This window comes from Sagittula sp. (genome assembly GCF_052825245.1).
This window is the reverse complement of the sequence record NZ_JBRBWD010000033.1, coordinates 1-109,419: the sequence shown is the minus strand read 5'-3', so window position 1 is coordinate 109,419 and position 109,419 is coordinate 1. Positions and strand designations below refer to the sequence as shown.

Below are 109,419 nucleotides of genomic sequence, written 5' to 3'. Positions count from 1 at the left end.
CGCTCTGCTTATCTGCGGCGGTCAACGGGAGGAAAGACACCAATGAAAACCGCTATCGTGACGGGCGCCGCCCGGGGCATCGGGCTGGCCACCACCGACCTCTTCCGCGAAATGGGCTGGCAGGTCGCCATGGTCGACCGCGACCGCGAGGAACTGGAGAAGGTGGCCGCCGACCGCGACAACATCCTCGCCGTCTGCCGCGACGTGTCCAACCCGCAGGAGGTGGACGCCATGATGCGTGACACACTCGCCTGGTCGCCCGCCGTCGACGCGCTGGTCAACAACGCCGGCGTCGCGGAGTTCGGCCCGATCGAGGACTGCGACTTCACCACCTGGCGGCGGGTGATGGAAACCAACCTCGACGGCGTCTTCCTCTGCTCGCAGGCCGCGACCCCGGCGCTCAAGGAAAGCCGCGGCGCGATCCTCAACATCGCCTCGATCTCCGGCCTGCGCGCCTCCACCCTGCGCGTGGCCTACGGCACCTCGAAGGCGGGCGTCATCCACCTGACCAAGCAGCACGCCGCCGAACTGGGCGAATACGGCATCCGTGTGAACTGCGTGGCCCCCGGCCCGGTGAAGACCAAGCTCTCCATCGCCGTCCACAGCCCCGAGATCATCAAGGCCTACCACGATTCGATCCCGCTCAACCGCTACGGGACAGAGCGTGAGCTGGCCGAGGTAATCTGCTTCCTCTGCTCGGACAAGGCCGCCTACGTGACCGGACAGATCGTCTCCGTCGACGGCGGCTTCGACTCCACCGGCGTGGGCCTGCCCGCACTGCGCGGCTGACCCCCTGCTTCTCTGCTGCAGAAATACTCCGGGGTGAGGCCGCAGGCCGAGGGGCAGCGCCCCTCCATCCGGTCGCGCCGCAAGGCGTGACCAGGACCTGCCGCGCGGCACGCGCGCCCGCCTGCCTGCAAACGAAAAAGGGCGGGGATCCGGCCCCGCCCTTCCAGACACGTGTCAGAGGATCACTTGATCCGCTGGCCGTTCGCCAGGATCTGGCCCTGCGCGTTGAACTCGATGGTCGAGGTCGCGGTGTCCGGCTCGGCGCCCGGCACGGTGAACATGCCCAGCATCATCCGCGCGCCCATCGCATCCTGCTCCTGCACGATACCCATGGCGATCAGCTTGTCGATCAGCCCGTTCAGGCCGGAGACCTGCAGGTTCACCTGGCCCTCGGGGCGCGGCATGCCGTCGAAGGTCTCGAGGTCGGTATTGTCGAAGGTGAACGATCCCTCGCCCAGCACCTCCGCACCGACCGCGCGCACCACGAGGTCCGACAGCGTCAGCGCGTTCAGCTCACCCGGAACGCCGCCCTGGCTCTCGACCTCCTCGATCGCATCGGGTTCGAGCAGCGACACGAAGGGCGTCACCTCGGCCTCGACATTGGCGCCGATGGTCGCCGGATCGCGCGGCAGCGTCTGGCCCGGATCGAAGATGTTCCACAGCATGTCCGCCATGGTGAAGTCCGCCAGGAGGATCGACAGGCCCGCGGGCTTCGGCGTGTCCGACTTCGCCAGCGGCACCTCGAGCGAGAAGCCCGCCTCTCCGAAACGCGCATCGATCGGGAACGGCATGTCGGGCACGGTCATCGACACGGTCTGCCCGACCGCCGACAGCGCATAGGTCATCGAGGCTTCGGACATCGCCATGCCCAGCTCGCCCGATTCCGACGAAAGCGTGCCGGCCACCGTGTCGGACCCGTCGACGAAGTTGAACTCCGTCGTGCCGCCCTTGTGCGCCATGGTCGCATCCACGGCAAAGCCCGCGGCGAACATCGCGGCCGGATCCTCGTAGTCCGAGTTCAGCGGCACGGTCGTCTCACCCGCCGCGGCCAGGCCGCGCAGGGTGCCCTTCAGCATGCCGGAGGAAGCCGGGTTCTCCGGGTCCTTGAAGGCAAAGTCATAGGAGATGTTGCCATAGGTGACCTCCTGGGTGATCGTCTGCGTGTCGGCCCCCTTCGAGACGTCGGCGGACCCCTCCATCGGGCCCATCGAGACGGAGGCCTTCAGCACGTCCGGCGGCAGTTGCTCTTCCGGGCTCTCGATCTCGTCGAGCGTCACGGTCATGCTCTCGGCGCTGTACTCGTAATGCATGTCGTTCTCGTCGCCCGAGATGTTCATGACCATGCCGCTCTGGGTCATGCCGAGCGTGACCGAGCCCTCCGACGGCTCACCGTCCTCCGAGAAGGTGATGACGATCTGCGAGCTTTCCGGCATCGACAGGTCGACCGACCCGTCGCCCTTCGCGGTATAGGTCATGTCCGGCATGGTGACGCCGACGCTGGCGTCTTCCTCCGGGACCGGGACGGTCATGGTGATATCGGTGACGGTCAGCGTGTCGCCGCTCACCGTCTCGGTCGCCGACACCTCGTAGCCGAAACCGGACATGTAGGATTCGAGGCTGTCCCACGCCTGCTGCGGCGTAATGTCCGCGTAAGCCGGGCCGCTCAGCACGAGCGCCAGGGCAGAGGCGGTAGCGAAGCGTTTCATAATGTACCTTTCTCAGTGACTTTCGTTATCCATCAAAGTCCAGCACCGGGGCAGGTCCGGTCAAGGGGCTGGATTCCCTACCCTTCAGGCTTTACCAGTTTTCCGGGAAACCGGAGCCGGGGGCAAGGCATGGATCAGACAGGACAAGAGCTCGCAGGCAAGGTGGCGCTGATCACCGGGGCAAGCCGCGGCATCGGCGCGGACACCGCACGCGCCTTCGCGGCCGCGGGCGCAAAGGTGGCACTGGTCGCCCGCAGCGCCGAGGCGGTTGCCGATCTGGCGGGCGAAATCGGCCCGCAGGCGGTGGCGGTGCCCTGCGACATATCGCGCTACTGGGAGATGGAGCAGGCCGTGGCCAACTGCCTGACGGCCCACGGTCGGCTGGACATCCTGGTGAACAACGCGGGCGTGATCGAACCCATCGCGCACCTGGCAGAAGCCGACCCGGACGCTTGGGGACAGGTGATCGACATCAACCTCAAGGGCGTCTTCCACGGCATGCGCGCCGCGCTGCCGGTGATGCTGGCCCAGGGCGGCGGCTCGATCCTGACGATCGGGTCGGGCGCGGCACATGGCCCGGTCGAGGCCTGGTCGCACTACTGCGCCTCCAAGGCCGGGGCGCTGATGCTGACGAAGATGGCCTACAAGGAATACGGCGACCAGGGCATCCGCGCGATCTCGCTCTCGCCCGGCACCGTGGCGACGCAGATGCAGCGCGAGATCAAGGCCTCCGGCATCAACCCGGTCAGCCAGCTTGCCTGGGAAGACCACATCCCGCCGGAATGGGTGGCGAAGACCCTGCTGTGGATGTGCTCGGACAAGGCCGACAGCTTCCTCGGGGACGAGATCTCGCTGCGCGACCCCGACATCCGCGCGAAGGTCGGCGTCGCGTGATCCGGCTGGACAGGGAGGGCGACCTCTGGGTCGTCACCATCGACCGGCCCGAAAAGGCCAATTCCCTGACCGAAGACATGCTGGCGCGGCTGGCCGGGATCGCCGAGGACGCCCGCGACGCCCGGGCCCTCGTGCTGACCGGCGCGGGCAAGGTGTTCTCCGCCGGTGCCGACCTCGACGCCGCCAAGGCCGGGCTGGCCGTCTCCCCGCTCTGGGAACGGTTCTCCGGAGCACTGGCCCGCCACCGCGGCCTGACGATCTGCGCCCTGAACGGCACGGTCGCGGGCGGCGCCATGGGGATGTTCCTCGCCTGCGACCTGCGCATCTCCGTCCCGGGCGCAAAGATCTTCTACCCGGTGATGAAACTCGGCTTCCTGCCGCAACCCTCCGATCCCGCCCGCCTCGCGGCACTGGCAGGACCCAGCCGCGCCAAGCTGATCCTGATGGGCGGCGCCAAGGCGACGGTCGAAGAAGCCCTCACCTGGGGCCTCATCGACCGCATCGTCGAAGGCGACCTGCTCGCCGCCGCGCGCGACCTCGCCACCGACACGCTCGCCGCATCCCCGGACCACGCCGCAGACATCAAGGCCCTGATCCGCTGAGTGCGGCTTCGGATTGCTCCGCAATCCGACCGGCGCGCCCTCCGGGCGCGCAAACCCTCTCGACCACCTGCACCCATCGATGAACAGATCAAGGGTTTCTCCTCGCTTTCGCGAGGCGACCCGCCGGGGGCTCTGCCCCCGCCGCGCCTTCGGCGCGACTCCCCCGAGGTATTTGGACCTAGGTGAAGGGATCGGGGGCATGTCCTCTTCATCTTGGTCCAAATACCTCGGGGTGAGGCCGAAGGCCGAGGGGCGGAGCCCCTTGCGCGCCCGAAGGGCGCGCCTGTCGGAGACCGGGCAAGCTTTCGAAGAAAGCGCAGACCGGGCTTCGATCCCCCGGGGCCCTTTTCCCCGGTGGTGGGTCGTGTACCGTGGACCCGAGTCAGGCAGGAGGCGGCGGGCATGGGTATTCTGGAAACGCGCATCGCGCAGGGGCGCGGCGACGAGGTGGCGGACGTCGTGCTGCGTGGCGGCCGGCTGCTGGATCTCGTCACCGGGGAATTGCTCGAGGGCGACGTGGCGATCTGTGGCGACCGGATCGTGGGCACGCTCGAGACCTACGAGGGACGTGAGATGATCGACGTCGGTGGCGCAATCCTCGTGCCCGGCTTCATCGACACCCACCTGCACATCGAGTCCTCGCTGGTCACGCCGTTCGAGTTCGACCGCTGCGTCGGTCCGCGCGGCGTCACCACCGCGATCTGCGATCCGCACGAGATTGCCAATGTCATCGGTGCAGAGGGCATCCGGTACTTCCAGGAGGCCTCGCTGCACACGCTCATGGACATCCGCGTGCAGCTGTCCTCCTGCGTGCCCTCGACGCATATGGAGACCGCCGGGGCGGAACTCGACGCGGCGGCGTTGCAGGCGCTCATGGGTCACGGGAGCGGGCTGGGGCTGGCGGAATTCATGAACTATCCCGGGGTGATCCACCGCGATCCGGGCTGCATGGAGAAGCTGGCGCTCTTCGACGGCGGGCATATCGACGGCCATTGTCCGCTGCTCTCGGGGCGCGACCTGAACGCCTATATCGCGGCGGGCATCCGGACGGAGCACGAGGCGACCTCGGCCCCCGAGGCGCTCGAGAAGCTGCGCAAGGGGATGCGGGTGCTGATCCGCGAGGGCTCCGTCTCCAAGGACCTGCACGCGCTGCAGCCGCTTCTGGACGAGCGGACGGCGCCCTACATGTGCCTGTGCACCGACGACCGCAATCCGCTCGACATCGGCGAGCATGGCCACCTCGACTACATGATCCGCGAACTGATCCGGCTGGGGACGCCGCCGCTGGCGGCCTACCGTGCCGCGACGCTGTCGGCGGCAGAGGCGTTCGGCCTGAAGGACCGCGGGATGATCGCCCCGGGCAAGCGGGCGGACATCGTGGCGCTCGGCTCGCTCGAAGCCTGCGATGCGCGCATGGTCATGGCGGGCGGCGTGGTCCTGTCGGACGCGGCCTTTGCCGCGCGGCAGGTGATCGAGCCGGTGGGGCGCGGGTCGGTCAGGGCACCCAGGGTCAGCGCCACGGACTTCCGCCACCGTGGCAACAGAGTGGAGACCGACGTGATCGGCATCCGCGAGGGCCAGATCCTCACCGACCACCTGCACGAGGACATCGCGATCGCCGATGGCGACAAGGCCCCGGACACCGGCCGCGATCTCGTCCGCATCGCGGTGGTGGAGCGGCATGGCAGAAACGGCAACATCGCCACCGGCTTCGTCAGGGGGTTCGGTCTGAAGGCGGGGGCCATCGCCTCCACCGTCTGTCACGACCATCACAACATCGCCTGCGTGGGCGTCTCCTACGAGGACATGGCCGTGGCCGCCAACCGGCTGGGCGAGATCGAGGGCGGGTTTGTCGTCGTCCGGGACGGGGCCGTCCTGGCAGAGCTGGCGCTGCCGGTGGCGGGCCTCATGTCGCTTGAGCCGTTCGAGGTGGTGCGCGACACGCTGGAAGACCTCCGCGCGGCTGCGAAATCGCTGGGCGTGACGCTGGAGGAGCCGTTCCTGCAGCTGGCCTTCCTCGCGCTGCCGGTGATCCCCGCCCTGAAGATCACAGACCGGGGCATGGTCGACGTGGTGAAGTTCGAGATCATTTCCTGAGCGCGCCCCGGCCCGGGGCGGGAGGCGGCGCGAAGCCCCGCCCTGCGAACCGCTGCGCCTCAGTGCAGGTTGCGCCAGATCCCCCGCAGCGGACCGGCCATGCCGAGGATCGGGTCGGTCTCCGGCAGCGGCACGCCGGCGATGGCGGCGCGGTCACCTGCCTGCATCTCGCCCTTGCGGCGGGTGCTGTAGCCCTCCTGACCCGGCGGGTAGGCACCGCAGATGCGGAAGTCCTCCGACTGCGACACGCGGCAATGGCCCGTCCCCGCGGGCAGGACCAGCGCGTCCCCGGCCTCTACCGCAACCGTCCGGCCGCCGGGACCGCCCAGTTGCAGCCGGGCAGAACCGCTTGCCACGGCCAGCGCCTCGTGTGCGTCGGGGTGGTAATGGTGGTATGGGAAGACGGTGTAGACCCATGTGCCCCTCCAGCCGTTGGCCTTCAGCATGGCGCAGGTTTCGTCCGGCCCACCGCTGTCGAAGGCGCCCTTGTAGAGCACAACCGGCAGCTCCGGATTGTTCGGCACGTCGTCCGACGGTGCCAGGGCGATACGGGTGATCGTCGGTTCCGCCATGTCAGGCACACCTGTTGTACACGAGGGGATCGGAGACGGTTGCACCCTCAACGTCGCGGCGAATGAGGGTCTGGCCGTCGGATTGCAGGTCGAAGAGGAACTCCGCGTCCCAGATCTGCCCCTCGCCGCTTGCGGCAAAGGACGCGCGCAGATGATCCGGCCCGGCCTCCGTCACCTGTTCCAGCCTGTGGCGGCTTTCGTAGAAGGTCAGCATCGTGGCGCCGATCCCGAGGAAACCCTTGGCATCGGCGCGGGTCGGGTCGCAGTCGGCGGGGTTGATGCCCCAGCGCCCCTGGAAGGCGGGCGGTATGTCGTCCGGCAGCGCCGTGTCCTGCGGCAGGCAGGCGGCCAGCACCGTCAGCACGAGCGCCATGGGCAGAAAGCGTGCGATCATGCGGGACCCGGGGTGCGGACGCGCCGCGGGGCGTCGTCCTCCACGAGGGTGCCGCAGAACAGGGTTCGGACGAGATAGCGTATCATGCCGGCACAACGCCGGCGGGGCGCGGCGGTTCCAGCGTCGTCGTTCAACTCTCAGATGAACCGCGCGCCCCCTGCAGGATCGAACCCCGGTCAGATGGCGCGCGCAGCCCGTGTCAGAGCCGGTTCAGCAGCGTCGCGGTCGGCCATGCGTCGGCGGGCAGGCCCAGTTCCTTCTGCACGTCCCGCACCGCGTTGCGCGTGCCGCTGCCGAGGATGCCGTCGATCTCGCCCACGTCGAAACCACGCTCGGCCAGCTTGCTCTGCAGCAGCTTCATCTGGTCGCCGGACAGGCCCGGTTCCGGGTTGCCGGTCTCGTAGGGTTCGGCGCCCATCAGCCGGGTGCCGAAGTAGGCCGCCGTCAGCACGTAGGTAAAGCTCTGGTTCCACTCGAAATAGACCCGGAAGTTCGGGTAGGCGATGAAGGCCGGGCCCTTGCGCCCCTGCGGGATGATGATCGACGCCTCGAGCCGCCCGTCATCCAGTTGCCCGCTGCGCGCGCGCACGCCAAGCTGCTCCCACTCCGCCACGGTCTTGGTGGTCTGGAGCCCGGTCTCGTACCAGTCAAGATCCTCCGGCAGCACCACCTCCTGCAGCCACGGCTCGTTCGGGCGCCAGCCGAGGTGCGACAGCATCTTCGCCCCGGACAGGAGCGCATCGGGCGGCGAGGTCTTGAGCGAGACATGCCCGTCGCCGTCGCCGTCCACCCCGTTTTCGAGGATGTCCTTCGGCAGCATCTGGACCATGCCGATTTCCCCGGCCCAGGCGCCGGTGGTCGTCGCCGGGTCGAAGTCGCCCTGTTCGTACAGCGTCAGCGCCGAGAAGACCTGCGGGCGGAAGATTTCCGGGCGGCGGCAATCGTGCGCCAGCGTCACCAGCGCGTTCGCGGTGTTGAAGTCGCCCTGGTAGCCGCCGTAATCTGTTTCGAACGCCCAGAAGGCCAGCAGGACGCCCGGGGCGATGCCGTATTCACTTTGTATGCGGTCGAAGACCTCCGACCACTGCCGCGCCTTCTGCAGGCCGGTGTCCAGCCGGTTCTGGGAGATCAGCTTTCTCGAAAACGTGATGAACGGGTCCTGAAAGATGCCCTGGCGACGATCCGCCTTCAGCACTGCCTCGCTTTTCGAGATGCCGGAAAAGAACCGTTCGACCGTCGCGGGATCATGCCCTTCGGCCACCGCCTGGTCCTTAAGCCCCTGCACGAAGGACGAAAAGCTGCCGCCGCAGGGCACGTCCTGTGCAGAAAGCGGGCCGGACAGGGCCGTGGCCGCAAGGACCAGGCCAAGAAGGGTGTTGCGTCGCATGAAGCCTCCCGAGCGTGCGTTTCGCGGCAGATTACCAACTGGACCGCCATGAGCAAGCAGCCTGCACCCGCGGCCCATGCGGCACCGCAGCGTCAATCGGCAGATCTTTACCGGTTCTTCACCATTATGAACGCATACTGGAAGGGCCGCACCGGTAGCCCCGTCCGGGAGATTAGGATGAACGTCCTCATTCTGGAACACAACGCAGAGCTGGCCCGGCTCTGGTCACGCCACCTCGAAAGACGTGGCGCCGCGGTGACCTGTGCCACCGGGCTGGATGCCGCCGTCGCCGCGCTGGAGGACAGCCGGTTCGACATCCTCCTGCTCGACATCGAATGCGCGGACGGGGCGGCGCTGACCGTCTCCGATCTCGCCGCCTACCGCGACCCGAAGGCGCGGGTGATCTTCGTCACCGCCTCGCGCTTCTTTTCGGACGGGTCGCTGTTCAGCATCTGCCCCAACGCCTGCGCCTACCTGCCCAGCGGCACGCCCGCCAAGGACATCGCCGACATGGTGGAACACTACACGCCGATCCGCGCCTGACGGCCCTCAGGCGGCGGCGAGGTCGTCGCGGCCGTGGGGCTCGGAGAAGTCCAGCCGCGGCCCTGTCGGGATGATGCGGTGCGGGTTCACCGTGTCGTGGCTGTAGTGGTAGTGCCGCGAGATGTGATCCATGAACACCGTGTCCGCCACGCCCGGCCACTGGAACAGCTCGCGCGTGTAGGCCCAGAGGTTCGGGTAATCGACGATCCGCGCGCGGTTGCACTTGAAGTGCCCGTGATAGACCGTGTCGAACCGCACCAGCGTGGTGAACAGCCGCCAGTCGGCCTCGGTGATCCGGTCGCCCATCAGGTAGCGCTTGCCGGTCAGCCGCTCTTCCAGCCAGTCCAGACTGTCGAACAGCGGATCAACCGCCGCGTCGTAGGCGCTCTGCGTGGTGGCGAAACCGGCCTTGTAGACGCCATTGTTCACGGTGTCGTAGATCCGGTCGTTTACCGGCTCGATGTCGTCGCGCAGGTGCTCCGGCCAGTAGTCGTCGGTGTTGCCGGTAATGCCGTCGAAGGCGCTGTTGAACATGCGGATGATCTCGGAGCTTTCGTTCGACACGATGGTCTCGCGCTGCTTGTCCCAGAGCACCGGCACCGTGACGTGGCCGCTCGCGTCGCTGTCGGCCTTGGTATAGATCTCCCGCAGGAACGGCTTGCCGTAAAGCGTGTCCCCCGTCGATCCGGCAAAGCCGGTGTCGAAGGTCCATCCGTCCTCGAGCATGTCGGGATGCACCACGTTGACGGTGATCAGGTCGTCGAGCCCCTTGAGCTTGCGGAAGATCAGCGCGCGGTGTGCCCAGGGACAGGCGTAGGAGACATAGAGGTGATAGCGCCCGGCCTCCGCCTTGAAGCCGCCCTCACCCGAAGGCCCCGGCGCGCCGTCCGGCGTGATCCAGTTGCGATAGCCGGTCGTGGTCCGCTTGAAGGCCCCGTCCGGATCCTTCCCGTATTCCCACCCCGATTTCCATTCTCCGTCGACAAGTCTGCCCATGGTGTCCTCCTGTGCGTTACACCAGAGCTAGAGCGCCCGCGCCCCGAGGAAAATCCTTGGCCCCGCAGGGCGGGAGTGCACCTGCGCACATGAACGCCTGCCAGGGCGGCCTTTGCGTGCCGCCGCACAATTTCATCAGCGACAGCCCCTCCCGTGTTAATCTTGCTTTACGAATCGTTAACCAGTCCCATTTCAACGAAGGATATTTTCCGATGAAACTCGCGGTCTTGATGTTCGCTGCCGCGCTCCTCCTGCCGATGGCACAAGGCGCCGAGGCCCATGACCTGGTGACACCCGCCACGCCGCAGATCTCCACCCCGGGACCGGAACACGGTGGCGGATGCCGCAAGGACTCGCCGCGCGGCCAGTGCTGCCACGCAGGTTCCAAGCCGTATCACTGCCACTAAGGCCCGGGCGCGGCGTCAGCGCCGGCTGATCCAGTGCCAGAGGCCGATCAGCAGGAGCGCGCCAAGCGTCGCGCCCACCAGCCCCGCGGCCATCCCGGTCAGCACCAGGAGGAACCGCAGCACCAGCCCGCCCAAGAGCGCGCCGAGGATGCCGATGCTGATGGTGGTGACGATGCTCGTCTCCATCCCGAGGATGCGGGTGGCGATGAAGCCGGCTGCGGCACCGATGATGACGAGGAAGACAAGCGACACGGGGCCTACCGCCTCCGGTCGCCGCGCCGTCCGACGCGGCCACGATAATGCGTCGGCACGATCAACAGGGCGCCGATGGACGACACGATGGCGTTCAGCCCCGGGCTGCGGAAGCCGATGCCGAACATGATCTGCACGAAGTAGAACAGGAAGGCGCCGCCGATGCAGATGATGATCGACGGCAGGATGCCGTTCCGGGTGAACCCCGTCTTCTCCGACGCGTAACCGATGATGCCCGCGATCACAACCGTGCCGATCAGGACTGGAAACATGAGCAGGACTCCTTTGCGCAGACTATGGGCGCTCGCCGCGCGGCTGCCAAGTCCCGCCTGACCTCAGGTGCCGAACGCGGTGCCCTTCGGCAGCGGCAGGCCGTTCAGGAAGGTCTCCGCGTCCTGGGCCGACCTTCCCGCCCTCTGCGCCTCGGTGACGCGGAGGGCGCCGGTGCCGCAGGCGACGGTGAACCGGTCGTCGAGCGTCGTGCCCGCCGCCCCCTCGCCCGCGGCAGGGACCGCGGCCAGCAGCTTCACCCGGTCGCCGTTCAGCGTCGTCCATGCGCCGGGAAAGGGCGACAAGCCGTTGATCTGCCGGACGATCGTGGCGGCATCGCCGGACCAGTCGATCGCCGCCTCCGCCTTGTCGATCTTGCTGGCATAGGTCACGCCCTCCTCGGGCTGCGGAACGGGTACGAGGTCGGGCAACCGCTCCAGCGCCTCGACGATCAGCGCCGAGCCGATCAGCGACAGCCGGTCGTGCAACTGGCCGGTGGTCTCCCCCGGCGCGATGGGGGTGGCCTTGCGCAGCAGCACCGGTCCGGTGTCCAGCCCCGCCTCCATCTGCATGATGCAGACGCCGGTCTCCGCATCGCCCGCCATGATCGCCCGATGGATCGGCGCCGCCCCCCGCCAGCGCGGCAGAAGCGAGGCATGGATGTTGAGACACCCGTGCTCCGGCGCGTCGAGCACCGCCTGCGGCAGGATCAGCCCGTAGGCCACGACCACCGCAACCTCGGCCCGAAATCCCGCAAACGCCTCCTGCGCCTCGGCGGATTTCAGCGACACCGGATGCCGGACAGGCAGCCCCAGCTCCGCCGCGCGCGCATGCACGGGCGTGGGCCGGTCCTTCTTCCCCCGCCCCGCCGGGCGCGGCGGCTGGCAATAGACACAGACGACCTCGTGCCCGGCCTCGACCAGCGCATCGAGCACCGGCACCGAAAACTCCGGGGTTCCCATGAAGACCAGCCGCATCGAAATCTCCTTCCGGGCAAGAGGCGGCGCAAAGCCCCGCCCTACATCACGCGGCCCTGCTTGGCCCATCGCCCGCGCCGTGACAAGCCGATTGCCGGAAGGGGGCTCCGCCCCCCGGCCTGCGGCCTCCCCCCGAGGTATTTCGACAAGGTGAAGCGAAAGGCGCGCACTGCCCTTCATCTTGGTGCAAATACCTCGGGGGAGCTGCGGAGCAGCGGGGGCGGAGCCCCATCGCGCCCGCAGGGCGCGCCTGTCGGCGCGCCGCATGTCTTTTCGAAGAAAAGGCGGGCCGGCGAGACGAGCCCTACGTCTTGCGCGCCTTGCGGATCAGCATGTCGCGTTTCACCTTGGACAGCCGGTCGAAGTACATCCGCCCGTTCAGGTGATCGATCTGGTGTTGCACCGAGGTGGCCCAGAGGCCGACGAAATCCCGTTCTACCCGCGTGCCCATCTCGTCCAGGTAGGCGACCGTCACGGCGCGGGGACGGGATACTTTGGCCCAGACGCCCGGCAGGTTGGGGCTGCCTTCCTCGTGGTCGCGCAGTTGCACCGAGGCGTGCAGGATTTCCGGGTTGGCCATGCGCACCGCCTCGCCACGGGTGTCGGAGGCGTCGACCACCGCCAGCCGCAGCATCACGCCGATCTGCGGCGCGGCAAGGCCCACGCCCGGCATCGCCTCCATCGTGTCGATCATGTCGGTCCAGATCGCCCGGATCTCGTCGGTGACGGCATCCACCGGCGCGGCGACCGTCCTGAGGCGCTTGTCGGGCCAGGGCACGAAGGGGCGGACAGTCATCGCAGGGCCTCGTATTCGGAGAGCAGCGCGCCGCGTTCCGCCAGCGGCAGGTGCTGGAAGTGCATCACCCCGTCGAGGTGATCGGTTTCGTGCTGGGCGATGCGGGCGGCGGCGCCGGTCAGCACGACCTCATGCGTCTTGTCGTCGAGATCGGTGTAGCGCAGCCTGATCCGCGTTGGTCGGGTAACCATGACCGACACGCCGGGCATCGACAGGCAGGCTTCCTCGCCGGCCTCTTCGGGGCCGTCCAGCGGCTCCACCACCGGGTTGATGCAGACCATCGGCGTCTTCTCCCCGTCCTTCCAGGTCGCGTCCATCACGAACAGCCGCGACCGCACGCCCACCTGCGGCGCGGCGAGGCCGCGGCCCGGGGCGGCGTACATCGTCTCGAACATGTCGCCCGCCAGCCGCGCCACGGCAGAGGGCGCGCGCACCGGCATCGACGCCGCGCGCAGCCCGGTGTCCGGCCAAGTGAGGATCGGCAGCAGGCTCACGCCTTCTCCCGCGCGCGTTCCTTCTTCAGCTTGACCATCTTGCGGGTGATCATCTGACGCCGGAGCGGCTTGAGGTAGTCGATGAAGAGCTTGCCGTCGAGGTGGTCGATCTCGTGCTGGACACAGGTCGCCCAGAGGCCGTCGAAGGTTTCGGTCCGCAGCACGCCGTCGCGGTCCAGCCATTCCACGTCCACGACCTTGGGGCGCTCCACCTCGGCGTATTGCTCGGGGATGGACAGGCAGCCTTCCTCGTAGACGTTCTGCTCCTCCGACGCGGCGATGACGCGCGGGTTGAACATCACCAGCGGGCGGGCGTCCTCCCCGTTGTCGGACTTGGAGCAGTCGAGCACGATCAGCCGCGACAGCACGCCGATCTGCGGCGCGGCCAGCCCGATGCCCGGCGCGTCGTACATGGTTTCCAGCATGTCGTCGGCCAGCACGCGCAGCTCGTCCGACAGGTCGGGCACGGGATCGCAGACCTTTTTCAGGCGCGGGTCGGGATGGATGAGAATGGAGCGCTTCATGCGCCGGGATTTAGGGAAATGTGCGCCTTCGCGCAAGCATCGGGGTTGCACCTTTGGTTCAGTTGGCTAGCGTCCGCGGCAAAACTGCAGGAGACGCCGCCGCCATGAGCCGCTTTGACGAAGAGATCGACCGCCAGGGAACCCATTCGGTGAAATGGGACATGATGGAAAGCATCTACGGCGTGCCCTCGGACGAAGGTCTTGCGATGTGGGTTGCGGACATGGACTTCCGCCCGCCCGACTGCGTGCAGGCTGCCGTGCAGCGCATGGCCGATCACGGGCTTTACGGCTATTACGGCGACGACCGCGGATACCGCGAGGCGATCTGTTGGTGGATGAAGGAACGGCACGGCTGGACGGTCGAGCCGGGCGCCATCTTCACCACCCACGGGCTGGTCAACGGCACCGCGCTCTGCGTGCAGACCTACACCGAACCGGGCGACGGCGTCGTCCTGTTCACGCCGGTCTACCACGCCTTTGCCCGCGTCATCAAAGCCTCCGGCCGCGAGGTCGTCGAATGTCCGCTGACGCTTGAGGACGGGCGCTACGTGATGGATTTCGACGCCTACGACGCGCAGATGACCGGGCGCGAGAAGATGGTGATCCTCTGTTCGCCGCACAATCCGGGCGGCCGGGTGTGGACCCGCGAGGAACTGCAGGGGCTGGCCGATTTCGCCAGGCGGCACGACCTGATCCTCGTCTCGGACGAGATCCACCATGACCTCGTGATGCCGGGCCATACCCACGTGCCCATGCCGCTGGCGGACGACAGCATCATGGACCGGCTCGTGATGATGACCGCCACGACCAAGACGTTCAACATCGCAGGCTCCCACATCGGCAACGTGATCGTCCCTGACGAACGCCTGCGCGCGCGCTTCGCGGCGACCATGGCGGGGCTGGGGATTTCGCCCAACTCCTTCGGGATGTTCATGGCAGAGGCCGCCTATTCCCCGGAAGGCGCGGCCTGGGTCGACGAACTGGTGCAGTATCTCGACGGCAACCGGCGGCTCTTCGACGAGGGGATCAACGCCATCCCCGGCCTGCACAGCATGGAGATGCAGGCGACCTACCTCGCCTGGGTCGACTTTGCCGGGACGGGCATGGCGGCAGAGGAATACCGCGACCGCGTGCAGCAGCAGGCGAAGATCGCCGTCAACCACGGCCCGACCTTCGGCACCGGCGGCGAAAGCTACCTGCGCTTCAACTTCGCCACGCCGCGCGCCCGGGTGGTCGAGGCGGTCCGGCGGATGCAGGAGGCCTTCTCCGACCTGCAGTGACGGCGCGGGGCCGTCAGCGGCCCCAGCCACCTGCCGGGCGGTAGGCGTCGCCGACCTCCATCTCCGAGACACCCAGCGCCTTCGCCACCTCCTTCTTGGTGGCATAGCGCGACTTGGTGTGGAAGTTGGTGGTCGCCTGCCGGTAACGGCCGATCCCGTAGGCGCCCGGTTCGTTGTTCTTGACGATGATCATCCAGGGATGCTTGTTCTCGCCGCCGAACTCCGGGTTCTCGAAATCCATGTGTTTCTTGGTGGTGATGTTGGTCGCCGCCGGGTCGGTCAGGTCGAAGGCCAGGAGGATACGCCCCTTCACCATGCTGGGCCGATACCCCTTGTCCATCGAGAAGATCCACATCGCCGATCCGTTGTGCGACACGAGGCCGGAGGCCAGTGCCTCCTCCGCGTGATCCTTCGGAACCCATCTGAAAAATGTCGGCATGGTGCAATCCTCCCCGCAGAATGAAATGCGGAAAGGGTGCCACGACTTCCCGTTTTGCGGGAGTATGATTTCCCTGACTTCAGCCCGGCCTCCAGCCCCGACTCCGGCAACCCGGTGCGCGCCCCTCAGGGTTTGTAGCGCGGCGGAAACCCCTTGTAGACCGGCAGGCTCCAGCCAAAGGCGATGCTGCCCGCCCGCAGGCAGAAGGTGACGGCGGCACAGGCCATGGCCGCCTGGGCCGGGCCGACAGTCTGCGGCAGGAAGGTGGCCAGCCCCGTGGTCAGCGCGCCGAAGAAGGCGCAGGTCACGTAAAGTTCGCCCTGCTTCAGGATCAGCGGCACCTCGTTGGCGACCACGTCGCGCATCAGCCCGCCCGCGCAGCCGGTCAGCACGCCCATCACCAGCACGATGCCCAGCGACTGCCCTTCGGCCACGGCGATGCCAGACCCGGCGGCGACGGCCACCGACAGCGCCGCCGCATCCAGCCAGACGATCGCCTTGTAGCGGCTTTCCAGCAAGTGCGCGGTAAAGAACACCAGCACGGCGGCGGCACAGGCCACGCCAAGGATATGCGGGTCCTTCATCCAGAAGATCGGGTTGCGGTCCAGCATCAGGTCGCGCAGCGTGCCGCCGCCCGTGGCCGTCAGGCAGGCGAAGAAGGCAAACCCCACGATGTCGAGCTGCGCCCGGCTGGCCACCAGCGCCCCCGTCAGCGCGAAGACGAGGACAGAGGCATAGTCGAGCAGTTGCAGCGCGGTCATGGCGCCCATCCCGCGAGTGCGCGGACAGTCGGCGGCGCGGCAGAGCCGATCCCGACGGGAGCGCCCTGTAACCCGAGGTGAACTGAAGAGAGACGATGACAGACCACCGGACGGCCCGTTCCGCCCGCCCCGTGCTGCACTGAGCCAACGACACGCACGGTCATGCGCCAACCCTCACGATGCCCCGAACAGGAAAACCCGGACCGAAGCCCGCAAGGACCGACCCGGTCTGCGCCCGGCAAACGCGATGCGCGGTCATGCTGTCCTCCCCCTCTCCGCCCTGCAGACAGGCCCTTGTTCCGGGCCGTCCGAAGGACCTCGCGACCCGCCTTCTACGACTTGAAGGGGGCCATGCCGGCGCGGGCCAGTTCGTCCGCGCGTTCGTTTTCCGGGTGGCCGGCGTGGCCCTTGACCCATTCCCAGACCACGTCGTGACGCGCCTGCGCGGCGTCCAGCCTCTGCCACAGTTCGACGTTCTTCACCGGCTTCTTCGCGGCGGTCTTCCAGCCGTTCTTCTTCCAGCCGAAGATCCAGCCCGTCACGCCGTTCTTCACGTACTGGCTGTCGGTGATGACCGTGATCCTGGACGGTTTCGTCAGCGATTCCAATGCGCTGATCGCCGCCATCAGTTCCATCTGGTTGTTGGTCGTGACCCGCTCGCCACCCTTCAGCTCGCGCTGCTTGACGACCTCGTCGCCTTCCATCGCGCGCAGCAGGACGCCCCAGCCCCCGGGGCCGGGATTTCCGGAGCAGGCTCCGTCGGTATAGGCGTAGAGGTCGGGCATGGCGCTTTCGGTCAGGCGGTTTCGGTGTCTGGATCTGTGTCGGCGTCCGGCAGGATCTTCCGGGCGGTCAGGGTGAACCACCCGGCGACCTCACCGTCAAGCCCCTTGTCCGCACCCTCGCGCAAGTCGTCCGTCACCATGTCGAGCGCGGCCAGCAGGCCGGTCAGCTCCGCCACGGTGTAATAGGTGTAGAACCGCCCCAGCCGGTCGCGCTTTTCGCCGGTGCCTTCCTTCAGCCCGATGTGCAGCACGCCGCCGGGTTTCAGCGCCCGGTGCAGCCGCGCCAGGTGGCCAGGCATGGCCGCACGCGGCGCGTGCAGGAGCGAGAAGTTCGCCCAGATCCCGTCATAGCGCGCCACGTCGTCGATGTCCTCGAACACCGCCTTGCGGACCTTCAGCCCCTCCACCTTCGACGCCTCGGCCACCATGGCGTCGGAGGCATCCGTCGCCTCGACCTCGAACCCCATCTCAAGCATCGCCTGCGCCCAGCTTCCCGGCCCGCAACCGAGGTCGAGCACCCGCCCGCCCTTCGGCAGCCGCGCCACGAAGGCCTGCAGCGATGCGGTTGCGGCCGGGTCCCGACCCATTGTCTGCGCGTAGTCGCCCGCGCGGGCGTTGTAGATCTCCAGCGTCTCGCGATCCGCAGTCACAGCAGTACCCCCACGGCCAGGCACGCGACGACCAGAACGGTCAGCAGCACCCGCAGTTTCATCCACCACTCGGGCGCCAGACCCCAACGCCAGAAGGCGAAGTCCAGCGTCAGCAGCCCGAGAAACCCGAAGATCAGGTAGGTCCCGGCCGAAACAGGCCCGCCCCCGGTCATGAAGAAGGCCCAGAGCGCGGGCAGCACCGACAGCCCGTAACCCGTCGCCGCCTGCCCGCCCTCTGCCTTGGTGGCAAAACCCCACAGAACGCCGGACATGAAGGACAGGATCACCGCGCCGTAGAACAGCTGCACGTAGGGGCCGGTGAACCGCGGCCCCAGCGTCGAGGCGGCGAAGTTCGCCGCAGAGGGCGACACCATCGTCAGCGCACCCCATGCAAACGGCAGCACCCCGGCCAGGCCGAGGATCAGGGCGGAACGGGGTATCTGGGTCATTGCGTCTCCGTCGCTTGGATGGCGGGCCGCGGGCGGGCACGGCCCCGCACCCTGTTTAGCCCCCGGCACCACCGGCGGCCAGAGCCGCGAACCGGAGCCACAAGCGCAGGGCGGACCGAAGCGCGCGCCCTATTCGTGTGGCGGGTTGCGCGAGGCCTGCAGCTCGCGGATCTCTTCCGGCCACTGGTCGTGGATGTAGGCGAGGATGTTCCAGATTTCCTCGTCCGACAGCATGTCGCCGAAGGCGGGCATCCCGGACTCGAACCCCTTCACCCCCAGCCGCTTCACCAGCTCCGCGCCGCCCAGCTTCACGTAGTCGAAGTTCTGGACGTTGGAGTGATGCCATGTGTGGCCGCTCGCGTCATGCGGCGGAGCGGGCAGGATGCCGTCGTCGCCGGGCGACTGCCAGTCCGGCTGCCCTTCGAGGTCGGCCCCGTGGCAGGACGCGCAGTTCTCGGCATAGAGCGTCTCGCCGGCGGCCAGGTCCCGGCCCTCGAATTCGTGGCCGGCAGAGGCCGGAGCGGCAATCACAAGGGACAGGAGCAAAAGGCTGGATCGCATGGCGGGCACCCTTCCGGGGTTGGTCGTTGTCATCGGCTCAGCCTAGTCCGCAGGCGCGCCCGGGCAAATCACGTTGCGCGGCGGCCCCTTCCCCGAGGCACGCTACGCCCGCCTCACGCCGGGACGCGCAGGACGCGGGGCACCTTGAACTCAACGTCTTCCTTGGCGGTCTCCACCACCTCCATCGCCACGTCGTACCGGGCGCGGAAGGCGTCGATGACCTCCTCGATCAGCACTTCGGGGGCAGAGGCCCCGGCTGTGATGCCTGCTGCGCCGATGCCCTCCAGCGCCCGCCAGTCGATGTCGGACGCACGCTGCACCAGTTGCGCGTAGGAACAGCCCGCCTTCCGGGCGACCTCCACCAGCCTGCGCGAGTTGGAGGAGTTCGGCGCCCCCACCACCAGCAGCGCATCGACCTTCGGCGCGATGGCCTTGACCGATTCCTGCCGGTTCGTGGTAGCGTAGCAGATGTCTTCCTTGTGCGGCCCGACGATGGACGGGAACCGCGCCTTCAGCGCCGCGACGATCTCCGCGGTGTCGTCCACCGACAGCGTGGTCTGCGTGACGAAGGCCAGCCGCTCCGGATCGCGGACCTGCACATTGGCCACGTCGGCGGGGGTCTCCACAAGCAGCACCTCGCCCGCGGGCAGCTGCCCCATGGTGCCGATGGTCTCCGGGTGTCCGGCATGGCCGATCATGATCATCTGCAGGCCGTTCTCCGCATGGCGGGCGGCCTCGATATGCACCTTCGAGACCAGCGGGCAGGTCGCGTCGACATAGATCATCTCGCGCCGCGCCGCCTCCGCCGGGACCGCCTTCGGCACGCCGTGGGCCGAGAAGATCACCGGGCGGTCGCCGGGACATTCCTCCAGCTCCTCGACAAAGACGGCGCCCTTGGCGCGCAGGTCATCGACGACGAACTTGTTGTGCACGATCTCGTGCCGGACATAGACCGGCGCGCCCCATTTCTCGAGCGCCATCTCGACGATCTTGATCGCCCGGTCGACACCGGCACAGAAACCGCGCGGCGCGGCAAGGTAAAGGGTCAGTGGGGTCATGCGCATGTCTCCTTGCCCCTCACCTAGTCAGTCGCACCGCCCGCGTCCAGTAATCCGGACCTTGATCCACCAGCGTTAACCAAGCAGGCTGGGTCCAAACGCCTATTTCAAAGACAGAGTATTGCCATGACCGCCTCCAGCGACGAGTTCACCGATTTCCTGCGCTTTGGCGGGGCCGCCCCGCCGGACCCGTTCGCCGCCCTGAAGGAAAAGGTCCGCCGCAACCCGCTGGACGGCGCCGCGCTGGAGGAACTGGCCGAGGCGCAGATCGCCGGGGGCCGCATCCTCGACGGCTTTGCCACCTACAACACGCGGATCTCGCTCGGGAACGTCTCCGCGCCCACATGGGCGCGGATCGGCGCGGCGATGGACCGGCAGCAGGAATACGCGCAGGCCATCGCGTGCTTCGAGCAGAGCCTGTCGCTGGAGGACGCGCCGGAGGTCCGCCACATGATGGGCCGCGCGCTGTTCAAACTGGGCGACGTGGACGCCTCCGTCGCGTTCCACGAAAGCGCCGCGAAGGAGACCGGCAACCTCGCTGCGTGGCTTGCGGTGGCGACGCTGATCCCCGGTGCGCCCGCCGCCACGCCCGAAACCATCCTCGCCGCCCGGCAGACCTTTGCGCAGGTGCTGGCGAACTCCCCCCTCGCCAACCGGATGAAGCGCACGCCAAAGCCCCGCCCCCGCACGGACGGGCCGCTGCGGGTGGGTTACGTGTCGTCCTGGCTGGAAAAGCCGAACTACATGCGGCCGACCTGGGCGCTGATCAACAACCACGACCGCGCAAAGGTGGAGGTGCACCTCTTCTCCGACAGCGCCGAAGGGGCGGAGATGATCGGCTACGAACCGCACCCGACCGACGTGATCCACACCACGGGCACGCTCGACAACACGCAACTGGGCAAGCTGATCTGCAAGACCGGGCTCGACATCCTGATCGATATCAACGCCTACAGCACACCCGAACGGCTGGGCATCTTCACCCAGCCCGTCGCGCCGATCTGCCTTGCGTGGCAGAACCACTTCGCCCCCTCCGGCCTGCCCGGCTTTCACGGCATCGTCGGGGACGAGCAATCGGTCAAAGCGGGCGAAGAGGGGTTCTTCAACGAAACCGTGCACCGCCTGCCCACCAGCTACCTGACCTTCACCGTCGCCCACAGGGCGCCGCCCGTGACCGATCCGCCCTGCCTGACGAACGGTCACATCACCTTCGGCAGCCTCTGCGTGCAGTACAAGCTGACGCCCACCGTGATCGACGCCTGGTCGGAGATCCTGAAGGGCGTGCCCGGATCGAAGCTGTTCCTGGCCAACCGCACGCTGGAAAGCGGCGAGAACCGCGTCTGGCTGACCGAACGCTTCGCCGAAAAGGGGATCGGCACCGACCGGCTGATCCTCGACGGCGGGGCCGAGCATTACGACTACCTGAAGAACTACGACCGGATGGATTTCGCGCTCGACGCCTTCCCCTACAACGGCGGCACCACCACGGTCGAGGCGATCTGGCAGGGCGTGCCGGTGCTGACCTTCGACGGCGACCGCTGGGCCTCGCGCACCTCCGCCTCGCTGATCTGCTACACGCACCTGAAGGACTTCGTCGCGCCCTCAAGGCAGGCGATGATCGACATGGCGATCCGCATGGGCAACGATCCGGACACGCCCGCACGGCTGAAAGACATGCGCCACGGGATGCGCGACGCCCTGAAGGACGCGCCGGTCTGCGACGGCAAGCGGATGGCGCAGTCGATGGAGGCGCTCTTCGACCGGCTGATGGACCGCCAGACCGGCCCGCAGGCGGACCCGGCCTAGCCGATGATCCCCGCCGCCGCCCAGGCGAACAGGATGTAGCGCACCGTCTTGGCGAAGGCGACGAGCGCCACGAACAGCCACAGCGGCGTGCGCATCACGCCCGCGATCAGGGTGATGGCGTCGCCAAGAGGCGCCCATGACAACAGCAGCGTCCAGACGCCCCAGCGCGCGTACCAGCGCTGCGCCCGCTCAAGCTGCGCCTCGGAGGCCGGGAACCAGCGCGACCCGCGGAACCGCTCCGCCGCGCGGCCCATGGCGTAGTTCACCACCGACCCCAGCGTGTTCCCGACCGAGGCGACCACGATCAGCAGCCACAGCGGCCAGATGTCCTTGGCCTGCATTGCGGCAAAGACCAGTTCCGACTGGAACGGCAGGACCGTCGCCGCACCGAAGGCGGCAAGGAAAAGGCCGCCCATTGCGACGAATGTGGCGGCCAATCCCGTCATCGTTTCCCGGCTGGTGCCCCATCCGGCCCGGCGCCATCCCCACAGCGCCTGCCGGAAGGGTGCCCCGTCACTTGGACGAGGCGACCTCGAAGTTGCGTTCCACCTGCTGCTCGCGCGGCGGGCGGCCGATGACTTCGCGCAGCTCGTCCAGCTCGATGAAGTTGTCGGCCTGGCGGCGCAGTTCGTCGGCGATCATCGGCGGCTGGCTGCGGATGGTCGAAACGACCGAGACCCGCACGCCCTGACGCTGAAGCGATTCGACCAAGGGCCGGAAGTCGCCATCACCGGAGAACAGCACGATATGGTCCACGCGCGGTGCCAGCTCCATGGCATCGACCGTCAGCTCGATGTCCATGTTGCCCTTGACCTTACGGCGTCCCTGGCTGTCCGTGTACTCCTTCGCGGGCTTCGTCACCATGGTGAAGCCGTTGTAATGGAGCCAGTCGACCAGCGGCCGGATCGGCGAATACTCGTCGTTTTCCAGCAAAGCCGTGTAATAGAATGCGCGCACCATCTTGCCACGACGCGCGAATTCCTGCCGCAGGAGCTTGTAGTCGATATCGAAGCCGAGTGCTTTTGCGGCTGCGTAGAGATTTGAGCCGTCTATGAACAGCGCAAGCCGTTCGTCCTTGTAAAACATCAAATGTCCTTTCATTCAATGTGTCCGCCGTCGTCCGTGAGTGTGAGTGTTTGGATAAAGGGCGGGCGTAGGAGCTAAGGTTAATGCTTTCAGCACGTATATCAAGCGCGCAGAACACCTCATAAGGATAGACCGGCGATCAATATGGAACAAGAATTCTTGATTGCATTGGGGTCGAACCTCGGGTCCGACCACGGCGACCCTGCGGAAACCGTGAAAGCGGCGCTTGCAGCACTGGCAGACGCGGGCTTCCGGTTGCGGAGGGTCAGCCGATTCTTCGCGACGCCGTGTTTCCCCGCCGGGGCCGGTCCCGACTACGTGAACGCCTGCGCCGCCGTGACCCTGCCCGGCGCCGCCGCGCCCGAGATACTGACACGGCTTCACGCGATCGAGGCGGACTTCGGCCGCGCCCGCGTGCAGCGCTGGGGCAGCCGGACGCTCGACCTCGACCTGATCGCCGCCGATGACACCGTCCTGCCCGATGCGGACACCCACGCCGCCTGGCGCGCCCTGCCGCTCGAGGATCAGAAAAACCGCGCCCCCGACCGGCTGATCCTGCCCCACCCCCGGCTCCAGGAACGCGCTTTCGTGCTTGTGCCCCTGCGCGACGTGGCCGCCGGATGGCGCCATCCGGTGCTGGGCACAACCGTCGCCGCGATGACCGAGGCGCTGCCCGAAGAGCTGCGGCAAGAGGTCTTGCCATTGTGACTTGACGCCGCTTGTAAATCCGGCATTGCCGCGTTAAACCGTGGTTTCTCAGGAATCCACCACAGGATTGGAGCGTTCAGATGGCCCGCGTGACGGTAGAAGATTGCGTTGACAAGGTACCCAACCGGTTCGAACTGGTGATGCTCGCCGCGCACCGCGCGCGTGAGTTGTCCGCCGGTGCGGCGATCACTGTGGACCGCGACAACGACAAGAACCCCGTCGTTGCCCTGCGCGAGATCGCGGAGGAAACCCAGTCCACCGACGAACTGCGCGAGCGCCTGATCGAGTCGAACCAGACCCAGATCGAGGTCGACGAACCCGAGGACGACGCCATGGCGCTGCTCATGGGTGCCGAACAGGACAAGCCTCAGGACGACGACATGTCCGAAGAGAAGCTGCTGCGCGCGCTCATGGAAGCGCAGGGCCAAAGCTGAGCGGGACCTTTTGGGTCGGGGTAGGGCAACATGATCGCTGCTGAGGATCTTGTTGCCCTCGTCCGCAACTACAATCCGAAAACCAACGAGAAACTGATCACGGCGGCCTATGAATACGGCCGCCAGATGCACGAAGGTCAGTTCCGCAAGTCGGGTGAACCCTATTTCACCCACCCCGTCGCCGTGGCCGCCATCCTGACGGAACAGCAGCTCGACGACGCGACGATCATCACCGCCCTGCTGCACGACACGATCGAGGACACCCGTTCCACCTATACAGAGGTGGAGCAGAACTTCGGCCACGAGGTCGCGGAACTGGTGGATGGCGTCACCAAGCTGACCAACCTCCAGCTTTCCAGCTCCGAGACCAAGCAGGCAGAAAACTTCCGCAAGCTGTTCATGGCGATGTCCAAGGACCTGCGCGTCATCCTCGTGAAGCTCGCCGACCGGCTGCACAACATGCGCACCATCAAGGCGATGAAGCCGGAGAAGCAGCAGCAGAAGGCGCGCGAGACGATGGAGATCTTCGCCCCCCTCGCCGGACGCATGGGCATGCAGTCCATGCGCGAGGAGCTGGAGGATCTCGCCTTCCGCGTGCTGAACCCGCAGGGCCGCGAATCGATCATCCGCCGCTTCATCACGCTGCAGAAGGAAACCGGCGACGTGATCCACCGGATCACCTCGGACATGCGGCACGAACTGGAAAAGGCCGGCGTCGACGCCGAGGTCTTCGGCCGCGCGAAGAAGCCCTACTCCATCTGGCGCAAGATGCAGGAGAAGAAGATCGGCTTCTCCCGCCTCTCGGACATCTACGGCTTCCGCATCATCACCCGGTCGGAGGCGGACTGCTACGCCACGCTCGGCGCGATCCACCAGCGCTGGCGCGCCGTGCCGGGCCGCTTCAAGGACTACATCAGCCAGCCGAAATCGAACGGCTACCGGTCGATCCACACTACCGTCTCGGGCCGCGACGGCAAGCGGGTCGAGGTGCAGATCCGCACGCGCGAGATGCACGAGGTCGCCGAAACCGGCGTGGCCGCACACTGGTCCTACCGCGACGGCGCCCCCGCCGAGAACCGCTTTGCCGTCGATCCCGCCAAGTGGATCGCCTCCGTCACCGAACAGTTCGATTCGGAGGAGGATCACGACGCCTTCATGGAGGCGGTGAAGCTGGAGATGTACTCCGACAAGGTGTTCTGCTTCACGCCCAAGGGCGACGTGGTGAAGCTGCCCAAGGGTGCGACGCCGCTGGACTACGCCTACCAGATCCACACCCGCATCGGCTCGAAATGCGTCGGCGCCAAGGTCGACGGCATTCGCGTGCCGCTCTGGACCCGGCTGAAGAACGGCCAGTCGGTCGAGATCATCACCGCCGAGGGGCAGGCCCCGCAGGCCACGTGGCTCGACATCGCGACGACCGGCAAGGCCAAGACCGCGATCCGCCGCGCCCTGCGCGAGGCCAACAAGGAACGCTTTGCCCGGCTGGGCCTCGAACTGGCGCGGGCCGCCTTCGAAAGCCACGGCAAGAAGGCCACCGACAAGGTGCTCGAAAAAGCGGCCAAGACCCTGCGGCTGGAAGACACCGAGACCCTGCTGGCCCGCCTCGGCAGCGCCGAGCTGACCACCCGCGAAGTGGTGGAGGCGATCTATCCCAACCTCGCCGTCGTCCGGGACGTGGAGGTGGACACCAAGCGCGCGGTCGTCGGCCTCGAACACGGCCAGGGGTTCGAACGCGCCTCCTGCTGCCAGCCGCTGCCCGGCGAACGCATCGTGGGCCTCGCCCATCGTGGCAAGGGCGTGGCGGTGCACGCCATCGACTGCGCCGCGCTGGCCGCCTACGAGGATCAGCCGTCGCGCTGGCTCGACCTTCACTGGGCGGACGGCATCCACCCGGCGGTCTACACGGTCACCCTTGAAATGGTGCTCGGAAATGATGCAGGCGCATTGGGACGGATTTGCACATTGATCGGAGAGCGCAAGGCCAATATCTCCGACATGACCTTCCTTGACAAGAAACCGGATTTTTACCGCATCATGATGGATATCGACCTGCGCGATGCCGAGCACCTGCATTCCGTCGTCTCCGCGCTGGAGGCAGAGAGCATGGTCGCTTCGGTAGAGCGACGGCGCGATCCCGGGCTGGAGGCGGCGCCGGAAGCGGCAGAATAAGCGAGGCATCGGCACGTGTTCAAGCGACGCGACAGGCGCCCGATCTGGCGGATCGTGGCGGAAGCGCTCTGGCCCAAAGGTGGCTGGGGTCGCGCCGCGCGTTACGTCCGGCTGCGCCTGAACCGCCTGCCCGATCCGCCGAACCGCATCGCGCGCGGCATCTTCGCCGGGGTCTTCACCACCTTCACGCCGTTCTACGGGCTGCATTTCATCGTCGCGGCGACGCTGGCGTGGCTGATGCGCGGCAACATCCTGGCCGCGCTGCTGTCGACCTTCTTCGGCAACCCGCTGACCTACGTGCCGATCGGCGTCATCGCGATGAAGACCGGCTACTGGCTCCTTGGCCTGCACGGCCATCCCGACCACCACGACGGCAGCCTCGGCGCCAAGTTCGTGAAGGCCGGGCAGGACCTGTGGGACAACTTCTACGCCATCTTCACGCCCGAACAGACGGACTGGTCGCACCTGAGGATCTTCTACGACGAGGTCTTCTATCCCTACATGATCGGCGGGATCATCCCCGGCATCATCGCGGGCACCATCGCCTACTACGTCTCGCTGCCGCTGATCACCGCCTTCCAGAACCGCCGCAAGGGGGTCATCAAGGCAAAGCTCGCCGAACTGAAAAAGCGCAAGGCCGAAGGCCGCGCGCCCTGACGCCCAAAGGTCTTCCGATGCAGGATTCCGCCACCGATTTCTTCGCGGGCAATGCCGCGACGGGCTACGACGCCCGCAACGCGCGCCTCGCACCGATCTCCGACGCGCTGCATTTCCTGACCGGCCTCGTGCTGGAGGATCTGCCCGAAGACGCCCGTCTGCTCTCCGTGGGCACCGGCACCGGGGCAGAGGTGCTGGCCCTCGCCCGCGCTCATCCCGGCTGGCGTTTCACCTGCGTCGATCCCTCCGCCGACATGCTCGCCGTCTGCGCCGACCGGCTGGCGCAGGCGGGCCTTTCGGACCGCTGCACGCTGGTCCACGGCGACGTGCACGCCCTGCCCGACGGCGCCCCGCATGACGCGGCGCTGGCCATGCTCGTCGCACACTTCATCGCCGAGGGCGACCGCCCCGCCTTCTACGCCGCGATTCGCGCGCATCTCTCCCCCGGCGCGCCCTTCGTCAGCGCCGAGATCAGCCACGACCTCGACGCCCCCAGCTTCGCGCCGACGCTCGGGACGTGGAAGAAAGTCCAGTCCCTGATGGGCGCCACACCCGGGTCGCTCGACCGCCTGCCCGTCCTGCTGAGAGAGACGCTCGCCGTCCTCTCCCCCGCCCGGACCGACGCGCTGCTGGCAGAGGCCGGCTTCACCGCCCCCACCACCTTCTACCAGGCCGTGATGATCCGCGCCCTGCACGCCCGCGCCTGACCGCGACACAGGCCCGGCCCCCGGGGCAGAAGTTCAAGGCACCCTCGCCCGCCCAACGCGCCAACCTGTTGAAATTCAGACCGAACGGGCTGGCGGGCGGGCGCACTTGCCGCAGGCAACAGCCCCGCCCCCGGCCAGGCCATCACGACAAACGAAGCCCTTACTCTTCCTCTTCCGGCTGCACGTAGGCCACCGGCCCGAGGGTGGAGTTCAGCCCCCAGTCCCGCACCTTCAGCAGACCGTCCGCGATGTAGAGCTTGCGGATCGGGTACACCTGCTCGCCCTCCGGCCCGGCCACCACCATGACCGGCCCCTTGTTGGTGTTGCGCGTCCAGACCAGCGGGTCGGTCTCGGTGATGCTGTCGACGATCGCGCGGACCTCGTCGGGGTCCGTCACCCGCTCCACCTGGAAATAGCACAGCCCCTCGTAGCTGCCGACCGCGGCAAAGGCCACCGCCCCCACCACCAGCGTCACCGGCGCCGTGACCACCGCCGTGACCGAGGCCGCAAGCCCGCCGACGCCGCCCGCCGCCGTGGTCGCGCTCGACACCGTTCCGGCGGCGCCGGTCACCAGCTTCACGCTCTGGCCCGGGTGCATCAGCATGTAGTTCCCGGCGACCCGCGCGCCGGTCCGGGCCACGTCGCCCGCCCGGTCGACCGCCGCGCCTGCCAGCTTCGACGGCTTGTTGGCGCAGACGCCTTCCGCCCATGCCAGCGACGGCAGCGCCGTCAGCATCGCCAGTCCGATGAATGTCCCTGCAAGACGTCTCTGCGTCATTCCGGTCTCCTGCTCGCTATCCTCGCCCAAGGATCTATCAGGCCCGGCCCGCCCGGCAAACGCCGCAGCCGCGGGGCGCACCCGCCTGCGCGGCCTTCCGCCAAGCCGCGCGCCCGGAAACCGCGTTGCATTTCCCGCAGGGACCCCTAGTGTTTGATCAAATTCCACCCCGGAGGCCCCCATGACCCCCACCGGCAAATTGCGCCTCGGCGTGAACATCGACCACGTCGCCACCGTCCGCAACGCCCGCGGCTCCGCCTACCCGGACCCGATCCGCGCCGCCAAGCTGGCGGAGGAGGCGGGCGCCGACGGCATCACCGCCCACCTGCGCGAAGACCGCCGCCACATCTCCGACAGCGACATCGAACGGCTGATGGACACGCTCACCCTGCCGCTCAACTTCGAGATGGCCGCCACGCCCGAGATGCAGGCCATCGCGCTGCGCCACAAGCCGCACGCCATCTGCCTCGTCCCCGAGAAGCGCGAGGAGCGCACCACCGAGGGCGGGCTCGAAGTCGCGCGCGAGGAGAACCGGCTGGCGCATTTCATCGCCCCCCTGCGCGACGCGGGCTGCCGGGTGTCGATCTTCATCGCCGCCGACCGCCGCCAGATCGAGGCCGCCCACCGCATCGGCGCGCAGGTGATCGAGCTGCACACCGGCGCCTACTGCGACTTCCACGCCGAGGGTGACTTCGACCAGCGCGACGCCGAACTCGAGCGCATGCGCGAGATGGCCGCCTTTGCCCATTCCCTCGGGCTCGAGGTGCACGCCGGACACGGCCTGACCTACGAGACGGTGAAACCCGTCGCCGCCTTCCCCGAGGTGATGGAGCTCAACATCGGCCACTTCATCATCGGCGAGGCGATCTTCCTCGGGCTGCAACCGGCCATCGCCGAGATGCGCCGCCTGATGGACGAGGCCCGCGCATGACGAAGGTGACCGCCGCCGAGCGCGCGGTCATGGAGGAGCTGATCGACACCGCGCTCGACCGGCAGGGCAGCGGCGGGCCCGCCGCCATCGCCGCGGCGATCATGCGCGGCGACACGCTCCTGGCCCGCGGCGCGAACGAGGTGCACCTGAATCACGATCCCTCCCGCCATGCGGAAATCGTGGCGATCTCGGCGGCCTGCCGGGCGCTCGGCACGGCGGACCTCTCGGGCTGCACGCTGGTCACCACCCTGCAACCCTGCGAGATGTGCCTGGGCGCGATCCGCTTTGCGGGCATCGGCCGGGTGGTCTTCGCCGCGCAGAAGGGCGGCGTGCAGGAGGCCAAGTATTTCGGCTTCCCCGGCCTCGACCTGCCCGACTTCACCGCCGCCTGCGACGGGGAACTGACCACCTTCGGTGGCGTTGGGGAGGACCGTATCCTGCACGTCTACGCCGAGGGCAACGACTGAACGGACCCCCGCTTTGCGGCGCCGTTTTCCTCTCCCCTCCCCCGTGCTAGCGTCGCCGCCACCAGTTCAGGAGTGCCCGCCATGTTCCGTTCCCTCGCCCTGATGGGCCTTGTCGCCGCCACCCCCGCCCTCGCCGAAGAGTTCAATCCGCAGGTGTCGAACTGCGACGGACGGTCCAGCGCATGGAACCTCGCCGAACCGTGGGAGGCGCACACCCGCACCTTTTCCAACGGCAAGACCCGCGTGGCGATGATCGACACGGTGGAACCGGCGGGCGGCTGGGCCTACCTGCTGATCCTCTCCCCGCCCTACGACGAACTCGGCATCCGCCAGTGCGTGATGATCGGCAACGGCGGGATCGGCTTCTCGCGCATGGACTTCGCCGCGCTGACCGCGGATTACGACCCGGCGCAGGGGCTGATCTTCACCCTGCCCGTGGGCTCCTACATCACGGGCGAGGACAGCGACCCGGTCTACGACCTGCAGATCGTCCTCAACCAGGCGACCGGCGACGTCACCCTGCGCTGGCCGGACTGACCTCCATGATCCTCGGCATCGGCACCGACCTCGCCAACATCGAACGGATCGCGCGCACGCTCGACCGCTTCGGCGACCGATTCCGCAACCGCGTCTTCACCGAGATCGAGCAGGCCAAGGCCGAACGCCGCGCCGACACGCCCGGCACCTACGCCAAGCGGTGGGCCGCGAAGGAGGCCTGCTCCAAGGCGCTCGGCACCGGGCTGCGGATGGGGATCGCGTGGAAGGACATGGCGGTGACCAACCTGCGCACCGGCCAGCCGGTGATGCACGTGACCGGCTGGGCGAAGGAGCGGCTCGACAGCATGACCCCGCCGGGGCACGAGGCGATCATCCACGTCACCCTCACCGACGACCACCCCTGGGCGCAGGCCTTCGTCGTGATCGAGGCGCGCCCGCTGACACCGCCGGACAACGCCTGACCAACAGGCTGGCCCGGCGCACCCAAGGCCGTCCGGACGGGACGCCCCCGCGTCGCACATCCAGCCCCCCATAAGGCCCGCCCTCACATCACGAACAAAGCGCCCGACTACACCGGCGCACCTCTGGCGCCGCGCCGCCCTGCCGGACGGACAACGCCAACCCGCCCCCCCCCGGGCTCACCTGTCGAATGCCATGCGAAAGCGACTCGACCCCATGGATTTCGGGTCTCGGTCACGAGGCAATGCCAAGCAATCCTGCCCCCATTGCCACGCCTTTCCGACCCAATCCGGACCTTCGACGCGCCCCGCACCCGTGCCTGCTGTGCGGGACGAAGCGGACGTTGACGTGCAGTGGGTCAACGTCCGCAAATTATGACCTCAAGCCTTGGTAATGGAGTTTCCGCCATCCACGGTCATTGCGCTGCCGGTAACGAAAGATGCCTCTGGTGAAAGCAGGAACATTGCGGCCTGCGCGATTTCCGACGGCTCGGCGATCCGCTTGAGGGCATGGAACCCGCGCACGACCTCATGGAAGCTGGGATCATCTCCCGCCATGGGCGTCATCGTGCCGCCCGGCAGGAGCGCGTTCACGCGCACTTTCTCTGTGCCGTGTTCGACAGCCAGAACCTGAACCAGTCCGACGAGACCTGCCTTCGCGGCAGCATAGGCCGCCATACCCGGCAATCCAATCGCATGCCCGACGAACGAAGAGGTGAAGACAATGGACCCGCCGCCGTTGTCGCGCATCGCCGGTATCTGGTATTTGGCCGCGTAGAAGCCGCTGTTGAGATTGACGGCCAGCACCTCGTGCCAGTTGTTCGAGTGCATGTCGGGCACGGGCTGCATCTGACCTACCGTGCCGGCGTTGTTGAATGCGCCGTCAAGGCCCCCGAATGTATCCAGGGCACAGCGCACGAGGGCTTCGGCATATGCCTCGTCGCGAACGTCACCGGGAAGGCAGACCGCATTTCCGTTGCTTTGAGCGATCTGCCCGACGAGCCGTTCGAGTTCGGGCCTCCGTCGAGCGCCGAGAACGAGATTTGCGCCGTTCGAGGCCAGAAGAAGTGCGCTGGCAGCACCTATCCCGCTACTCGCCCCGGTCACGATGATGGTCTTGTCTTTGAGTTTCATTGCTATGCCTTTCGATCATTGGATGTTGATCGACTACGGCACAGCCTCGCGGACCGGCGACCCGTTTCATGCGCGGTCGGGGTGCTACGTATTCATTGCACAAGATCCGGATTGGACGTGGCCGGTATTGGAAAGCGGCCAATCGGACTGCGCGCAATATCGGCCATCTCGGGCTCGCTGCCGACCTTCGCTGCACGGGTCACGAACGACAACTTTTCCTTGGCAAATGCGATCCGGGTCAGCGAACTGACAGGGACGTCGCTTTTGTCTGACACCTGACAACACCCCCTCGCAAGGCGGGGTTATGCGCCGCTTTCCCCGACCGCCACAAGCGCCGCCTTACTCCCGGTTGCCGGAGCGGATCACGGAACCCGCACTCGATTCGATGTCCCACGCGCCGCGTTCGTTGCCGCGCAGGTCGTTGTCCTCGAACTGGCCGCCCGCCTCCTTGTAGATCCAGACCGCTTCGTAGGCGTTGCCGGTGATCGTGTTGCCGCGCACCACCGCATGGCTCTTCTCGCGCGCCGAGATTCCTGCCCCGCCGTTGCCGGTGATCTCGTTGTCCTCGATGGTCCCCTTGCCGCCCTCGAACAGGCTCACCCCGCTCTGGCCGTTGTCGCGGATGGTGTTGCGGCGGATCAGAGGGTCGCCGTCCTCGCTGATCGAGATCCCGGCATTGGCGTTGCCGTAGATCTCGTTGTCCTCGATCAGCCCTTTCGCGGCCTCGTAGACGTAGATGCCGCTCTGCTGACCGTCGCGGATGGTGTTGCGGCGGATCACCGGGTCGCCGTCCTTGCCGACGCTGATCCCCGACAGCACGTTCGCATAGACCTCGTTCTCCTCGAAGGTGCCGCGCCCGCCGTCGTAGACGTTCAGCCCGGACTGTTCGTTGTCATGCACGTCGTTGCGCCGCACGATCGGGTCCGATCCGGTCGCCACCGCGATGGCCGACTTGCCCGATCCCGTCACCTCGTTGTCCTCGATGGTGCCCTTGCCGTCCTCGAAGACGTAGATGCCGCTCTGCTCGCTGCGGTGGATGGCGTTGCGCCGGATCACCGGGTCGCCCCCGGTCTTGACCGAGATCCCCGATCCCTTGATGTCGAGGATCTCGTTGTCCTCCACCGTGCCGCGCGCGTCGTCGTAGACATAGACCCCGGTCGAGGCGCCGTCCTTGATGATGTTGTTGCGCACCGTCGCGGTGCTGCCCGACCGGACCCCGACGATGGCCAGCCCGCCCGAGGACATCACGTTGTCCTCCAGCACAGCCGAGCCGCCGTCGAAATCCACGGTGTAGAAATCGCCGCCCCGCAGGTGCAGCGTCAGGTTGGCGATGCGGCCCGACCCGGCGGTCCAGTAGATCACGTCGTCCTCGTCCGATTCCCAGACGATGGTCGTGCGGTCCCCGACACCGACGATGGTCACGGGGATGTCCACGTCTACGCCGCCCTCGTAGAGGCCCGGGTAGATCTCAATCACGTCCCCGGCCGAGGCCGCGCGCAGCGCCGCGTCGGGCGAGCTGTAGTCGCCCCGCCCGTCCGCCATCACCCGCAGCACGTCGGTTCCGGGGATCGGCTCGCGTGGGTTGATCGCCTCCTGGGTGGAAGACGCCGTGACCAGCTCCAGCATGGCCCGCGCGCTTTCTGCCGCCGCCGTCTCCGGGAAGGTGGCGATCAGCTCCTCCAGCCGCGACCGGCGCGACAGCCCCTGCACCTGAAGCGCGGCGGTCAGCGCGGCGGTCGCGGTCTGCTCCGGGTCCTCGCGGCCCGGCCCCTGCATCAGGTCCAGCGCCCGCTGCGCGCTCTGCGCCGCGCGGCTGCCGGGAAAGCCCTGCACGATCTGCGCCAGCGCATCGCGGCGCGCCGCGTCGTCCTCGATCAGCAGCGCATCGGTCAGCGCGCCCTGCGCCCGCGCCGCCGGATCGAAGCTCCCCGTGCCGCCCGCGCCCGCCTGCTGGAACTCCAGCCCCAGCGCCGCCGCCACGGCCGAGATCTTGTGCCCGCTGTTGTAACCGCCCTGCGCGTTCAGCCCGCCCTGGTTGTGAAGCCCCATGACCGCCAGCGTCCGCGCATCCAGCAGCAGCGACCCGGACGACCCGCCCGTGCTTTCGCAGCTGTGCCGCAATTGCGAGGCGGCCTCCGGCAGCGCGGCCTGTTCCGGGTGGATCTGGCAGGTGCCCGAGGAAAACTGCTGCGCGTCGCCCCGCGGGTGATGCACCATGGTCAGCGCCCGGCGCGGCGTCACGTCGGTCTCCATCATCATCGGGACGCTGCCGCCCAAGGCCTCGTTCGCGTCGGCCCCGATGATCTGCAACAACAGCGCATCGGTGGCGTCGTCGGCGGCGATCTCCCGGTCGTCGACAAGGAAGGTCTGCACGTTCCCGGTGAAATCGGTCGAGGTGTAGCCGAAGTTGATCCGCGCCTCCCGCACTCGGGTAAAGCCCGCCGCCACGAGGCTGGGCTCACGGAAACAGTGCACGTTGGTCAGCAGGCGGTTACCGGGCAGCAGCGCCGCGGTGCAGTTGGTGACGTAAGGCGAATTGAGCGTGGTCGACCCGTTCGGCGTCTGCACCGTGCGCGGCTTGCCGTCCGGCGTCATCAGGCACACGTCCAGCCGCCCGATGAACCGACCGATGTCCTGCACGTCCTGCGGGGCCTCGCGGATCGGGCGCCAGAAGCCGCCGCGCGACGCGGCCCCCTCGACAAGGGCCTGGAAGGCCGAACTTTGCGCGTCGATCTTGAACTCGAACTTGCAGTCTTCCAGCGCATGGGCGGGCATCGCGGCCGCGACAAAGCCCAGCACCACGCAGGCGATCCGAAAAAGCATGATCCATCCGTCCCGATGCAATATGACCTGTGAAGTATGCCCCCACGGTACGCCCGTCCGGCGATCTGTCAACGGTTGGAGAGCCGCCTTGACACGCCCTGCCCTGCCGCTCATGTAGCGCGGGGGACATCTGGCAAGGGGCATTGAATGGCAACCGAAGAGAAAAAAGGTGGTCTGCTCGAGACCATCAAGACCATCGTCTACGCGTTGCTCATCGCCGGCGTCTTCCGCACCTTCCTGTTCCAGCCGTTCTGGATTCCCTCGGGTTCGATGAAGGACACGCTGCTGATCGGCGATTTCCTCTTCGTGAACAAGATGGCCTACGGCTATTCCTACGCCTCCTGCCCCTCCATCATCATCCCGCGCTTCGGCATCGACATCGACGCGCATGACGTCTGCGGCTGGGCCGACGGCGACAACGCCCGCCTCTTCGGGTCCGAGCCCGAGCGCGGCGATGTCGTGGTCTTCCGCCACCCGACCACCGGGCGCGACTTCATCAAGCGGCTGATCGGCCTGCCCGGCGACCGTATCCAGATGCGCAACGGCATCCTCTACATCAACGACCAGCAGGTCGAGGTTCAGCCCGACGGCACCTTCGAGGAGATCGCCGCACCGCAGGGCCCCCAGCGCCTGCGCCCGCGCTGCGCCAACGGCCCGGTCGGCGAAGGCGGCGTCTGCGTCAAGGAGAAGCTGATCGAGACCCTGCCGGGCGGCACCAGCCACTCGATCCTGAACATTGGCACGCAGGGCTCCGACAACACGGGCGTCTTCACCGTGCCCGAAGGCAACTACTTCTTCATGGGCGACAACCGCGACAACTCCTCCGACAGCCGGGTCAGCTCCATGACCGGCGGCGTGGGCTTTGTCCCCTACGAGAACCTCGTGGGCCGGGCGGACCGGGTGATGTTCTCCTCTGCCGGGCGGTCGATGCTGTTTTTCTGGACGTGGCGCGGCGACCGGTTCTTCAAGAAGATCCAGTGATCCCATGGACTTCGTCCGCGACGGGCTGGACTGGAGCGGCCTGACCGGGCGCGCCCGGGTGGCGTTTGCGACGGCCCTCTGGCTGGCGCTGTCCTTCCTGGCGCAGCGCGTCGACGGCTTCGGTCCGCTGCACGCCGCGCTCTGGCTCGCCGCCGCGCTGTCGATGCTGCTCGCCGTGGGCCACGCCCGCCGCCGCCTGCGCGACATCAACGCATCCGGCTGGTGGCTCTGGCTGCTGATGGTGCCCTTCGTCTCGCTCGTCTTCGCGCTGTTCCTTGTCCTGCGCAGGCCCGAACCCGCCAAGGCCCCTCCCGCCTTCAGCCGCGCCGCCCGCGCCGCCACCGCCCTGCTCGCCCTTCTGGTCGCCAGCCGCGCCCTGTGGGAGCCCTACGCCATCCCCGCCGGCAGCATGAAGCCCGCGCTCCTGCCCGGCGACTACATCCTCGCCACGCCCGGCTTCGGCCGCCCCAAACGCGGCGACGTCATCATCTTTTCCCACCCCGACACCGGCACGCCTTTCGTCAAGCGCGTCATCGCGCTCCCCGGCGAAACTATCGCCTTCGAAAACGGTATCCCGGTGATCGACGGCACGCCCCTGCCGCACGCGCCCGATGGCCTCTTCACCGAACCAGCCGAAACACCTCTGTCCACCGCCGCCCCGCGCTGCGCCAACGCTCCCGTTGCCCCCGGCGCCCCCTGCGAAAAGCGCCGCGAGACCGAGACCCTGCCCGAGGGCCGCACCGTCACCGTGCTCGACATCGACGCGAAGACCATGGACGACCTGCCCCCCTTTGTCGTACCCGGGGGGCATGTCTTCGTTCTGGGCGACAACCGCGACAATTCTCTCGACAGCCGTGTGCCGCGCCGGTCCGGCGGCCCAGGCCCCGTGCCCTACCGCGCCATCACCGGCCGGGCGCGGATCGTGCTGTTCAACAACCGCGGCACCGGCGGCCGGGTGATGCGGGGGATCGAATGAAGGTATCGGCAGAGATCAAGGCGCTCGAGGAAAAGCTCGGCCACACGTTCCAGGACAAGTCCCTCCTGCGGCGCGCCGTCACCCATGCCTCCATGTCCGGCCCCGGGCGCGAGGACAACCAGCGGCTCGAATTCCTCGGCGACCGCGTCCTCGGCCTCGTGATGGCCGAGGCGCTGCTGGGACATGACCGCAACGCCTCAGAAGGGCTGCTGGCGCCGCGCTTCAACGCGCTGGTGCGCAAGGAAACCTGCGCCGAGGTCGCGCGCAGCATCGGCGTCGGAGAGGCGCTGAAGCTGGGCCGCTCCGAACAGATGTCCGGCGGCCGCCGAAAGCAGGCGCTGCTGGGCGACGCGATGGAGGCGGTGATCGCCGCGGTCTACCTCGACGGTGGTTTCGACGTCGCGCAGGAGATGATCCTGCGGCTCTGGGCGCCGCTGATCGCCAGCGTCGAGGAAGACGCCAAGGACGCCAAGACCACGCTCCAGGAATGGGCGCAAGGCCGCGGCATGGCGCCGCCCTCCTACACCGAGGTCGAACGCTCCGGCCCCGACCACGCCCCGGTCTTCACCATCGAGGCCCGCCTCGCCACCGGCGAAACCGCCCGCGCCACCGCCGGCAACAAGCGTCAGGCCGAACAGGCCGCCGCCCGCGCCCTGCTGGACGAGCTAACCTGACGACCTGCGCGCAGCCTTCTGCCGCTCGAACTTTTCCCACACGTGCATCTGGCCTTTCTGGCGCGCTGCGGCCAGCCACAGCTTGCGCCGGGCATCGGGCGTCTCCAGCGCCGCATAACACCCGCCCGAGAACTTCGGCCAGTCGAGGGCCAGCCCCTTCTTCACCAGTTCCGCGGACAGGTCGCGCCCGTCCGGCAACACGCATTTGGCTACCGTGCGTCCGTGCGCGTCCTCGTCCACGATGGAGGCGGAAACAATCTGCCCCTTGCAAAGCGCCATCATCGCCCGCTTGGCGCGGATGCCATAAGGGTGATCCATTTCCGGCGCGTCGATCCCGAACAACCGCAAGCGTACGCCTGCCAGGTCGATTGTGTCGCCGTCCACAACCCAGGCCTTGCCCTTCAACACGCGCCGGACAGGTTCGGGATCGCATTCGGCTACCGCGGGGGTCTCTGCTCGCGGGGGTGCAGGCCGCGGTGTGGAGACCGTCGGGCGGACGGGAGAAACCGGTCGGCTGCCGCGGTCGCGAAGCCATTCTTCGTCAACCGCCCTGTCCTTCCGGGCCCTGTCGTGAGTGTCCTTGGACCTGGCTTTTGCGCCCGACGAAAAACGCTGGGCGAGCACGACAACCAAAAGAACCAATCCCAAACCGATCAAAGCTTCGAAATACAAAAGAGTTCCCCGAGACAAAACCACCTGACGCTATTGAGCATCTGCACGTTGGGAGGGGCAAGAACTTTCCGCCCCCATGGCGGTTCTCCTTCCCTTGACCGACCCACTGGTGCAAGACACACCTCGTTCCTTTCGCGCAGAAGATCCCCATGACCGACAACCTCCGCGGCGCCCTCTGGATGATGCTCTCGATGCTGGGTTTCGGGATCGAGGATGCGTTCTTCAAGGCGGCCACCGCCACCGGCGGGGTCAGCGCGGGTGTGGGCACCGTGCAGTTCGGGCTGATGGCCATGACGCTCTACGCGCTTTATGCCGTGCAGCAGGGGGTGCCGGTCTGGACAGGCGAATACCTCAAACCGCGGCTCCTGATCCGCACCGCCTTCGAGATCCTCGGGCGGCTGTTCTTTGCCCTCTCGCTGGCCTACACGCCGCTTTCGACCACCTCCGCGATCCTGCAGGCCGCGCCGCTGGTGGTGATGCTGGGCGCGGGGCTGATCCTCGGCGAGAAGATCGGGCCGCGCCGCTGGGCCGCCATGGCCGTGGGCTTTGCCGGGGTGCTGCTGATCGTCCGCCCCACGCCCGACGCCTTCCAGCCCAACGCCATCCTCGCGATCCTCGGCATGATCGGCTTTGCCGGGCGTGATCTGGCGACCCGCACCGCGCCGATGCATGTGCACGCGGCACAGTTGGGGGTGCTGGGCTTTGCCGTCGTCACCTTCGCCGGGCTGGTCATCGTGGCGTTCGAGCCGGGCGCGCCCGCGCTGCCGACCGCGCAGGCCGCCACGCTGCTCTGCGGCACCGCCCTCGCCGGGGTGATCGGCTACACCGCCATCACCTTCGCCATGCGCACCGGAGAGGTCTCGGTCGTGGCGCCCTTCCGCTACTTCCGCCTGATCGTGGCGCTGATCCTCGCCTATTCGATCTTCGGCGAACGGCCCGACACGCTGACGCTGGCCGGGGCCGCGCTGATCGTCGGCGCCGGGACCTATTCGCTGATCCGCGATGGACGGCGCAGAAAAACCGCGCCGCTCGCAAAGACGTGAGCCGCCAAATACCGACAATTTTAGCGAGCGGCCCGTTTTCGAGCTCAGACCCGCAAAACCGCCATGTTCGCGATTCGTCGCCACAGGCAAAAGGTTAACAACCGGCCGGTTCACCCCCTCCAACCGGCCGGGACTCACCACAACAAAACCTTAACGCGCCGGGATTAACGCACCGACCGATCCGGAGGGGACGGGTTTCGGCCTTTGTGCTATGGCGGGACGGCGCGAAACCCGCTAAGGGAGCGCCTTCACCATCGGACCAAGACAGCCACCATGACCACACGCGCCGGATTCATCGCCCTGATCGGAGAGCCCAACGCGGGCAAATCCACCCTCACCAACCGCATGGTCGGGGCCAAGGTGTCCATCGTGACGCACAAGGTCCAGACCACCCGCGCCCGCATCCGCGGCGTGGCGATGGAGGGCGAAAGCCAGTTGATCTTCGTCGACACGCCGGGGCTGTTTCAGCCGCGCCGCAGGCTCGACCGGGCGATGGTCGCCGCCGCATGGGGCGGGGCTGCCGACGCCGACATCGTGGTTCTTCTGGTCGAGGCCCACCGCGGCAAGACGCCGGGCGTGGACCGGATCCTCGAAGGGCTGGCAGAGCTGCCGCGCGGCCGCCGCGTCGCGCTCGCGATCAACAAGATCGACCGGGTGAAGGCCGAGGAACTGCTGGCGCTGTCGCAAAAGCTGAATGAAATCCACGCGTTCGAGAAGACCTTCATGATCTCCGCCGAACGTGGCTACGGCGTGGACGACCTGCGGGAATGGCTGGCAGCCGAGGTGCCGGAAGGCCCGTGGCTCTACCCCGAGGACCAGATCGCCGACCTGCCGCTGCGGATGATCGCGGCGGAGATGACGCGCGAGAAGCTGACCCTGCGCCTGCATCAGGAACTGCCCTACCAGCTGACGGTCGAGACGGATCACTGGACGGAACGCGAGGACGGCACTGCCCGGATCGACCAGGTGATCTACGTCGCCCGGGACGGCCACAAGGGCATCGTGCTGGGCCACAAGGGCGAGACGATCAAGGCGATCTCGAAGGCCGCGCGCGAGGAGCTGACCGAGTTCCTGGGCCGCAAGGTGCACCTGTTCCTGCAGGTGAAGGTGCGCGAGAACTGGCTGGAAGAGGCCGAGCGCTACTCGGAAATGGGGCTCGACTTCAAGGACGGCAACAGCTGAGCCGGTGCCCCGGACGGGGCCCCTTGTTTTCTTGGGCGTTGACCGTTTCTCAATGGACATGAACGCCGCATAAACCGGAGTGCCGATGCCCCGCCTGACCGCCCGTTTCTGGGTCGACGCCTACCTCACGCGGCTGCGCCTGCACGACATCCCGGCCTTCGTCGTGGCGCACGGCGACGACACCGCCGGCGCCGTCCTGGTCAAGCTTGCGACTCTCGACGGCAAGGCCCGCGCCTTCACCCGCAGCTTCGACCTGGCGACCGGCGAACGGGTCTGGACCGACCTCGCCAGCGGCGACGAACGGGAGGTCGACGCGGCCATTTCCCGCCAGCGCGGCTTCGACCCGGACCTCTGGGTGATCGAGGTCGAGGACCGCGCCGGACGCCACCTGCTGGACGAGGACGGGCTGGCCTGAGCGCAGGGCGGCGCAGAGCCCCGCCCTACATCCCCGCGCGCTGTTGCACGGGCCGGAACGCGCCGATCAGCCGGGGAAGATCCGCGCCATCTGACCCTCGAAATGCGCCCAGGTCATCGTCGCCCGGTTGCCCGCATACCCGTGGTAATGCGACCGCCCCGACGAGTTCGGCAACCCGGCCCAGATCTTCGCGATGTTGTTCATGAAGGCCGTGCGGGTCATGACCCCTTCGCGGAAGGCGGTCAGCCCCGCTTCCTCCAGCAGGATGTCTGCGAGGCGGTCCTGCACCTCCGGCGTGAAGCGGGTGTTCGGCCCGTAATGCGCCTTGCGCACAAGGCCGCGCAGGGTGGCGGGGATGATCTGGTAGCGCCCGATGGCATGGGGCTGTCCGGGCGTCGCGTCGATCCAGGCGTAGATCTCCGACAGTGTCATGCGGGTGGGCGGCAGGGGCGGCCGGATCCGCGCCCCGTGCTGCACCGCGTCATAGCCCGCGCGCCCTGCCTCTGCCGTGGCGATCAGGTCGCGCAGCTGCGCCACCGGCCCGCCAAGGCGCGGTCCGATCCGGTCGATCACCGGCACCCCGCGGCTGGGCCATGGCGCAAAGAAGGAGGCCACCGCCCGCCCGGCGAACAGGCTCGCCTCCGCGCCGTTGGCGCCGCCTGCACCGCCCGTGCTGACCTGGATCACCTGAGCCTGCCGGTCGCGGACCACCGGCACGACAGCGCCCCCCGCCCCGGCGAACATCGGGCCGCGATCCGCGAACAATGCCCCGCGCGGTTCCATGGAGATCGCCTGCGCCGCGGCCCCCTCCGCCGTCAGCACCATGGTCAGAATCCACAGGTATCGCCGCATCCCGTCCTCCTTCTGAAGGTCAGGGCGTTGTGACACAGCGGGGTTGAGAAACCCTTGCCCCCGCCCGGCCGCGGCGCCAATGTCGCGGCATGGAATGGCGGGACACCGGGATACTGCTGGCAACGCGGCGGCACGGCGAGACCTCGCTGATCCTCGACGTGTTCACGCCGGAACGCGGGCGGCACGCAGGCGTCCTGAGGGGCGGCACCTCGCGCAAGATGGCACCGCACCTGCAACCCGGCGCGCAGCTCGACCTGAGCTGGCGGGCGCGGCTCGAAGACCACATGGGCGCCTTCACGGTCGAACCGCAACGCTCCCGCGCGGCGGCAGCCCTGGGGGACCGGCTGGCGCTGGCCGGGCTGAACGCGGTCGTGGCGATGCTGCGGTTCTGCCTGCCGGAGCGGGTGCCGCACCCCGATCTCTACACCTTCAGCGAACGGCTGCTGGACCTGCTGGACCAGCCCGACCTCTGGCCGCTCGCCTACCTGCGGTGGGAGATCGCGCTGCTGGAAGAGATGGGCTTCGCGCTCGACCTTTCGAGCTGCGCCGTCACCGGGCGGACAGAGGGGCTGGTCTATGTCTCGCCGAAGAGCGGACGGGCGGTGACGGCAGAAGGGGCGGGCAACTGGATCCACCACCTGCTGCCCCTGCCCGAGGTCATGCTGGGCCAGGGTGCTGCCGGGAACGCCGAGATCGCAACGGCCCTGGGCACAACCGGCTATTTCCTCGAACACCGTCTGGCGCCGCAGATGGGCGACAAGCCCGTGCCAGAGGCCCGCGCCCGGCTGATCGACCGCATCCGCCAGCGGGAATGAACCGGCACCCGCCGCCCGCCCGCGCAAGCGGCGTTTCAACGCAGGCCCCCCGACAGGCAAATGTGATGAACTAGGTGGCAACGTCTTGCCAGAAGGCACGGAGGCGAGGCCCCTTCCCCCTTCGTTTGGAACCCGTTAGGAATGCTGCGATGAAATGGACCCTGCCAAATATCCTGACGGCCCTGCGCCTGCTCGCCGCCCCCGGCGTGGCGCTGATGTTCCTCTACTTCGCGCGGCCGCTCGCGGACTGGCTGGCCCTGATCCTGTTCCTCGGCGCGGCAATCACCGACTTCTTCGACGGCCACCTTGCCCGCGCGTGGAGCCAGGAAACCAAGCTGGGCGCGATGCTGGACCCGATCGCGGACAAGGCGATGGTGGTGATCGCCCTGATGGTCATCATCGGCTATTCGTCCTGGACGCCGTGGCTGGTGCTGCCCGCGACCGTGATCCTGTTCCGCGAGGTATTTGTCTCGGGCCTGCGGGAATTCCTCGGCGACGTCTCGGGCACGCTGAAGGTCACCAAGCTGGCAAAGTGGAAGACCACGGTCCAGATGGTCGCCATCTCGGTGCTGTTCAGCCAGGGCGTGTTCGAACACTATCTCGTGATGTCCGCCATGGGCATGGACGACGAGATCGTGCGCAATATCCTGAACGGCACGGCCGAGGACCTGATGGGCCTGCGCTGGAAACAGTATGGCATGGTCTGGGCCGGACTCGCCGGGATCGCGCTCTTGTGGCTGGCGGCGGCGTTGACGCTGATCACCGGGCTCGACTATTTCCGCAAGGCGATCCCGCACCTCAAGGAGGAGACGTGATGCAGGTACTCTATTTCGCCTGGGTCCGCGAACGGATCGGACTGGCCAAGGAAACGGTGGACACCGGCGCGGCGACGGTGATGGACCTCGTGGCGGAACTGCGCGCCCGGGAAGAGCGGTACGCGGCGGCCTTCGAGGACATCTCGGCCCTGAGGGTGGCCGTGGACCAGGAACTGACGGAATTCGACGCCCCGCTGGCCGGTGTGCGCGAAGTGGCGTTCTTCCCGCCGATGACGGGCGGCTGATGCGGATCGTCGTGCAGGACGCGCCTTTCGACTTCGGCGCAGAGGCGGCGGGTTTCGCCGCCGGGCGTCACGACATGGGCGCCATCGTCACGTTCACCGGCGTGGTGCGCGACGTGGACGGCGGGCTGAACGCGATGGAGATCGAGCACTATCCCGGCATGACCGAGAAGGCGCTGGAGAAGATCGCCGCCGAGGCCATGGAGCGATGGTCCCTGGGCGATGCGCTGGTGATCCACCGCTACGGGCGGATGGAGCCCGGCGAGCAGATCATGATGGTCGCCACCGCCGCGCGCCACCGCAAGGACGCCTTCGAGGCGGCGGAGTATCTCATGGACTACCTCAAGTCCCGCGCGCCCTTCTGGAAGAAGGAATTTGTGGGGGAGGAGACGGGGTGGGTCGCTGCGCGGGACGAGGACGAGGCGGCGCTCGACCGCTGGTAGCGATCTTTTTAGGTAGGGCGGCGCGAAGCCCCGCCCTACGATCCGTATCGCCCTTTGGCGGGTGTCGTTTCGGCTGGTGCCATCACGCTCTTTGGCGAGAGCCCACGGGTACATACCGTCACGCCCTCCGGAAAAACGCCCGCCTGCTCATACCATCACGCCAACGACAAGCACATCCGTTGCGGTCAGGGCCTGTACCGGCGACAGAAGGGTCGCCACAGTGAGACCGTCCGCCGTGACGATCTGATCGCCGTTCGCAAGGGTCGTCACCGCAATCTCCGGCGCCGGGGCTCCGCCAGAGGCGTCGTATTCCACGACCAGCTCGTCGTCGCCCACGCCGAAGTCGTCGATCAGCGCGCCGGTGCCATCGCTCTGCGCCGTCCAGCCGGAGACAAAGAAGTCGTCGTCCCCCGCGCCGCCGATCATCTCGTCGCCCTCGCCCGCGTGGAGCGTGTCATCGCCCGCACCGCCGTCCAGCGTGTCGGTGCCGTCCGCGCCCGCCGAGGCGCCCGGATAACGCCGGAGCATCTCGTCGAAAAGGTCTTCCGCCGCGGCCTGCTGGTCTTCATCGGACAGCGCGTCGAATTCCGCCCTGTTGTCAAAGACATGCTCGAGGGATTCATGGAAGGCACGCGCTGTCAAGTCGTCGCCCGAAGGACCGGGGACATGGGCGTACATCAGGTCATCCCCGCCGTCGCCCGCCATGAAATCACCGCCTGCGCCGCCGATGAGCAGGTCGTCCCACTCACCACCCGACATCTCGTCGTCGCCCTCGCCGCCCAGAAGCGTGTCCTTGCCGGTGTCGCCAAAGAGCGTGTCATCGCCCGCCCCGCCGTCGAGGGCATCGTGCCAGGCGCCGGCGTTTAGGAGGTCGTCGCCTTGGCCGCCTTCCAGGAGGTCGCGGCCGCGCTCTCCGTAAAGGGTGTCGTTACCTTCGTGACCTTCGAGTGTATCGCAGCTCCGCCCGCCGGCCAGCCAGTCGTCCTGCGCGGTGCCGTCGACCTGGTCGGACCAGAGCCCCGCCTGAACGATCTCGCCGGAGGCGGTGTCGGGCTGGTCGAGTGGCTGGTCGGGTTCTTCGTTGCCCGCCGTCACATCGTCCGGCTGGGCGATGGCGGCGAGCGTCATGGTGCCGAGGAGGGATGCGATCAGTGCGGTCAGCATGGGGGCCTCTGGAATGCTTTGTCCCGGACCATTCTGTTGAGGATTAAGGCCGTAATGCGCCGCAATTCGGGTAATTGTTCACACGTGCCGACGGATGGGGCTTCCCTGCGTGTCACTGGTTTTGGTAAGACAAGCAGACCAAAGCGAGGTCCCATGCCCTTCGAAAAAGTCCAACCGGAGAAACTGGCGGCGGCCGTCGTGCGGCAGATCGAAAAGCTGATCCTGCGCGGCATCCTGCGCCCCGGAGAGCGCCTGCCCTCAGAACGCGAACTGTCTGAAAAGCTTGGGGTTTCCCGCCCATCCCTGCGGGAGGCGGTGGCCGAACTGCACGAACGCGGCCTTCTGGAAAGCCGCGCCGGGGCCGGAATCTTCGTTACCGATGTGCTGGGGTCGGCGTTCTCGGAGGCGCTGGTGCGGCTGTTTGCCAACCACGACGAGGCGGTGTTCGACTACCTGTCGTTCCGGCGCGACATGGAGGGGCTGGCGGCCCAGCGCGCGGCGCAATACGGCACCGAAACCGACCTGAAGGTCATCGACGAGCTGATGACCAAGATGGAAGCGGCCCACGGCAAGCGGAACCCGGCAGAGGAAGCAAGGCTCGACGCCGACTTCCACCTGGCAATTATCGAAGCTTCTCATAACGTTATCATGCTGCACATGATGCGCAGCATGTACCAGTTGCTGCGGGAAGGCGTGTTCTACAACCGCCAGATCATGTTCAAGCAGCGCACCACGCGCGAAAGCCTGCTGGAGCAGCACCAGGCCATCAACGCCGCCCTGCAGGCCCGCGATGCGGAGGCCGCCCGCGTGGCCGTCGAGCGGCACCTGGGCTACGTGGAGACGGCGCTGACCGCCGACCGCAAGGCAGAGCGGAACGAGCTGATCGCGCGCCAAAGACTGGAGCGGGAAATCAACCGCTGAGCGTTTTGCGCCTCTTGGAAAAGGCGTGTCGGAAAGGTGAAAACAGGCACCGCGCGTTGCGTGAAGCTGTGAACGTGGGCTTCACTCTTGCACGTCAAAATTGTAGCAACCAGCCGATACGCCACCAGAAGGACACAAAACCAGGGTCCGATAACGTAGCGACCGCTGCGTTCATCCCACCCCGTTAACCGCTTGTTGGGGTGAGTCCCGGCCGGTTCGCCCCCCTGAACCGGCCGGTTGTTAACCTCTCTGCGCAAAGCACGCCGGGCGGGGCCGACGGGCCGCGCGATGCCGCCCGAATCGCCCCGTCCCGGCTGCCCTTGTCTCAGGCGTCGTCGGTGGGCTTCGCGTTGAGCTGGCCGTAGGCCGAGGCGCCGATGGTCGCTTCGAGGTCGAGCTGGGTTTCGAGGAAGTCGATGTGGCCTTCCTCGTCGGCGATCAGTTCCTCGAACAGGTTCTTCGACACGTAGTCGCCCACCGAGTCGCAGTGCTTGCGGGCCTCGATATACAGGGTGCGCGCGTCGTATTCGGCGGCGAGGTCCGCCTCCAGCGTTTCGCGCAGGTTCTGGCCGATGCGCAGCGCGTCGAGCTTCTGCAGGTTGGGATGGCCGCCGAGGAAGATGATGCGTTCGATCAGCTTGTCGGCATGGTGCATCTCTTCGATGCTTTCCTCGCGCGATTTGGCGGCCACGCGGCCAAAGCCCCAGTCTTCCTGAAGCCGGTAGTGCAGCCAGTACTGGCTGACCGCGGTCAGTTCGCTGCGCAGCGCCGCATTGAGATATTCGATGACTTTTTCGTCGCCCTTCATGGTGCCCCTCATGAGATGAATTGGCCTGGCTCACGCCCGTTGTGCGGGCGGTGGCTGGGTGATCGGTCAGATCACCTTAGGGCAGATTCAGGGGCGGCGCCAATAGTCCGCACGGTGGGTGCGACCGTCAGCGCACCTGGCGCATGCGGCGTGCACCGGCCTTGGTCAGAACGGGCACTTCGAGGCTGGTGTTCTTCTGCATCGTGTCGAGAAAGAGCGGCAGGCAGCCGGCGCAGTCGGTCTTGCGCCCGAGCGCGCGGAACACCTTTCCGGGCGTGATGATCGTGTCCGGGTCGGCGGCCCGCATCCAGTCCATGGCGGCGTGGATGTCCTTGTCCGAGATTCCGTTGCAATGGCAGATCATCATGACGCGTTTGACCCTGTTGCTGACGGGGAATAGATGACCAATTCGGTCGGGCATGTCAATCCTGATGGATTTACTCGGATCAATCGTGATCCGGGCGTGAGCCTCGCGCCGGGGTCCTTCTACAAAGAAAAGACCCGGGCGCATCGCTGCGCCCGGGTCCGTGCCAGATCGGGTTGAGAGGGAGGCCTCAGCCCTTGGAGAATTCCGGATAGGCTTCCATGCCCAGCTCGGCCATGTCGAGACCCATGATCTCTTCTTCCTCGCCGACGCGGATGCCCATGACCATTTTCAGGACGAACCAGACCACACCGGAGGTGACGACCACGAAGATGCCGACCACGAGGATGGAGTAGAGCTGCACGCCGAGGTTCGCGTCACCGTTGGTCAGGACCACGGCGATGGTGCCCCAGATGCCGCAGACGAGGTGCACCGGGATGGCGCCGACAACGTCGTCGATCTTGAGCTTGTCGAGGACCGGAACCGCGAGGACGCAGAGCACGCCGCCGATCATGCCGATGATGGTCGCCATGCCGAGACCGGGGGTCAGCGGTTCAGCGGTGATCGACACGAGACCTGCCAGAGCGCCGTTCAGCACCATGGTGAGGTCCGGCTTCTTGTAGAGGATCTGCGTCAGGATCAGCGCCGCGATCGCGCCACCGGCAGCTGCCGTGTTGGTGTTCGCGAAGATGCGGGAGATGTCGGCCACGTTGCCCGCGGTGTCCATGTAGAGCTGAGAGCCGCCGTTGAAGCCGAACCAGCCGAGCCACAGGATGAACGTACCGAGGGTCGCCAGGGTCAGGTTGGAACCCGGCATCGGCACGGTGCGGCCGTCCTTGTACTTGCCGATCCGCGGTCCGAGGATCAGGGCACCGGTCAGGGCTGCCCAGCCGCCGACGGAGTGCACGACGGTGGAACCTGCGAAGTCGAGGAAGTCGGTCTGGCCGTCGATGCCCGGCGCGAGGAAACCGCCGCCCCACTTCCAGGACGCCTGGATCGGGTAGATGAAGCCGGTCAGGATCACGGTGAAGATCAGGAAAGGCCACAGCTTGATGCGCTCGGCCAGGGTGCCGGAGACGATCGACGCGGTGGTGGCGCAGAACATCAGCTGGAAGAAGAAGTCCGAGCCGACGGAGGCGTAGGTCAGGTCGGTTTCCGTATCGGCGAGGCCGACGGGCTCCAGCGAGGTGGGCATGAAGGCACCGATGACGCCCTCCATGGACCAGCCGTCGCCCGGGTACATCAGGTTGTAGCCGATGAGGTAGTACATGATCGCAGCGATCGAGAAGAGCGCGACGTTCTTCATGAGCTGCATGGTGACGTTCTTCTGACGGACGAGGCCGGCCTCGAGCATGGAGAAGCCTGCGCCCATCCACATCACCAGGAAGCCGGTGACGAGGAACATGAAGGTGGTGAAGATGTAGCCGATCTCTCCGTTCGGCGGCGTGACGTCTGCCTCCTGAGCGAAGCCCAGCGTCGGCAGCGCCACCAGCGCGGCGATCGCGGCAACTGTGGTGAAGCGTTTCATGTCTGTGTCATTCCCCTATGAGTGGCGCGTCTCAGAGCGCGTCTGCATCCGTTTCGCCGGTACGCACGCGCACCGCCTGCTGCACATCCAGAACGAAGATCTTGCCGTCGCCGATCTTGCCCGTCTGCGCGGTGGTCTTGATGGTCTCGACCACCTGATCCGCCATGGCTGCGCCGACGACGATCTCCAGCTTGATTTTCGGCACGAAATTCACGGCGTATTCGGCTCCGCGGTAGATTTCGGTATGGCCGGACTGAGAGCCGAAGCCCTTGATTTCCGTCACCATCATGCCGCGCACGCCGATGCCCGTGAGGGCTTCGCGCACCTCCTCGAGCTTGAACGGCTTGATCGTTGCAATGATCAGTTTCACCTTGTTCCCCTTCGGTCTTGGCGGGGCCTCCCCCCGCATTGCACTGGCAGCAAAGCGGTGGAGACCGCCCGAATTGAAGAGTTTGACGGAAAATGAGGCGTTCCATTAATCCGTCGCGCACAAAAAATGTGCCGTATGCGATAATTGCCTATATTTTACGCAAAACAAAAACGTCAGCTTTGCCGGGAAGAGGTCAACATTCCGAGTCGGAAAGGGTAGAGTCGCCGCAACGAACAAACCTGAGCAGGCGCAGTTTCACATGAGTTCCACGCGAAAGCCCGGACGGCTGGTGGCGGACCGCAGGTATGGCGGACAATCGACCCGCCAGACCGCGAAATCCAAGACCGCGGCAGCGAGCAAGACCACGGCCAAGAAAACCCCGGCGAAGCGGCGCCGCGCGCCCAGGCAGCGGCGCGGCGGGTTCGCCGGGCTGATCACCGGGTTCTTCGGCTGGATCTTCCGGCTGGTCTTCAAGATCACCGTCTCGGTGGCGGTCCTCGTGGCGCTGGTGATCGGCGCCTGGGTGCTCTACGTCGAATCGACCCTGCCGGAGGTGGAAACGCTGCTCGACGGGCGTGCCCGCGGCTCGGTCACGCTGCTCGACCGCGACGGCGCGGTCTTTGCGCTGCGCGGCGACCAGTTCGGTGGCGTGGTCACCGCCGAAAGCGTCAGCCCGCACCTCAAGAACGCCGTGGTCGCCACGGAGGACAAGCGCTTCTACCGCCACTTCGGCGTCAGCCCGCGGGGCATCGCCTCGGCGGTGCGGATCAACCTCAGCGAAGGCCGGGGCGCGCTGCAGGGGCACGGCGGCTCCACCATCACGCAGCAGACCGCGAAACTCCTCTGCCTCGGCAAGGTCTACGATCCCAAGGTCTGGAAGTCGGAGGCCGATTACGTCGCCGACTGCCGCCAGTCCTCGCTGGAGCGCAAGGCCAACGAGGCGATCTTCGCCATGGCGATGGAGGTGAAGTACACCAAGAACGAGATCCTCTCGATCTACCTCAACCGCGCCTACATGGGCGGCGGCGCCTACGGGGCAGAGGCCGCCTCGCAACGCTACTTCGGCAAGCACGCGGCGCAGCTGAACCCGGCCGAGGGCGCGATGCTGGCGGGGTTGCTGACCGCCCCCTCGACGCTGGCGCCGACCTCGAACCTCGAACGCAGCCAGGCCCGCGCGGCCACGGTGCTGCGGCTGATGGCCGATCAGGGCTACATCACCGAGGAGGAGATGCGCCAGTACCAGAACAACCCGGCGACGCTGGGCAGCGGCGCGAACACCATGGGCGGCGGCTATTTCGCCGACTGGGTGATGCAGTCCGGGCCGGAGTTCTTCACGCAGGACACGACAGAGGACGTGGTGATCTCGACCACCCTCGACCCGCGCATCCAGCGCGCCACCGAGGACGCGGTGCGGCAGATCTTCTCCGAGAAGGTGAAGGACGGCTCCAAGGCGCAGGTGGCCGTGGTGGTGATGAGCGCCGACGGCGCGGTGCGCTCGATGGTCGGCGGGCGTGACGTGGACGCCACGGGCCTGTTCAACCGCGCCTTCCAGGCGGTGCGGCAGACCGGCTCTGCCTTCAAGCCCTTCGTCTATGCGACGGCGCTGGAACTCGGGTACTCGCCGCTCGACACGGTGGTGGACGAACGGTGGTGCGTGGACATGCCGGGCGGGCAGAAGGACTACTGCCCGGATAACTACAGCCGCAACTTCCACGGCCGGGTGACGCTGGCGGAGGCGCTGGCGCGCTCGCTGAACGTGCCGGCGGTGAAGGTCTCCGAATCGGTGGGGCGCGACCTGGTGATGCGCGTGGCGCGTGACTTCGGCCTCTACCGCGACCTGACGGACACGCCGTCGCTGGCGCTCGGCGCGTCTGAGGCGACGCTCCTGGAGATGACCGGCGCCTACGCGGGCATCCTGAACGGCGGCTCCTCGGTGACGCCCTACGGCCTGCAGGAACTGCGCCTGAAAGGCGACACGGAGGCGCTGATGGGCACCGGCGGCGGCATCGGCGAACGCGTGGTGCAGGAAAGCGCCGCGCGGCAGCTTACGTGGATGATGCAGAAGGTGGTCGACGAAGGCACCGGCACGCGGGCGCGGCTCGACGGCTGGGAGGCGGCGGGCAAGACCGGCACCAGCCAGGAGGCGCGCGACGCCTGGTTCGTGGGCTTCACCGCGGATTACGTGGCCGGGGTCTGGATGGGCTACGACGACAACACGCCGCTCTCCGGCGTGACCGGCAGCGGCCTGCCCGCCGAGATCTGGCACGAGGTGATGGCACGGGTCCACGACGGCCTGCCCCCGAAACCCCTGCCGGTGCAGGCACCCGTGGCCCCCGCCCCGCCGCCGGAACCGGAACCGCAGCCCGTGCCGCAACAGGCCCCCGAGGTCGCGGTCCCCCGCGGCGGCGGCACCACCCGCGAGGTCCCCAAGAGCGTATTGGAACAGGTCCTCCGCGACATCCTCGGCGGCGGCAACCGCTGACACCAGCCGTCGGCCGGAGCGGCGCACAGCCCCGCCCTACGGGCCGGCAGCGTTTCGGCCACCGATGCGCTTGGGTCCGGGGTTCAGGAAATGGGGGCTCCGCCCCCGCCGCTCCTTCGGAGCCGCTCCCCCGAGGTATTTGGACCAAGATGAAGGTGCAGGACAGCTCCAAGATGTCCTCTGGATTGGGTCTTCACCTCGCCAGGGTCTTCATCTTGGCTGAAATACCTCGGGGGAGGCCGCAGGCCGGGGGCGGAGCCCCTCTTTGTCCCAGGCCGATCGGGGGCGAGGCCAGCCGGCGTCACGCGGCCCCGCCCAGATGCTCCGGTCAGGAGGCCGTCCTGAGGTCCTGGATCAGCGCGTCGATGTTGCCGCGGCGGCGGTCCAGCATGGCGCCCACCTCTGTGCGTTCGGTCAGGAGCATGTTCACCCCTTCGATGAACAGATTGAACAGCAGCGGGCGGCCGGTGCGGTCGGAGACGTGGAACGAGACGGTGAAGGGGCTCGTGCCGCGCAGGAAGGCGGTGGTCTGCACCTCGTAGTAGTTCTTCACCGCCTTGACCGACTGCACTTCCAGCCGGCCGCCGATGAACTCACGGAAGCGCTTGCCGTACTTGCGCGAGATGTATCCGGTGAAGGCGTCCGAGAAGGCCTTCTTCTGCGCGGCCGTGGCGGTGCGCCCGTCGTTGCCGAGCGCGTAGGCGGCGATGTAGGGAATGTCGCCGTAGGTGCGGAAGATGCGTTCGAAGTCGGTGTACATCGCGCGTTCGGACTTGCCGCTGGCGATGACGCTGTTGATCTCGCCGACGAGGCCGTCGATCAGACCGCGGGCCTGGCCTTCGGTCAGCGCGAGGGCGGGCATCGGGAGGGCCAGCGCGAGGAGGCTTGCCCCGCCGAGGGCGAGTACCGTGCGTCTGGTGTACATCGTGTCCATGTCGAATGCCTTTCTGGAAAGGGGGTGCCGGTCAGAAACCGGTGGTGTCGAGCGCCATCGGGTCGATGTCGGCGGCGCCCGGGGCGTCTTCGCCCAGTTCGAACCGGCGGTTCTGCAGGTACATGAGCCGCGCCTGGGCGTAGCTGTCGGCGCTGTCGTAGAGCACCGAATCGACGGTCTCGCCGAATTCGCCGCGGGTGATGACGGTGTCGGCGGCATTCGCGAGGGTGCCGATGTATCTCTCGGGCGAGTCGAGCGCGTAGCTCAGCGGGTTGGTCACGAGGTCCACGGCGGCGCCCACGGCGTCCCGCTCGGTCGAGGGGCCGACCAGCGGCAGTTCGAGGTAGGCGCCCTCGGGCAGGCCCCAGACGGCCAGCGTCTCGCCGAAGTCGCTTTCGTCCGACACGAGGCCGATCTCGGCGGCCGGGTCGAGGATGCCGAGCCCCAGCGTCGCGTTCATGGTGAAGCGCAGCGTGTTCTTCGTCGCGCGCCACAGGCGCAGCTGCAGAAGCTGGTTCAGGACGGTCTGCGGCGTGCCGACGGTGTCGGCGAACTGTGCCACCGCCTGTCGGCTCCCTGCGGGGATGCCGTCGGCCAGGCCCGCGCCGGTGCCGCGCAGCACACGTTCGTCGACCTTGCGGTTGAAGGCGTGCACGCGGCGGTTCTGGGCCTCGTAGGGATCCCACACGCCATCCGGCGCCTGTCCCGGGCCGGGGACCGAACAGGCCGCCAGAGACGCCGCCACGATGAGTGCGAAAACCGCACGAGTCCTGAGCATTCGGACCGCCCCCCGTCGAAAGTCCTTGGATCGCCACACGGCTTCCGTAAAAGACAAGGTAGTTTCATTTTACAAGGTGCCCAAGCAAGCAACCTGCATTCAGCACTTTTGTGGCACAAAGGCGACAAGGGCAAGCACCGGGAGGATCCGCCGGCATACGCGGCGGAAGGCTGCCAGATCCCATGATCGCCCCGCCGGCCAACCGCGAGGAGGCACATGAGTAAACAGGAATTTGAAAAGGGCCGCGACGAGCTGAGGGCAGCGCGGCGGCAATCACGGCCATATTACTGGTTCGTCGCGATCTTCAGCTTTCTCGTGAACATGCTGATGCTGACCGGCCCGCTCTACATGCTGCAGGTCTACGACCGGGTGCTGGGCTCGCGGTCGGAGGCGACGCTGGTCGCGCTGACCGTGCTGGTCGTCTTCCTCTACGGCATGATGGGCATCCTCGACTACGTCCGCGGGCGCGTCATGGGCCGGGTTGCCGCGCGCTTTCAGGCGGCGCTGGACCTGCGCGTCTTCGACGCCGTGCTGCGGCGTTCGACCGTCAAGAACGACGAACTGGCCCAGACCGGCCTGCGCGATCTGGAATCGGTGCAGCGGCTGATGTCCTCGCCGGTGCTGCTGGCGGCCTTCGACATCCCGTGGTCGCCGATCTTCCTGCTGGGACTGTTCATCTTCCACCGGTGGATGGGTTACCTCGCGCTGGTGGGCGGCGGTTTCCTGATCGTGGTGACGCTGGCCAACCAGGTGATCTCGCGCAATCCGACGCTGAAATCCAACGTCGCCGTCATGCAGGCGGAGCGGACCTCGGACCAGATCAGGCAGGAGGCGGAGATGGTGCAGGCGCTCGGCATGCGGCGCGACGCCTTCGTCCGCTGGATCGGCGCGCGCGGCCAGGCGCTGTCGGGTCAGATCGCCACCGCCGACATCACCGGCACCTTCACGACCATGACCAAGACCTTCCGGATGCTGTTGCAGTCCGGGATGCTGGGGCTGGGCGCCTACCTCGTGCTGCAGGGCGACCTGTCGCCGGGCGCGATGATCGCCGGCTCCATCCTGATGGGCCGCATGCTGGCGCCCATCGAACTGGCCATCGGCCAGTGGCCGCTGGTCACGCGGGCGCGCAAGGGCTGGACCAACCTCGCCCAGCTTCTGTCCGAGGTGCCGGAGGACCCGCCGCGCACCGCCCTGCCCCGCCCCGCGGCAAAGCTCGACGTGCAGCAGCTGACCGTGGTCGCCCCGGGCGAACAGCAGGCGGCGCTGCGGCTGGTCAGCTTCAACGTGGCGCCGGGCGAGGCAGTCGGCGTGATCGGTCCTTCGGGATCGGGCAAGTCGACGCTGGCCCGCGCGCTGACCGGCATCTGGCGCCCGGCGGGCGGCAAGATCCGGCTGGATGGCGCCTCGCTCGACCAGTACGGGCCGGACGTGCTGGGCCGTCACGTGGGCTACCTGCCCCAGCGTGTCACCCTGTTCGACGGCACGATTGCCGAGAACATCGCCCGCCTTTCGCCCCAGCCCGACGCCGAGAAGGTCGTGGAGGCGGCGCGCAAGGCCGATGCGCACGAGATGATCCTCAAGCTGCCGAACGGCTATGACACCCGTGTCACGGCGATCGGCGGGCGGCTGAGCGGCGGGCAGATGCAGCGCATCGGGCTGGCGCGCGCGATGTACGGCGACCCGGTGATCCTCGTGCTGGACGAGCCGAACTCCAACCTCGACAACGAGGGGTCGGAGGCGGTCAACAAGGCCATCGCGGGCTTCAAGGCCGAGGGGAAATCCGTGCTGATCATGGCGCACCGTCCCGCGGCCATCAAGGAATGCACCAAGCTTCTGATGCTGGAAGGCGGGCAGCGCGTGGCCTTCGGACCGAAGGACGAGGTGCTGCAGCAGATGGTGAAGAACCACCAGCAGATCCAGAAGGCGGCGACGCCCGGAGGTGTGAGATGAGCGACAGGACCGAGGACGACACCCGGGCGACACCGGGCACGGCCGCCAGCGCCACCGCCAATCCGCCCGATGGTGCGGGCGGGGCGGGCAGCACGCAGGTTCTGGGCAGGATGACGGCCGGCGCGCCGGGCGCGGATGGGGATGCGGGGGCGCCCACCCCGGCGGCTGCCGCGGCTGCGGCTGTGGCGGCCCGGGCGGCGGCGTCGAACACGGGCGGCGGCGGGGGCATGACCCCGGCGCTGCCGTCGCATGCCTCCTTCCCGACGCGCGGCCCGATGACGGTGGGTGTGCTCGCGGTGGCGCTGCTGGTCGGCGGCTTCGGCTACTGGGGCGCCACGACGAACATTTCCGGCGCCATCGTCGCCTCGGGCCAGATCCAGGTGGATCAGAACCGGCAGGTGGTGCAGCACCCGGACGGCGGCGTGGTCGCGCGGATCGCGGTGGACGAGGGCGACGAGGTGGCGGAGGGCGACCTGCTTTTGCAGCTCGACCCGACGCTGCTGCTGTCGGAACTGACCATCGTCGAGGGCCAGCTTTACGAGCTGATGGCCCGCCGCGCGCGCCTGATCGCGGAGCGGGACGGGGCGGAGGAGATCGTCTTCGACGAGGAGGTGCTGGCCGCCGCGCGCAACAGCGAAGAGGTGGAGGAGCTGGTGGAAGGCCAGCGCAACCTGTTCTTCGCCCGGGCGGAATCGCTGAACCGCGAGATCGAGCAGCTGGGCAAGCGGGCCGACCAGACCGCCGACCAGGTGCGCGGGATCGAGGCGCAGCAGGCGGCGCTGACCACGCAGCTGGAGCTGATCGGGAAGGAGCTGCGCGACCAGCAGACGCTTCTCGACCGCGGGCTGGCGCAGGCAAGCCGGGTGCTGTCGCTCCAGCGCGAAGAGGCGCGGCTGTCGGGCACGATGGGCGAGCTGGTGGCCTCGAAGGCGCAGGCGGAGGGGCGGATCACCGAGACGGAGATCCAGATCCTCGGGCTGGAGACGCAGCGCCGCGAGGAGGCGATCACCACCCTGCGCGACCTGCAGTTCCGCGAGCGCGAGCTGGCGGAGCAGCGCCGCAGCCTGCGCGAGCGGCTGAGCCGGCTGGACATCCGCGCGCCGGTGTCGGGCGTGATCTACGGGATGACGGTGTTCACCCCGCGCTCGGTCATCCGGGCGGCGGAGCCGGTGATGTACCTCGTGCCGCAGGACCGGCCGCTGGTGATCGCCGCGCAAGTGGAACCGATCCACATCGACAAGCTGTTCGTCGACCAGGAGGTGGCGCTCAAGTTCTCGGCGCTGGACCAGCGGCAGACGCCGGAGCTGTTCGGCGAGGTGACGCAGATCTCGGCGGATGCCTTCGAGGACGAAGCCTCGCGCGTGCGCTACTACCGCGCGGAGATCGTGCTGAACGAGGGCGAGATCGCGCGCCTGCCCGAAGGCACGGTGCTGATCCCCGGCATGCCGGTGGAGGCCTTCATCCGCACCGAGGACCGCACGCCGCTGGCCTACCTGGTGAAGCCGTTCATGGACTATTTCTCCAAGGCGTTCCGAGAGAGCTGAGCGTTTGATGCTGGCGGGTCAGGACGGTGCGGCGCGGTCCTTTGCCCCGACGAGGTTTGGCGGACCTGGCGGGCGGTTGCCTGCGCCCCTGCCCCGGGCCTGCGCCGCGTCGCGGGCAGGGCCGAGGTATTTTTTGCCAAGGTGAAGCGGCAGGGGGTTTCGCTTTTCCGGGGCGCGTTCTAGCGTCTGCCCGGCGGCCGGCAAGCCGCCGCGGCGACAAGGAGACCCCCGATGAGCAACGAGATCGAAGAGCGTCTGAAGACGCTTGGCCTGACCCTTCCCGACGCGCCCGCGCCGGCGGCGAACTACGTGCCGTACGTGCTGAGCGGCAATACGCTCTATGTCTCCGGGCAGATCAGCATGATGGACGGCGAACTGATCAAGGGCAAGGTGGGCGCCGATCTCGACGTGGAGCAGGGCGCGGCGGCGGCGATGGCCTGTGCGCTGAGCCTGCTGGCGCAGGTCAAGGCGGCCTGCGGCGGCGACCTCGGCCGTCTGAAGCGGGTGGTGAAGCTGGTGGGCTTCGTCAATTCGCTGGGCAATTTCACCGACCAGCCGAAGGTGATCAACGGCGCCTCGGACCTGATGGTGGCGGTGCTGGGCGACAAGGGGCGGCACGCCCGCTCTGCCGTGTCGGCGGCGGCGCTGCCGCTGGGCGTCGCGGTGGAGATCGAAGGCATCTTCGAGGTCGAATGATGCTGCCGCGCGCGTTTCTCGACCGGCCCGTCGCGCATCGCGCGTTCCACGACCGGGCGGCGGGGCGGCCGGAAAACAGCCGTGCCGCGATCCGCGCCGCCGTGGCGGCGGGCTATCCCATCGAGCTTGACCTGCAGCTTTCGGCGGACGGTCAGGCCATGGTGTTCCACGACTACGACCTTGCGCGGCTGACCGCGGCCAGCGGCCCGGTGGCGCAGCGCACGGCGGCGGAGCTGGGCGGCATCCTTCTGCGCGACGCGGAGGACGGCATCCCGACGCTGACCGAGGTGCTGGAGATCGTCGCAGGCCAGGTGCCTCTGCTGATCGAGGTGAAGGACCAGGACGGCCAGATGGGCCCGGACGTGGGTCCGCTGGAGGAAGCCTGCGCGCGGGCCATCGAAAGCTACGAGGGCGAGGCGGCACTTATGTCGTTCAACCCCCATTCGGTGGCCATGCTCGCACGGTTGTGCCCGCGCCGTCCGCGCGGCCTGACCACCTGTGCGGGCACCGCCGAGGATTACCCCACCCTGCCCGCCGCGCGGCGGGTGGAACTGGCAGAGATCGGGCTGGCGGACGAGATGTCGCTGCATTTCATCAGCCATCACCACGAGGACCTCGACAATCCGCGTGTGGCGCAGCTGAAGGCGCGCGGCCTGTCGATCCTGTGCTGGACGATCCGCACGCCCACGGAGGAGGCAGAGGCGCGGCGCATCGCCGATAATGTCACGTTCGAGGGCTACCCCGCTTGATCGCCGCGCCCGCGGGGCCAGATTGGGAAGCATGAACACAGAGACTGCGCAGCGCGACGTGACCGTGAGTGTCCTGCCCTCGCTTGGCGACATCGCGCCCGGGGTCTGGGACGCCTGCGCCTGTCCCGAGGCCGCGGACGGCCAGCGGCCCCGCGACCCCTTTACCACCCACAGGTTCCTGAAGGCGCTGGAGGACAGCGGGTCGGTCGACGCGCGCACCGGCTGGGAGCCGCACCACCTGTCGGTCGAGGTGGAGGGCGAGGTCGTGGCCGTCGCGCCGATGTACGCCAAGAGCCACAGCCAGGGCGAATACATCTTCGACCATTCCTGGGCGCATGCGCTGGAGAACGTGGGCGGGCGCTATTACCCGAAGATGCAGATCGCCGTGCCCTTCACCCCCGCCACCGGGCGGCGGTTCCTTGTGAAGCCGGGCTGGGAGACGCTGGGCCGTTCGGCGCTGGTGCAGGGCGCGATCCAGTTCGCGGCGAACCACGGGCTGAGCTCGGTCCATGCCACCTTCTGCACCGGCGAAGAGGCGGAGGCCGGGGCGGAGATGGGCCTGCTGCACCGGGTGACGCAGCAGTTCCACTGGGACAACGACGGATACGCTGACTTCGATGCCTTCCTGGCGACGCTGTCCTCGCGCAAGCGCAAGACGATCCGCAAGGAGCGCGCGAAGGCGCAGGATTTCGGCGGCGAGATCCACATGCTGACGGGCGACGACCTGCGGCCCGAGCACTGGGATGCCTTCTGGCGGTTCTACCAGGACACGGGCGCGCGGAAGTGGGGCTCGCCCTACCTGACCCGGCATTTCTTCGACATCGCGCAGGAGACGCTGCGGGACGACATCGCGCTGGTGATGTGCGAGCGCGACGGGCGCTACGTGGCGGGGGCGCTGAACTTTGTCGGGCGCGACGCGCTTTTCGGGCGCTACTGGGGCTGCGTCGAGGATCACCCCTGCCTGCATTTCGAGGCGTGTTATTATCAGGCCATCGACTTTGCCATCGCCCACGGGCTGAAGCGGGTCGAGGCCGGGGCGCAGGGCGAACACAAGCTGGCGCGCGGGTATCTGCCGAAACCGGTGCATTCGCTGCACTGGATTGCGGAGCCCTCCTTTTCCGACGCCGTGGCGCGCTATCTGGAAGCAGAGCGGCGCGCGGTCGGTGAGGATATCGAGATCCTGACCAGCTACGGGCCCTTCAGGAAAGACAGACGGGAGGAACAGGAATGACCGAGAAACTGTCGGACACCGGACGCAAGACCGTGCTGGAACCGCTTTTCGACACCGGATGGGAAATGGTCGAGGACCGCGACGCGATCCGCAAGACCTACAAGTTCGACGACTTCACCGCCGCTTTCGGCTGGATGACGCGGGCTGCCATGTATGCCGAGAAGTGGGGCCACCATCCGGAGTGGTCGAACGTCTACAACACCGTCGAGGTCACGCTGACCACGCATGACGTGGACGGGCTGTCCTCGCTCGATGCGAAACTGGCGCGGAAGATGGACGGCCTTTTCGGCTGACCGCTGCGGTCCGGCCGCGCCCCCTGAGTCCCGGGGGCGCCCGGCCGGCCGTGCCACGACTGCCTGCCAAAGCGGCAAACCGCCCGCCGGAATGCGTTTCGGCGGGCTTTCCGTAGATACCGTCCCACGTCACCCCCAAAAGCGGGCGAGGCGACTCGCCGCGGCGCTTGCTTGCTCGGACAATCGTCCTGCGGGAGCAAACGCATCCACGCGGTATGGAGGGACACATGACGAGTACATCGAACGATACGGGAACCCTGATCTACGGGCTGGACGACACGCCCGCGCCGCCTGCCGCCGCGCTGGCGGCCATGCAGCACATCCTTGCCTCCATCGTGGGGATCGTGACGCCGACGCTGGTGATCGGCGGCGTGCTGGGGCTGGGAGAGCACATCCCCTACCTCATCGCCATGTCGCTGTTCGTGTCGGGCGTGGCGACCTTCATCCAGTGTTACCGGCTGGGGCCTGTGGGCTCCGGGCTGCTGAGCGTGCAGGGCACGTCCTTCGCCTTCCTCGGGCCGGTGCTGGCGGCGGGTTTCGCGGTGAAGAACGCGGGCGGCACGCCGGAGGACATGCTGGCAATGATCTTCGGGCTGTGCCTTGCCGGCTGCGTCGTGGAGATCGTGCTGAGCCAGTTCGTCGACAAGCTGGACCGCATCATCACGCCGACCGTGACGGGCATCGTGATCACGGTGATCGGGCTGTCGCTGGTCAAGGTGGGTTTCACCGACTTCGCCGGCGGCGCGCAGGCGGGCGAGACGCTGGGCGCGCCGGTCAACCTGCTGATGGGCGCCATCGTGGTGGCGGTGATCCTGGTGCTGACCTTCGTGGGCAACCCGATGCTGCGCATCTCGGCGATCATGATCGGGCTGGTGATCGGCACGATCGTCGCCATGGTCCTGGGCCAGGTTGACCTGTCGCGCGCCGGTCAGGGCGAGTTGCTGGCGATCCCGCAGCCGCTGAAATACGGGCTCGATTTCGACATCGGGCTGTTCCTGCCCATCGCCTTCGTCTTCCTCGTGACCGCGATCGAGACCTCGGGCGACCTGACGGCCAACTCCGTCATCGCGGGCCAGCCGGTGAAGGGGCCGCTCTACATGAAGCGGATCAAGGGCGGCATCCTTGCGGACGGGGTGAACTCGGGCCTCGCGGCGCTGTTCAACACCTTCCCGAACACCACGTTCTCGCAGAACAACGGGGTGATCCAGATGACCGGCGTCGCCTCGCGGCACGTGGGTCTGTATATCGCCGGTATCCTCGTGGTGCTGGGCTTCCTGCCGGTGGTGGGGCAGATCTTCCTGCTGATCCCCAAGCCGGTGCTGGGCGGCGCGACGCTGGTGCTGTTCGGGACCATCGCCGTGGCGGGCATCCGCATCCTCGCCACGCAGGAGATCGACCGCAAGAAGGTCTACATCATGGCGGTGTCCTTCGGGCTTGGCCTTGGCGTGACGCTGGTGCCGGATGCGACGCAGAACCTGCCGGTCTTCCTCAAGCAGGTGGTCGCCACGCCGATCACGCTGGCGGGCCTGTCGGCGATCATCCTGTCTCTGGTGATCCCGGACACGGACGAAACCGCGAAGCCGGTCGAGACCGTGGCCCCGGTGGAGGAAGAGACGGCAACCGTCTGAATACCGTCGAAATGCAATGGAGGGCGTGCCGTCTGGCGCGCCCTTCCCGTGTCCGGAGTGCCCGAGCGGGAAAAGAAACACCCCCGCAGCGGACTGCGGGGATGTCGATACCCGTAAGGCGGTGTCAGCCCAGACGCGGCAGGGCGGTGTCAAAGACCGTGTCGGCGATCAGGCGGCCGATCCGCAGGCCTTCGGTGTTGTCGGCCTCCCAGTGGATGCCGCCGTATTCGCGGCTGGCGCCTGCCTCGTCCGCCGCCTGGCTGAGTGTCGTCCACGACCGCCGCACCCCGCCCAGTTGCTTGGGCCAGTTCACGAGGTCGGGCGCGTAGCCGGTGAAGGACACGTGGTCGGTGCCCAGAAGATGCGCCAGCATCCGCGCCGAGGCACCGCTGAATGTCGAATGCCCCGAGGTATAGGCCGGGAAGGGCGGCGTCGGGATCAGCGTCTTCCATTCCGCGTCATGGAACCGCGCGAACCTGTCCTGCGGCAGGATCGTGGTGCGGATCGCCGTTTCCGGGCGCAGCACGTCCATGTCGAACTTGCAGTCCCATGTCACGATGGCCGCATCGGCCTGCGACATGCTGATCAGCGCCATGAACCGCGCCTGGTCGACAAGGTCGAGGTCCTGCCGCTGAAGCAGGTCCATGGCGATGATCTGCCAGTGTCCCGGCGGGGTCGCGCCGCGCGGGCCGTCTTCCCAGAAGAAGGCGATCTCGGCCTGGTCCTCGGTGCGGAAATCGCTGGTCGCGCCGCCCCACTGGAAGACCTTCTCGAGCTGGCGCATGAACTCCTTGCTGTCCTGACGCGGGAAGGGCGCCGGGCGGAAGTCCCGGGCAGAGCCGACCGCGAAGGTCTTCATCTTGCCCCAGCCGGGCAGCAGCGGGCCGCCGTACTGCTTGAAGGTCGGGCCGTTCTCGGCACCGAAGAACGGGCCGGTCGGCTGCCAGGCCATGGGGCCGTCGAGCTTGGTGTAGAGCAGCTCCTTCGAGATGCCGATCCCGTCCTCGCCACGCCAGTCGAGCACGGCATGGGCGGCGTTGGCGCCCCAGACGATGGCGTTGTTCTTGGCCTCGCCGTCCTCGAACCCGTCGAGGAAGGCCATCAGTTCGCAGTTGTCCCAGCCGAAGAGCGCATTGATCGCCGTGGCGACGGCGGTGCCGTAGGCGATGTCGGCGTTCACCGGCGCGGGCGGCTCGGGCAGTTTCACCGGCCCGGCGTAGCGCGGGGCCAGCCCGTTCACCGCCACGAAGCCCGCGAGGTGGCCGATGGCAAAGGCGCGGGTGGCGGGCGGCGGCGGGGTGGCCGTGTCGCGCACCTTCTGCACGAGCTGGTCGGACCACCACATCACCGGGGTCATACGCCCCGGCGAGACCACCCCCTCGATATAGGAGGCGGAAGAGCGGCAGCTCTGCCCGGCGAAGGCCTTCGGTGCCGCGACAACAACGGCGGCGGTGGTCAATGCACCCAGCGCCGCGCGTCTGCTGAATTTCGTAATCACTTGCGAGTCGGTCATATGGCAGCTCCCAACTTCAAATTAATGTTATTGGCCGATGTTGGCCGACGGTTGGAAAGCTGGCAAGTTTTTAGGCCGGAGGTTTCCCGAAAAGCATGGGGAAAACTCCATGATTCCCGTGCGACGGGCGGTCATGCGGGTGATCGGCGCGCATCGGCGGGATGCCGCGCGCGATCGTGAGACCAAGAGAATCGGTTGGGAAAAGGGTCTCGCGGGGCCGCTTAGCGGTCCGGCAGGCGCCGGCCGTACGACGGTCGGCGGGGGGCTGGCGGGGGCATCGGGCGGCGCGTTGCGCGGGAAGGCGGCGCCCCTTCGGGCCGGGGCGCCGCCGTGGTTCAGGCGAGTTCCAGCATCGCCTCGCCGCAGGACTTCTCGCAGACGCCGGGGCTTTCATCGAGGTTCAGCGCCTTCACGGTGCCGTCCTCCACCACCATCGCGTAACGCTTCGAGCGGTCGTAGAAACCCACCGGCGGCGCGGTGAAGTTCATGCCCATCGCCTTCGTGAAGGCGGCGTCCGGGTCGGCCAGGAAGGTGATGCCCGCCTTGTCGCCGCCGGTGTGACGGCTCCAGGAATCCATGACGAAGGGGTCGTTGACCGCGATGCAGACGATCTCGTCCACGCCCTTCTCGGCGAAGGCGTCCTTCGTCTTGATGAAGCTGGGCACATGGGCGTTGGTGCAGGTGCCGGTAAAGGCCCCCGGCAGCGCGAAGATGAGCAGCTTGCGGCCCTTGGCCAGCGCCGAGAGCTCGACCGTCTCGGGCCCGTCTGCGCCGATGCGCAACAGAGTTGCCTCCGGCAGCGTGTCACCGGGTGAAATCGCCATTTGTCCTGTCCTCCGTGGAATTGCGTTTCCCTGTGTCGCAAGGATAGTGTCTCGGCGACAAGAGAAAAGGAGCACGCGCCATGACGGACGTCGTTGTTGTTGGGGGAGGACAGGCGGCGGCCTCGCTGGTGGCAAAGCTGCGTTCGAAGGGGTTCGAGGGCACCATCACGCTGATCGGCGAGGAGCCGGCGCCGCCCTACCAGCGCCCGCCTTTGTCGAAGGCCTACCTTCTGGGCGAGATGGAGGAGGAGCGGCTCTACCTGCGGCCCGCGACCTATTACGCCGAGAACGCCATCGACCTGCATGTGGGCGAGAAGGTGATCGCGGTGGACCGTGACAACAAGGAGGTCATGGCCGGAGGCCGCGCGGTGAAATACGACGAGCTGGTGCTGTGCACCGGATCGGTCCCGCGCCGCCTGCCCGCCGGGATCGGCGGGGCGCTCGACGGGGTCTACGTGGTGCGGACGCTGGCGGACGTGGACGCGATGTGCCCCTCCTGCGTGTCGGGCAAGCGGGTGCTGGTGGTCGGCGGCGGCTACATCGGGCTGGAGGCGGCGGCGGTCTGCGCCAAGCTGGGCCTGACCGTGACGCTGGTCGAGGCGGCAGAGCGCATCCTGCAGCGGGTGGCCGCGCCCGAGACCTCCGCCTGGTTCCGCGACCTGCACAGGGCGCGCGGCGTCGACCTGCGCGAGGGCACGGGGCTGGTGCGCCTTCTGGGCGAGGGTCACGTCACCGGCGCCGAACTGGCGGACGGCACGACACTGGACGTCGACATGGTGATCGTCGGCGTCGGCATCGCGCCCGCCACCGAACTGGCGGAGGGCTGCGGGCTGGAGGTGCTGAACGGCATCGCGGTGGACAGTCACGGCCGCACCTCGGACCCGTCGATATGGGCGGCGGGGGACTGCGCGTCCTTCCCGCATGGCGCAGGCCGCATCCGGCTGGAATCCGTGGGCAACGCCATCGACATGGGCGAACTGGTGGCCGAGAACATCATGGGCGCCGGACGGAGCTACGTGCCGAAGCCCTGGTTCTGGTCGGACCAGTACGACGTGAAGCTGCAGATCGCCGGGCTGAACACCGGCTACGACCGGATCGTGGTGCGCCGCGACGGCGAGGCGCTGTCGCACTGGTACTACGAGGGCGACACCCTGCTGGCGGTCGACGCGATGAACGATTCCAGGGCCTACATGGTCGGCAAACGGCTGATCGAGGGCGGCAGGACCCCCGATCCGGAGGCGGTGGCCGACCCGGAGACGCAGCTCAAGGCGCTGCTGAAGGCGTGAGGATCATTGCGGGCGAGTGGCGCGGCCGGCGGCTGGCGTCCGTGGGCAAGGGCGATCCGGGCGCGCACCTGCGCCCCACCACCGACCGCGTGCGCGAGTCGCTGTTCAACATGCTGGCGGGCGGGCGTTTCGGCGAGCCGTTCGAGGGTGCGGTGGTGCTGGACCTCTTTGCCGGGACCGGCGCGCTGGGGCTGGAGGCGCTGTCGCGCGGTGCCCTTTCCGCCACCTTCGTGGAGAACGGGCGGGTGGGACAGCGGCTGATCCGCGAGAACCTGAAGACGCTGGGCTGTGCCGACCGGGCGACGGTGATCGGCGCCGATGCGACGCGGCTGCCGCCGGGCGCGCCCTCTTCGCTGGTGTTCCTCGACCCGCCCTACGGCAAGGGGCTGGGCGCACGGGCGCTGGAGGCCGCGCTTGCGCAGGGCTGGATCGGGGCGGAGGCGCTGGTCGTCTGGGAAGAAAGTGCGCCGCAGGTGGCGCCCGCAGGCTTTGCGACGCTGGACACACGCAAATACGGCGACACCCATGTGACGGTGCTGCGCGCCCTGTGATGTCGCCCCGGCTGCCGCCGGGACGATACGCGCGGGCCCTGCCCGCGCAGGCGGGAGAGGCTCTGCCTCCCCCGGACCCCCTCCGGAGTATTTCCGAAGCAAAGAAGCCGGGGGTCGCTTTGCGTGGCGGGTGCGGGTCAGTTGCCGCCGGCCGCGGCCGCCACCATGGCGCGGGCGTCGTCCACCAGCTGCTGGCCGGGGAGGCCCTTGGTGTCCATGTCGGCGATCCATTCGTCGATCACCTCGTCGCCCAGTTCCCGGATGTGGGCGGTTTCCTCTTCGGAGAGGGTGGCGATCTGGTTGCCGGCGGCCTCCATCACGGCGCGGCCTTCGGCGTCGCCGGTGTCATGTGCGCGGCCCGCCCAGGCGGAGGTTTCGAGCCCGGAGTTCGCGTCGATCACCGCCTTCAGGTCGTCGGGCAGGCTGTCGTAGACGTCCTTGTTCATCCCCCAGATGAAGAACAGGTTGTAGAGCGACTTGTCGCCCGCCACGTCGGTGTGGCTGTCGGTCAGCTCGTCGAGTTTCAGCGAGGGCGACATTTCCCAGGTGATGACGCCACCGTCGAGCACGCCTTTCGACAGCGCCTCGGGGAACTGCGGGACCGGCATGCCGATCGGCACGGCGCCGAGTTTTTCCAGCAGGAGGGTCGCCGGGCGGGAAGGGCCGCGCAGCTTTTTGCCCTGCAGGTCGTCCACCGTGTCGGGCGCGTCGCCCTTCATGTGGATCAGCCCGCGGCCGTGCATGTGCGCGGCGATCAGGTGCACGTCGGCGAAATCGTCCGTCAGGTACTTCTGCGTGAAGGTCCAGGCGGCGACGGAGGCCTCCTCGGCGGACTTGGTCACCATGAAGGGCAGTTCCAGCACCTCCGTTTCTGGGAAGCGGCCGGCCTGGTAGCCGGGAATGACCCAGCCGCCGTCGATCACCCCGTCGACGATCAGGTCGTACTGCTCGGGGGCCGTGCCGCCGAGCTGCATGAAGGGATAGATCTCCACCTTGATGCGGCCGCCGGACTCCTTCTCGACCTTCTCGGCCCAGGGCTCGATGAAATGCGCCGGGTTGGCCGAATTCGGCGAGACGAAGTGCTGGAAGCGCAGCGTCACCTCCTGGGCGGCGGCGCCGGTGGCGAGGGTGAGTGCGAGGGCGGCGGTCAGCCAGTACCGGGTCATCGGGTCTCCTTCCCGTGATGTGCTGCAGTGCAGCGGCCCGCCGGAGGTACAGGATCGCCCCGGGGGATACAACCTTCCCAAGCGTCAATCCGAGCGAATCTATGGTCGCAACCTATTGACCACATGGTCAAATTTCCGCATCGGCGGGAATTGCCGCCGATCTTTCCGCGATGCCCGATGGCGGTGGAAATCGCCGGTGCCGATGCTATTCTGACATTCGAAGACATGCATGATAGGGAGGTCCGCACGTGTCCATCATCCGCCCCACCCGCCGCGAGATCCTGGCCATGGCCGCGAGCGCCCCGGCGCTGACACTGCCCGCCCTGGGCCGTGCCCAGACGCTGGGCGCGCCGGCGTCCGGCAATCCGCAGCATTTCAGCTTTACCCTGGGCGAGGCGAAACTGACCGTCGTCTCGGACGGGCGGCTGGAAGTGCCGGCCAACGGGCTGGGCGTGAACGCCGATCCCGAGGAGGTGAAGGCCTTCCTCGAAAGCTACTTCCTGTCGACGGAGACCAACTATTCCCACACCAACCACCTGGTGATCGAGATCGGCGATGCCGTGGTGCTGGTCGACGTGGGATCGGGCGACCGCTTCCTGCCCACCGCCGGAGAACTGATGGGCAACCTGTCGGATGCGGGCATCGACGCGGAGACGATCACCCATGTGGTCATCACCCACGCCCACCCCGACCACATCTGGGGCATCCGGGACGACTTCGACGAGGCGATCCTGCCCGGCGCCGCCTTCCACATCGGCACGGCCGAGCACGAGTTCTGGATGCAGGACGGGCTGGCCGCGCGCATGCCGCAGGACCTCCAGCAGTTCGCCGTGGGGGCGGTCAACTCGCTCGAGGTGGACGGCGCGGAGTGGACGCTGGTCAACCACGAGGACGAGATCGTGCCCGGGGTGCGCGTGATCGACACGCCGGGCCATACGCCGGGCCACATGTCGGTCGTGGTGGAATCGGGCGGCAAGCAGCTGATCGCGCTCGGCGATGCGATGAACCACGCCTACATGAACTTCGCCCGGCCCGGCTGGTACAACAACTTCGACATGAACGGCGAGCTGACGGTGGAGACCCGGCAGAACCTGCTGGACATGGCGGCCACCGACCGAATGGCGGTGCTGGGCTACCACTTCCCCTTCCCGGGCGTGGGCCATGTGATGAAGGAAGGCGACGCCTACCGTTTCGTGCCCGCGCTCTGGCAGTGGGGCTGACCGCTAATCAGCCAGACCGACAAGGGGGTGCAGGGGCGCCCCCTGCCCTTCATCTTGGCAAAAATACCTCCGCCGGAGGCGTCCGCGGGTCGCGCCCGCGCTGCCGCCCGGGGTCAGGGCGACAGGCGTCAGTAGGTCGGGTGGAACCGGCCTGCGGGCGAGAGGGTGAAGATCTCCACCCCGTCCGAGGTCACGCCGACCGAATGTTCGAACTGCGCCGACAGCGACTTGTCGCGGGTCACGGCGGTCCAGTCATCGCCCAGCACCTTGGTTTCCGGGCGGCCGAGGTTCACCATCGGTTCGATGGTGAAGAACATGCCCTCTTCCAGCCGCGGGCCGGTGCCCGGGCGGCCGTAGTGCAGGACGTTCGGCGGGGCGTGGAACACCCGGCCCAGCCCGTGACCGCAGAAATCGCGGACCACCGACATGCGGTGTCCTTCCACGAAGGTCTGGATGGCGTGGCCGATGTCGCCGAAGGTGTTGCCGGGCTTCACCGCCTCGATGCCCTGCATCAGCGCATCGTGGGTGACCTCGATCAGCCGCTCGGCCTTGCGCGGCAGCTTGCCCGCCACGTACATCCGCGAACTGTCGCCGAACCAGCCGTCGAGGATCACGGTCACGTCGATGTTCAGGATGTCGCCGTCCTTCAGCTTCTTGTCGCCGGGGATGCCGTGGCACACCACGTGGTTGACCGAAATGCAGGACGCATGCTGGTAGCCCTTGTAGCCGATGGTGGCGGAGGTGGTGCCCAGCTCGGTCACGCGGCGGGTGATGAAATCGTCGAGCTCGCCCGTGGTCACGCCGACGTCGACCTTGTCGGCGACCTCGTCGAGGATCTGTGCCGCGACCTTGCCTGCCGCATGCATGCCGGCAAAGTCCGCTGCGTCATGGATGCGGATGCCCTCTCGGGTGATGCGGCCTGCGGTATCCTGGTTCAATGCGCGTCTCCGTTCGCTTTCTGCATGATTTAAGCGCTTTTGACCGAAGATGCCAGAGCGTCAGCTTGGCAATGCGGCCCGGTGCGGGCTACGATTTGCCCTGTTTTCCAGACCGAACGGATTTTCAGCCATGCGACATTTCCTTCCGCTTGTTGCCTGTCTTGCCCTTGCCGCGCCTGCCCCGGCCCTTGCCGACGACTGCCGCGACCGGATCGCGGCCATGTTCGACGGCGGCCCGCTCGACCCCTTTGCCCGCCCGCCGCACAGCTTTGTCGGCACGACCTACGACGCCGAAGGCACCGTCCGCTGGGTCTACGAGGCGCGTTACGAGACGGCGCTGAAGACGGTCGGGGGCATGAGGGGCGGGCAGCAGATCCTGCTCGACGGCTCGGACAGCTGGATGGGCGAGACGCCGGATGGGCCGTGGACGAAGGCGCCGAACCTGATGCCTGCCGACCACGAGGGCTTCATCCGCACGCAGATGGCGCAGAACGTGAAGAACCTCGACCGCACGGATTGCCCCGGCATGGTGGATGTGGAGGGCATGACGCTGGAGAAGTTCGTCTATTTCACCAGGACAGATCCGATGCCGGACGCCGCGGGTGCGTGGTTCGGCGCGCTCAACACCGTCTTCGTCGATCCCGGCACCGGGCGGGTGATGCGGTGGGAGACCTCCGAAAGCGTGGCACATTACGCGTCCGAGCCGTCCGGCGACGTGCAGGTGAACGTCTATACCTACGATCCCGCGATCACCGTCACCCCGCCGATGTGACGGCTTTATGAACCTTTTCCTCCGGCGCGCGGCGGCGTAAGCCGCGCGTGAGTATTGGAAAGGACCTTCCCATGTCGCACGTCACCCTTGTCCGCCACGGCCAGGCCAATTCCTCTGCGCGGGACGAACTGGGCTATGACCGCCTGAGCGAGCTTGGCTGGCAGCAGGCAGAGTGGCTGGGCGGCTGGTTCCGCTCCACCGGCGAGAAGTTCGCGCGGGTCTACACCGGCACGCTGCGCCGCCACGTCGAGACCGCCGAGGCCATTGCGCCCGACTGCCTCGAAGGACCGATCCGCGACCCCCGCCTGAACGAACTGGCCTATTTCGACCTCGCCACGCTGGTCGAGGCGCAGCACGGGCTGAAGATGCCGGGAGACCGCGAAACCTTTGTCGCGCACATGCCGAAGATGTTCGGGCTGTGGCAGGAGGACCGGATCGAGGACGCGCCGGAAACCTTCGCCGCCTTCGAGGCCCGCGTCCGCGAAGCCCTGACGGAGATCGCCGAGGGCGAGGGCCGCGCGCTGGTGGTGACCTCGGGCGGGCTGATCGGCATGGCGATGCGGATCGTCATGCGGCTGGACCTGACGGCGCTGGCGCATGCCTGCCTCGCGATCGAGAACACCTCGCTCCACCGCATCCAGCCGCTGCCCAGCGGGCTGGCGCTGACGCAGTTCAACGCGCTGCCGCATCTGGACACACCCGAACGCCTGTTCGCACGCAGCCACCTGTAAGGCCGCCCCGGACCGTTCCCGCGCCGGAAGGGCGCTTTCCCCTTGAACCCCGGCGCGGGGGACGGTTCCCTGCGCGCAACCACGAACACGGGAGACACGCGCTTGACCCACCTCTGGATCCGTTCCGAAAGCCGCCCCAACGAGGAGCGCGTCGGCCTGACGCCGGAGGGGGTGAAGGCCCTCCGCGCGAAGGGCATCGCCGTGACGGTGGAGGAAAGCCCCCACCGCGTGCTGCCGCTGGAGGATTTCACCGCCGCCGGGGCCGATGTCGCGCCGGAAGGGGCCTGGCCAGACGCGCCGCCGGAGGCCATCGTCTTCGGCCTGAAGGAACTGCCGGAGGACGGCACGCCGCTGCGCCACAGGCACATCATGTTCGGCCATGCCTTCAAGCGGCAGACCGGCTGGGACGGCTTCCTGCGCCGGTTCGGCGAGGGGGGCGGCGCGCTCTACGATCTCGAATACCTCGTCGACAAGGACAACCGGCGCGTCGCGGCCTTCGGTTTCTGGGCGGGCTACGCCGGTGCCGCGGTCAGCGCCCTGGCCTGGGCGGCGCAGGCGCGCGGCGAGGTCTGCGGCCCGGTCAGCACCTGGAAGGACGCCGAGGCGCTGCAGGACGAGGTGCGCGCGGCGCTGTCGGACGCCCCGCAGGCCAGCGCGCTGGTGATCGGTGCACTGGGGCGCGTGGGATCGGGGGCGCAGAAGCTGTGCGAACAGGTGGGCATCCCGGTGACCGGCTGGGACATGGCGGAGACCGCCCATGGCGGCCCCTTCCCCGAAGTGCTGGAGCACGAGCTGTTCTTCAACTGCATCCTCGCCATGCCGGGCGTGCCGGTCTTCGTGCCGGCGGACGCGGGCGGGCGGGTGCGCCGGCTGGGCGTGATCGGCGACATCGCCTGCGACCCGACAAGCGACTACAACCCCGTGCCGGTCTACGACGCCGCCACGAGCTGGGAGGCGCCGGTGGTCCGGGTGCACGACGCACCGCCGCTGGACGTGATGGCCATCGACAATCTGCCCTCTCTCCTGCCGCTCGAATCCTCGCTGGATTTCGCGGCGCAGCTTCTGCCGCACCTCCTGACACTCGACCGGATCGGGGGAGGTGTCTGGGGCGCGGCACGCACTACATTCGATGAACATCTGAAGGAGGCCATGGCATGACGGTACACTGGATCGGAACGGGGCTGTCGACGGTCCCCGGACTGCGGCGGCTTATCGACGAGGGCGTGCCGGTCGTGGTCTGGAACCGCACGGTGGACAAGGCCCGCGCGGCGGTGGGGGACCGGGACGTGGAGGTTTGCGCCTTTGCGCCCGAGGTCCTGAAGGGCGCGCTGTCGGAGGGCGACGTGGTCGTGTCGATGCTGCCCGCCGACTGGCACGTGCCGCTGGCGGAGTTGGCGCTTGAGGCGGGCGCGCAGTTCGTCTCTTCCTCCTACATCTCGCCGGAGATGCGGGCGCTGGCGTCGAAGGCACGGGCGGCGGATGCGCGGCTGGTGAACGAGGTCGGCCTCGACCCCGGCATCGACCACCTGATGGCGCACTGGCTGGTGGCCGATTACAAAGCCTCGCCCGCCTTCGACAAGGCGAACGCGGTTTCCTTCACCTCTTATTGCGGCGGGGTGCCCAAGGTGCCGAACGCCTTCCGCTACAAGTTCTCCTGGGCGCCGGTGGGCGTGCTGAAAGCGCTGCGCTCGCCCTCACGCTCGATCCGGCACTACGAGGAGCTGGAGGTCGCGCACCCCTGGGACGCGCTGACCCGCTACGACGCGCCGCTCGACCCGCCGGAAAGCTTCGAGGTCTATCCGAACCGCGATTCGCTGCCGTTCATGGCGGAGTACGGCTTTGGCGGCGACTGGCAGGTGAAGGACTTCGTGCGCGGCACGCTGCGGCTGAACGGCTGGGCGGAGGCGTGGAAGGACATCTTCGCCGAGGCGCCCGGCGCCTCCGACGCGCGCCTGCAGGAGATCGCCGACAAGCTGCTGGCCGAGAACGGCTATGACGAGGGCGAGCCGGACCGCGTGGTGCTGTGCGTGTCGCTGAAGGCGGAGCGCGACGGCACGCCGGTCTACCACAAGACCTGGGTGATGGACGCCTGGGGCGACGCGCGCGGATCGGCCATGGCGCGGCTGGTGTCGGTGCCGGTGAGCTGGGCGGTGCAGTCGGTGCTGGCCCGCGAGGTCCCCGCCGGCGTGACCGCCGCACCGTCCGACCCGCGTCTGGTCAACCGCTGGCTCGACGGCGTGAAGGGGCTGGCGCAGCGGATGACGGTTGTGGATCACCTTTCGTGAAGGAGTGAGTCGAGGATAAACGCATGAAGATCTGGGCATTCTTGATATTCTGGCCGGGCGCCGTCGCGGCGGGGCACACGGTCTGTCACGAGGTTCTGGCGGTGGAGGGCTGGCAGGCGTCGGCCTTTCCGTCGGGCATCGTCCATGACGTTCAGGTCACGGGCGAATGGACGATCGCGGACGGGGTCTACGATCCGGTCGGCGCGCCGGGATACCACGGCCCCGCGGCCAAGCGCATGGCCGAGAGCGGCGTGGACCGCGTGAACGCCCGGGCGGCCTATGGCACGCTTCTCTACAGGGTGCCGGAGAACGGCGGGTCGCGGCAGGGCACATGGGCCGCCTTCAGGACCACGCTCGATTCCACCGGCCCGTTCCGTGTGCACGGCAAGAAGGTGGAATTCCGGATCAACGAGACCGACCCGGGGCTGAGCGACAACGCCGGTGCCCTGTCCGTATGCGCGATGTATTCGGAGTGACGGCAGGGGCGGCGTGAAACCCCGCCCTACGAGGTGCCGGACGTCCGGTGCGACGATCCGGGGGGTGGAGGGGGCGCTGCCCCCGCCCCTGCGGGGCCCCCCGAGGTATTTTGCGCCAAGATGAAGGGTGTCAGTCCGCCTTTGGCAACCGTGGCGCGGCGCGGTCGAGGGTGAGATCGGCGTCGGAGAAGCGGAAGGGCGAGCGGACGCCGGGTATGCCTTCGGGCGCGATCTGCAGGCCACGGGCCCTGACCTGCGGGTCGGCAAAGACCTCTGCCATGTCGTTGATCGGGCCGGCGGGAATGCCTTCGGCCTCGCAGGCGGCCAGCAGGTCGTCCTTCGCCAGTTGCCGGGTGCCGTTTTCCAGCGCCTCCGTCAGTTGCGCGCGATGCGCAATGCGGGCGGCGTTGGAGATGTATTCAGGCTGTGTACCCAGCTCTTCCATGCCGAGCACGCGGGCCAGCCGCCGGAACTGCGCATCGTTGCCGGTGGCGATGATGATGTGCCCGTCCCTGCATTCGAAGACCTGGTAGGGCGTGAGGTTGGGGTGGTAGTTGCCGGTGCGTTCCGGCGGTGTGCCGGTGGAGAGGTAGTTGAGCGCCTGATTGGCCATGGCGGCCACGGCGCAGTCCAGCAGAGCCATGTCGATGTGCTGGCCGCGCCCGGTGCGGTCGCGCTGGTGGATCGCGGCGAGGATGGCGGAGACGCTGTAGAGCCCGGTGAAGAGGTCGGTGATCGCCACGCCCGCGCGCTGCGGTTCGCCGTCCGGGGCGCCGGTGATCGACATGAAGCCCGACATGCCCTGGATGATGTAGTCGTAGCCCGCGCGGTGCGCATAGGGGCCGTCCTGCCCGAAGCCGGTGATCGAGCAGTAGACAAGGCGCGGGTTGAGTTCGGCCAGCGAGGGATAGTCGAGACCGTATTTCGCCAGCCCGCCGACCTTGAAGTTCTCGATCAGGATGTCGGCATCCGCCACGAGGTCGCGGACCTGCGCCTGCCCCTCGGGCGTGGTCAGGTCCACGGCGACCGAGGTCTTGCCCCGGTTGCACGAGTGGAAATAGGCGGCGGTGTGATCGTCGTCGCGGTCGATGAAGGGCGGGCCCCAGCGGCGCGTGTCGTCGCCTGCGGCAGCCTCGACCTTGACGACCTCGGCGCCCATGTCGGCCAGCGTCTGGCCGGCGAAGGGGCCGGCCAGGATGCGGGCCAGCTCGACGACCCTGAGGCCTTCGAGCGGGCCGCGCGGGGCGGAGGTCATTCGCCGAGCTTCTCGTCGAGAATCTTGGAGAAGTCCTGGTAGCTCATGTTCGAGTACTTCTGGCCGTCGATCATGAAGGTCGGGGTGGAGTCGACGCCGTCACGCTTGGCGTTCTCCTGGAACCAGACCAGCAGGGTGCGCAGCTTGTCGCCGTCGGCGAGGCAGGCGTCGAGCTGTTCGTTGTCGAGCCCGGCGATGCGGCCGATCTTGCGCAGCTCGTCCGCCACACCGGCGTCGTTGCCGTCACGCGCGGGAGCGAGGATGGTGTCCTGGCCCTTGTAGATCAGGTCGGTGATGCCGAAGAACTTCTCGGGGCCGCCGCAGCGCGCGATCATCGAGCCCCACATGCCGTACTTGTCGAAGTAGACCTCGCGGTAGACGAACTTCACCTTGCCGGTGTCGACGTAGTTCTTCTTCAGCTCGGGGATCAGCGTCTTTGCCGCGTTGGCGCAGTGCGGGCATGTATACGACGCGTATTCGATCACCTCGATCGGTGCGTCGGGATCGCCCATGACCATCTCGGTGATGGTGGAGGTGTCGACCTCTGCCGTGCTTTCCTGCGCGTTGGCCGCGCCCGGAAGCGCGATGTTCGCGCCCGTGCCCTGCCCGCCTTGCGTGATGTACCACGCGCCGCCTGCTGCCAGTCCCAGCGCCACGAGGGCGCCCGAAAGGATCCTGTTCATCTGTCTTGCCTCTCTTGAGTTCAGTCCGCAGAGCGGGGCTCGCGCCGCCCTGCCTTCGATATGACGTTTGCCCCCAGTCGTTCAAGCGCTGCGCGCAGGCCCTCGTCGGTCACGGCCTGCGCCGCCTGCCGGGCCTCTGCCACCGCCTGGGGATCGGGGGTACGGTCGTTTTCCGCGGGTTTGCGGTGCCGGAAGTCCGCCTGCCCCTCGGCAAAGCCGGTGGGCGCGGTCTGGGTCAGGATGACATGGCGGATCGCCGGGTAGCCGTAGACGGCGTTGATCCGGTCGAGGATCTCGCGCTTGCGCATCTCGAGCATCGGGGCAAAGGCGCCGCGGGTCAGGATGACCAGCTTGGCGCCCTGCGAATCGTTGGTCGTGCCGTCGTAGCGGACACGGCCGTAGCGCACCTCGACCGGGCGGCACATGCCGGCCAGCTCGGCGCCGACGATTTCCTCCCAGTGGGTGAGGATGCGGGACTTGGCAAAGCCGCGCGTCTCCGAGGCCTTGCGGATCTGGCCCGACAGCAGCTTCTCGGTCCGGGCGAACCCGTATGTGGTCGACTTGCGTTGCGCCATGATTGACTCCCCGTACGGGAGGCTATTCTAAGGCCACGGCCCCCGGGCGCCAGCCCCGAAGTTCATGAGGTATTCACCCTTGCGTGACCCCGCCGATGCCGCAGACCTGCTGCAATGGTACGACCGCCATGCCCGCGACCTGCCGTGGCGTGTGGGACCGCGTGCGCGGGCGGCGGGCGTCAGGCCCGATCCCTACCGGATCTGGCTGTCGGAGATCATGCTCCAGCAGACGACCGTGGCGGCGGTGAAGGACTATTTCCGTGTCTTCACGGAGCGTTGGCCGACGGTCGAGACGCTGGCCGCCGCGCCGGACGCGGAGGTGATGGCGGCCTGGGCGGGGCTGGGATACTATGCCCGCGCCCGCAACCTGCTGAAATGCGCACGGGTGGTGACGGCGGATCACGGCGGGGTGTTCCCGGCGGATCACGACGTGCTGCTGACCCTGCCGGGGGTGGGCCCCTACACGGCGGCGGCGATCTCGGCCATCGCCTTCGACGCGCCCCGGGTGGTGGTCGACGGCAACGTGGAGCGGGTGATGGCCCGCCTCTACGACGAGCACACGCCCCTGCCCGCGGCCAAGCCGATCCTCACGGACCACGCGGCGGCGCTGACGCCGGACGCGCGGCCCGGGGACTATGCGCAGGCGGTGATGGACCTTGGCGCCACGATCTGCACACCCAAGCGCCCGGCCTGCGGGCTCTGCCCCTGGCGGACCTCCTGCGCGGCCTGGGCCAACGGCACCGCGCTGGAACTGCCGAAGAAGGCCCCGAAGAAACGCAAGCCGGTGCGGCAGGGGGTGGCCTACCTCGCCCGGCGCGTGGACGGGGCGTGGCTTCTGGAGACGCGCCCGGACAAGGGGCTGCTGGGCGGGATGCTGGGCTGGCCCGGGACCGACTGGCTGGACGTGGAGGGCCCCGCCCCGGAGGAGGACCCGCCGATTCGCGCCGAATGGAAGACGGTCGGTGGCGAGGCGCGGCACACCTTCACTCACTTCCACCTGAGGCTGGTGGTGAAGACCGCGCTGGTGCCCATGGACCGAAAGCCACACCGCGGGGATTTCATCGCGCTGCCGGATTTCAGCCCCAGTGATCTGCCAACGGTGATGCGGAAGGCCTTTGACCTCGCGCAAGGCAGGTGATGCGCGCTTGGGTCAGGGTCGCGTCAGAGCTATAACGGACCCGAACACCGGAGCAGTCCCATGATCCCCGCCGCGCATGTCGCCCGCTTCACCGCCGCGCTTCCGTTCTTCCTGTCCTTCCTGCTGATTCCGCTGGTCTGGATCGGCGCGGTCAGGGGCGGGGCCTGGGTGCTGCTGACGCCGCTGGCGACCTGGTACCTGTTCTCGGCCATCGACATCCTGACCGGGCTGAACACGCAGAACGCCGACCTCGACACGACGGAGGACCAGCTGTTCTGGTACAAGCTTCTGACGCAGCTCTGGGTGCCGGTGCAGTTCCTGACGCTTTTCGGGCTGATCTGGTACGTCAGCCGCGCCGACCACCTGAACGGCTGGGAGATCTTCGGTGTGATGTTCGGCACGGGCGTGATGACGGGCACGGTGGGGATCGTCTACAGCCACGAACTGCTGCACCAGAGGAACCGGTTCGAGCGCTGGCTGGGCGACATTTTGCTGGCCATGGTGCTCTACTCGCATTTCCGCAGCGAGCACCTGCTGGTGCACCATCGCTATGTCGGCACCCCGCGCGACCCGGTAACCGCGCGCTACAACGAGGGCTTCCACCGGTTCTATCCGCGCGTGCTGCGGGAATCGCTGCAGTCGTCCTTTCGGGCGGAGCGCGACATGCTGGCCCGCAAGGGGCTGCCCTGGACCCACCGCAGCAACCCGTTCTGGCGCTACTGGGCGCTGCAGGCGGGCATGCTGCTGCTGGCTCTGGCGCTTGGCGGCTGGCTGGGCGCGGGGCTCTTCCTCGTGCAGGCCGGCGTCGCGATCTGGCAGCTCGAGGTGGTGAACTACGTCGAACATTACGGGCTGACCCGCAAGCACCTCGGCGACGGGCGCTACGAACACGTGCTGCCGCGCCATTCGTGGAACGCCTCGCACCGGGCGACGAACTGGCTGATGATCAACCTCCAGCGCCACTCCGACCACCATTACAGGCCCGACCGCCGCTTTCCGCTGCTCCAGACCTACGACGAGACCGAGGCGCCGCAGCTGCCCTACGGCTATCCGCTGATGGCCATGGCGGCGATGGTGCCGCCGGTGTGGAAACGCGTGATGAATCCGAAGGTCCGGGCCTGGCGGGCCCGCTATTACCCGGAGATCACCGACTGGTCCCCCTACAACAAGGCGCGCCATCCGATGCCGAGATAAAAGACCTTTCGGACGAAAGGTCTTTGGCGGCGAAGACTTTTCGTCCGAAAAGTCTTCCTGGCCCCGGCTGGAAGGTCGCACCCCGGCGGCTGCGGGGTGACAATGCCGCGCTGCGGCGGTATAGGGCGCGCGACATCATTTGCCTTTCAAGGACACGCCATGACGACGCTCGTATTCGGCCACAAGAGCCCCGACACCGATTCCACCGGCAGCCCGATCCTCTGGTCCTGGTACCTCAACGAGGTGAAGGGCGAGACCGCGAAGCCCGTCCTCCTGGGCGAGCCCAACACCGAAGCCGCCTTCATGCTGGAGCACTGGGGCCTCGCCAAGCCGGAGATCATCTCCTCGGTCGAGGCCGGCGCGCCGGTTGTCATCGTCGACACCAACAACCCGGCCGAGTTGCCGGCGGACATCAATGCCGCCGACATCCGTGCGATCATCGACCACCACAAGCTGGTCGGCGGGCTGGAAACCAAGGGTCCGATCGACATCACCGTGCGCCCGCTGGCCTGCACCGCGACGATCATGGTCGACATGATCGGCTCCGACATGGAGAAGTGCCCGCGCGAGGTCCGCGGCGCCGCGCTGACCTGCATCCTCTCCGACACGCTGGAGTTCCGTTCGCCCACCACCACGCAGCACGACCGCGACGTGGCCGAGGGTCTGGCCCGTGACCTGGGCGTCGACCTGAGCGACTACGCGGCGAAGATGTTCGCGGCGAAGTCCGATGTCTCCGCCTTCTCCGACGCGGAGCTGATCCGGATGGATTCCAAGGAATACGAGGTCGACGGCACGAAGTTCCGCGTCTCCGTCCTTGAAACCACTGCGCCCGAGATCCCGCTGGGCCGCAAGGACAGCCTGATGGAGACCTTCAAGACCGTCGGGGCCGAGGACGGCGTGGACCAGGTCCTGCTGTTCGTCGTGGACATCCTGAAGGAAGAGGCCACCCTGCTGGTCCCGAACGACCTTGTGAAGGGCGTGGCAGAGAAGTCCTTCGGCGCGACCGTGTCCGGCGACACCGTGGTCCTGCCGGGCATCATGAGCCGCAAGAAGCAGATCATCCCGAACCTCAAGGTCTGAGGCGGGCGCGATCCTGCGCGTTGTTTTCCGGGCGCCCCTGCCGATGCGGGGGCGCCTTTTTCGTGCCGGGTCGGGGGCTCTGCCCCCGCTTCGCTCCCCCGAGGTAATTGGGCCAAGATGAACGGTCAGGGGGCGCGGAAGGGCAGCGGCTGGCCGAGGTCGATGCCTTCGGGTCCGATCCGGCAGCCGAGGGCCAGGGTTTCCACGCCCGATGCGCCGGCCCGTGCGAAGGCCTCTGCATAGGCCGGGTCGAGGTCGGGGGCGAGGGTGACGGTGCGGGCGTCGGTGCGCTGCACGAGGTAGAGCATCACCGCGCGGTGCCCCTGCCCTGCCATCGCGGCCAGTTCGCCCAGGTGTTTCGCGCCGCGGGCGGTGCGGCTGTCGGGAAACTCCGCGAGGCCGGGCCGGCGCGAGAGGGTGACGGACTTGACCTCGACATAGGTGTCGGGCCGCCCGGCGCCTGTCAGCAGGAAGTCGATGCGGCTGTTCTCGCCATACTTCACCTCGGGCCGGACGGTGTCGTACCCGGCGAGCCCCGCGACCTCTCCCGCCGTGAGGGCGTCCTTCAGCACGCGGTTGGCGGCGCCGGTGTCGACGCCGGTGAAATGGCCGCCGCCGTGATCGACCAGCCGCCAGGCCCATTTCAGCTTCTTCTTCGGGTCGTCGTTGGGTTCCAGCCAGATCCGCTGGCCCGGATCGGCGAGGCCCAGCATCGATCCGGGGTTGGCGACATGGGCGGTCACCTGCGTTCCGTCGTCCAGCGTGCAGTCCGCCAGGAACCGCTTGTAGCGGCGTTCGAGGGTCGCAGGCACCAGATGTGTTTGAAAGCGCATGGAGCGGGCCCTATACGTTAACCACCCGGAGGCGCAAGGCGCCCGGGGCCAAGAGGAGGTGCCGCCCATGCCCAATCCCACCGCCGCCATGCTGGTGATCGGGGACGAGATCCTGTCCGGCCGGACGCGCGACAGCAACATGCACCACCTCGCGCAGGAATTCACCCGGCACGGCATCGACCTGCGCGAGGTGCGCATGGTCTCCGACGACCGGGCGGCGATCGTGGCGGCGGTCAACGCGCTGCGCCAGGCTTTCGACCACGTGGTGACATCCGGCGGGATCGGGCCGACGCATGACGACATCACCGCCCCCTGCGTGGCCGAGGCCTTCGGCGTGCCGATCTCGGTCAGGGAGGACGCACGCGCGATCCTGCAGGCGCATTACGACCGCTCCGGCACCGAGATGAACGAGGCGCGGCTCCGGATGGCGCGCATCCCCGACGGCGCCACGCTGATCGACAACCCGATCTCCGCCGCTCCCGGGTTCAGCCTCGGCAACGTGCACGTCATGGCGGGTGTCCCGCAGATCTTCGAGGCGATGGTGGCGAGCCTGCTGTCGACGCTGGTGGGGGGCGCGCCGCTCCTGTCGCAGACCCTGCGCGTGCAGCGCGGCGAGGGGATGGTGGCGGAACCGCTGGGCGCACTGGCCGAGGAGTTCTCGGACCTGCAGTTCGGGTCCTACCCGTTCCAGAAGGACGGCATCTTCGGCACCAACGTGGTGGTGCGCGGCACCGATGCCGGGCGGCTCGACGCCGCGATGACGCGGCTCAACGCCCTCTTCGGCGACTGAAGGACGAAGATGATCCACCTCAAACCCGATCTCTCGCGGCTGTTCTCGGTCCTCGACACCACATGGCCCGCCGCGGCGCGGGTGGAGACCGGCCCCTGGACCCTGCGCGAGGGGCGTGGCGGCGGCAAGCGGGTGTCGGCGGCCACGGCGCGCGGGGCCTGGCGGGTGGACGACCTGACCGCCGCCGAGACGGCGATGCGGCTGATGGGGCAGCCCGCGCTCTTCATGATCCGCCCGGGGGACGAGACACTCGACATCGCGCTCGAGGCGCAGGGTTACGACCGGGTCGATCCGACGAACTTGTGGCTCGCGCCGATCGACCACCTGACCGACCTGAAGCTGCCGCGCGTCTCGGCCTTTGCCATCTGGGAGCCGCTGGCGATCATGAACGAGATCTGGGAGGACGGCGGCATCGGCGAGGCGCGGCGGCGGGTGATGGACCGCGCGCCCGAGCCCAAGACCGGCCTCTTCGGGCGGGTGTCCGACCGGCCCGCCGGCGCGGGCTACTGCGCGATCCACGAAGGCGTCGCCATGGTGCACGCGCTGCACATCCTGTCCGAACACCGCGGCAAGGCGCTGGGGGGCTGGATGATGCGCTGTGCCGCACTCTGGGCCGCCCGGAAGGGCGCGCGCTGGATGGCCTGCGCCGCCACCGCCGAAAACGCGGCGGCCAGCGCGCTTTATGCGTCGTTGCACATGGAGGTCGCCGGGCAGTACCATTACCGGATGTACCAAAGCGAAGGCGAAGACGCGTGACCGACACCAGACCCACGGCCCTGAACCTGCCCATGGTGGACCCTCTGCCGGAGGCGACGCAGAAATACTTCGACGTCTGCCAGGACAAGCTCGGCATGGTGCCGAACGTGCTGAAGGCCTATGCCTTCGACATCGACAAGCTCAACGCCTTCACCGCCATGTACAACGACCTGATGCTGGCGGACTCCGGCCTGACCAAGCTGGAGCGCGAGATGATCGCGGTCGTCGTGTCCTCGGTCAACAAGTGCTTCTACTGCCTGACCGCCCATGGCGCCGCCGTGCGCGCGCTGTCGGGCGATCCGAAGCTGGGCGAGATGCTGGTGATGAACTGGCGCGTGGCCGACCTGTCGGAGCGCCAGCACGCGATGCTCTGGTTCGCCGAGAAGATGACCAAGGCCAGCGCCGAGATCGGCGAATACGACCGCGAGGCGCTGCGCGATGCGGGCTTCAGCGACCGCGACATCTGGGACATCGCCAATGTGACCGGGTTCTTCAACATGACCAACCGCGTCGCCTCTGCCACGGACATGCGCCCGAACGATGACTATCACGCGCAGGCGCGCTGATACCCGGCGGGGGCTGGCCGCGGCTGCGGCGCTGGTCCTGCTTGGCGGTCCCGCGTCGGCGCTGGACCTGCCGCTGCCGGGCTCGGCAGAGCAGACCTTCCGCACGGTGCAGGACCCCGGGGTCTACGCCCTGCCCACCGGGCCGTGGGCGGAGGACGCGCTGCCCACCCGGCGGGTCGAGGGGCGGGTCGAGGTCGAATCTTGGCGGGTGGCCAATTCCGGGCTGACCACCTTCCAGTTGCTGAAACCGCTGCGCGACGCGCTGGTGGCCGAAGGGTTCGAGATCGTGCTCGACTGTGCGGCGCTGGTCTGCGGCGGCTTCGACTTCCGGTTCGCGACGCTGGTGGTGCCCGCACCGGAGATGTTCGTCAGCCTCGACAACTTCCAGTTCCTCTCCGCCACCGGGCCGGAGGGCGGCGCGGTCTCGGTGCTGGCCAGCCGCGGCGCGTCGGACGGCTATGTGCAGGTGATCCGCGCCGGGCAGGGCGTGCAGGCGGAGATCACCCGCGACGCCCCTGCCCCGGTGCAGACGCCCGGCCCCGCTGCCGACCCGGGCGACATTCCCGCCACGCTGGAGCGGGACGGCCACGTGACGCTGTCGGACCTCGTGTTCCGGTCAGGGTCGACCGACCTCGGCGGCGACGACATAGCCTCCCTCGACGCGCTGGCGCAGTACCTTGCCGACAATCCCACCCGGCGCATCCTGTTCGTCGGCCACACCGATGCAACCGGCTCGCTCGAGGCCAACCAAGGCGTCTCGCTGCGCCGGGCGCAGGCCGCCGTCGCCTACCTGCGCAACCGTCACGACACCGACGCCACGCAGATCGGGGCGGAGGGCGCGGGCTACCTCGCCCCGGTGGCCAGCAACCTCACCCCCGAAGGGCGCGAGGCCAACCGCCGCGTCGAGGCGGTGCTGATCTCGACCGAATGACTACCTGAGCCAGCCGGTGCCCACCGCCCGCACCCAGGTCTGGCGCCCATGCGCGCGGGCCATGCCGACCATGCGGCTGGCGTCGTAAGGGACGTGATGGTGGCTGCTGGCCCAGCCCGCCGGCGTCCGCTCCACCGTGGCATAGCAGGCCTCGGGCGTTCCGGCCTCGATCACATGGGGCACCGGGGAATCGTCGTCGTAGCCGGGGCAGCCGACGCTGCCGGGGTTCAGGATCGTGCGCCCGTCCGTCAGGGTGACACGGCGCGGGATATGGGTGTGCGCGCAAAGGCAGAGTGGCGCATCCACCGTCGCCAGCGCCGCGATCTCGGCCCGCGGGCGCAGCTGCGCCTCGGCGGAGGGACCGAGCTTGTCGAGCCAGTAGATCCGGTCGCTGTCGGGTGTGCCGTGGCAGAGGAACACTTCGCCCATATGGCAGTTCGGCGGCAGCGACCGCAGCCAGTCGAGGTGATGCGTCTCCAGCTGGTCGAAGGCCACGCGGTCGGACGGCCCCATGTCCCCGGGCGCGAGGTCGGTCAGGTAGCGGTCGTGGTTGCCCCGGATGCAGAGGATGTCGCTGGCCACCAGCACCTCCGCCACCTCGCGCGCGGCGAGCGGCCCGCTCAGGTGGTCGCCAAGCGCCACGATCCGCGTGATGCCCCGCCGCGCGATGTCCGCAAGCACCGCATGCAGCGCGTCGGCGTTGCCGTGGATGTCGGCGATGACGGCAAGGGGTGTGTCGGTCTCGGTCACGGGTCGGCCTCCGGATCATTGCAGCCCAGCAAGCCGCATCCCGCCCCCGTCTTGCAAGGCCCGTGGCACACCGCACGACTGCCCGCCGGCGCGCATGATGAAAAAAAACCCCCGACGACTTCTGTCATCGGGGGCCAGTCTGCCTAGCATCAGGCGGGGAAACTGATCTTGTCGTCGTACCGGGGGTGCTCAGGCCCCGGGTCTTACCACTTCTGCGGGCCCTTTTCGGCAAAGGCATGCACAAGGAAGTCGATGAAGGCGCGGACCTTGGGCTGCGTGAAGCGGCCCGGAGGATACACGGCGTATACACCCTGCATTTCCATCGGCAGATCGGGGATCGCATCCTCGACCAGTCCCTGCTCCATCGCGTCGTGATAGAGGTAGGACGGCAGGTAGGCGATGCCGAGACCGGCGATGCAGGCGTTCAGAAGGGACTGCCCGTCGTTGACCGTCAGCCAGCCCGCGGTGCGAACCTGCCGCTTTTCGCCCGAGGGCGCGGTCAGCTTCCACACGTTGCCGGAGGCCTGGTTGGAGTAGTGCAGCAGCTTGTGCTCGTTCAGGTCGTCGATCCGCGCGGGGCGTCCGTATTTCTCGAAATAGGCGGGCGAGGCGATCATGCGCTTCGTCGTCTCGGTCAGCTTGCGGGCGCGCAGGGTGCTGTCCTCAAGCTCGCCGATGCGCACGGCCATGTCGAACCCTTCGGAGATCAGTTCGACGTAGCGGTTGTTCAGCACCATGTTCACGGTGATGTCGGGGAATTCGGCAAGGAATTCGCCCAGCACCGGGCTCAGGTGGTTCACGCCGAAGTCCGTCGCCACGCTGATCCGCAGAAGGCCCGAGGGCGCGGACTGCATGGAGGTGACAAGCGCGTCGGCCTCTCCGGCATCGTTCAGGACGCGGCGGGCGCGGTCGTAGTAGGCCAGCCCGATTTCGGTGGGGGACACGCGCCGGGTGGTCCGGTTCAGAAGGCGGGCGCCAAGGCGCGCTTCCAGGCTCGAGACGTGCTTGGACACGGCCGACTTGGAAATACCCATCTTCTTTGCCGCGTCGGTGAACCCTCCCTGATCCACGACGGTGGCGAATGCTTCCATTTCGGTCAGACGATCCATTCCCGTCTCCTCGTCCAGTCTTGTTCCCGTTGCTTATGAAAGCGAACAGGGGCCGAAATGGGGCGGGGTAAGGACAATATCGCGGTTTCTGCAGGGACTGGCGAACAGAGGGAAACAGGTTAACCGGGCCGGCAAACGAAAACCCCCGGCGCAGGGGCCGGGGGTTCCGTTCGGGATACAAAGGTAGGATCAGGCGGCCTTGCGACCGTGGGTGCCTTCCTCGATCTCCTCGACGATCTTCGCGACGAAGTCCTTCAGGTCGTCGGGCTTGCGGCTGGTCACGATGCCGTTGTCGGCCACGACCGAAGTGTCCATCACCTTGGCGCCCGCGTTCTCAAGATCCGTGCGGATCGAGGTGTAGCAGGTCATGCGGCGACCGGCGACGATGCCTGCCTCGATCAGGACCCAGGGCGCATGGCAGACCGCGGCGACGACCTTGCCCTGGTCATGGAAGGTACGCACCAGTGCCAGCACCGATTCCTCGACGCGCAGCAGGTCGGGGTTGATCTGGCCGCCGGGGATCACCAGCGCGTCGTAGTCATGCGGGTTGGCATCCTGGATCTTCAGGTCGGCCTCGGCCTCGCGGCCCCAGTCGGACCCTTCCCAGCCCTTGATCGCCTTGCCGTCGAGCGTGGCGACATGCACCTCCGCGCCCTTCGCGCGAAGCTGGTCGCGGGGAAATTCCAGTTCGGATTGCTCGAAGCCGTGGGTGGCGATGATCAGTACCTTGGTTTCTGCGATATTCGGCATGGGTGCCTCCTGTCGTATGTTTCATATGCGCGGCACATGTGGCGCGCTCTGACAGGAAAACGGTCAGACCCCGGGCAGAGTTCCTGCCCGGGGCCCCCGGATCAGCCTTCCGTCGCGGGAGGCGGCGGTGCCTCGGACGTGGTGCCGAGGAAGGGCCGGCGCCCTTTCGGCTTGTCCGCGTCGGGGCCGTACCAGTCCTCGTTGCGGGTGACGATCATGGTCAGCGCCAGCGCGAGGAAGGCCAGCGTCGACCCCGCCAGAAGCGCGTAATCCGCCGAGCGCAGGATCAGGTAGAGCACCGCGTAGACCACGACCAGCATCGCGCCCAGCACAAGCGCCCGGCGGCCAAGGTTCAGCGCCACCACCCCGAAGAGCGTGAGCAGACCGATCACCGCCGCGCTCGACAGCGCATAGGCCACGGCAAAGCCCAGGTGTTCGGCATAGGACACCATCAGGAGCACGAAGGTCGTCTGCGCCAGCCCGGCCAGGATGTACTGCACGGGGTGCGCGGGCCGCCCGGTGCCCCGTTCGGTCAGCAGGATCGTCAGGAAGGTCAGCGCGATGAACAGGATGCCGTAGCGCGCCGCGCGATAGGCCTTCTGGTAGAAGTCGTTGGGCGTCAGGTACTCGACCCCGAAGGTGGTGCGGCGGGCCGCCTCGTCGGGGTCTTCCAGCCCGGCCTGCGGCATCGACCGCGCGAGGTGCGGGATCGTCCATTCGGCGGTAAAACCCTCGTCCGTCACGGTGGACCCGTCCGGCAGGAAGGCGCCGGTGAACGAGGGGTGCGGCCAGTCGCTGACCATCGTCACGCGCGAGGTGCGCCCCACCGGCGACACCATCATCAGCTGCGCGCCGTTCATGCCGAGCCGCATCTCGTAACGGCCCCGCTCCCGCGGATCGCCGACCAGCGCCTTCACCCCGGAGCGCTGAGACATGGGCTCAAGGGCCAGCGCCTCGCCGCCCTCCTCCAGCCGCGCCTCGCCGCGCAGGGAGCGGTTGTCGTAGACGCCGAACCAGATCTCGGCCTGTTCCCAGAGCAGCCGCTGATCCGTGTCGACCAGCCGCTCCGCCGCCGCGGTGTCGAAGTCGAACCCGGCCTCCACCTGCGCGGTATAGACCGGCACCCGGAAGATGCCGCGCCTGCGCTCCTGCGTTTCGGTCGCGATGTCCACGTCGAAGGCTTCGGGCAAGAGGTGCACCGGGGCACTGGTCTCCTGCACGGTCTCCCGGAACCGCTCGAACAGGTCCTCACCGGTGTCCGGGTCGGTCAGGACGACGCCGGTCTCCGGGTCGACCCTGGGCCGGGTCGCCACCCGCGTCACCGTGGTTTCCACCGGGATGACAAGCTGCGGGCCATAGACGTACTGCCGGCCGCCCCACTCCTCGCCGACGCTGTTGATCGTCGCCTCCGAGTAGGACTTCCGCGAATTCACCACCTCCGCCGCAAAGAACAGCGGGATGAACATGAGAAGGGTGAGAAGGCCGACGATAAGGAACCGTCGACCGGATGATCTGAGCATGGCAATGTCCTCCGATTAATCACTTCGGCGAACATGCCGCCCCGGCTGTGCAGGCGCGCCCTGACAATTCTGCAGGGTTCGTGCAGGCCGGATCGTCAGAGCGTCGCCGCCAGCCGCACCCCCTGGTCGATGGCCCGCTTGGCGTCCAGTTCCGCCGCCACGTCCGCGCCGCCGATCACATGGCAGGTCCGGCCCGCCGCCTCAAGCGCATCCGCAAGGCCGCGCGCGCTGACCTGCCCGGCGCAAAGCACCACGGTGTCGCAGGCGATGACCTCGGGCCGCTCGCGCGCCTCGCCGTAGGAGATGTGCAGCCCCGCGTCGTCGATGCGCTCGTAATTCACGCCCGCCTTCATCTGCACGGCCTTCATCTGCAACCCGGCGCGGTGGATCCAGCCGGTGGTCTTGCCCAGCCGCTTGCCCGGCTTCTCCGCCTTGCGCTGCAGCATCACCACCTCGCGCACCGGCGCGTCGGGCTGCGGCCCCTCCGGCGCCAGGCCGGACCGTGCCTCTGCCGGGTCGGTCACGCCCCATTCGCGCATCCAGTCCGGCAGGCTCTCCGTCGGGCTGTCGCCGGTCACGAGGAACTCCGACACGTCGAAGCCGATGCCGCCCGCGCCGATCACCGCCACGCGCTTGCCCGCCTCCGCGCCGTGGCGCAGCACGTCGATGTAGCCCAGCACCGAAGCGTGGTCCTGTCCGGGGATCTCCGGGTCGCGCGGGCTGACGCCCGTTGCCACGATCACCTCGTCGAAGTCCTTCAGGTCCTCCGCACCCACGCGCTGCCCCAGGGCCAGCGTCACGCCGGTCTCGGCCAGCATCGCGCCGAACCAGTCGACCAGCCCGTGGAACTCCTCCTTGCCGGGGATGACCTTGGCCATGTTCAGCTGCCCGCCGACCTCATCCGCCGCGTCGAACAGCGTCACGGTGTGGCCGCGCTGCGCGCAGGTGATCGCCGCCGACATGCCCGCCGGGCCCGCGCCCACCACGGCCACGGTCTTCGTCACCTTGGCGGGTGCGACCACCAGCTCCGTCTCGAACCCGGCCCTCGGGTTCACGAGGCAGGACGACACCTTGCCCGAGAACGTGTGGTCGAGGCAGGCCTGATTGCAGGCGATGCAGGGTGCGATCAGGTCCGACCGCCCGGCCTCCGCCTTGGCGACGAAGTCCGGATCGGCAAGGAACGGCCGCGCGAGGCTCACCATGTCGGCGCAGCCCTCCGCCAGCACCTGTTCCGCCACCTCCGGCGTGTTGATACGGTTCGAACAGATCAGCGGCACGCCCACCTTGCCCATCAGCTTCTGCGTGACCCATGCGAAGGCCCGGCGCGGCACCGATGTGGCGATGGTCGGCACCCGCGCCTCGTGCCAGCCGATGCCGGTGTTGATGATCGAGGCGCCCGCCGCCTCCACCGCCTGCGCAAGCTGCACCACCTCCTCGTGGGTGGAGCCGTTGGGGATCAGGTCGATCATCGACAGCCGGTAGATCAGGATGAAGTCATCGCCCACCGCCGCGCGCACGCGCTTCACCACCTCCACCGGCAGCCGCATCCGGTTCTCGTAGGAGCCGCCCCAGCGGTCGGTGCGCTTGTTGGTATGGGTCACGAGGAACTGGTTCAGGAAATACCCTTCGGAGCCCATCACCTCCACCCCGTCATAGCCTGCCTCGCGGGCGCGGGCGGCGGCGGTGGCGATGTCGGCGATCTGCTTCTCGATGCCTTCCTCGTCCAGCTCCTTCGGCGGGAAGGGGCTGATCGGGGATTTGACCGGGCTGGGCGCCACGCAGTCGGGACCGTAGGCATAGCGGCCCGCGTGCAGGATCTGCATGGCGATCAGCCCGCCCGCCTCGTGCACGCGGTCGGTGACGATACGGTGGTTGGCGATGTCCTGAGGGGTATAGAGGCCCGCCGCCCCGGGAAAGACGCCGCCTTCGTTGTTCGGGGCCATGCCACCCGTCACCATCAGCGCGACGCCGCCCCGCGCGCGGGTCGCGTAGAACTCCGCCACCCGGTTCCAGTCGCCCCGCTCCTCGAGGTTGGTGTGCATGGACCCCATCAGCACGCGGTTCTTCAGCGTGACATGCCCAAGGTCGAGCGGGCGCAGCAGGTGCGGATATGACGTCATGTGTGGACCTCCCTCTTTGGCTGGCACCACACACCATGACCCGCCCGCCGTCCACGTCAACGTGGCGTCATTGGTGTTTGGGGCACCTTCCCGGAAGGCCGCCCGGCGGTGCATGGCGCGCCCGGCGAAGACGGGCCGCGCCCGCACGAGGTGCGCCCGTGATCCCGGGAGACGGGCCGCGAAGACGACCACCCCCGTCAGCCGTCATGGCGTCGCGCCCGAAGGCATCCCGGGGGTCCGCCCTCCCTTCCGTCTCTCCGACGCGGATCTCATCCTCGACGGCGCCGCGCCACGGCTGCCGAAGGCGGACTCTCTCCCTTCATCTTGGTGCAAAATACCTCGGGGGGCCCCGCAGGGGCGGGGGCAGCGCCCCCTCCCCCGGACACGAAAAAGGCGGCGCACCGATACCCGGCGCGCCGCCCCTGTTGCCGACCCAAAAGGGCCTTATTCCGCCGCGTCCCGCCGGGGCAGAACCCAGCCCGGGCGCGGGTAGTGGCAGGTGTAGCCGTGCGGAATGCGCTGCAGGTAATCCTGGTGCTCGGGCTCGGCCTCCCAGAAATCGCCCACCGGCTCGACCTCCGTCACCACCTTGCCGGGCCAGAGGCCCGAGGCGTCCACGTCGCGGATCGTCTCCAGCGCGACTTCACGCTGCGCCTCGTCGACGTAGTAGATGGCCGAGCGGTAGGACATGCCCCGGTCGTTGCCCTGCCGGTTGGGCGTGGTCGGGTCGTGGATCTGGAAGAAGAACTCCAGCAGCCGGCGATAGCTGGTCTTCTCCGGGTCGAAGAGGATCTCGATCCCCTCCGCATGGGTCCCGTGGTTGCGGTAGGTCGCGTTGGGCACGTCGCCCCCGGTATAGCCCACCCGGGTCTTTTCCACCCCCGGCAGCTTGCGGATCAGGTCCTGCATTCCCCAGAAGCAGCCCCCAGCCAGAACGGCACGTTCGGTCATTGGATCTCCTCCACCTGGTCGATGTACTGGCCGTAGCCTTCGGCCTCCATGTCGTCGCGGTGCACGAAGCGCAGCGAGGCCGAGTTGATGCAGTAGCGCAAACCGCCCCGGTCGGACGGCCCATCCGGAAAGACATGCCCCAGATGGCTGTCGCCGTGGCGCGAACGTACCTCCGTGCGGATCATGCCGTGCGTGGTGTCCCGCAGTTCCACGACGTTCTCGGGTTCGATCGGCTTCACGAAGCTCGGCCAGCCGCATCCCGATTCGTACTTCGCGGCGCTGGCGAACAGCGGCTCCCCGGACACCACGTCGACGTAGATGCCGGGCTCCTTGTTTCCCAGGTATTCCCCGGTGCCCGGACGCTCCGTACCGCTCTGCTGCGTGACGCGATACTGCTCTGGCGTCAACGTGGCGATAACGTCCGGTCTGCGTTCATATTTTGGCATGTGCGTCCTCCTGTGCGGTCTGCAACGGAAGATGGGGCCTGTTGCGAATAAGCAAAGCCCCGCCGAAACATCGTACACATGAATGTGGGCAGCCTTGCGCCAAAAAGGTTCACCTGTCATGAAACAGGCGGGTGACAACGCTTTCTCCCAAGAACACGCAAGTCGCCTCGGGCGCGGAGATGGCAGCTCTGCGCCCGTCAATACCCCTCCGGACATCCACGGCTTGCATCGCAGCGTTCCGAAGCCCTGCTCTCGCAGGAACCTGTACATTTCGAGTGAATGCGTATTGGCAGCACGTCCCCCCACTCGGCAAATCGGATTCCATCACGGAATGAACGCCCGCGCAAGAGTCACGTTGCCGTGGCGTCTACTGTTTTTTCGGCAATCCGCGAAATGTGACCGAACTGCCGCGCCCCGTCAGCCCTTGCCGCGCAGGCGCCCAACCGCCCAGCGGGCCGCGTCCCGGACGGCCTCGTCGGGGTCGTCGCACAGCCCCTGCGCCACCGGCTCCAGCGCCGCCCGGCCCGAGTTGCCCACGGCATACATCACGTTGCGCACCATGCGGTCGCGCCCGATCCGCTTGATCGGAGAGCCGGAGAACCGCGCCCGGAATCCGGCGTCGTCCAGCGCCGCCAGATCGGCCAGCGGCGGGGCGCGCAGGTCGTCGCGGGCGTGATACTTCACCTCCTGCGCGACCCCTGCGAACTTGTTCCACGGGCAGACCGCAAGGCAGTCGTCGCAGCCGTAGATGCGGTTGCCCAGCCCGGGGCGCAGTGCCTCGTCCACCGGGCCCCTGTGCTCGATCGTCAGGTAGGAGATGCAGCGCCGCGCATCCAGCCGGTAGGGCGCGGGAAAGGCATCGGTCGGGCAGACGTCGAGGCAGCGGCGGCACGAACCGCAATGATCCGCTTCCGCCCCGTCCGGCGTCAGGTCGAGCGTCGTGAAGATGCAGCCGAGGAAGAACCACGACCCCAGCCTGCGCGACACGAGGTTGGTGTGCTTGCCCTGCCAGCCCAGACCCGCGGCCTGCCCCAGCGGCTTCTCCATCACCGGCGCGGTGTCGACGAAGACCTTGATCTCCGGCCCCGCCGTGCCCTCCGCCTCTGCCGCCTCGATCAGCCAGCGGCCCAGCCGCTTCAGCCGCTTCTTGACCACGTCGTGATAGTCGCGATGGCGGGCATAGACGCTGACCGCGCCGCGCTCGGGCCGGTCCAGCACCGCCAGCGGGTCCTCCTCGGGGCCGTAGTCCTCCGCCAGCATCACGACGGAGCGCGCCTCGGGCCAGAGCGCCGCCGGATCGCCGCGCCAGTGCATCCGCTCCGCCAGCCAGCCCATCTGGCCGTGATAGCCTGCGCCCACAAAGGCCTGCAGCCGCGACATCACCTCGGGCAGGTCCGCCACGCGGGCGACACGGCAGTCGGAAAACCCGACCTCTGCCGCTTCCCGCTTCAGCGTTGCCGTCAGATCCTGCACACGACCCCCGTTCCTCTCTGTCCGAAGTGTCCCCGACCGCGGCACGTCATGCCGCGCAGGGCAACCGGCCTCAGAAGTCGAGGTCGGCGTAATGGGCGGGCGGCGGGAAGCCCGGCACCTGGTCGGCCAGGATCGAGCGGAAGGCAGGGCGCGACTTGATCTTCGCGTACCAGTCCTTGACCACCGACGACCGGTTCCAGTCCACGTCCGAGATGTAGTCCAGCGACGACAGGTGCGCGGCGGCGGCGAAATCGGCCAGCGTCATGGAATCCCCGGCCAGCCAGCGGCGGTGATCCAGCAACCACGCCATGTAGTCGAGGTGGTACTTGACCGCCTTGGCGCCCGACTTGACGTTGCCGCTATCGGGGAAGCCGGCCTTCATCATCTTCTTGTTCACCCGCTCGTAAAGCAGCTTCGACGTCACCTCGTGGTGGAACTTGTCGTCGAACCAGCCCACCAGCCGGCGCACCTCGTAGCGCGCATCGGCAGAGCGCGGCATCAGCGAGGGTTCGGGATACTTCTCCTCGATCCATTCGCAGATCGCCGCCGACTCGGCCATTGTCTTGCCGTCGATCCGGATCACCGGAACCTTGGCCGCCGGGTTGCGCCGCAGGAAGTCCGGGTCCTGCTCCCAGTAGCGTTCCTCCACCAGCTCGCATTCGATCTTTTTCTCGGCGAGGCTCAACCGCACCTTGCGGCAGAACGGTGAAAGAGGAACGTGATAAAGCTTGGCCATTTAAGTCCTGTATGGTCGGGGAGCCCCCCACTAATAGAGGTCAAGGCCACCGGGATTCAAGCGCCTCCACGCGTCCCGGCCACGGCGCGCCGAAGCGCCGCTCATCCTTCGAAACAGTCGTCCCGCCCGTCGGCGGCAATCGTCGCCGCGCCGTCCTGGATCGACCGCGCCCGCCGGTCGACAGAGTTCGAGGGCCGCCCGGCGTTGCGCTCCTTCGGGTTGGGCAGGACCGCCGCCAGTAGCGCGGCCTGCCGCGCGCTCAGCGCATCGGCGCTCACCCCGAAGTAGTGCCGGGCCGCGGCCTCCACGCCAAAGACGCCCTCGCCGAACTCCGCCACGTTCAGGTAGACCTCAAGGATGCGCCGCTTGGACCACAGCGCCTCAACCATGGGGGTCATGCCGGCCTCCAGCCCCTTTCGGAACCACGACCGCTCCTGCCAGAGGTAAACGTTCTTCACCACCTGCTGGCTGATGGTCGACCCGCCGCGCGCCGCCCCTTCCGAGATCGCCGCCCGGATCGCGCCCATGTCGAACCCCCAGTGCTCGCAGAAATTGGCGTCCTCCGCCGCGACGGCAGAGCGGGCCATGACCGGCGCGATGTCCTCGAAGTCGACCCAGTCGCGTTCCAGCGCGCCCAGCCGCGACCGCTCCACCCACATGGTGTGCGTCATCGGCGGGTCGACCACGCTGAACAGCGCCACCGCCACGACCACCAGTCCTGCCATCAGCACCACTCCCCGCAGCACGAGCCTGCGCAGCCTCCGTTTCAGGGGAAGCCTGCCCGCCGTGCGTGCCTTGTCGCTCTTTGTCTTCCGCGCGTCCGTCTTGCGCGCCGCTTTTGCCCGTCTTGCCATCCCCCTTGTCTACACTGACGGGCGGCGGGTTCGAGAGCAAAAAAAGGAGCGCCCCGAAGGACGCCCCGCAGCCTGCCCGTACGGCCAGGCGAACCACTTGTTACCGTCAAAAGGGAACCCCTTACCAACGCCCCCTATATTGCTTCGGAAGGTGGCCCCGACCGTGCGCAAAAGTGGCGAGAAAGAGGTTTTTGACCTAACGTCAACCAATTTCGCGGATTTCGTAGTCGCGCTTTATCCCTGAGGTTGTCCTACCCCATTCACTTTCACGCATACGTTTCTGATGCGCCTCGAAGGCGGCGGAATCGGTGAATCGCTCCGCGACGCGCCAGACCAGCGGACCGCAGGGCTCCACCTCGAACGACAGGCAGCCCGGTTCCGCCCGGGTCAATGCAACGTGTTCGGGCAGCGCCTGACGCACCCGCTCCGCCTCTGCGGCGTCGGCGCAGATCAGCCGCCCCGTCAGTTCGATCATGTCCCCTCCCCCGCGCCCGTCCAGCCGGAGCCCGTCCAAAGCCGATAAAAAAAGGTCCCCGCCCGGGGGCAGGGACCTTCGATGTCCAACGCGGGGATCACTCCGCCGGAACGGCGAGGCTCTCCTCGATGCCCAGCGGATGCGGGATCTTGTTCAGCATCTCCTTCGGGCAGACCTGCACGAAGTGCGCCTTCTCCAGGTCCCAGTGCTGCAGGATCTCCGCCGCGCGCTGCGACCGGGTCTCGGCCAGGTGGCGCTCGATCAGGTCCTTCAGCTGGTCTTCCCAGGCCGACACGGTCACCGGGCAGGTCACCAGGCTTTCCATGTTCATCATGTCGCGCGCCTGATCGTCCGGATCGTACAGGTAGGCCATGCCGCCCGTCATCCCCGCACCGAAGTTCGCGCCGATCGGCCCGAGGATCACGGCGACACCGCCGGTCATGTACTCGCAGCCGTTCGACCCGCAGCCCTCGACCACGACCTTCGCACCCGAGTTGCGCACCGCGAACCGCTCTCCGGCCCGGCCTGCGGCAAACAGGTAGCCGTCGGTCGCGCCGTACAGCACGGTGTTGCCGATGATCGTGTTCTCCGACGCCACCAGCGGCGAGACCAGCGGCGGACGCACCACGATGGTGCCCCCCGACAGGCCCTTGCCGACATAGTCGTTGGCGTCGCCCGACACTTCCAGCTTCAGCCCCGGGGCCGCGAAGGCACCCAGCGACTGCCCGGCAGAGCCGGTCAGCTTGACGTGCAGGTGATCGGGCTGCAGCGCGTTGCGCATCCCGAACTTCGACACGATGTGCGACGAGGTCCGCGTGCCCACGGTCCGGTGCGTATTCATCACCGCGTAGGACAGCTGCATCTTCTCGCCGTCCTTCAGGAACCGCGCCGCATCGCGCACGATCTCCGCGTCGAGCGTATCGGGAACCGGGTTCCGATCCTTGTCGCGGTTGTACTGGATCGAGTCGGACCCATCCACGCGGATCAGCAGCGGGTTCAGGTCGAGGTCGTCGAGATGCTCCGCACCGCGCGACACCTGCGTCAGCAGGTCCGCCCGGCCGATCACGTCCGCAAGCGAGCGTGCACCGATCTCGGCGAGGATCTCCCGCACTTCCGTCGCGTAGAAGGAAATGAGGTTCACCACCTTGTCGGCGTTGCCTGTGAACTTCTCGCGCAGCGCCGGGTCCTGGGTGCAGACGCCCACCGGGCAGGTGTTCGACTGGCACTGACGGACCATGATGCAGCCCATTGCGATCAGCGCGGCGGTGCCGATGCCGAACTCCTCGGCGCCCATCATGGCGGCCATCACGATGTCGCGGCCCGTGCGCAGGCCGCCGTCGGTCCGCAGCGTGACCCGCGACCGCAGGTTGTTCATCGCCAGCACCTGGTGCGCTTCGGACAGCCCCATCTCCCACGGCAGGCCGGCGTACTTGATCGAGGTCGCCGGAGACGCCCCGGTGCCGCCGTTGTGGCCCGAGATCAGGATGATGTCGGCCTTGGCCTTCGCCACGCCCGCCGCGATGGTGCCGACGCCCGAGGACGCCACCAGCTTCACCGTGACCTTGCAGCGCGGGTTGATCTGCTTGAGGTCGTAGATCAGCTGCGCAAGGTCCTCGATCGAGTAGATGTCGTGGTGCGGCGGCGGCGAGATCAGCGTCACACCCTTGGTCGAATGGCGCAGGCGCGCGATCAGGTCGGTGACCTTCATGCCGGGCAGCTGGCCGCCCTCGCCGGGCTTGGCACCCTGCGCAACCTTGATCTCAAGCTCCTCGCAGTGGTTCAGGTACTCGGCGGTGACGCCGAACCGGCCCGAAGCCACCTGCTTGATCTTCGCCGACGGGTTGTCGCCGTTGGGCTCGGGCACGAAGTGTGCCGGATCCTCGCCACCCTCGCCGGAGTCGGACTTGGCCCCGATGCGGTTCATGGCGACGTTCAGCGTCTTGTGCGCCTCGGGCGACAGCGCCCCCAGCGACATGCCCGGCGTCACGAACCGCTTGCGGATCGCGGTGATCGACTCGACCTCTTCCAGCGGGATCGGCTTGCCCAGCGGCTTGATGGCCAGAAGGTCGCGCAGGTGGATCGGCGGGTTCGCCTGCATCGCGTTGGAATACTGCTTCCACAGCTCGTAGGACGCCCGGTCGCAGGCCGCCTGCATCAGGTGCATGACCTGCGCGCCCCATGCGTGGGTCTCGCCGGACTTGCGCGCCTTGTAGATGCCGCCGATGGGCAGCACGTCGCGGCCCGACAGGAAGCCCAGCCTGTGCACCTCCTCGGCCTTCTTCTGGATGCCCTTCACGCCGATGCCGGAAATGCGCGACAGCATGCCGGGCAGGTACTCGGCGCACATCGCACGGCTGAGGCCCACGGCCTCGAAGTTCAGGCCGCCGCGGTAGGACGAGATGACCGAGATGCCCATCTTCGACATGATCTTCAGCAGGCCCTGGTCGATGGCCTCGCGATACCGCGCCACCGCCTCGGTCAGGGTCATGTCCAGCAGGCCGCGCTTGATGCGGTCCGCCAGGCTGTCCTCGGCGAGGTAGGGGTTCACGGTGGTCGCGCCCGCGCCGATCAGCACCGCAAAGTAATGCGGGTCGATGCATTCCGCCGACCGCACGTTGATCGAGGTGAACGTCCTCAGCCCCTTGCGCGTCAGGTGGCTGTGCACCGCGCTGGTGGCGAGGATCATCGGCATCGCGACCTTGTCTTCCGAGGTCCGCTCGTCGGTCAGGATGAGGTGCCCCGCGCCGGAGCGCACGGCATCCTCCGCCTCGGCCCGGATGCGCGCCAGACCGTCCCGCAGCGCGTCCGGCCCGGGTGTGAAGGTGCAGTCCAGCGTGACGCAGGGCGCGTTGAAGTGCTTCTGCAGCTCGGCGAACTGGGCGTTGCCGATGAACGGCGTGTCCAGCACGAGGATCTCGGTCTGGCTCGACGACTCGTCCAGCACGTTCTTCAGGTTGCCGAAGCGCGTCTTCAGGCTCATCACGCGGAATTCGCGCAGGGAGTCGATCGGCGGGTTGGTCACCTGGCTGAAGTTCTGGCGGAAGTAATGCGACAGCGGGCGGTACTTCTTCGACAGCACGGCCGACGGCGTGTCGTCGCCCATCGACGCGATCATCTCCTTGGCGTCTTCCGCCATCGGCGCCAGCACCTGCTCCAGCTCCTCGATGGAGTAGCCGGCCGCGATCTGCCGGCGGCGCAGCTCGGCACCCTCGAAGATCGGCTTCTCGGTGATGGCGTTCAGCGCGGCGTCAAGCTCGGTGATCTTGCCGACCCACTCGCCGAACGGCTGGCTGGCCGCCAGGCGGTCCTTGATCTCCACGTCGTGGTAGAGCTTGCCGTCCTTCATGTCGACGGCGATCATCTGGCCCGGGCCAAGCGCGCCCTTCTCGCGGACCGTGGCCTCGTCGACAGGCACCATGCCCGCCTCCGACCCCGCGATCAGCATGCCGTCGCCGGTCACCACGTAGCGCATCGGCCGCAGACCATTCCGGTCGAGCCCGCCGCACACCCAGCGCCCGTCGGTCATCGCCAGCGCCGCCGGACCGTCCCACGGCTCCATCACGGAGTTGCAGTAGGAATACATGTCGCGCCAGGATTCCGGCAGCTCGATGGCCTGCTTCGACCAGGATTCCGGCACCAGCATGGTCTTCGCCATCGGCGCGTTGCGCCCGGCGCGCACCAGCACCTCGAACACCGAATCCAGCGCCGCCGAGTCCGACGACCCGGTGGCGATGATCGGCTTGATGTCCTCCGCGAGGTCGCCGAACGCCGAAGACGCCATGCGGATCTCGTGGCTCTTCATCCAGTTGACGTTGCCCTTCAGCGTGTTGATCTCGCCGTTGTGCGCCAGCATGCGGAACGGCTGCGCCAGCCACCACTGCGGGAAGGTGTTGGTGGAATAGCGCTGGTGATAGATCGCGAACGCGCTCTCGAACCGCTCGTCCTGCAGGTCCGGGTAGAACTCGCTGACCTGTTCCGCCAGCATCATGCCCTTGTAGATGATCGACCGGCAGGACAGCGACGCGATGTACAGGCCGCCCGAGCCGGCGATCCCCGCCGCCGCCGCCGCCTTCTCGATCCGCCGCCGGATCACGTAAAGCTCGCGCTCGAACTGCTCCTCGTCCACGCCCTTCGCGTTCGAGATCAGGATCTGCTCGATCTCGGGCCGCGTCGCGTTGGCCTTCTCGCCGAGGCAGGCCACCGACACCGGCACGTGACGCCAGCCGTAGATGTAATAGCCCATCCGCAGGACCTCGGTCTCCACGATGGTCCGGCAGGCCTCCTGCGCGCCGAAATCCGTGCGCGGCAGGAACACCTGGCCCACCGCCAGCAGCTCGTCCTTGCGCGGCGTGTGGCCGGTGCGCTCGACCTGGTCGTAGAAGAACGGCACCGGGATCTGCACGTGGATGCCCGCGCCGTCGCCGGTCTTGCCGTCCGCATCCACCGCGCCGCGGTGCCAGATCGCCTTCAGCGCGCCGATGCCCGCCTCCACGACCTTGCGCGACGGCTTGCCGTCAAGGCTGACCGCAAGACCCACCCCGCACGAGGAATGCTCCTCGCTCTCGTGGTACATGCCGTTCTCCGACATCCACTTGCGCTTGGCTTCCTCGGCCCGGACCCACTCTGCATCGTACTTGGTCATGGCTCACGCCCTCCATTCGTGGCCCCGGAGGGCCGTCTCAGTCCCGCGGGCCGCGCGGCCCGGTTTCCAGATGAGCCTTCCGGCCCCGTTCCCGGAAAGCGCCGAAGCCCCTGCTTCTCTGCTTTCCAAATACTCAACTGTCCCCGCGCCGCCACGGCGCGCGGACCTCAGTCCTCCGGGCCGCCGCCCTCCAGCACGCCGAAACGCTCGACGCACTCCTGCCGCGTCAGCAGGCGCCGCCCGTCCCCCGCATAGGCGAAGCTGTCGGGCTTGTGGTCGATGTAGATCTCGTTCGTCATCTCGAAGCCGCAGGCGTCGTCGAAGATGCCGATGGGCAGCTCCGTGTTGCCGAACCACCGGCTCTCCTGCGTCACCCGGAAATAGAGCCCCGAGCCGCAGCGCCCGCAGAACCCCCGTTCCGCCCAGTCCGACGAGGCGATGACCGAGACCGGCCCCTCCCACGTCACCTTCTCCGTCGGCACCGTCACACCGATCAGCGCCGAGCCGGTCCAGCGGCGGCACATCTCGCAGTGGCAGGCGCCCACGTTCACCGGCACCTCGGTGGCGGAGAAACGCACCGCGCCGCACATGCAGCCGCCGGTCTGCGGCCCGGACCGCAGCGCGCTCATCGCACCCGCTCCGCCACAGGTTCCGCAACAGGCTCCAGCGCGCTCATCATCACGCCGCAGTCGTAGATCGGCTCCAGCGCGCCAAAGCCCGGCTCGCCGGGATAGATGAACTCCTTCGGCGTCCGGTCGAACGAGGATTCCACCCCGTCGAACACCGCCTTGCCGCGACCGGCAAAGAACCGGCGGTGCACGGGCGAGACATACTCCGACCCGGTGTAGGTGCCCATCACGCTGCCGTCGGCATTCAGGAAGTTGACCTCGAACACGGTGCGGTACAGCGGCTCGCCGTCGATCACCACGTTGCGGTCGACGATCCGGTCCTCGCCGGTGACCCGCTGCACGCTGCCGTCCGGGGTGCGCTGCTCGAAATCCATGCTGTCGATGCCGGTCTCCAGAAGCGTGTCCATCGAGGCCGGATCCTTCGCCGGCAGCAGCGTCACCGTGGGTGCACCGCCCGGCAGTTGCCGGCTGGTGATCCACTGCGCCTGCGCGTCGATCCGGCTCTGGTAGACCGGACCCTCGTCGGTAAAGACCTCGCGGAAGCGGTCGGTGCCCGCGGCGGCGCAGGTGTAGTGATGCTCCACCCGGCAATCGCGGTGCTGCACGGTCAGGTAGGCGGTGCAGCCCTCGGGCGGTGCAAAGACCGCCGACTGCGCGGCCAGCGCCACCGGCAGGCAGCACGACAGGAGGGCCGAAAGCCCCGCCGTCACCATGCGCTGCACCGATTTACGCATCCTCAACCCTTTTGCCGGTTCGGGTCAGCGCTGCGGACCCTTAACACTTGTGAATGTCGCACGCCGCCCCGCGCGGGCGCCGCTTCAGGAGGTTAACAACCGGCCGGTTCAGGGGGTCGAAACGGCCGGAAAGCGCATCCTAGGCGGGAATTGCACCGCAATCCCCGCAACTCAAAGGTTATTCAGCCGCCACGGCCGTCTTTGCGTCAAGATCCTTTAACAGCGCCTCGACACAGTCGCGCCCGTCGCGGATCGCCCAGACCACCAGCGAGGCACCGCGCACGATGTCGCCGATCGCGTAGACCCCCGGAAGCGCCGTGCGGCCGGTGGTGAACTCCGCCTTGACGGTGCCCCAGCGGGTCACGTCGAGGCCCGGCACACCCCAGAGCGTCGGCAGCTCTTCCGGCTCGAAGCCGAGCGCCTTGATCACCAGATCCGCCGGTTCGTCGTAGTCCGATCCGTCGATCAGCTCCGGCCGCTGGCGGCCCGAGGCATCCGGCGCGCCAAGGCGCATCTTCTGCACGCTCACCGCGCTGACGACGTCGCCGCCTTTGAAGCCCGCCGGTGCGGTCAGCCATTCGAAGACCACGCCCTCTTCCTCGGCGTTCTGCACCTCGCGCTGCGACCCGGGCATGTTGGCGCGGTCGCGGCGATAAAGACACTTCACGCTCTCGGCGCCCTGGCGGATCGCGGTGCGGACGCAGTCCATGGCGGTGTCGCCGCCGCCGATCACCACGACCTTCTTGCCCTTGGCGTTCAGCGTGCCGTCCTCGAACTCCGCCACCGTGTCGCCGAAGTTGGCCGACTTGTTGGAGGCGGTGAGGTAGTCGATCGCCTTGACGATGCCCTTTGCGCCCGCGCCCGGCCCGCCGAGGTCGCGCGACTTGTAGACGCCGGTGGCGATGATGACCGCATCATGTTGTGCGCGGATCTCGTCGAAGGACATGTCGTCGCCGACGTTGCAGTTCATGACGAAGCGCACGCCGCCGTCTTCCAGCTGCTTGACGCGGCGCATGACCACGTCCTTCTCCAGCTTGAAGCCGGGGATGCCGTAGGTCAGCAGCCCGCCCGCGCGGTCGTAGCGGTCATAGACCGTGACCTGCACACCGGCGCGGCGCAGCATGTCCGCCGCGGCAAGGCCGCCGGGGCCCGCACCGATGATGCCGACCGACTCCTCGCGCTCACGCGCGGGCGAGGCGGGCTTCACCCAGCCGTTTTCCCACGCGGTGTCGAGGATGTATTTCTCGACCGTGCCGATGGTGACGGTGCCGTGGCCCGATTTCTCGATCACGCAGTTGCCTTCGCACAGGCGGTCCTGCGGGCAGATGCGGCCGCAGATCTCCGGGAAGGTGTTGGTGGACTGCGCCAGTTCGTAGGCTTCCTCCATCCGCCCGGTCGCGGTCAGCCGCAGCCAGTCGGGGATGTTGTTGTGCAGCGGGCAATGGCTCTGGCAGTAAGGCACGCCGCACTGCGAACACCGCGCCGCCTGCTCCTTCGCACGGGCGTCGGCGAACTCCGCGTAGATCTCGTTGAAATCCTTGTTGCGGACGTTCGCGTCACGCTTGTCCGGCATCTGGCGCTCGGTGGTGACGAATTTCAGCATCGGCTGCTTGGCCATGTGTCGTGAAACCTCTTGCAGGGGTCAACCTCGTATCGCCGCCTCTGTACCGAAGCTTGATACGGAATAAAAGTCATAAGTGCTGACCTAAATGGCGATTTTCACGCCCCCGGATACCGATATTTGGCCTTCCGGGCCGAAATATGGGTAGCAAACCGGACCTATTTTCACTCTTTTCTCTGAGAAACAGGGGGTTATACCGAAGCTGACCGATTTGCCGGAGCCGCTCGATGCCGCTGACCCAACTCCTGATTCTCGCACTGATCCAAGGTATTACCGAGTTTCTCCCGATTTCCTCCTCGGGTCACCTGATTCTTCTGCCCAACCTGACCGGAATGCAGGATCAGGGCCTCGCCATCGACGTTGCCGTCCACGTGGGCACCCTGGGGGCCGTGCTGCTGTATTTCCGGGCAGATGTGAAAGAGGCGGTCTCCGGCCTGCCCCGCCTGCTGACGGGACATATGGACACACCGGGTGCCCGGCTCGCCTTCCTGCTGATCGTCTCGACCATCCCGGTTATCGTCGCGGGCCTCGCGCTGAAGGTCCTCGGCATCGACGAGATGCTGCGCTCCACCGCCGTGATCGGCTGGACGATGCTGGTCTTCGGGCTGGTGCTCTGGTGGGCCGACCGCACCGGCAAGGAAGAGAAGACCGACACCGACTGGTCGCTGAAGGACGCCATCATCATGGGGCTCTGGCAGGCCGTCGCCCTGATCCCCGGCACCTCGCGTTCGGGCATCACGATCACCGCCGCGCGGATGCTGGGCTACACCCGCACCGACGGCGCGAAGCTCGCCATGCTGATGTCGATCCCGACGATCCTCGCCTCCGGCGCGCTGCTGAGCCTCGACGTGCTCACCGGCGACGACACGGTGGTGGTGAAGGACGCGCTGATCGGCGCCGCCTTTGCCTTCCTCGCGGCGCTTCTGGCACTGACCCTGATGATGCGCCTGCTGCGCAGCGTCAGTTTCACGCCCTACGTCATCTACCGGGTGATCCTCGGCGCGATCCTGCTCTGGATCGCCTACACCTGACGGAGGCCGGGCCGAATCTCAGGCCCGGTGATACGGCGCCCCGGCCAGGATCGAGGCCGCCCGGTACAGCTGCTCCGCCAGCATCACCCGCACCAGCATGTGCGGCCAGACCATCGCGCCGAAACTGAGCGAAAAATCCGCCTCGGCGCGCAGCCCGGGGTCGATGCCGTCAGCGCCCCCGATGACGAAGGCCAGATCGGAACAGCCGCCGTCGCGCAGGTCCGCCAGCTTTCCGGCAAACTCCGGCGAGGTCATCAGCGCACCGCGTTCATCGAGGGTACAAAGCTTCGCGCCGCCGGGCAGCGCCTTGCGCAGCAGCACGGCCTCTGCCGCCATGCCGCCGCCCTTGCGGTCGTCGACCTCGACCACGCGCGCAGGGCCAAGGCCAAGCGACCGGCCGCTGCGGTCGAACCGCTTGAGATAATCGTCGATCAGGGCGCGTTCCGGACCGGCCTTCAGCCGGCCCACCACGCACAGGTGCACTTTCACGTCGCGTCCGGACCTTCCATCAGGCCGAAGCGGTCGCGGGCATCCACATCTTCTCGAGCTGGTAGAACTCGCGCACTTCGGGGCGGAACACGTGCACGACAACGTCGCCCGCGTCGATCAGCACCCAGTCCCCGATGTCCTTGCCTTCCATCTTGCACTGGACGCCCAGCTCCGACTTCAGGGTCTCGGCCAGCTTGTCCGAGAGCGCGGCGACCTGCCGGGTCGACCGGCCGGAGGCAATCACCATCCAGTCACAGACAGAGGACTTCCCGCGCAGGTCGATCTGCACGACGTCTTCGGCCTTGTTGTCGGAGAGGGTGGAGAGGACCGTGGCGAGGATCTCGCTGCTCGTCGGGTCCGGTCGGGTCGGCGCCGTCATCGGCTGACCCTGTTCAGCGGGTGTACCCGCATGTGCCATTGCAGACAGGACATTGTCCTCCTTCGGATAGCGCGCCTGTGACACGCCCCGGCGCCGGGCTGCCTATGAATATAGCAGCGCAAATGTGAATTCTCAATGTCGTGCCGACACGGACGGCAAAGCCGCGCCACACCCCCGGAAAGCTGCCCGTTTTCCGGGCGCGGATCGCATGGTCCGCTCCGGGCATCGCGCCTCACCGGGCCGCATCCGTCACCCGCCCGAACCGCCAGCGCACCCACGGCCGCCCAGCAATCCGCCCCAACGCTCCGGCGCAACCGGCACCCCGCGCCGAAGAACGGCCTCCCGGTCTCACCCCGCACCCAGTGCAAGATACCCCACATAGACCAGCCACAGCGCCGCCAGCCCCCAGGCCACGTGCATCACCCGCGTCAGTCGCCGGTGCCGTGCCGTGTAGTCGCGGAAGGCCTCCTCGTCGGGCGCCTCGTACTCCGGCGCCTCGCCCAGCCGCCGCCTCAGCGCGGTGGGCAGATCGCGCGCCATCCGCCGGATGCGCGTCCGCCGCCAGTTCGACGCCGCCATGACGACGAACACGCAGACCATCGCCAGGGACCATACCGGATTGGCCTGCATCAGACGCCTCCCGCTTCTCTGCTTTGCAAATACTCAAATCCCGGCGTGCGGGCCATACGCCACGCCAGACGCCGCGCGCACCCGGCGTAGGGTGGGGCTCCGCGCCACCGTGCCCCGACGGCCACACAGCCCGCCCAACCCACAGTCGCAGACCTCACCCCGGCCGCTGCGGCAGCACCGCCACCGCCTCCTGCAACCGCCCGTCAGGCACGGTGTTGTCCCGCACCTTCGTGCGTTTCAGAAGCTTCCAGCCGTTGGTGATGTTGCGGCAATGCCAGAACCAGGCATCCTTCGCGCGGAACCACGTCGGGAACGGCAGCCGCTCCAGCCGGTGCTGGCGCCACTCGAACCCGCGCAACGGCCCCGAGGGCACCATGCACCACTTGTCCGGACAGGCCTGCGCCGGATCGTCGCGCCAGCCATGCGCCGCGTGGAACGGCACGCCCTCGAACCCCGGCTCCGGATGCACCCAGTAGCCCGGGAAGGCGAGGTAACCGAACCGGCTCGCCGCCGCCCGGTCGAAGATCGAGCCCTCGGACATCACCAGTTCGTCGAGGTCGCAGTTCAGCACGGCGCGGGCATCCCACAGGAACCGGTGCCGCACCGCGTTCAGCACGCAGAACTGCAGGAACAGCTCGGAGTTGGCATAGGGTTTCCTGCCGCGCGGCCCGTAAGGCACGGAGGTCGAGAGCACCCGCGCCACCGGCACGCCGCTCGCCTCCAGCGCCGCCTGCACCGCCGTGCGCCCGTACTCCGCCGAGCCGTTGTCGACGAACAGCACCGCATCGGCGCCGTGGTGGATCATGTGGAAGCGCACCCAGTCCTCGATCCACGCCGGATCGTTGTCCTTCGACAGGGTGACCAGCACGTTGCGCCCGGCAAAGCCCGCCTCCGGCCCGTGCACGGCGCTCTCCCCGCGCCAGCCGCCCACCTCGACCGAGACGGCCGCGGGGCAGCGCGCCGACGGCAGCGAGATCACCGTGTGGCGGTCGTAGGTCCGGAACCGCGCCCGCACCGCCCGCCCGTCCAGCGCGAACCGCGCGCCGCGCAGCGCAGGCGCAAGGTTGTTCAGCCGCGGGCAGATCAGCCGCACCACCCCGTCGCGCCAGACCGCGTCCAGCCACAGCGTGCGCGCGTCGAACCGCTCGAGGTAGTCGTCCTCCCAAAAGGATTCCTTCACCCGCGGCTGCCGTTCCAGCCCGCTGCCGTCCAGCGTCAGGGTCGCGAAATCGGTCAAGCGCCACTCCCTGTCCGGCCCTATCTCGTCCGGACCGGGCTTGGCATGGATCGTGCTGACCGTTCAAGCGGCAACAAACGTGCCATCCCCGTCTTTTCTTGCGACTAAGTCGCATCAACATTGACTTCTTGCGAATGACTCTCATATTCAACCGGGAAAGGACAGCTTACATGACATTTACACGCCGGACCTTCCTTGGCGCCGCGGCCGCCCTTCCCCTCCTGCCGCGCAGGGGCCACGCCGCGCCGCCGCTCAGGGTCACCGCCACCACGGGCATGATCGCCGACACCGCGCGCAACGTGGCGGGCGGGCTGGCCGAGGTGACCGCGCTGATGGGCCCGGGCGTCGATCCGCACGGCTACCGCCAGACCCGCTCCGACATCGTCACCCTGACCCGGGGCGACGTGGCGCTGCGCAACGGCCTCAACCTCGAGGCGCAGCTCGAGGACCTCTTCGAAACCCTGTCCAGCCGCGTGCCCGTGGTGCCGGTTGCCGAATCCGTCCCGGCAGAGGACATCCTGCACAACACGATCTACGAAGGCCGCCCGGACCCGCACGTCTGGATGGTGCCCCGCCACTGGCGGCACGCGGTCGGGGCGACCCGCGACGCGCTGACCGGCCTGCGTCCCGACCAGGCCGAGACCTTCGCCGCCAACACCGACGCCTACCTCGCGGAGCTGGCCGGGCTCCAGTCCTACGCGGCAGAGGTGCTGGCCACCGTGCCGGAACCCGCGCGCGTCCTCGTCACCGCCCACGATGCCTTTGCCTACTTCGGCGCCGAATACGGTTTCGAGGTCCTGGGCATCCAGGGCATCTCCACCGAATCCGAGGCCGGCCTGCAGCGCATCGCCATGCTGGTCGACACGCTCGTGACGCGCGGCATCGGCGCGGTCTTCGTCGAAAGCTCGGTCTCCGACCGCAACGTGCGCGCGCTGATCGAAGGGGCCGCCTCGCGTGGCGCCGACGTCCGCATCGGCGGAGAGCTGTTCTCCGACGCCATGGGCCAGCCCGGCACCTACGAGGGCACGTGGATCGGCATGATCGACCACAACGTGACCACGATCTGCAACGCGCTCGGCGGCACCGCCCCGGACCGCGGCATGAACGGCACGCTCAATGCAGGGATCTGAAATGCGCGGCCCCGACCTCGCCACATCCGCCGGACGCCCGGTGACCGAGGACCTCTCGGCGGCGCCGCTCGCCCTGCGCGGGCTGACCGTCTCCTATGGCGGCGAGCCGGTGATCTTCTCCATCGACATGACGCTGGCGCCCGGCACGATGACCGCGATCATCGGCCCCAACGGCGCGGGCAAGTCGACGCTGCTGAAGGCGGCGCTCGGGGTCATCAGGCCGCTCGCCGGCCGTGTCACCGCCTGGGGCGCCCCGCTCGAAGCGGCCCGCCACCGGATCGCCTACGTGCCGCAGCGCGCCTCCATCGACTGGGATTTCCCGACCACGGTCATGGACGTGGTGCTGATGGGCCTTTGGCGCGAACTGGGCCTGCTGAAGCGCACCCGCAAACACCACCGCGACGCGGCGCTGGCCTGCCTCTCCCGCGTGGGGATGGAGGGTTTCGCCGACCGCCAGATCGGCCAGCTGTCGGGGGGCCAGCAGCAGCGGGTCTTCCTCGCGCGGGCGCTGGCGCAGAAGGCAGACCTCTACATGCTGGACGAACCCTTTGCGGGGGTAGACGCCGCCACCGAAAGCGCGATCATCACCGTCCTGCACGCGCTGCGCGACGAGGGGCGCACCGTGCTTTCGGTGCACCACGACCTCGCCACCGTGCCGCGCTACTTCGACCGGGTCTTCCTGATCAACCGCCGCCGCATGGCCGAAGGTCCCACGGCCACGACCTTCACCGAAAAGGCGCTGGCCTCCACCTACGGCGGGCGGCTGCCCGACCCGCGCCTGCATCAGGGCGGACCGGAGCGGACCGGCCTGCCGAACACCGCCTGATCCGGACCCCGCTTCCCCGACATTGCCCAAAGGACACGACCCCGCACCATGCTTCTCGACGCGCTGACCCTGCAACTCGGCTACAACGCGACGCTGGTCGCGCTCGGCGCCGCCGCGCTGGGGCTGGCGGCGGGCACCGTGGGTGCCTTCCTCTTCCTGCGACAGCGGGCGCTGGTCTCGGATGCGATCAGCCACGCGACCCTGCCCGGCCTTGCCTGCGCCTTCCTTCTGATGGTCGCCTTCGGCGGTGAGGGCCGCAACCTCGCCGGGCTGATGGCGGGCAGCGCCGTGTCGGCCTGGATCGGCCTGTGGCTCACGGCCTGGCTGACCCGCCGCACCCGGCTGTCCGAGGACGCGGCCATCGGCGCCGTGCTCTCGGTCTTCTTCGGGCTGGGCGTGGTACTGCTGACGGTAATCCAGACCATGTCCGCCGGACGGCAGGCCGGGCTCGAAAGCTTCCTGCTCGGCTCGACCGCGGGCATGCTGCAAAGCGACGCGCTGCTGATCGCCGCCGGGGGCGCGCTGACGCTGGCCGCCACCCTGCTCCTGCGCCGCCCGCTCCTGATGATCGCCTTCGACGAAGGCTATGCCGCGCAGCGGGGCCTGAACGTGCCCGCTTTCGACATGGCGCTGATGACGCTGGTGATGGCGGTGACCGTGACCGGGCTGAAGATCGTCGGGCTGATCCTGATCGTCGCGCTGCTCATCATCCCGCCCGTCGCCGCCCGCTTCTGGACCGACCGCGCCCCGCATGTGGCGATGCTGTCCGGGCTGATCGGCGGCGCGTCGGGCTATGCCGGGGCGGCGCTGTCGGCCACCGCACCGCAACTGCCCACCGGGCCGATCATCGTGCTGACCTCCTTCGCCCTCTTCACCCTTTCGCTGATCGCCGCACCGGGGCGCGGGGTGCTGGCCACCGTGGTGCGTCACCGCCGCCTGCAACGCCGGGTCCACCTGCGGCAGGGGCTTCTGGCGCTCGCCCACGGCCAGCCGGTCTACGAAGACCTCACCCGCCGCATGCTCCGCGCCAACGGCCTGCTGCGCGCCGACGGCGTCCCCACCGAGAGGGGCCGCGCCCGCGCCGCGCAGGAGGCCCTGGACGAGGCCCGCTGGCAGGCGCTGCGCCGCGCGCCCCACCTGTCCGAACTCGCCGCACGCGACGACGGCCTGACCCGGATCGAGGACATCCTGACCCGCGACCAGATCGCCACGCTCGACACGCGCCTCGGCCCGAAGGGAACAGTGGCATGACCGGTCTGCCCGATCCTGTCCGCATCGCGAAGCCCGCACACGCCCCACAACCGGCGCAGCAGACCCGCATAGCCCGCCAGGCGCCGCCCGCCCCAATCCCGGGGGGTGCGTCATGAACCCCGAGTTCCTCGCCCTCTCCCTGCCGCCGATGCTGATCGGCACGCTGGCCGCGATGGCCTGCGCCCTGCCCGGCAACTTCCTGCTGCTGCGGCGGCAGGCGCTGATCGGTGACGCGATCTCGCACACCGTGCTGCCGGGAATCGTGGTCGCCTTTCTCGTGACCGGCACGATCGCCGCCGTGCCGATGATGCTGGGTGCGGCCGGGGCAGCACTTGTTGCCGTGGTCCTGATCGAGGCCGTCCGGCGGCTTGGCCGGGTGGAACCCGGCGCGGCCATGGGCGTCGTCTTCACCGCGATGTTCGCCGGCGGCGTGCTGCTGCTGGAACAGACCGACACCGCGTCGGTGCACCTCGACGTGGAGCACGCGCTCTACGGCAACCTCGAAAGCCTGATCTGGCTCGACGGTTTTTCGTGGAGCGCGCTGATTGATCCCGCCGCGCTCGCCACGCTGCCGCCGGAACTGGGCCGCATGGCCGCGGCGCTGGCCGTCGTCGCGGTCGCGACATGGTTGTTCTGGCGGCCGCTGAAGCTCGCCACCTTCGACGAAGCCTTCGCCCGCACCCTCGGCCTGCCGGTGACGCTGATCTCGCTGGGCATCGTGACGATGGCGGCACTCGCGGCCGTGGCCGCCTTCGACGCCGTAGGCTCGATCATCGTGATCGCGATGTTCATCTGCCCCCCCGCCTGCGCCCGCCTGATGACCAACCGGCTGGAACGCCAGGTGGCCTGGTCCCTGGGTTTTGCCACACTCTCCGCCGTCCTGGGGTATGTCCTGGCTGGGTACGGCCCGCTCTGGTTGGGCAGCTCTGCTTCGGTCTCCGCCGCCGGGATGATTGCCACGGTGTCGGGCGTACTACTCGGGCTGACCGCGCTCTTCGGCCCCCACCGCACGAACTGAACGGTTTCGGATCGGCTGACGCCGATCCGACCGGGGGGGGGGGGGGGGGGGGGGGGGGGGGGGGGGGGGGGGGGGGGGGGGGGGGGGGGGGGGGGGGGGGGGGGGGGGGGGGGGGGGGGGGGGGGGGGGGGGGGGGGGGGGGGGGGGGGGGGGGGGGGGGGGGGGG

General features: G+C 67.9%; 116 protein-coding genes. 56 read left to right on the top strand and 60 right to left on the bottom strand.

Annotation, left to right across the window (positions count from 1 at the left end):
• Window positions 1–42: 42 nt before the first annotated feature.
• Entirely contained in the window at window positions 43–789 is a 747-nt protein-coding gene (locus ACU0DV_RS14710) for an SDR family NAD(P)-dependent oxidoreductase (protein ID WP_100927984.1), read from the top strand.
• Window positions 790–971: 182 nt separating this feature from the next.
• Here ACU0DV_RS14710 and ACU0DV_RS14705 read toward each other — a convergent pair whose 3' ends face one another.
• Complete coding sequence (locus ACU0DV_RS14705; RefSeq protein ID WP_446241884.1) at window positions 972–2,495, bottom strand: DUF2125 domain-containing protein; 1,524 nt, start codon at window positions 2,493–2,495, stop codon at window positions 972–974.
• Window positions 2,496–2,624: 129 nt separating this feature from the next.
• Between ACU0DV_RS14705 and ACU0DV_RS14700 the strand changes: the two genes are divergently transcribed.
• The 3 genes from ACU0DV_RS14700 (at window position 2,625) to ade (ending at window position 6,088) form a co-directional block, all read left to right on the top strand.
• Window positions 2,625–3,389, top strand: coding sequence for an SDR family oxidoreductase (locus ACU0DV_RS14700; protein WP_446241885.1), 765 nt, complete (start codon window positions 2,625–2,627; stop codon window positions 3,387–3,389).
• On the top strand, window positions 3,386–3,991 hold the full coding sequence (locus ACU0DV_RS14695; protein WP_446241886.1) for an enoyl-CoA hydratase/isomerase family protein: 606 nt from the start codon (window positions 3,386–3,388) through the stop codon (window positions 3,989–3,991). Before ACU0DV_RS14700 ends, ACU0DV_RS14695 begins: the two co-directional genes overlap by 4 nt.
• Window positions 3,992–4,393: 402 nt before the next feature.
• On the top strand, window positions 4,394–6,088 hold the full coding sequence (gene ade / locus ACU0DV_RS14690) for an adenine deaminase (protein ID WP_446241887.1): 1,695 nt from the start codon (window positions 4,394–4,396) through the stop codon (window positions 6,086–6,088).
• A gap of 59 nt (window positions 6,089–6,147) precedes the next feature.
• Here the strand turns inward: ade and ACU0DV_RS14685 are convergent, their stop codons facing one another.
• The 3 genes from ACU0DV_RS14685 to ACU0DV_RS14675 all read right to left on the bottom strand — a co-directional run bounded on the left by ACU0DV_RS14685 (window position 6,148) and on the right by ACU0DV_RS14675 (window position 8,441).
• A complete protein-coding gene (locus ACU0DV_RS14685) occupies window positions 6,148–6,660 on the bottom strand; it encodes a cupin domain-containing protein (RefSeq protein ID WP_446241888.1) in 513 nt (170 codons plus the stop codon).
• A 1-nt stretch (window position 6,661) separates the two neighbouring features.
• Window positions 6,662–7,054, bottom strand: coding sequence for a hypothetical protein (locus ACU0DV_RS14680; RefSeq protein WP_446241889.1), 393 nt, complete (start codon window positions 7,052–7,054; stop codon window positions 6,662–6,664).
• Window positions 7,055–7,253: 199 nt separating this feature from the next.
• Window positions 7,254–8,441, bottom strand: coding sequence for a lytic murein transglycosylase (locus ACU0DV_RS14675; protein WP_100927991.1), 1,188 nt, complete (start codon window positions 8,439–8,441; stop codon window positions 7,254–7,256).
• A gap of 177 nt (window positions 8,442–8,618) precedes the next feature.
• Here ACU0DV_RS14675 and ACU0DV_RS14670 point away from each other — a divergent pair, with 177 nt between their 5' ends.
• Complete coding sequence (locus ACU0DV_RS14670; RefSeq protein WP_100927992.1) at window positions 8,619–8,984, top strand: response regulator transcription factor; 366 nt, start codon at window positions 8,619–8,621, stop codon at window positions 8,982–8,984.
• A 6-nt stretch (window positions 8,985–8,990) separates the two neighbouring features.
• On the opposite strand, the gene ACU0DV_RS14665 is transcribed toward ACU0DV_RS14670, so the two are convergent.
• Window positions 8,991–9,980, bottom strand: a complete 990-nt coding sequence (locus ACU0DV_RS14665; protein WP_100927993.1) for a glutathione S-transferase family protein — start codon at window positions 9,978–9,980, stop codon at window positions 8,991–8,993.
• 212 nt (window positions 9,981–10,192) lie between these two features.
• On the opposite strand from ACU0DV_RS14665, the gene ACU0DV_RS14660 reads away from it, so the two are divergent.
• Window positions 10,193–10,387 carry a hypothetical protein gene (locus ACU0DV_RS14660; protein ID WP_446241890.1) on the top strand — a complete coding sequence of 65 codons (195 nt, stop codon included), beginning with the start codon at window positions 10,193–10,195 and terminating at the stop codon, window positions 10,385–10,387.
• A 15-nt stretch (window positions 10,388–10,402) separates the two neighbouring features.
• On the opposite strand, the gene ACU0DV_RS14655 is transcribed toward ACU0DV_RS14660, so the two are convergent.
• The 6 genes from ACU0DV_RS14655 to def (ACU0DV_RS14630) form a co-directional block, all read right to left on the bottom strand.
• Window positions 10,403–10,639 carry a GlsB/YeaQ/YmgE family stress response membrane protein gene (locus tag ACU0DV_RS14655; RefSeq protein WP_100927995.1) on the bottom strand — a complete coding sequence of 79 codons (237 nt, stop codon included), beginning with the start codon at window positions 10,637–10,639 and terminating at the stop codon, window positions 10,403–10,405.
• Between the two features lie 5 nt (window positions 10,640–10,644).
• Window positions 10,645–10,911: a hypothetical protein gene (locus ACU0DV_RS14650; protein ID WP_283982231.1), complete on the bottom strand. Its 267-nt coding sequence runs from the start codon at window positions 10,909–10,911 to the stop codon at window positions 10,645–10,647.
• A 63-nt stretch (window positions 10,912–10,974) separates the two neighbouring features.
• Window positions 10,975–11,886 carry a methionyl-tRNA formyltransferase gene (gene fmt, locus ACU0DV_RS14645; RefSeq protein ID WP_446241891.1) on the bottom strand — a complete coding sequence of 304 codons (912 nt, stop codon included), beginning with the start codon at window positions 11,884–11,886 and terminating at the stop codon, window positions 10,975–10,977.
• A 304-nt stretch (window positions 11,887–12,190) separates the two neighbouring features.
• Window positions 12,191–12,682, bottom strand: coding sequence for a peptide deformylase (gene def, locus ACU0DV_RS14640; protein WP_446241892.1), 492 nt, complete (start codon window positions 12,680–12,682; stop codon window positions 12,191–12,193).
• Window positions 12,679–13,176 (bottom strand): peptide deformylase, encoded by a 498-nt coding sequence (def, locus tag ACU0DV_RS14635; protein ID WP_446241893.1) that lies wholly within the window; start codon window positions 13,174–13,176, stop codon window positions 12,679–12,681. Before def (ACU0DV_RS14635) ends, def (ACU0DV_RS14640) begins: the two co-directional genes overlap by 4 nt.
• On the bottom strand, window positions 13,173–13,700 hold the full coding sequence (gene def, locus ACU0DV_RS14630) for a peptide deformylase (protein ID WP_446241894.1): 528 nt from the start codon (window positions 13,698–13,700) through the stop codon (window positions 13,173–13,175). The genes def (ACU0DV_RS14635) and def (ACU0DV_RS14630) overlap by 4 nt, the downstream gene beginning before the upstream one ends.
• 104 nt (window positions 13,701–13,804) lie before the next feature.
• Between def (ACU0DV_RS14630) and ACU0DV_RS14625 the strand changes: the two genes are divergently transcribed.
• The gene (locus ACU0DV_RS14625; protein ID WP_446241895.1) at window positions 13,805–14,980 is read left to right on the top strand and encodes a MalY/PatB family protein; all 1,176 of its coding nucleotides are present in this window, start codon (window positions 13,805–13,807) and stop codon (window positions 14,978–14,980) included.
• 13 nt (window positions 14,981–14,993) lie between these two features.
• Here the strand turns inward: ACU0DV_RS14625 and ACU0DV_RS14620 are convergent, their stop codons facing one another.
• The 7 genes from ACU0DV_RS14620 to ispH form a co-directional block, all read right to left on the bottom strand.
• On the bottom strand, window positions 14,994–15,419 hold the full coding sequence (locus tag ACU0DV_RS14620) for a hypothetical protein (RefSeq protein ID WP_100928002.1): 426 nt from the start codon (window positions 15,417–15,419) through the stop codon (window positions 14,994–14,996).
• Between the two features lie 125 nt (window positions 15,420–15,544).
• Window positions 15,545–16,180 (bottom strand): trimeric intracellular cation channel family protein, encoded by a 636-nt coding sequence (locus ACU0DV_RS14615; RefSeq protein WP_100928003.1) that lies wholly within the window; start codon window positions 16,178–16,180, stop codon window positions 15,545–15,547.
• Between the two features lie 332 nt (window positions 16,181–16,512).
• Window positions 16,513–16,965 carry a ribonuclease HI gene (gene rnhA / locus ACU0DV_RS14610; protein WP_005855477.1) on the bottom strand — a complete coding sequence of 151 codons (453 nt, stop codon included), beginning with the start codon at window positions 16,963–16,965 and terminating at the stop codon, window positions 16,513–16,515.
• A gap of 11 nt (window positions 16,966–16,976) precedes the next feature.
• Window positions 16,977–17,615 carry a class I SAM-dependent methyltransferase gene (locus ACU0DV_RS14605; RefSeq protein ID WP_446241896.1) on the bottom strand — a complete coding sequence of 213 codons (639 nt, stop codon included), beginning with the start codon at window positions 17,613–17,615 and terminating at the stop codon, window positions 16,977–16,979.
• Complete coding sequence (locus ACU0DV_RS14600; RefSeq protein ID WP_446241897.1) at window positions 17,612–18,064, bottom strand: DUF3429 domain-containing protein; 453 nt, start codon at window positions 18,062–18,064, stop codon at window positions 17,612–17,614. Before ACU0DV_RS14600 ends, ACU0DV_RS14605 begins: the two co-directional genes overlap by 4 nt.
• Before the next feature lie 129 nt (window positions 18,065–18,193).
• Complete coding sequence (locus ACU0DV_RS14595; protein ID WP_446241898.1) at window positions 18,194–18,625, bottom strand: c-type cytochrome; 432 nt, start codon at window positions 18,623–18,625, stop codon at window positions 18,194–18,196.
• Window positions 18,626–18,738: 113 nt separating this feature from the next.
• Entirely contained in the window at window positions 18,739–19,689 is a 951-nt protein-coding gene (ispH, locus tag ACU0DV_RS14590) for a 4-hydroxy-3-methylbut-2-enyl diphosphate reductase (protein ID WP_100928006.1), read from the bottom strand.
• A 120-nt stretch (window positions 19,690–19,809) separates the two neighbouring features.
• Here ispH and ACU0DV_RS14585 point away from each other — a divergent pair, with 120 nt between their 5' ends.
• The gene (locus tag ACU0DV_RS14585; protein WP_446241899.1) at window positions 19,810–21,489 is read left to right on the top strand and encodes an O-linked N-acetylglucosamine transferase, SPINDLY family protein; all 1,680 of its coding nucleotides are present in this window, start codon (window positions 19,810–19,812) and stop codon (window positions 21,487–21,489) included.
• Here ACU0DV_RS14585 and ACU0DV_RS14580 read toward each other — a convergent pair.
• Together ACU0DV_RS14580 and ACU0DV_RS14575 are read right to left on the bottom strand one after the other, a co-directional pair.
• Window positions 21,486–21,935, bottom strand: a complete 450-nt coding sequence (locus ACU0DV_RS14580) for a YqaA family protein (RefSeq protein ID WP_254698356.1) — start codon at window positions 21,933–21,935, stop codon at window positions 21,486–21,488. The two genes, ACU0DV_RS14585 and ACU0DV_RS14580, sit on opposite strands and share 4 nt — an antisense overlap.
• A gap of 67 nt (window positions 21,936–22,002) precedes the next feature.
• Window positions 22,003–22,575 carry a LabA-like NYN domain-containing protein gene (locus ACU0DV_RS14575; protein ID WP_040604057.1) on the bottom strand — a complete coding sequence of 191 codons (573 nt, stop codon included), beginning with the start codon at window positions 22,573–22,575 and terminating at the stop codon, window positions 22,003–22,005.
• 144 nt (window positions 22,576–22,719) lie between these two features.
• Here ACU0DV_RS14575 and folK point away from each other — a divergent pair, with 144 nt between their 5' ends.
• From folK to ACU0DV_RS14550, 5 genes are all read left to right on the top strand, one after another.
• A complete protein-coding gene (gene folK, locus ACU0DV_RS14570) occupies window positions 22,720–23,283 on the top strand; it encodes a 2-amino-4-hydroxy-6-hydroxymethyldihydropteridine diphosphokinase (RefSeq protein ID WP_446241900.1) in 564 nt (187 codons plus the stop codon).
• Between the two features lie 80 nt (window positions 23,284–23,363).
• Window positions 23,364–23,717 (top strand): DNA-directed RNA polymerase subunit omega, encoded by a 354-nt coding sequence (gene rpoZ / locus ACU0DV_RS14565; RefSeq protein ID WP_100928010.1) that lies wholly within the window; start codon window positions 23,364–23,366, stop codon window positions 23,715–23,717.
• Window positions 23,718–23,747: 30 nt separating this feature from the next.
• Window positions 23,748–25,886, top strand: coding sequence for a RelA/SpoT family protein (locus ACU0DV_RS14560; RefSeq protein WP_100928011.1), 2,139 nt, complete (start codon window positions 23,748–23,750; stop codon window positions 25,884–25,886).
• A 15-nt stretch (window positions 25,887–25,901) separates the two neighbouring features.
• Window positions 25,902–26,543: a DUF2062 domain-containing protein gene (locus ACU0DV_RS14555; protein ID WP_100928012.1), complete on the top strand. Its 642-nt coding sequence runs from the start codon at window positions 25,902–25,904 to the stop codon at window positions 26,541–26,543.
• 17 nt (window positions 26,544–26,560) lie between these two features.
• Window positions 26,561–27,250 (top strand): class I SAM-dependent methyltransferase, encoded by a 690-nt coding sequence (locus tag ACU0DV_RS14550; RefSeq protein ID WP_446241901.1) that lies wholly within the window; start codon window positions 26,561–26,563, stop codon window positions 27,248–27,250.
• 160 nt (window positions 27,251–27,410) lie between these two features.
• Here the strand turns inward: ACU0DV_RS14550 and ACU0DV_RS14545 are convergent, their stop codons facing one another.
• A complete protein-coding gene (locus tag ACU0DV_RS14545) occupies window positions 27,411–28,028 on the bottom strand; it encodes a hypothetical protein (RefSeq protein WP_100928014.1) in 618 nt (205 codons plus the stop codon).
• A 181-nt stretch (window positions 28,029–28,209) separates the two neighbouring features.
• Between ACU0DV_RS14545 and ACU0DV_RS14540 the strand changes: the two genes are divergently transcribed.
• From ACU0DV_RS14540 to acpS, 4 genes are all read left to right on the top strand, one after another.
• Window positions 28,210–28,959: a pyridoxine 5'-phosphate synthase gene (locus tag ACU0DV_RS14540; protein WP_283982220.1), complete on the top strand. Its 750-nt coding sequence runs from the start codon at window positions 28,210–28,212 to the stop codon at window positions 28,957–28,959.
• Complete coding sequence (locus tag ACU0DV_RS14535) at window positions 28,956–29,426, top strand: nucleoside deaminase (RefSeq protein ID WP_446241902.1); 471 nt, start codon at window positions 28,956–28,958, stop codon at window positions 29,424–29,426. Before ACU0DV_RS14540 ends, ACU0DV_RS14535 begins: the two co-directional genes overlap by 4 nt.
• 81 nt (window positions 29,427–29,507) lie before the next feature.
• Entirely contained in the window at window positions 29,508–29,963 is a 456-nt protein-coding gene (locus ACU0DV_RS14530) for a hypothetical protein (protein ID WP_446241903.1), read from the top strand.
• 5 nt (window positions 29,964–29,968) lie between these two features.
• Window positions 29,969–30,385, top strand: a complete 417-nt coding sequence (gene acpS, locus ACU0DV_RS14525; RefSeq protein WP_446241904.1) for a holo-ACP synthase — start codon at window positions 29,969–29,971, stop codon at window positions 30,383–30,385.
• Between the two features lie 378 nt (window positions 30,386–30,763).
• Here the strand turns inward: acpS and ACU0DV_RS14520 are convergent, their stop codons facing one another.
• The 3 genes from ACU0DV_RS14520 to ACU0DV_RS14510 all read right to left on the bottom strand — a co-directional run bounded on the left by ACU0DV_RS14520 (window position 30,764) and on the right by ACU0DV_RS14510 (window position 34,339).
• On the bottom strand, window positions 30,764–31,516 hold the full coding sequence (locus ACU0DV_RS14520; protein WP_370314145.1) for an SDR family oxidoreductase: 753 nt from the start codon (window positions 31,514–31,516) through the stop codon (window positions 30,764–30,766).
• A 92-nt stretch (window positions 31,517–31,608) separates the two neighbouring features.
• Window positions 31,609–31,791: a hypothetical protein gene (locus tag ACU0DV_RS14515; protein WP_446269993.1), complete on the bottom strand. Its 183-nt coding sequence runs from the start codon at window positions 31,789–31,791 to the stop codon at window positions 31,609–31,611.
• A gap of 64 nt (window positions 31,792–31,855) precedes the next feature.
• The gene (locus tag ACU0DV_RS14510) at window positions 31,856–34,339 is read right to left on the bottom strand and encodes a right-handed parallel beta-helix repeat-containing protein (protein WP_446241905.1); all 2,484 of its coding nucleotides are present in this window, start codon (window positions 34,337–34,339) and stop codon (window positions 31,856–31,858) included.
• Window positions 34,340–34,486: 147 nt separating this feature from the next.
• Here ACU0DV_RS14510 and lepB (ACU0DV_RS14505) point away from each other — a divergent pair, with 147 nt between their 5' ends.
• The 3 genes from lepB (ACU0DV_RS14505) to rnc are packed head-to-tail and all read left to right on the top strand — an operon-like array spanning window position 34,487 to window position 36,970.
• The gene (lepB, locus tag ACU0DV_RS14505; RefSeq protein ID WP_100928021.1) at window positions 34,487–35,320 is read left to right on the top strand and encodes a signal peptidase I; all 834 of its coding nucleotides are present in this window, start codon (window positions 34,487–34,489) and stop codon (window positions 35,318–35,320) included.
• Between the two features lie 4 nt (window positions 35,321–35,324).
• A complete protein-coding gene (gene lepB, locus ACU0DV_RS14500; protein ID WP_446241906.1) occupies window positions 35,325–36,296 on the top strand; it encodes a signal peptidase I in 972 nt (323 codons plus the stop codon).
• Entirely contained in the window at window positions 36,293–36,970 is a 678-nt protein-coding gene (gene rnc, locus ACU0DV_RS14495; RefSeq protein WP_446241907.1) for a ribonuclease III, read from the top strand. Before lepB (ACU0DV_RS14500) ends, rnc begins: the two co-directional genes overlap by 4 nt.
• Here rnc and ACU0DV_RS14490 read toward each other — a convergent pair.
• Window positions 36,962–37,642: a thermonuclease family protein gene (locus ACU0DV_RS14490; RefSeq protein ID WP_446241908.1), complete on the bottom strand. Its 681-nt coding sequence runs from the start codon at window positions 37,640–37,642 to the stop codon at window positions 36,962–36,964. The two genes, rnc and ACU0DV_RS14490, sit on opposite strands and share 9 nt — an antisense overlap.
• Window positions 37,643–37,791: 149 nt before the next feature.
• Between ACU0DV_RS14490 and ACU0DV_RS14485 the strand changes: the two genes are divergently transcribed.
• The 3 genes from ACU0DV_RS14485 to ACU0DV_RS14475 all read left to right on the top strand — a co-directional run bounded on the left by ACU0DV_RS14485 (window position 37,792) and on the right by ACU0DV_RS14475 (window position 40,282).
• Entirely contained in the window at window positions 37,792–38,685 is an 894-nt protein-coding gene (locus ACU0DV_RS14485) for a DMT family transporter (RefSeq protein ID WP_446241909.1), read from the top strand.
• A 273-nt stretch (window positions 38,686–38,958) separates the two neighbouring features.
• Entirely contained in the window at window positions 38,959–39,867 is a 909-nt protein-coding gene (gene era / locus ACU0DV_RS14480) for a GTPase Era (RefSeq protein ID WP_100928025.1), read from the top strand.
• An 85-nt stretch (window positions 39,868–39,952) separates the two neighbouring features.
• Complete coding sequence (locus tag ACU0DV_RS14475; protein ID WP_370310716.1) at window positions 39,953–40,282, top strand: DUF1491 family protein; 330 nt, start codon at window positions 39,953–39,955, stop codon at window positions 40,280–40,282.
• Window positions 40,283–40,348: 66 nt separating this feature from the next.
• On the opposite strand, the gene ACU0DV_RS14470 is transcribed toward ACU0DV_RS14475, so the two are convergent.
• Window positions 40,349–41,134 (bottom strand): hypothetical protein, encoded by a 786-nt coding sequence (locus tag ACU0DV_RS14470; RefSeq protein ID WP_446241910.1) that lies wholly within the window; start codon window positions 41,132–41,134, stop codon window positions 40,349–40,351.
• Window positions 41,135–41,223: 89 nt separating this feature from the next.
• Here ACU0DV_RS14470 and recO point away from each other — a divergent pair, with 89 nt between their 5' ends.
• From recO to ACU0DV_RS14450, 4 genes are all read left to right on the top strand, one after another.
• Entirely contained in the window at window positions 41,224–41,949 is a 726-nt protein-coding gene (gene recO, locus ACU0DV_RS14465; RefSeq protein WP_283982208.1) for a DNA repair protein RecO, read from the top strand.
• A gap of 149 nt (window positions 41,950–42,098) precedes the next feature.
• Window positions 42,099–42,764 (top strand): CDP-diacylglycerol--glycerol-3-phosphate 3-phosphatidyltransferase, encoded by a 666-nt coding sequence (pgsA, locus tag ACU0DV_RS14460; RefSeq protein ID WP_446241911.1) that lies wholly within the window; start codon window positions 42,099–42,101, stop codon window positions 42,762–42,764.
• A complete protein-coding gene (gene moaD, locus ACU0DV_RS14455) occupies window positions 42,764–43,009 on the top strand; it encodes a molybdopterin converting factor subunit 1 (protein ID WP_100928030.1) in 246 nt (81 codons plus the stop codon). Before pgsA ends, moaD begins: the two co-directional genes overlap by 1 nt.
• Window positions 43,009–43,449, top strand: a complete 441-nt coding sequence (locus ACU0DV_RS14450; protein ID WP_283982207.1) for a molybdenum cofactor biosynthesis protein MoaE — start codon at window positions 43,009–43,011, stop codon at window positions 43,447–43,449. The genes moaD and ACU0DV_RS14450 overlap by 1 nt, the downstream gene beginning before the upstream one ends.
• Before the next feature lie 147 nt (window positions 43,450–43,596).
• On the opposite strand, the gene ACU0DV_RS14445 is transcribed toward ACU0DV_RS14450, so the two are convergent.
• Window positions 43,597–44,613 (bottom strand): calcium-binding protein, encoded by a 1,017-nt coding sequence (locus tag ACU0DV_RS14445; RefSeq protein WP_446241912.1) that lies wholly within the window; start codon window positions 44,611–44,613, stop codon window positions 43,597–43,599.
• A gap of 153 nt (window positions 44,614–44,766) precedes the next feature.
• Here ACU0DV_RS14445 and ACU0DV_RS14440 point away from each other — a divergent pair, with 153 nt between their 5' ends.
• Window positions 44,767–45,534 carry a FadR/GntR family transcriptional regulator gene (locus ACU0DV_RS14440; RefSeq protein ID WP_100928033.1) on the top strand — a complete coding sequence of 256 codons (768 nt, stop codon included), beginning with the start codon at window positions 44,767–44,769 and terminating at the stop codon, window positions 45,532–45,534.
• A 325-nt stretch (window positions 45,535–45,859) separates the two neighbouring features.
• Here the strand turns inward: ACU0DV_RS14440 and bfr are convergent, their stop codons facing one another.
• From bfr to ACU0DV_RS14420, 4 genes are all read right to left on the bottom strand, one after another.
• Entirely contained in the window at window positions 45,860–46,342 is a 483-nt protein-coding gene (gene bfr / locus ACU0DV_RS14435; RefSeq protein ID WP_100928034.1) for a bacterioferritin, read from the bottom strand.
• Window positions 46,343–46,469: 127 nt separating this feature from the next.
• On the bottom strand, window positions 46,470–46,709 hold the full coding sequence (locus ACU0DV_RS14430) for a (2Fe-2S)-binding protein (protein ID WP_100928035.1): 240 nt from the start codon (window positions 46,707–46,709) through the stop codon (window positions 46,470–46,472).
• Between the two features lie 187 nt (window positions 46,710–46,896).
• Window positions 46,897–48,234: an ammonium transporter gene (locus ACU0DV_RS14425; protein ID WP_100928036.1), complete on the bottom strand. Its 1,338-nt coding sequence runs from the start codon at window positions 48,232–48,234 to the stop codon at window positions 46,897–46,899.
• Between the two features lie 31 nt (window positions 48,235–48,265).
• Window positions 48,266–48,604 carry a P-II family nitrogen regulator gene (locus tag ACU0DV_RS14420; RefSeq protein ID WP_005855408.1) on the bottom strand — a complete coding sequence of 113 codons (339 nt, stop codon included), beginning with the start codon at window positions 48,602–48,604 and terminating at the stop codon, window positions 48,266–48,268.
• A gap of 259 nt (window positions 48,605–48,863) precedes the next feature.
• Here ACU0DV_RS14420 and ACU0DV_RS14415 point away from each other — a divergent pair, with 259 nt between their 5' ends.
• Window positions 48,864–51,086: a transglycosylase domain-containing protein gene (locus ACU0DV_RS14415; protein WP_446241913.1), complete on the top strand. Its 2,223-nt coding sequence runs from the start codon at window positions 48,864–48,866 to the stop codon at window positions 51,084–51,086.
• Window positions 51,087–51,414: 328 nt separating this feature from the next.
• On the opposite strand, the gene ACU0DV_RS14410 is transcribed toward ACU0DV_RS14415, so the two are convergent.
• Entirely contained in the window at window positions 51,415–52,020 is a 606-nt protein-coding gene (locus ACU0DV_RS14410; protein ID WP_198521832.1) for an MlaC/ttg2D family ABC transporter substrate-binding protein, read from the bottom strand.
• A gap of 31 nt (window positions 52,021–52,051) precedes the next feature.
• A complete protein-coding gene (locus ACU0DV_RS14405) occupies window positions 52,052–52,798 on the bottom strand; it encodes an MlaA family lipoprotein (RefSeq protein WP_100928038.1) in 747 nt (248 codons plus the stop codon).
• 216 nt (window positions 52,799–53,014) lie between these two features.
• On the opposite strand from ACU0DV_RS14405, the gene ACU0DV_RS14400 reads away from it, so the two are divergent.
• From ACU0DV_RS14400 to ACU0DV_RS14370, 7 genes are all read left to right on the top strand, one after another.
• Complete coding sequence (locus ACU0DV_RS14400; RefSeq protein WP_446241914.1) at window positions 53,015–54,748, top strand: type I secretion system permease/ATPase; 1,734 nt, start codon at window positions 53,015–53,017, stop codon at window positions 54,746–54,748.
• 275 nt (window positions 54,749–55,023) lie between these two features.
• On the top strand, window positions 55,024–56,292 hold the full coding sequence (locus ACU0DV_RS14395; RefSeq protein WP_370314146.1) for an HlyD family type I secretion periplasmic adaptor subunit: 1,269 nt from the start codon (window positions 55,024–55,026) through the stop codon (window positions 56,290–56,292).
• Between the two features lie 231 nt (window positions 56,293–56,523).
• On the top strand, window positions 56,524–56,988 hold the full coding sequence (locus tag ACU0DV_RS14390; protein WP_100928040.1) for a RidA family protein: 465 nt from the start codon (window positions 56,524–56,526) through the stop codon (window positions 56,986–56,988).
• The gene (locus ACU0DV_RS14385; RefSeq protein WP_100928041.1) at window positions 56,985–57,737 is read left to right on the top strand and encodes a glycerophosphodiester phosphodiesterase family protein; all 753 of its coding nucleotides are present in this window, start codon (window positions 56,985–56,987) and stop codon (window positions 57,735–57,737) included. Before ACU0DV_RS14390 ends, ACU0DV_RS14385 begins: the two co-directional genes overlap by 4 nt.
• A gap of 31 nt (window positions 57,738–57,768) precedes the next feature.
• Window positions 57,769–58,968, top strand: coding sequence for a GNAT family N-acetyltransferase (locus ACU0DV_RS14380; protein WP_446241915.1), 1,200 nt, complete (start codon window positions 57,769–57,771; stop codon window positions 58,966–58,968).
• A complete protein-coding gene (locus tag ACU0DV_RS14375) occupies window positions 58,965–59,261 on the top strand; it encodes a 4a-hydroxytetrahydrobiopterin dehydratase (RefSeq protein WP_100928043.1) in 297 nt (98 codons plus the stop codon). Before ACU0DV_RS14380 ends, ACU0DV_RS14375 begins: the two co-directional genes overlap by 4 nt.
• A 227-nt stretch (window positions 59,262–59,488) precedes the next feature.
• Window positions 59,489–60,889 carry a nucleobase:cation symporter-2 family protein gene (locus ACU0DV_RS14370; RefSeq protein ID WP_283982202.1) on the top strand — a complete coding sequence of 467 codons (1,401 nt, stop codon included), beginning with the start codon at window positions 59,489–59,491 and terminating at the stop codon, window positions 60,887–60,889.
• Between the two features lie 124 nt (window positions 60,890–61,013).
• Here ACU0DV_RS14370 and ACU0DV_RS14365 read toward each other — a convergent pair whose 3' ends face one another.
• Together ACU0DV_RS14365 and ACU0DV_RS14360 are read right to left on the bottom strand one after the other, a co-directional pair.
• The gene (locus tag ACU0DV_RS14365) at window positions 61,014–62,402 is read right to left on the bottom strand and encodes a vanadium-dependent haloperoxidase (protein ID WP_446241916.1); all 1,389 of its coding nucleotides are present in this window, start codon (window positions 62,400–62,402) and stop codon (window positions 61,014–61,016) included.
• A 335-nt stretch (window positions 62,403–62,737) separates the two neighbouring features.
• Window positions 62,738–63,226, bottom strand: coding sequence for a peroxiredoxin (locus tag ACU0DV_RS14360; protein ID WP_100928046.1), 489 nt, complete (start codon window positions 63,224–63,226; stop codon window positions 62,738–62,740).
• A gap of 80 nt (window positions 63,227–63,306) precedes the next feature.
• On the opposite strand from ACU0DV_RS14360, the gene ACU0DV_RS14355 reads away from it, so the two are divergent.
• Complete coding sequence (locus tag ACU0DV_RS14355) at window positions 63,307–64,512, top strand: NAD(P)/FAD-dependent oxidoreductase (protein WP_446241917.1); 1,206 nt, start codon at window positions 63,307–63,309, stop codon at window positions 64,510–64,512.
• A complete protein-coding gene (gene rsmD / locus ACU0DV_RS14350; RefSeq protein WP_446241918.1) occupies window positions 64,509–65,063 on the top strand; it encodes a 16S rRNA (guanine(966)-N(2))-methyltransferase RsmD in 555 nt (184 codons plus the stop codon). Before ACU0DV_RS14355 ends, rsmD begins: the two co-directional genes overlap by 4 nt.
• 137 nt (window positions 65,064–65,200) lie before the next feature.
• Here the strand turns inward: rsmD and ACU0DV_RS14345 are convergent, their stop codons facing one another.
• Entirely contained in the window at window positions 65,201–66,229 is a 1,029-nt protein-coding gene (locus ACU0DV_RS14345) for a TRAP transporter substrate-binding protein (protein WP_446241919.1), read from the bottom strand.
• A 248-nt stretch (window positions 66,230–66,477) separates the two neighbouring features.
• Between ACU0DV_RS14345 and ACU0DV_RS14340 the strand changes: the two genes are divergently transcribed.
• The gene (locus ACU0DV_RS14340; RefSeq protein ID WP_446241920.1) at window positions 66,478–67,449 is read left to right on the top strand and encodes an MBL fold metallo-hydrolase; all 972 of its coding nucleotides are present in this window, start codon (window positions 66,478–66,480) and stop codon (window positions 67,447–67,449) included.
• A gap of 128 nt (window positions 67,450–67,577) precedes the next feature.
• Here the strand turns inward: ACU0DV_RS14340 and map are convergent, their stop codons facing one another.
• Entirely contained in the window at window positions 67,578–68,387 is an 810-nt protein-coding gene (gene map, locus ACU0DV_RS14335) for a type I methionyl aminopeptidase (protein ID WP_100928051.1), read from the bottom strand.
• A gap of 130 nt (window positions 68,388–68,517) precedes the next feature.
• On the opposite strand from map, the gene ACU0DV_RS14330 reads away from it, so the two are divergent.
• The 5 genes from ACU0DV_RS14330 to ACU0DV_RS14310 all read left to right on the top strand — a co-directional run bounded on the left by ACU0DV_RS14330 (window position 68,518) and on the right by ACU0DV_RS14310 (window position 72,651).
• Window positions 68,518–69,159 carry a hypothetical protein gene (locus tag ACU0DV_RS14330; protein ID WP_446241921.1) on the top strand — a complete coding sequence of 214 codons (642 nt, stop codon included), beginning with the start codon at window positions 68,518–68,520 and terminating at the stop codon, window positions 69,157–69,159.
• 71 nt (window positions 69,160–69,230) lie between these two features.
• Window positions 69,231–69,890 (top strand): histidine phosphatase family protein, encoded by a 660-nt coding sequence (locus ACU0DV_RS14325; protein WP_100928053.1) that lies wholly within the window; start codon window positions 69,231–69,233, stop codon window positions 69,888–69,890.
• A 102-nt stretch (window positions 69,891–69,992) separates the two neighbouring features.
• Window positions 69,993–71,048: a saccharopine dehydrogenase gene (locus tag ACU0DV_RS14320; RefSeq protein ID WP_446241922.1), complete on the top strand. Its 1,056-nt coding sequence runs from the start codon at window positions 69,993–69,995 to the stop codon at window positions 71,046–71,048.
• Window positions 71,045–72,175 carry a saccharopine dehydrogenase family protein gene (locus tag ACU0DV_RS14315; RefSeq protein WP_446241923.1) on the top strand — a complete coding sequence of 377 codons (1,131 nt, stop codon included), beginning with the start codon at window positions 71,045–71,047 and terminating at the stop codon, window positions 72,173–72,175. Before ACU0DV_RS14320 ends, ACU0DV_RS14315 begins: the two co-directional genes overlap by 4 nt.
• Window positions 72,176–72,198: 23 nt before the next feature.
• Entirely contained in the window at window positions 72,199–72,651 is a 453-nt protein-coding gene (locus ACU0DV_RS14310; protein WP_100928055.1) for a hypothetical protein, read from the top strand.
• A gap of 130 nt (window positions 72,652–72,781) precedes the next feature.
• Here the strand turns inward: ACU0DV_RS14310 and ACU0DV_RS14305 are convergent, their stop codons facing one another.
• The 3 genes from ACU0DV_RS14305 to ACU0DV_RS14295 are packed head-to-tail and all read right to left on the bottom strand — an operon-like array spanning window position 72,782 to window position 75,164.
• Window positions 72,782–73,906 (bottom strand): CaiB/BaiF CoA transferase family protein, encoded by a 1,125-nt coding sequence (locus tag ACU0DV_RS14305; protein WP_446241924.1) that lies wholly within the window; start codon window positions 73,904–73,906, stop codon window positions 72,782–72,784.
• The gene (locus ACU0DV_RS14300; RefSeq protein WP_100928057.1) at window positions 73,903–74,589 is read right to left on the bottom strand and encodes a DsbA family protein; all 687 of its coding nucleotides are present in this window, start codon (window positions 74,587–74,589) and stop codon (window positions 73,903–73,905) included. Before ACU0DV_RS14300 ends, ACU0DV_RS14305 begins: the two co-directional genes overlap by 4 nt.
• A gap of 20 nt (window positions 74,590–74,609) precedes the next feature.
• Window positions 74,610–75,164 carry a DUF721 domain-containing protein gene (locus tag ACU0DV_RS14295; protein ID WP_283982192.1) on the bottom strand — a complete coding sequence of 185 codons (555 nt, stop codon included), beginning with the start codon at window positions 75,162–75,164 and terminating at the stop codon, window positions 74,610–74,612.
• Between the two features lie 79 nt (window positions 75,165–75,243).
• Between ACU0DV_RS14295 and mutY the strand changes: the two genes are divergently transcribed.
• From mutY to ACU0DV_RS14280, 3 genes are all read left to right on the top strand, one after another.
• A complete protein-coding gene (mutY, locus tag ACU0DV_RS14290) occupies window positions 75,244–76,302 on the top strand; it encodes an A/G-specific adenine glycosylase (protein ID WP_446241925.1) in 1,059 nt (352 codons plus the stop codon).
• 60 nt (window positions 76,303–76,362) lie between these two features.
• A complete protein-coding gene (locus ACU0DV_RS14285; RefSeq protein WP_100928060.1) occupies window positions 76,363–77,496 on the top strand; it encodes an alkane 1-monooxygenase in 1,134 nt (377 codons plus the stop codon).
• 159 nt (window positions 77,497–77,655) lie between these two features.
• Window positions 77,656–78,576, top strand: coding sequence for a manganese-dependent inorganic pyrophosphatase (locus tag ACU0DV_RS14280; protein ID WP_446241926.1), 921 nt, complete (start codon window positions 77,656–77,658; stop codon window positions 78,574–78,576).
• A 125-nt stretch (window positions 78,577–78,701) separates the two neighbouring features.
• Here ACU0DV_RS14280 and sfsA read toward each other — a convergent pair whose 3' ends face one another.
• Window positions 78,702–79,409 carry a DNA/RNA nuclease SfsA gene (gene sfsA, locus ACU0DV_RS14275; RefSeq protein WP_446241927.1) on the bottom strand — a complete coding sequence of 236 codons (708 nt, stop codon included), beginning with the start codon at window positions 79,407–79,409 and terminating at the stop codon, window positions 78,702–78,704.
• A gap of 67 nt (window positions 79,410–79,476) precedes the next feature.
• Here sfsA and ACU0DV_RS14270 point away from each other — a divergent pair, with 67 nt between their 5' ends.
• The 4 genes from ACU0DV_RS14270 to ACU0DV_RS14255 are packed head-to-tail and all read left to right on the top strand — an operon-like array spanning window position 79,477 to window position 82,452.
• A complete protein-coding gene (locus ACU0DV_RS14270; RefSeq protein WP_100928063.1) occupies window positions 79,477–80,199 on the top strand; it encodes a competence/damage-inducible protein A in 723 nt (240 codons plus the stop codon).
• A gap of 9 nt (window positions 80,200–80,208) precedes the next feature.
• A complete protein-coding gene (locus ACU0DV_RS14265) occupies window positions 80,209–80,955 on the top strand; it encodes a GNAT family N-acetyltransferase (RefSeq protein ID WP_100928064.1) in 747 nt (248 codons plus the stop codon).
• A complete protein-coding gene (locus ACU0DV_RS14260) occupies window positions 80,952–81,521 on the top strand; it encodes a peroxidase-related enzyme (RefSeq protein WP_446241928.1) in 570 nt (189 codons plus the stop codon). The genes ACU0DV_RS14265 and ACU0DV_RS14260 overlap by 4 nt, the downstream gene beginning before the upstream one ends.
• Window positions 81,496–82,452, top strand: coding sequence for an OmpA family protein (locus ACU0DV_RS14255; protein ID WP_446241929.1), 957 nt, complete (start codon window positions 81,496–81,498; stop codon window positions 82,450–82,452). Before ACU0DV_RS14260 ends, ACU0DV_RS14255 begins: the two co-directional genes overlap by 26 nt.
• Here ACU0DV_RS14255 and ACU0DV_RS14250 read toward each other — a convergent pair whose 3' ends face one another.
• The 15 genes from ACU0DV_RS14250 to ACU0DV_RS14180 form a co-directional block, all read right to left on the bottom strand.
• Window positions 82,453–83,202 (bottom strand): metallophosphoesterase family protein, encoded by a 750-nt coding sequence (locus tag ACU0DV_RS14250; RefSeq protein ID WP_446241930.1) that lies wholly within the window; start codon window positions 83,200–83,202, stop codon window positions 82,453–82,455.
• Between the two features lie 203 nt (window positions 83,203–83,405).
• On the bottom strand, window positions 83,406–84,311 hold the full coding sequence (locus ACU0DV_RS14245; protein ID WP_100928068.1) for a LysR family transcriptional regulator: 906 nt from the start codon (window positions 84,309–84,311) through the stop codon (window positions 83,406–83,408).
• Window positions 84,312–84,500: 189 nt separating this feature from the next.
• A complete protein-coding gene (locus tag ACU0DV_RS14240; protein ID WP_446241931.1) occupies window positions 84,501–85,061 on the bottom strand; it encodes a type 1 glutamine amidotransferase domain-containing protein in 561 nt (186 codons plus the stop codon).
• 101 nt (window positions 85,062–85,162) lie between these two features.
• Window positions 85,163–86,581 (bottom strand): cell envelope integrity protein CreD, encoded by a 1,419-nt coding sequence (gene creD / locus ACU0DV_RS14235; protein WP_446241932.1) that lies wholly within the window; start codon window positions 86,579–86,581, stop codon window positions 85,163–85,165.
• A gap of 95 nt (window positions 86,582–86,676) precedes the next feature.
• Window positions 86,677–88,701, bottom strand: a complete 2,025-nt coding sequence (locus ACU0DV_RS14230; protein WP_446241933.1) for an oxidoreductase — start codon at window positions 88,699–88,701, stop codon at window positions 86,677–86,679.
• A 444-nt stretch (window positions 88,702–89,145) separates the two neighbouring features.
• Window positions 89,146–89,652 (bottom strand): peptide-methionine (S)-S-oxide reductase MsrA, encoded by a 507-nt coding sequence (msrA, locus tag ACU0DV_RS14225; protein ID WP_283982184.1) that lies wholly within the window; start codon window positions 89,650–89,652, stop codon window positions 89,146–89,148.
• The gene (msrB, locus tag ACU0DV_RS14220) at window positions 89,649–90,098 is read right to left on the bottom strand and encodes a peptide-methionine (R)-S-oxide reductase MsrB (RefSeq protein WP_100928074.1); all 450 of its coding nucleotides are present in this window, start codon (window positions 90,096–90,098) and stop codon (window positions 89,649–89,651) included. The genes msrA and msrB overlap by 4 nt, the downstream gene beginning before the upstream one ends.
• 417 nt (window positions 90,099–90,515) lie before the next feature.
• Window positions 90,516–91,571 (bottom strand): tRNA epoxyqueuosine(34) reductase QueG, encoded by a 1,056-nt coding sequence (gene queG / locus ACU0DV_RS14215; protein ID WP_446241934.1) that lies wholly within the window; start codon window positions 91,569–91,571, stop codon window positions 90,516–90,518.
• Window positions 91,572–91,641: 70 nt separating this feature from the next.
• A complete protein-coding gene (fzlA, locus tag ACU0DV_RS14210) occupies window positions 91,642–92,307 on the bottom strand; it encodes an FtsZ-binding protein FzlA (RefSeq protein ID WP_283982182.1) in 666 nt (221 codons plus the stop codon).
• 101 nt (window positions 92,308–92,408) lie between these two features.
• Window positions 92,409–93,161, bottom strand: coding sequence for a monofunctional biosynthetic peptidoglycan transglycosylase (mtgA, locus tag ACU0DV_RS14205; protein ID WP_100928077.1), 753 nt, complete (start codon window positions 93,159–93,161; stop codon window positions 92,409–92,411).
• A gap of 202 nt (window positions 93,162–93,363) precedes the next feature.
• Window positions 93,364–93,636: a putative quinol monooxygenase gene (locus ACU0DV_RS14200; protein WP_446241935.1), complete on the bottom strand. Its 273-nt coding sequence runs from the start codon at window positions 93,634–93,636 to the stop codon at window positions 93,364–93,366.
• A 97-nt stretch (window positions 93,637–93,733) separates the two neighbouring features.
• Window positions 93,734–98,278, bottom strand: a complete 4,545-nt coding sequence (gene gltB / locus ACU0DV_RS14195; protein ID WP_283982179.1) for a glutamate synthase large subunit — start codon at window positions 98,276–98,278, stop codon at window positions 93,734–93,736.
• 167 nt (window positions 98,279–98,445) lie between these two features.
• Entirely contained in the window at window positions 98,446–98,907 is a 462-nt protein-coding gene (locus tag ACU0DV_RS14190) for a GFA family protein (protein WP_446241936.1), read from the bottom strand.
• Window positions 98,904–99,641, bottom strand: a complete 738-nt coding sequence (locus ACU0DV_RS14185; protein WP_370313359.1) for a hypothetical protein — start codon at window positions 99,639–99,641, stop codon at window positions 98,904–98,906. Before ACU0DV_RS14185 ends, ACU0DV_RS14190 begins: the two co-directional genes overlap by 4 nt.
• A gap of 178 nt (window positions 99,642–99,819) precedes the next feature.
• On the bottom strand, window positions 99,820–101,259 hold the full coding sequence (locus ACU0DV_RS14180; RefSeq protein ID WP_100928081.1) for an NAD(P)-dependent oxidoreductase: 1,440 nt from the start codon (window positions 101,257–101,259) through the stop codon (window positions 99,820–99,822).
• A 230-nt stretch (window positions 101,260–101,489) separates the two neighbouring features.
• Here ACU0DV_RS14180 and ACU0DV_RS14175 point away from each other — a divergent pair, with 230 nt between their 5' ends.
• Window positions 101,490–102,293, top strand: a complete 804-nt coding sequence (locus ACU0DV_RS14175) for an undecaprenyl-diphosphate phosphatase (RefSeq protein WP_446241937.1) — start codon at window positions 101,490–101,492, stop codon at window positions 102,291–102,293.
• 18 nt (window positions 102,294–102,311) lie between these two features.
• Here ACU0DV_RS14175 and rlmH read toward each other — a convergent pair whose 3' ends face one another.
• The 4 genes from rlmH to ACU0DV_RS14155 form a co-directional block, all read right to left on the bottom strand.
• The gene (gene rlmH / locus ACU0DV_RS14170) at window positions 102,312–102,782 is read right to left on the bottom strand and encodes a 23S rRNA (pseudouridine(1915)-N(3))-methyltransferase RlmH (protein ID WP_446241938.1); all 471 of its coding nucleotides are present in this window, start codon (window positions 102,780–102,782) and stop codon (window positions 102,312–102,314) included.
• Window positions 102,783–102,801: 19 nt separating this feature from the next.
• Window positions 102,802–103,161: a ribosome silencing factor gene (gene rsfS / locus ACU0DV_RS14165; RefSeq protein WP_283982173.1), complete on the bottom strand. Its 360-nt coding sequence runs from the start codon at window positions 103,159–103,161 to the stop codon at window positions 102,802–102,804.
• A gap of 348 nt (window positions 103,162–103,509) precedes the next feature.
• On the bottom strand, window positions 103,510–103,791 hold the full coding sequence (locus ACU0DV_RS14160) for a hypothetical protein (protein ID WP_370313356.1): 282 nt from the start codon (window positions 103,789–103,791) through the stop codon (window positions 103,510–103,512).
• A gap of 154 nt (window positions 103,792–103,945) precedes the next feature.
• Window positions 103,946–105,028: a hypothetical protein gene (locus tag ACU0DV_RS14155; RefSeq protein ID WP_446241939.1), complete on the bottom strand. Its 1,083-nt coding sequence runs from the start codon at window positions 105,026–105,028 to the stop codon at window positions 103,946–103,948.
• Window positions 105,029–105,198: 170 nt separating this feature from the next.
• Here ACU0DV_RS14155 and ACU0DV_RS14150 point away from each other — a divergent pair, with 170 nt between their 5' ends.
• The 4 genes from ACU0DV_RS14150 to ACU0DV_RS14135 all read left to right on the top strand — a co-directional run bounded on the left by ACU0DV_RS14150 (window position 105,199) and on the right by ACU0DV_RS14135 (window position 109,253).
• Window positions 105,199–106,158 carry a metal ABC transporter solute-binding protein, Zn/Mn family gene (locus tag ACU0DV_RS14150; RefSeq protein WP_100928088.1) on the top strand — a complete coding sequence of 320 codons (960 nt, stop codon included), beginning with the start codon at window positions 105,199–105,201 and terminating at the stop codon, window positions 106,156–106,158.
• Between the two features lies 1 nt (window position 106,159).
• Window positions 106,160–106,984 carry a metal ABC transporter ATP-binding protein gene (locus ACU0DV_RS14145; protein WP_100928089.1) on the top strand — a complete coding sequence of 275 codons (825 nt, stop codon included), beginning with the start codon at window positions 106,160–106,162 and terminating at the stop codon, window positions 106,982–106,984.
• Window positions 106,985–107,032: 48 nt separating this feature from the next.
• Window positions 107,033–108,235, top strand: a complete 1,203-nt coding sequence (locus ACU0DV_RS14140) for a metal ABC transporter permease (RefSeq protein WP_100928090.1) — start codon at window positions 107,033–107,035, stop codon at window positions 108,233–108,235.
• A gap of 112 nt (window positions 108,236–108,347) precedes the next feature.
• Window positions 108,348–109,253, top strand: a complete 906-nt coding sequence (locus ACU0DV_RS14135) for a metal ABC transporter permease (protein WP_446241940.1) — start codon at window positions 108,348–108,350, stop codon at window positions 109,251–109,253.
• The last annotated feature ends 166 nt before the right edge of the window (window positions 109,254–109,419 follow it).

Bases quoted from the DNA above. Each gene is read 5' to 3' on its own strand.
- ACU0DV_RS14710 (WP_100927984.1), top strand. From the start codon at position 43: ATGAAAACCGCTATCGTGACGGGCGCCGCCCGGGGCATCGGGCTGGCC.
- ACU0DV_RS14705 (WP_446241884.1), bottom strand. From the start codon at position 2,495: ATGAAACGCTTCGCTACCGCCTCTGCCCTGGCGCTCGTGCTGAGCGGC.
- ACU0DV_RS14700 (WP_446241885.1), top strand. From the start codon at position 2,625: ATGGATCAGACAGGACAAGAGCTCGCAGGCAAGGTGGCGCTGATCACC.
- ade (WP_446241887.1), top strand. From the start codon at position 4,394: ATGGGTATTCTGGAAACGCGCATCGCGCAGGGGCGCGGCGACGAGGTG.
- ACU0DV_RS14685 (WP_446241888.1), bottom strand. From the start codon at position 6,660: ATGGCGGAACCGACGATCACCCGTATCGCCCTGGCACCGTCGGACGAC.
- ACU0DV_RS14680 (WP_446241889.1), bottom strand. From the start codon at position 7,054: ATGATCGCACGCTTTCTGCCCATGGCGCTCGTGCTGACGGTGCTGGCC.
- ACU0DV_RS14675 (WP_100927991.1), bottom strand. From the start codon at position 8,441: ATGCGACGCAACACCCTTCTTGGCCTGGTCCTTGCGGCCACGGCCCTG.
- ACU0DV_RS14670 (WP_100927992.1), top strand. From the start codon at position 8,619: ATGAACGTCCTCATTCTGGAACACAACGCAGAGCTGGCCCGGCTCTGG.
- ACU0DV_RS14665 (WP_100927993.1), bottom strand. From the start codon at position 9,980: ATGGGCAGACTTGTCGACGGAGAATGGAAATCGGGGTGGGAATACGGG.
- ACU0DV_RS14660 (WP_446241890.1), top strand. From the start codon at position 10,193: ATGAAACTCGCGGTCTTGATGTTCGCTGCCGCGCTCCTCCTGCCGATG.
- ACU0DV_RS14650 (WP_283982231.1), bottom strand. From the start codon at position 10,911: ATGTTTCCAGTCCTGATCGGCACGGTTGTGATCGCGGGCATCATCGGT.
- fmt (WP_446241891.1), bottom strand. From the start codon at position 11,886: ATGCGGCTGGTCTTCATGGGAACCCCGGAGTTTTCGGTGCCGGTGCTC.
- def (WP_446241892.1), bottom strand. From the start codon at position 12,682: ATGACTGTCCGCCCCTTCGTGCCCTGGCCCGACAAGCGCCTCAGGACG.
- def (WP_446241894.1), bottom strand. From the start codon at position 13,700: ATGAAGCGCTCCATTCTCATCCATCCCGACCCGCGCCTGAAAAAGGTC.
- ACU0DV_RS14625 (WP_446241895.1), top strand. From the start codon at position 13,805: ATGAGCCGCTTTGACGAAGAGATCGACCGCCAGGGAACCCATTCGGTG.
- ACU0DV_RS14620 (WP_100928002.1), bottom strand. From the start codon at position 15,419: ATGCCGACATTTTTCAGATGGGTTCCGAAGGATCACGCGGAGGAGGCA.
- ACU0DV_RS14615 (WP_100928003.1), bottom strand. From the start codon at position 16,180: ATGACCGCGCTGCAACTGCTCGACTATGCCTCTGTCCTCGTCTTCGCG.
- rnhA (WP_005855477.1), bottom strand. From the start codon at position 16,965: ATGCCCGACCTCTACGCCTATACCGACGGAGCCTGCTCCGGAAATCCC.
- ACU0DV_RS14600 (WP_446241897.1), bottom strand. From the start codon at position 18,064: ATGACCCAGATACCCCGTTCCGCCCTGATCCTCGGCCTGGCCGGGGTG.
- ACU0DV_RS14595 (WP_446241898.1), bottom strand. From the start codon at position 18,625: ATGCGATCCAGCCTTTTGCTCCTGTCCCTTGTGATTGCCGCTCCGGCC.
- ispH (WP_100928006.1), bottom strand. From the start codon at position 19,689: ATGCGCATGACCCCACTGACCCTTTACCTTGCCGCGCCGCGCGGTTTC.
- ACU0DV_RS14585 (WP_446241899.1), top strand. From the start codon at position 19,810: ATGACCGCCTCCAGCGACGAGTTCACCGATTTCCTGCGCTTTGGCGGG.
- ACU0DV_RS14580 (WP_254698356.1), bottom strand. From the start codon at position 21,935: ATGACGGGATTGGCCGCCACATTCGTCGCAATGGGCGGCCTTTTCCTT.
- ACU0DV_RS14575 (WP_040604057.1), bottom strand. From the start codon at position 22,575: ATGTTTTACAAGGACGAACGGCTTGCGCTGTTCATAGACGGCTCAAAT.
- folK (WP_446241900.1), top strand. From the start codon at position 22,720: ATGGAACAAGAATTCTTGATTGCATTGGGGTCGAACCTCGGGTCCGAC.
- rpoZ (WP_100928010.1), top strand. From the start codon at position 23,364: ATGGCCCGCGTGACGGTAGAAGATTGCGTTGACAAGGTACCCAACCGG.
- ACU0DV_RS14560 (WP_100928011.1), top strand. From the start codon at position 23,748: ATGATCGCTGCTGAGGATCTTGTTGCCCTCGTCCGCAACTACAATCCG.
- ACU0DV_RS14550 (WP_446241901.1), top strand. From the start codon at position 26,561: ATGCAGGATTCCGCCACCGATTTCTTCGCGGGCAATGCCGCGACGGGC.
- ACU0DV_RS14545 (WP_100928014.1), bottom strand. From the start codon at position 28,028: ATGACGCAGAGACGTCTTGCAGGGACATTCATCGGACTGGCGATGCTG.
- ACU0DV_RS14540 (WP_283982220.1), top strand. From the start codon at position 28,210: ATGACCCCCACCGGCAAATTGCGCCTCGGCGTGAACATCGACCACGTC.
- ACU0DV_RS14535 (WP_446241902.1), top strand. From the start codon at position 28,956: ATGACGAAGGTGACCGCCGCCGAGCGCGCGGTCATGGAGGAGCTGATC.
- ACU0DV_RS14530 (WP_446241903.1), top strand. From the start codon at position 29,508: ATGTTCCGTTCCCTCGCCCTGATGGGCCTTGTCGCCGCCACCCCCGCC.
- acpS (WP_446241904.1), top strand. From the start codon at position 29,969: ATGATCCTCGGCATCGGCACCGACCTCGCCAACATCGAACGGATCGCG.
- ACU0DV_RS14520 (WP_370314145.1), bottom strand. From the start codon at position 31,516: ATGAAACTCAAAGACAAGACCATCATCGTGACCGGGGCGAGTAGCGGG.
- ACU0DV_RS14510 (WP_446241905.1), bottom strand. From the start codon at position 34,339: ATGCTTTTTCGGATCGCCTGCGTGGTGCTGGGCTTTGTCGCGGCCGCG.
- lepB (WP_100928021.1), top strand. From the start codon at position 34,487: ATGGCAACCGAAGAGAAAAAAGGTGGTCTGCTCGAGACCATCAAGACC.
- lepB (WP_446241906.1), top strand. From the start codon at position 35,325: ATGGACTTCGTCCGCGACGGGCTGGACTGGAGCGGCCTGACCGGGCGC.
- rnc (WP_446241907.1), top strand. From the start codon at position 36,293: ATGAAGGTATCGGCAGAGATCAAGGCGCTCGAGGAAAAGCTCGGCCAC.
- ACU0DV_RS14485 (WP_446241909.1), top strand. From the start codon at position 37,792: ATGACCGACAACCTCCGCGGCGCCCTCTGGATGATGCTCTCGATGCTG.
- era (WP_100928025.1), top strand. From the start codon at position 38,959: ATGACCACACGCGCCGGATTCATCGCCCTGATCGGAGAGCCCAACGCG.
- ACU0DV_RS14475 (WP_370310716.1), top strand. From the start codon at position 39,953: ATGCCCCGCCTGACCGCCCGTTTCTGGGTCGACGCCTACCTCACGCGG.
- ACU0DV_RS14470 (WP_446241910.1), bottom strand. From the start codon at position 41,134: ATGCGGCGATACCTGTGGATTCTGACCATGGTGCTGACGGCGGAGGGG.
- recO (WP_283982208.1), top strand. From the start codon at position 41,224: ATGGAATGGCGGGACACCGGGATACTGCTGGCAACGCGGCGGCACGGC.
- pgsA (WP_446241911.1), top strand. From the start codon at position 42,099: ATGAAATGGACCCTGCCAAATATCCTGACGGCCCTGCGCCTGCTCGCC.
- moaD (WP_100928030.1), top strand. From the start codon at position 42,764: ATGCAGGTACTCTATTTCGCCTGGGTCCGCGAACGGATCGGACTGGCC.
- ACU0DV_RS14450 (WP_283982207.1), top strand. From the start codon at position 43,009: ATGCGGATCGTCGTGCAGGACGCGCCTTTCGACTTCGGCGCAGAGGCG.
- ACU0DV_RS14445 (WP_446241912.1), bottom strand. From the start codon at position 44,613: ATGCTGACCGCACTGATCGCATCCCTCCTCGGCACCATGACGCTCGCC.
- ACU0DV_RS14440 (WP_100928033.1), top strand. From the start codon at position 44,767: ATGCCCTTCGAAAAAGTCCAACCGGAGAAACTGGCGGCGGCCGTCGTG.
- bfr (WP_100928034.1), bottom strand. From the start codon at position 46,342: ATGAAGGGCGACGAAAAAGTCATCGAATATCTCAATGCGGCGCTGCGC.
- ACU0DV_RS14430 (WP_100928035.1), bottom strand. From the start codon at position 46,709: ATGATGATCTGCCATTGCAACGGAATCTCGGACAAGGACATCCACGCC.
- ACU0DV_RS14425 (WP_100928036.1), bottom strand. From the start codon at position 48,234: ATGAAACGCTTCACCACAGTTGCCGCGATCGCCGCGCTGGTGGCGCTG.
- ACU0DV_RS14415 (WP_446241913.1), top strand. From the start codon at position 48,864: ATGAGTTCCACGCGAAAGCCCGGACGGCTGGTGGCGGACCGCAGGTAT.
- ACU0DV_RS14410 (WP_198521832.1), bottom strand. From the start codon at position 52,020: ATGGACACGATGTACACCAGACGCACGGTACTCGCCCTCGGCGGGGCA.
- ACU0DV_RS14405 (WP_100928038.1), bottom strand. From the start codon at position 52,798: ATGCTCAGGACTCGTGCGGTTTTCGCACTCATCGTGGCGGCGTCTCTG.
- ACU0DV_RS14400 (WP_446241914.1), top strand. From the start codon at position 53,015: ATGAGTAAACAGGAATTTGAAAAGGGCCGCGACGAGCTGAGGGCAGCG.
- ACU0DV_RS14395 (WP_370314146.1), top strand. From the start codon at position 55,024: ATGACGGTGGGTGTGCTCGCGGTGGCGCTGCTGGTCGGCGGCTTCGGC.
- ACU0DV_RS14390 (WP_100928040.1), top strand. From the start codon at position 56,524: ATGAGCAACGAGATCGAAGAGCGTCTGAAGACGCTTGGCCTGACCCTT.
- ACU0DV_RS14385 (WP_100928041.1), top strand. From the start codon at position 56,985: ATGATGCTGCCGCGCGCGTTTCTCGACCGGCCCGTCGCGCATCGCGCG.
- ACU0DV_RS14380 (WP_446241915.1), top strand. From the start codon at position 57,769: ATGAACACAGAGACTGCGCAGCGCGACGTGACCGTGAGTGTCCTGCCC.
- ACU0DV_RS14375 (WP_100928043.1), top strand. From the start codon at position 58,965: ATGACCGAGAAACTGTCGGACACCGGACGCAAGACCGTGCTGGAACCG.
- ACU0DV_RS14370 (WP_283982202.1), top strand. From the start codon at position 59,489: ATGACGAGTACATCGAACGATACGGGAACCCTGATCTACGGGCTGGAC.
- ACU0DV_RS14365 (WP_446241916.1), bottom strand. From the start codon at position 62,402: ATGACCGACTCGCAAGTGATTACGAAATTCAGCAGACGCGCGGCGCTG.
- ACU0DV_RS14360 (WP_100928046.1), bottom strand. From the start codon at position 63,226: ATGGCGATTTCACCCGGTGACACGCTGCCGGAGGCAACTCTGTTGCGC.
- ACU0DV_RS14355 (WP_446241917.1), top strand. From the start codon at position 63,307: ATGACGGACGTCGTTGTTGTTGGGGGAGGACAGGCGGCGGCCTCGCTG.
- ACU0DV_RS14345 (WP_446241919.1), bottom strand. From the start codon at position 66,229: ATGACCCGGTACTGGCTGACCGCCGCCCTCGCACTCACCCTCGCCACC.
- ACU0DV_RS14330 (WP_446241921.1), top strand. From the start codon at position 68,518: ATGCGACATTTCCTTCCGCTTGTTGCCTGTCTTGCCCTTGCCGCGCCT.
- ACU0DV_RS14325 (WP_100928053.1), top strand. From the start codon at position 69,231: ATGTCGCACGTCACCCTTGTCCGCCACGGCCAGGCCAATTCCTCTGCG.
- ACU0DV_RS14315 (WP_446241923.1), top strand. From the start codon at position 71,045: ATGACGGTACACTGGATCGGAACGGGGCTGTCGACGGTCCCCGGACTG.
- ACU0DV_RS14310 (WP_100928055.1), top strand. From the start codon at position 72,199: ATGAAGATCTGGGCATTCTTGATATTCTGGCCGGGCGCCGTCGCGGCG.
- ACU0DV_RS14305 (WP_446241924.1), bottom strand. From the start codon at position 73,906: ATGACCTCCGCCCCGCGCGGCCCGCTCGAAGGCCTCAGGGTCGTCGAG.
- ACU0DV_RS14300 (WP_100928057.1), bottom strand. From the start codon at position 74,589: ATGAACAGGATCCTTTCGGGCGCCCTCGTGGCGCTGGGACTGGCAGCA.
- ACU0DV_RS14295 (WP_283982192.1), bottom strand. From the start codon at position 75,164: ATGGCGCAACGCAAGTCGACCACATACGGGTTCGCCCGGACCGAGAAG.
- ACU0DV_RS14285 (WP_100928060.1), top strand. From the start codon at position 76,363: ATGATCCCCGCCGCGCATGTCGCCCGCTTCACCGCCGCGCTTCCGTTC.
- ACU0DV_RS14280 (WP_446241926.1), top strand. From the start codon at position 77,656: ATGACGACGCTCGTATTCGGCCACAAGAGCCCCGACACCGATTCCACC.
- sfsA (WP_446241927.1), bottom strand. From the start codon at position 79,409: ATGCGCTTTCAAACACATCTGGTGCCTGCGACCCTCGAACGCCGCTAC.
- ACU0DV_RS14270 (WP_100928063.1), top strand. From the start codon at position 79,477: ATGCCCAATCCCACCGCCGCCATGCTGGTGATCGGGGACGAGATCCTG.
- ACU0DV_RS14265 (WP_100928064.1), top strand. From the start codon at position 80,209: ATGATCCACCTCAAACCCGATCTCTCGCGGCTGTTCTCGGTCCTCGAC.
- ACU0DV_RS14255 (WP_446241929.1), top strand. From the start codon at position 81,496: ATGACTATCACGCGCAGGCGCGCTGATACCCGGCGGGGGCTGGCCGCG.
- ACU0DV_RS14245 (WP_100928068.1), bottom strand. From the start codon at position 84,311: ATGGATCGTCTGACCGAAATGGAAGCATTCGCCACCGTCGTGGATCAG.
- ACU0DV_RS14240 (WP_446241931.1), bottom strand. From the start codon at position 85,061: ATGCCGAATATCGCAGAAACCAAGGTACTGATCATCGCCACCCACGGC.
- creD (WP_446241932.1), bottom strand. From the start codon at position 86,581: ATGCTCAGATCATCCGGTCGACGGTTCCTTATCGTCGGCCTTCTCACC.
- ACU0DV_RS14230 (WP_446241933.1), bottom strand. From the start codon at position 88,701: ATGACGTCATATCCGCACCTGCTGCGCCCGCTCGACCTTGGGCATGTC.
- msrA (WP_283982184.1), bottom strand. From the start codon at position 89,652: ATGACCGAACGTGCCGTTCTGGCTGGGGGCTGCTTCTGGGGAATGCAG.
- msrB (WP_100928074.1), bottom strand. From the start codon at position 90,098: ATGCCAAAATATGAACGCAGACCGGACGTTATCGCCACGTTGACGCCA.
- fzlA (WP_283982182.1), bottom strand. From the start codon at position 92,307: ATGGCCAAGCTTTATCACGTTCCTCTTTCACCGTTCTGCCGCAAGGTG.
- mtgA (WP_100928077.1), bottom strand. From the start codon at position 93,161: ATGGCAAGACGGGCAAAAGCGGCGCGCAAGACGGACGCGCGGAAGACA.
- ACU0DV_RS14200 (WP_446241935.1), bottom strand. From the start codon at position 93,636: ATGATCGAACTGACGGGGCGGCTGATCTGCGCCGACGCCGCAGAGGCG.
- gltB (WP_283982179.1), bottom strand. From the start codon at position 98,278: ATGACCAAGTACGATGCAGAGTGGGTCCGGGCCGAGGAAGCCAAGCGC.
- ACU0DV_RS14190 (WP_446241936.1), bottom strand. From the start codon at position 98,907: ATGAGCGCGCTGCGGTCCGGGCCGCAGACCGGCGGCTGCATGTGCGGC.
- ACU0DV_RS14185 (WP_370313359.1), bottom strand. From the start codon at position 99,641: ATGCGTAAATCGGTGCAGCGCATGGTGACGGCGGGGCTTTCGGCCCTC.
- ACU0DV_RS14180 (WP_100928081.1), bottom strand. From the start codon at position 101,259: ATGGCCAAGCAGCCGATGCTGAAATTCGTCACCACCGAGCGCCAGATG.
- ACU0DV_RS14175 (WP_446241937.1), top strand. From the start codon at position 101,490: ATGCCGCTGACCCAACTCCTGATTCTCGCACTGATCCAAGGTATTACC.
- rsfS (WP_283982173.1), bottom strand. From the start codon at position 103,161: ATGACGGCGCCGACCCGACCGGACCCGACGAGCAGCGAGATCCTCGCC.
- ACU0DV_RS14160 (WP_370313356.1), bottom strand. From the start codon at position 103,791: ATGCAGGCCAATCCGGTATGGTCCCTGGCGATGGTCTGCGTGTTCGTC.
- ACU0DV_RS14150 (WP_100928088.1), top strand. From the start codon at position 105,199: ATGACATTTACACGCCGGACCTTCCTTGGCGCCGCGGCCGCCCTTCCC.
- ACU0DV_RS14145 (WP_100928089.1), top strand. From the start codon at position 106,160: ATGCGCGGCCCCGACCTCGCCACATCCGCCGGACGCCCGGTGACCGAG.
- ACU0DV_RS14140 (WP_100928090.1), top strand. From the start codon at position 107,033: ATGCTTCTCGACGCGCTGACCCTGCAACTCGGCTACAACGCGACGCTG.
- ACU0DV_RS14135 (WP_446241940.1), top strand. From the start codon at position 108,348: ATGAACCCCGAGTTCCTCGCCCTCTCCCTGCCGCCGATGCTGATCGGC.